Here is a 114,461-nt window from a genome sequence, read left to right as displayed (position 1 = left end):
GCGAATAGCGACTAATCGCCGCAGGCGCCACTCGTCGGGCTCTCCGGACCCAAGGTGTGAGAAACGGCCGAGTCAGGCCAACCGTCACTCTTGCAATCAATGTGAATTCCATGAATAGATCGAACGCCTCCGGTCGGGTGAGCCTCACCAACCGATCGGGTGCCCGGGGCTACCTGACAGGCAGCCCGTGCTCAGCTCCATGGAGGTACCACATGCGACACTCCGGGTCATCGCTGCGCCGCGTCACCGCACTCTCGGTGGCCGGCGCGCTGGTCGTCGGCACGTTGACCAGCAGTCCCGCTCAGGCAGCACCCGCGACGCCCGCTTCCCCCGACCAGGCCACCGCGCTCGCCGCCGCACTCGGCGACCGCTCCGGCGGGGCGTACGCCGGGGCCGACGGCGCCATGGTCGTCACCGTGACCGACGACGCCGCTGCCCGCAAGGTCCGCGCGGCCGGCGCGACCCCGAAGCTCGTCGCCCGAGGTGCGAAGGACCTCGCCCGGGCCACCGCCGCGCTGGACAGCGCCGCGCGGGTGCCCGGCACCGCCTGGTGGACCGACCCGGCGACCAACCAGGTCGTGGTCTCCGTCGACAGCACGGTGACCGGCGCGAAGCTGGACCGCGTCGAGGCCGTCGCGGAGCGGCTCGGCGGTACCGTCCGCATCCAGCGGGAGGCCGGCACGCTCAGCACCCGGGCCGCCGGTGGCGAGGCCATCTACGCCGAGGGCGGCGGCCGCTGCTCGCTCGGCTTCAACGTCCGCAGCGGCGACACCCACTACTTCCTCACCGCCGGGCACTGCACCGACATCACCGCCAACTGGTACGCCGACTCCGGACAGGGCAGTCTGCTCGGCACCGGCGGCACCGGCAGCTTCCCCGGCAACGACTACGGCATCGTGCAGCACACCGACCCGGCCGCCGCCGACGGCAGCGTCTACCTCTACGACGGCACCACCCGCGACATCACCGGCGCGGCCGACGCCTTCGTCGGGCAGTCGGTGCAGCGCTCCGGCAGCACCACCGGCCTGCACGGCGGCGCGGTCGAGGCGACCAACGCCACGGTGAACTACGCCGAGGGCAGCGTCAGCGGGCTGATCCGCACCACGGTCTGCGCGGAGCCGGGCGACAGCGGCGGCGCGCTCTTCAGCGGCAGTACCGCCCTGGGTTTGACCTCCGGTGGCAGCGGCAACTGCTCCTCCGGCGGAACCACCTACTTCCAGCCGGTCACCGAGGCGCTGAGCGTCTACGGGGTGGAGATCGTCTGACAGTCGCGACAGCAGCGGGGCCGCCGGACACCGGCGGCCCCGCTCCTGTTCCCGGGCCGCCGTGTCGGGCCGACGGGTGTGGCTAGAACGGGAAGCGGCCGCGGCGCCACCGCCAGTGGCGGCCGGCCTTCAGGTGGTCGACGACCGCGCGCTGGAGCACGGTGCGGCGCGGCAGCTCGTCGAGCGGCGTGGTCAGGGTGCGGAACACGAACCGCAGCACCTCGACGTCGGCGTCCAGCCCCTCCGGATCCGGCTCCTCGTGGGGCTCCAGCTCGAATCGCCGCTGGAACCGGGCGATGTGGGAGTCCTCGGGCAGGTACTCCAGCAGCTGCGGATCCAGCAGCCACGAGCCGCAGGAGAACGCCGTGTGGCGCTCGTCGGGGAAGTGGCGCGGGAAGAACGCCCGGGCCTCGTCGAGCGACGCCGTGACCGACTCCGGGGTCAGCGGCCCCGACTCGGGGATGTGCAGGGCGATGCTGGTGTCGCCGCGCTGGTGTTGCAGCCGGCCCAGCTCGTAGAGGCCGCCGCGGGCGTGCAGCGTCAGCCAGCTCTGCATGACCGGCCAGCCCTCGCGGCGCATCCGCCGGTCGATCGCGAGGTTGCGGCCCAGGTCCGCGAGGGTCGCCCACGACACGGCGTCGGCGATGCCGTGCTCGCGGTGGTATCCCCTGACGACGTCGACCAGGGCCAGGTACGCGTACACGTAGAGATGCCGCCAGGCGGGGCCCCGCTCGCGCGGCAGCGCCGGACCGGGCGGCAGCCAGCCGTGGCCCCCGAGATCGGCGCGGACCAGGGCGATCGACCGGTCGAGCAGCCAGCGCAGCTCCGGAGTCCACAGCGGAGAGTCGGGGTCGGGCCAGCCCGCCATGATCTCGGCGGCGTCGTCCGGCCGCACCGCGAGCCGGTCGAGGAGGGCGGGCGCGTCGGCTCTGGCGGGCAGCGGCGCCGACGGCCGGTCGCCGGCGAGCCGGTGCAGGCGGTCGATGTCCTCGACGGGTACGCCGAGTCGGGCGGCGGTGTCGGCCAGATCCACGCGGACGACCCTACCGGCCGGTCGGCGTCCTCCCCGGCCCGTGCCGCTCGGGGCCGGGCGGGCGCGCGTCCGCAGTGCCCGCGCGCCGGGCCGGGACTGTCACCACCCGGTGACAGCAATCGACCTTGTCATATATTTACAGATCCGTATACCGTGCCGTTGGTAAGTTCCGGACCCGGACGAAGGGCGGGCGCATGGCAGCCAGTGGGGCGCCGGTGACGCATCGGGCGATCGACCAGGGTCGGTTCATGCTCGATGGCTCACTCGACCTCAGCGCACCGTTCACCTCGGTGGCCGACGTGACGATCGGCGGCCGACTGCACGAGTTCACGGCCGGCGCGGTCGGGCTCGCGGACGACGTGGCCCGGACGCTCGGCGTCGAGACGTTCGACGAGGAACTCACCTACCAGGGCGGCACGCTGGCGACCGCGCGCATCCGGTCCTACGACCCGCAGATCCAGCTGGCCGAGGAGCGGCTCGTGGCGGTCTGGCGGGGAAGACGGCACTGCTTCTTCACCGAGATGTACGGCGCGTCGACCACCGATCTGCTCGGGGCGTTGCGGACCCTGCGCGTCGAGGAGCACGACGACGGGCTGGCCCTTCGCCCGGCCTCGAAGACCGGCGCCCAGTTCGCCGAACCCGCCACCGTCCTCAAGGAGATCCCCGGGCTCGGCCTGCTGGAGATCGCACCGCTGACCAAGCAGCGTGCCGGACAGTTGCCCTCCTGGCGCGGCCTGCAGACGCGGGCGGGCGAGCTCTTCCGGGACGTCCTGCCCGACGGGCAGCCCTACTTCGTACTGGCGGCGGCGGACGCCTGGCTCAGCCTGGTGCCGTTCGGCGACACGGCCGTGGAGCAGGTGCCCACCCTGGTCGACCGGCTCCGCGTCCGGACGGTCCGGTAGGTCGGGATGTCCGGGCTGCTGGCCGGCGTGGCCACGTACACCGTCCTGTTCACCCTGCTCGTCAGCACCGCCGAGCACCTGTCACGGCCGGCGGCGCTCGCCCGGGCCCTGGCCGCGCACCGGGTGCTTCCGGCTCCGGTCGTGGTCGCCGTCGTCGCCATCGCCGGTGAGGGACTGCTCGCCGGCGCCGGGATCGCGGCGCTGCTCCACCCCGCCGGCGAGCGCCTGCTCGTCGCCGTCCTCGTCGGCAGCGGCGCGCTACTCGCCCTCTACGCCGGCTACGGCCTGTACGTGCGCTCGACCGGGCGCGCCGGGTCGTGCGGATGCTCCCGGGTGGAACTGCCGATGACCGGTTGGGTGGTGGCACGGGCGGCGATCCTCGCCGGGCTGGCACTGCTCGCGCTGGCGCTGTCCGGCTCGATCGTCGCGCCGGACCGGGCCGACGCCGCCCTCGCCGTCGTGCTGCTCGCCTCCGCCACGTTCACCACGCTGCTGTGGCACCTGCCCGCCGCGATGTACGAGCCGGCGACGGCGACAGCCGGGCGGCCCACGACCCGCCGGTCCATCGGCACGACAGAGGGAGGCATTGCCGGATGAGCTTCCAGACCAGCGCACTGATCCTGAGCTGGATCGCGATCCTCCTGCTGGCCTTCACGGTCTCGGGCCTGGTACGCCAGGTGCACGCGCTGTCGAGCGGGGCGGTCCAGCGCCGTCCCGAGTCGGTCGGCCTGCGGCCCGGCGCACCGGCCCCCGGATTCGCCCGGCTGGCGCCGGCGGCCCCGACTGTTCCGCTGGTGCTGCTCTTCCTGGAGCCCGACTGCGGGACGTGCACCGAGGTGCTGGCCGAGGCGGGCGAGCACGCCCGTCCCGGCCTGGAGTTCCGGGTCCTCTACCGGGAGGAACCCCCGGCGCGGGCGGCGGAGCTGCCGATCACCGTGCTCGGCGGGCAGGCGGAACTGTTCGAGCGGTACGACGCCCTCGCCACGCCGTTCGCCACCGTCGTCGACGCGGCCGGGCGGGTGCTCCGCGCCGAGCCGATCGGCTCCCGGGCGGCACTGCACCGCCTGCTCGACGAAGTCGACAGCCCACCCGGCGACCCCGCACCGGCGGTCGCCACGAATCAGGGAGATCGGGCATGACCGGTATCGACACGGTGCCCTGGTTGCGCGGGGACGACCCGGGGACCGGCGCCGCCGTCCGGCGGGTGCCGGTGCAGCCGGGCGGCCGCAGGCGCGCGGGCTGGGCGCTGTCGCGACGCACCCTGCTCCGGGCGGGCACCGCGGTGGGGATGGCCGCGCTCAGCGTGTTCCCGGCGGCCCGCCGCGCGTACGCCGACGGCTACACGATCTATGCCGGGTGCCCGACGTACGCCAGCGACCACAACTGCTCACCGGGGTGCGGCCCGAGCACGATCTTCGCGGATTCCTGCAACACCAGCGGGACGTACGCCGGATTCCACAAGAACGACGGCGTCACCTGGATCCTGCGGCCGAACCAGTGCTACGGCGGCACCTACGACGGCTGGCTGTGGGCGTACAACGGGGCGTGCGGCGCCTGCGCCTGCTCGGTCGAACGCCGGTGCCACGACGGGTACAAGAAGACCAGCTCGGGCTGGGTGAAGTCGATCTGCCGCTGGAACACCAAGTGCGGATGCCTGGGCACGGCCAGCTGGCCAACCACCCGGCGGAGCAACACCGGGGTGAACGTCTACACCGTGCAGCACCTGCTGACCGCCCGCGGGCACGCGACCGAGATCGACGGGATCTTCGGCGGCGACACGGAGGCGAAGGTGAAGAGCTTCCAGGCGGCGGCCGGCCTCGGGGCCACCGGTGTCGTCGACGCGACCACCTGGCCGAAGCTCGTGAGCACGGTCCGCTCCGGGAACACCGGCCACGCCGTCAGCGCGGTGCAGCGTCAGCTGAACAGGCGCGGCTACGCGCTGGTGGTCGACGGGTCCTTCGGCCCGGCGACGGACAGCGCGGCGCGCGACTTCCAGCGGCAGAACGGGCTCACGGTCGACGGGATCGTCGGGGTGAACTCCTGGCGGACGCTGACCGGCGCCGCCGTATGACCCGGACACTGCCAGGGCACGCCCGGGCGGCACTACGCCGGGCGGGCGACCCTCTCGTACCCCTGCTGCTGCTCGCCGTCGGTGCGCTCGCCGCCGCCGCGTACGGGCACGTGCTCACCTGGGCGATGATCGGAGGGCTCGCGGGTTACACGCTCTCCGGCTCCGTTTGAACGCACAACAGCGCGCACGCGCTGGCCTCGCCCGGGTGGCGGGATCGAGATCGGCAGGGCGTCGTCCTCACCCTGTTCGTCGTGGGGTTGATCGCCGGCGGCCTGCTCAGCGGATCGGTGCTGGGGTTGCTCTCCGGCCTGTCCGCTCCCGTGCCCGTCCCGTGGCGGTACGCGGGCATCGTGGGGGTGGCGGTGCTGGGGCTGCTGCGCGAGGTGGGGCTGGTGCCGATCCGGCTGCCGCAGAACGCCCGGCAGGTGCCGCAGGACGTGCTCCAGCGCAGCCTGCGGCGGGGGGCGCTGCAGTTCGGCTTCGAGATGGGCACCGGGGTGCGCACCTATGTCTCGGCGAGTGCGCCGTACGTGCTGGCGGTCGCTCTGCTCCTCGGCGGCCAGCGCCTGCACGTCGCGATGCTCGCCGGGGTCGGATTCGGCGTCGGACGCGCGATGACCCCGCTGGCCCGCCGCGCCGCCGGCACCGGCGACAGATGGGACGCCGACCTGCGGGTACGGATCCGGACGATCACCGTCACGGCGGGCGTCGTGCTCGTGATCGCCCTCGGCCTGCTGGCCGTGCGGCAGTTCTGAACGCGCCCCGACGCCGTCCACCGCGACGGTCAGCCGCGACCGGCCGCGCACGTGTCCTGCCGGCCGGGGCCCGCGCGGACGTCGCCTCGACCCGGCCGGGGTGGCGCACCCGGCGGGGGATCACCGTCCCGCTGCGCCCTCGTCCGGCCACGTCCCCGACAGGTGCCTGGTGGCCGGCGTCGGCGGCTGCGTGAACTCGGGGACCGAGCGGAGTCGGGCGCGGACGAGGTCGATGTCGGGGTGACCGAGGTCGGACAGGACGCACAGGGCGTCGGCCCAGGCGGCGTTGGCCCGTCCCGGCTCGTCCGCGGCCAGCAGGGCGTCGCCGAGTCGGACGAGGGTCTCGGCCCGCAGGTACCGCTCGCCCGTGTGCTGGAAGAGTTGGAGGGCCTGCCGGTAGCACTCGATGGCCCTGCCGTGGTGCCCGAGGTGGTGGTGGGCGTAGCCGAGGCTGTCCCAGACGTTGGCCTGGCCGTGGCAGTCGCCGAGCCGGCCCATGAGCGTCAGGGCCTGGTGGCAGTAGACGAGGGTCTGGTGGTGGTTGCCGAGCAGCGCGTGGCTCCAGCCGAGCGCGTTGAGCGATTCCGCGTACCCGTCCGGGTGCCCGGCCCTGGCGTACAGCCCGAGCGCCCGCCGCAGGTGCGGTAGCGACTCGCGGTGCCGGCCGCGCTGATTGAGGATGAAGCCGAGGCCGCCGTGGACGCGCGCCTCCGCCACCGGGTCGCCGAGTTCCTCGCAGAGGGTGAGGGCCACCCGCAGGTGGGCGTGGGCCTCGTCGTGGCGACCCAGCCGGAAGTAGGCCCGTGCGAGGCCCCGGTGCAGGTGTGCCTGTCCGTCCTTGTCGCCGGCGTCCCGCGCCGCGCCCAGCGCGGTGTGCTGGACGGCCGCCTGGTCGTGCCAGTAGCCCTGCCGGCTGAAGAAGGTGTTGAGGATCCAGGCCAGCCGCCAGGCGTGGGCGGTGTGCCGGGTGGCGGCGGCCAGCTGGACGCTGGCGACCAGGGCGGAACGCTCGGCCACGAACCACGCCAGTGCCTCGGCGGCGGTGGCGAAGGCCGTGGGCGTGACGCCGGGACGAGGCGTGGCGAGCGTGAGCGGCTCCCGGTGGGGCTCCAGCATCCGGGCGGCGGCGTGTGCGGTGTGCAGGTAGTGGTCGAGGATCCGGTGCGTCGCGCCGTCACGCTCCGACCGGCCGTCGAGGCTGTCCGCCAGCTCGGCGGCGTAGGCGCGGAGCAGGTCGTGGGCGGCGTACCGGCCGGCGGTGTGCTCGGCGAGCAGGTGGTTGTCGGTCAGTTCGGTGAGCAGGGCCCGGGCCTGCCGCACCGGCACGCCGCTCATGCTCGCCGCGCTCGGCACGGTGATGTCGGTGCCGGGGTGCGACCCGATCAACCGGAAGGTCCGCGCGGCCTCGCCGCCGAGCGCCCGGTAGGAGCAGGAGAAGATGCTCCGCAGGTTGGTGGTCGGGTCGTTCGCGGCGAAGGCGTCGAGGCCGCCGCGTGCCTCACGCAGCTCGCCGGTCAGCACCGCCAGGGCGACGCCGGGCCGCATCACGGCGTGGGCGGCCACGACGGACAGCGCCAGGGGAAGCCGGGCGCACAGGTCGACGATCTCGTCGGCGGCCGCGGGCTCGGCCGACAGCCGGTGCCGCCCGAGCCGGCCGGCCAGCAGGCTCCGCGCCTCACCACGGTCCAGCAGCTCCAGCCGCAGCGGCGTGGCGCCCTCGGCGGCGACCAGACCGACCAGCGCGTCGCGGCTGGTCACCACCACCAGGCACGAGGCCGCCCCGGGCAGCAGCGGGCGGACCTGTCCGGCATTGCGGGCGTTGTCCAGCAGGACGAGCATCCGTCTGCCGGCCAGCAGCGTGCGGTACAACGCCGCCTGCGCCTCCGGCTGCGGTGGCATCCGGTCGGGGGTCACGCCCAGAGCGTCGAGGACATTGCGGACGGCCTCGGCGGGCGCCGTCGCCTCGCCCGTGGGCTCGAAGCCGCGCAGGTTCACGTACAGGTTCCCGTCGGGGAACCGCCCGGCGACGCGGTGCGCCCAGTGCACGACCAGTGCGGTCTTGCCGACCCCCGCAGTACCCGAGACGGTGACGATCGTGGACGCCGCGGCGGGCTGCCGCCCCGGCAGGTGCGCGTCGAGGCGGGCGAGGTGCTCCGCCCGACCCACGAATCCCGGGGTGTCGGGAGGCAGCTGGGCCGGCGTCGGATGCGCAAGGGCCACCGACGCCGGGTGCCGACCGTGTGGCGCGTCCAGGTCGTCGCGCAGGATCGCCTGGTGCAGCGTCCGCAGTTCGGGCCCCGGATCGACACCGAGTTCCTCGGCGAGCCGCCGGCGGACGACCGCGTACTGCACGAGGGCGTCGGCTCCCCGGCCCACCGCGTAGAGGGCGCGCATCAGCGCCGCGGTCACCGACTCCACGAGCGGATAGTCACCCACCAGTTCGGTGAGCCGACTGATCACCGGTTCCGGGTTCGCCACCCGCAACTCGGCGTACGCCCAGGTGACGACGGCCTCCGGGTAGTGCTGCCGCCAGCTCTCCCTGGTCCGCGCGGCCCAGGATCCCGACAGTCCCGCCAGCGGTTCGCCCCGCCACAGCGCGAGCGCCTCCCGCAGCAACGACGCCCGCCGGGCATCCGGGCACTCCGGCTCCTTGGCCTGGGCGAGCAGGCCGCGGAACCGGTGTACGTCCACCCGGTCGGCGGCGACCTCGAGCACGTATCCGCCCGGCCGCCACACCAGCGCGGGCGGCTCACCGACGTCCACGAGGTGCAGGGCCTGCCGGATCCGGGTGACGTGCGCGTGCAGCGACTGCCGCGCGCCCCGTGGCGGGCTGTCCCCCCACACCCGGTCCAACAGGGTCTGCGGCGTCACCGACCGTCCGGCGTCCACGAGCAGCGCCGCCAGCACGGCGCGCTGCCTCGGCTGCCCGGCCGGCAGTCGCCGGTCGTCCGCCCAGATCTCCACCGGCCCCAGTACGCGAAAGTCGGCCACCAATTCCCCCAAGAGCGGCATCACGATCGTCGCCCACCGGTCGCCCGCATAGATGCACAAGAATTTCACAAGCGGTCGACCCCACGCCACCGCCGACGCTCATGCGACAGATGTCGACCGCGTCCGGTCGACCGATCCGGGCAGAGAAGAGGAAGATCATGAAAAACGTGCTGCGGCGGTGCGCGGCGGCGGCGGCGGGATCCGTGCTGGCGCTGGTGTGCCTGGTGGAGCCCGCGTCCGCGGGGGACAGGTACGCCGGCTGCCCGTCGGGTTCCGTCTGCGTGTGGGCCGCCGCCGACTTCAACGACGGCCCGGGGAAGTGGCAGAACAACGAGGCCAACTACGGCAACTGGGGCCACGGCACCTGCCCGACGGGCACCTGGAGCAACTGCGTGTCGTCGGTGTTCAACAACGGGCAGAACTGCGCCGTCACCTTCCACGACGGCACCAACTACACCGGCGCCTTCTTCTACCGGCTGCCGCGCGGCAGCTACCTCGCCAACCTGGCCTACGACAGGTGGAGCGACGGGACCAGCCCCAACGACAAGATCAGCTCGCACAAGTGGTGCTGACGACTCGGCGCTCGACGTCCCGGATGCTCTCCGTGGCCGTCGGTCTCCTGGTGCTCGCCTGCGGGAGTGCCTGCACCCCGCAGGCGGGCACCACCGGCCGCCAGGAATCCGCGCTCGGCGTCGACGCGCTGGACCTGCTGACCGGCTCCGGTGGTCATCCCGCCCGCAGGCGGGTGCTGGAGCTGGCCGAGGAGAAGCTGGTCGAGCGGTGCATGGCCGCGCGTGGGCAGGTCTACTGGCCGGTCACCCCGCCACCGGTCGCCGGGTCCGACGAGGAGCGTGCGGTCGACCTGCCCCGGCGCCGCGCGGAGGGTTTCGGGCTGGCGGCGGCGTCGAGGCCCCCGAGGGCGGGTCCGAACGACCGGCAGCCGGCGTTCCAGCTCGCCCTGTTCGGCGACACCCGGCGGTACGAGAAGCTGGAGCTGCCCGACGGCAGCGTCCTGTCCTACCCGACGCTCGGGTGCGTGGCCGAGAGCCGGGCCGCCCTGTACGGCGACGCCCGGCGGTGGGCCCGCGTCGACGCCGTCCCCCAGGTTCTGGACAACACCCTCAGGGAGCAGGTCGGGAAGGCCCCGGAACTGGCACGGGCCCGCGCCCGGTGGCTCTCGTGCATGGCCGAAGCGGGCCACCCGTACCCCGACCCGGAGGCCGCGGCCGAGGACCTGTCGCGTGCGTACCGGCAGGACGGCGACTCCGCCTCCCTGCGCCGCCGGGAGATCGCCGTGGCCACCGCCGACGGCGAGTGCGCGCTGCGGGCCCGCGTGCCCGCGACGGAGCTCGCGCTACGTCGGGACGGGGCCCAGTCCCTGCCCGCCGTCCGGCGGCGCGAGCTGAACGACCTGGGCGCGGTGCACTGCGCCGCCTACCGGAGGGCGCAGCCCGTGGTCGGGGACCTGGCGCACGCCCAGCCGTGCCTGTCGAGCCCGGAGGGCGGTCAATAGCGCCCGGCACCGGCGAGCGGGTGAACGTCGCGTGGTGCCGGGCCGGCGCCGGGGTGCCGGCCCGGTGCGACGCGTCCCGTCGCGGCGAAGGAGCCCCACCCGTCGTCGCGGTCGGCCGCGTCCGCCGGCCGTCGGTGCCTGTCGGGCCCGGGCGAGGGTCACGCGAGGGTGTGATGACCCGCCTTGACGACCTGGTCGTACTCACTGCGCCGGGCGTCGTAGGCGGCCTCCAGGAACGTCTCCGAGTCCGGGCCCACCGGCAGCCGCAGCGGAGGCGACTCCAGCTGGCTGAGCCGCCAGACCACGTCGGCGAAGAGCTCGGGGGAGTTAACCTCGATCTTGGCGTTCATGCTGCGCAGCGCGCCGAGCAGGCCGTCGCTGACCGGCGTGTACTCCGGGATCCGCTGCTCCGGCATCACCAGGTTGTCGCTGTACCCGGTGGCGAAGCCGCCCGGCTGGAGGATGGTGACCTTCACCCCGAGGTGCCCGGCCTCGGCGGCCAGCGACTCGGCCGCTCCCTCCACCGCGAACTTGCTCGCCGTGTACGCGGCCAGCCCGGGGAAGGGAACCATGCCGGCGACCGAGCTGACGAAGACCGCGTGCCCGTGGCGCTGCGCCCGCCACAGCGGCAGCACGGCCCGGGTGAGCCGCCACGGCCCGAACACGTTGGTGTCGAACTGCGCGGCGAGTTCCGCGTCGGAGACCTCCTCGAAGGTGCCGAACTGGCCGTAGGCGGCGTTGTTGACCAGGACGTCGATCCCGCCGAAGGCGTCCACCGCCCACTCGACCGCCGCCACGCACTGGGCCGGATCCCGTACGTCCAGCGCGGCAGCCACCACGTTGCCCGGATGCCGGGCCGCCAACGCGCCGAGGGTCTCCGGTCGCCGGGCCGTCGCCAGCACCTGCTCGCCCTCGGCGGCGAGCCGGGCCGCGAGGGCCTGACCGAGTCCGCTCGAACACCCCGTGATCAACCAACGCTTCGCCATCGCTCTCGACCCGCCCAATCCGAAGGGTTACCCGTCGGGTGCAGAGTGTCAGAGCCGTCGCTGAGGGTGAAGGGGCGTGGGCTGTCGCCAACCGGATTCGTCGGGTACCCGGCGCACCTCCGGCCGCTGGCCGAGGGGGCGACGACCGGCTGGCCCGGCTCTCCCGGGGCGGTCGCCGCGACCTGTCCCTGCCGGATCTTGATGCTGGGGGCGGCCGGTATCCTGGATCGGGTACGGAGTGTGACCATATATCCGCTATTTCGAGGGGTGACCATGTCCGATCACGCGTCCGGCCGCATCGAGGTCACCCGCCTGCGGGAACTGCTCGACGGGCCGTGGGCCGAGGTCCGCAACGCGCACCGGGACCAGCTCGACGCGCGCTTCCTCCCGGTGTACGGCGAGACCGGTGACCAGGCGCGCGAGCGGATCTCCCGGCTGATCGCCGAGCTCCCGGTCAAGCTGGGCATCGCGTCGGCCTTCCCCACCGAGTACGGCGGCAGGTCCGATGTCGGCGGCTCGATCGTGGCCTGCGAGATGCTGGCGCAGGTCGACCTGTCGCTGATGGTCAAGGCGGGCGTGCAGTGGGGCCTGTTCGGCGGCGCGGTCGACGCCCTCGGCACCCGGCGGCACCACGACGCCTACCTGCGGGACATCGTCTCGGGCAAGATCCTCGGCTGTTTCGCGATGACCGAGACGGGCCATGGTTCCGACGTCCAGCAGCTGCGTACCACCTGCACCTACGATCCGCGGACGCAGACCTTCGATCTGCACACCCCGCACGAGGCGGCCCGCAAGGACTACATCGGCAACGCGGCCCGGGACGGGCGGATGGCCGTGGTCTTCGCGCAGCTGATCACCGAGGGGCGGCGGCACGGTGTGCACGCGTGGCTGGTGCCGATCCGCGACGCGCAGGGCAAGCCGCTGCCGGGCGTGACCATCGGCGACGCCGGGCCCAAGGCCGGCCTGCTCGGTGTCGACAACGGGCGGCTCAGCTTCGACCACGTGCGGGTGCCGCGGGACATGCTGCTGGACCGCTACGGTCAGGTCGCGGAGGACGGGACGTACTCCAGCCCGATCGAGGACGACTCCCGGCGCTTCTTCACGATGCTCGGCACCCTGGTCCGCGGCCGGGTGAGCGTGGGCGGCGCCGCGTCGGCGGCGACCAAGTCGGCGCTGGCCATCGCGGTGCGCTACGGCGACATCCGCCGCCAGTTCGACACGCCCGACGCGGACCGCGAGGTGCTGCTCAACGACTACCTGGCCCACCAGCGCAAGCTGCTGCCGGCCCTGGCCACCACGTACGCGCTGCACTTCGCGCAGGCCGAGCTGGTCGCCGCGTTGCACGAGGTGCAGGGCGGCGACGGGCCGGTCGACGCGCACCGGCAGCGGGAGCTGGAGTCCCGGGCGGCCGGTCTCAAGGCCGCGCAGACCTGGCACGCCACCCGCACCATCCAGATGTGCCGCGAGGCGTGCGGCGGCGCCGGCTACCTGGCCGAGAACCGGCTGCCCAGCCTCAAGGCGGACACCGACGTCTTCACCACGTTCGAGGGCGACAACACGGTGCTACTGCAGCTGGTGGCCAAGGGGCTGCTCACCGGCTACCGGGACGAGTTCGGCTCCCGGACGGCTGGGGGCGCGCCTCCTTCGTCGCCGAACAGGTCCGGGAGATGGTGCTGGAGCGCACCGCCGCGCGGTCGGTCATCGAGCGGCTGATCGGCGCCGTGCCCGGCCGTGACGAGGAGGTCGCCGTCACCGACCGCGGCTGGCAGCTCAAGGTCTTCGAGGACCGCGAGAGGCACCTCCTCGACGGCGTGGTCCGCCGCCTGCGCAACGGCGCGGCGACGAAGAAGGACCGCCCCTTCGACATCTTCAACGACGTCCAGGACCACGTCCTCGCCGTCGCCGCCGCGCACGTCGACCGGGTCACCCTGGAGGCGTTCGTCGCCGGCATCGAGGACGCGACGGACCCAGCGGTCCAGGCGCTGCTCTCCCGGGTCTGCGACCTGTACGCGCTCACCGTCATCGAGGCCCACAAGGGTTGGTTCCTGGAACACGGCCGTCTCACGCCGGCCCGCGCCAAGGCGATCACCGGCGTGGTGAACGGCCTGCTCAAGGAGCTGCGCCCGCACATGCGGACGCTCGTGGACGGGTTCGGCATCCCGGACGCCTGGCTGCACTGCGCGGTCCTGCAAGAGGAACCCCGCAGGCAGGAGGACATGGCCGCCCACGACGCCGCCGGGCGGGGCCGGTGACGAGAACCGCCCGATGACCGCGCGGACGAGAGGGCTGCCGGGCCTGCCCCAGGGCGATGGTGAGCGGGCTGCCCCGGCGCGGCGCCGTGCGGCTGCGGTCGTCGCTACGTCGGCATCGAGCCCGCCGGGGCCGCCGGGTGCCCGGGCGCGCTTCGCGGTGCCGCGTGGGATGTGCCGGGCGCGAGCCCGCCGTGCCCGGTACCGATCGGCGTCGTCTTCGCGAGGCGGTCCTGCTGGGCGGCGGTGATCCGGCGGATCAGCACGACGAGCGAGGCGCCGGCGACCAGACAGGCGACGGTGGGGATCAGCCGCGGGCCGAGCGATTCCTGGTAGTAGCGGATGTACGTGGCGAACTCCGTGTCGCTGCGGGGCCACGGGGTCAGCCGGTCGTACCGCTGGTTCTCGAGGCGGAGCAGGACTCGGTCTCCGACGCTGAACGTCAGCCACGCGGCCCACCAGAGCCCGACCAGCGCTGGCGTGGCACGTCGCCAGAGGCTGTCGCGGGCGACGTTGGCGATCACCCGGGCCGGCACGACGAAGTTGGCGAAGGGGACCAGCCAGCCGGCGATGGCCCAGCCGGAGTTCAGTGTCGGCAGGGCCCCGGGGAACGCCTCCAGGTTCCTGCGCGCGTGCCAGGTCCAGATGATCAGTAGCACCGCGGCGGTCAGGAGCGCCGACAGGTGGAGCAGGGTGAGCAGCACCTCGGCGGCCACCGCGCCGAGTAGCAGATCGCGGTCGCCGCGTTCGGCGGCGGCACGGGCCAGCTGGACGCCGACGACGGGGAACAGCCCGCTGGGCAGGTAGAGCAGGCTGGCCGCGCCGACGGCGATGGCGGCAGCCGTGCCCAGGCGGCGCAGGGGATATGTGGGCACCCCCGGGGTGACCGCCGGTTGGCCGAGCGGAGTGTTGCAGCGCTGGCATTCGTTGAAGGCCGGGGACGTGGCGTTCCCGCAGGTCTTGCAGATCAAGGTGACCGTCCAGGATGGCGGCGAGAGGTGACGCGCGCAGACTAGACGATCATGACTGGAGGCGGTGACCCGCGCGAGCAGGCCAGCCAGACGCGTCGATGCGAACCGGGTGGGGAACGTTACGTCTTGACGAACAGCATGTTATCGCTCACAGTCGATGGCTGAGGCCGACGTCGCGTGGCTTTCCGGGCGAGCTTGCTTGTCGACCTTGAATCAGGCGTGCGCCTGGGCGCAAGCAGGTCTTGTTAGCGCTAACCTATTGCCGCTCGTGCCCGGCCACGCGTCGCGGTGCGCCCATCTTCCGGGCATCCCGCTGGCATCTCTCAGCCGAGGAGGATCATGTCTGTCTTCGAAAGGTCTCCATCTCTCGCACCGCCGCCGTCGCGGCGGCGCGGGTGGTTGCCGCGGGTCGTCGCCGCTGGGGTGGCCCTGCTGGTCGGTGGCGTCGCCGCGGCGGTGGTGTCGTCGGCACCCGCCGCCGCGGCGACGGTCGACACGAGCGCGTGGTACGTGCTGGTCAACCGCAACAGCGGCAAGGCCCTGGACGTGTACAACCTGGCCACCAACGACGGCGCGCGGATCGTGCAGTGGGCGCGCAACGACGGCAACCAGCAGCAGTGGCAGTTCGTGGACTCCGGCGGTGGCTACTACCGGTTGAAGTCGCGGCTGTCCGGCAAGGTGCTCGACGTCTACAACTTCTCGACCGCCAACGGTGCCAGCATCGTGCAGTGGGCCGACGGCAACGGGTCCAACCAGCAGTTCCGGTTGGCCGACTCCGCCGGTGGTTACGTCCGCCTGATCAACCGGAACAGCAACAAGGTGGTGGAGGTGCAGGGCGCCTCGACCGCCGACGGCGGGAACGTCGTGCAGTACGACGACTGGAACGGCAACAACCAGCAGTGGCAGCTCGTCCGCGTCGACGGCGGGGGCAACCCCACCACGCCGCCGCCCGGCACGTGTGCGCTTCCGTCGACGTACCGCTGGTCGTCGACGGGCGCGCTGGCGCAGCCGAGGGCGGGGTGGGTGTCGCTGAAGGACTTCACCCACGCCCCCTACAACGGCCGGCAACTCGTCTACGCGACCACGCACGACACGGGAACGACGTGGGGCTCGATGAACTTCGGCCTCTTCACGAACTGGTCCGACATGGCCTCGGCCAGCCAGAACCAGATGCCCTTCGCCGCGGTCGCGCCCTCACTGTTCTACTTCGCCCCCAGGAACATCTGGGTGCTCGCCTACCAGTGGGGCGGACCCGCCTTCTCCTACCGGACGTCGAGCGACCCCACCAACGTGAACAGCTGGTCGTCGCCGCAGACGCTCTTCACCGGCAGCATCTCCGGCTCCGGCACCGGACCGATCGATCAGGCGCTCATCGGTGACGACACCACCATGTACCTGTTCTTCGCCGGGGACAACGGGAAGATCTACCGGGCCAGCATGCCCATCGGGAACTTCCCGGGCAGCTTCGGCTCGACCTACACGACCATCATGAGCGACACGACGAACAACCTGTTCGAGGCGGTCCAGGTCTACAAGCTCCAGGGCCAGAACCGGTACCTCATGCTCGTCGAGGCGATCGGCGCGCAGGGCCGCTACTTCCGCTCGTTCACGGCCACCAGCCTGGGCGGTACGTGGACGCCGCAGGCCGCCACCGAGAGCAACCCGTTCGCGGGCAAGGCCAACAGCGGCGCCACCTGGACCAACGACATCAGCCACGGCGAGTTGATCCGCGCCAACGCCGATCAGACCATGACCGTCGATCCCTGCAACCTGCAGTTGCTCTACCAGGGCCGTGCCCCCAATTCGGGTGGCGACTACGGCCGCCTGCCGTACCGCCCGGGTCTGCTGACCCTGCAACGCTGACGCCGGGCACCGGATCCCCCGGATGCCGTAGACGTCCGGGGGCACCGGCGGGGCCGGGCGGAGACGTTCCGGCCCGGGACCAGGATCGAGAGGTCGGAGGGGCGGGCTCGGCATCGCGCCGAGCCCGCCCCGGGGCCGTGCGGTAGGTACGTGGCGGTCCGGATCAGCGGAGGGTCAGGTGTCGTAGCGGCAGTTGCCGCCGGTGTTCGCCGTGCAGTTGTTGAGCTGGAGACTGTCGATGTTGATCGCGTGGTTGCCGGTGGTCGACTGGTTGGGCACGGCCAGGGTGACCCGCACGGAGGTCGCGTTCGCCGGAGCGGTGGAGGTCAGCCGGTATTCCAGCCAGTTGCTGGCGAGCGTCGCCGCGGTGCCGGAGCTGGTCGACAGCAGGGTGCCGCCGGAGTTGTACCAGGCGAGCTGGAGCTGTGTGGTCACCGCGGCGTTGGCCCGCAGCCTGGCGAAGAGCTTGTACGTGTTGCCGGCGGTCACCGCCGGCCGGTTGGTCAGCGAGATCGACGAGCTGTTGGAGGGGCCGGTGTAGGTGTTGAACTGCGCCGACCGGCGCCCGTCGAAGTAGGTGCAGGAGATCCCCGAGGTGCCGCAGGAGGGGGTGACCTGGTGCCAGCCGCCGGACGAGGTCAACGTCGACGTACCGCTGCCTGGCGTGGCCGCCTCGAACGTCCGCTGCTCGGCGGTGAGCGAGTCGTTGTTGGCGCCGACGTCGCAGCAGGTGGGGGCGGTCAGCATCGGATGGTTCGCGATGTTCCCCTTGGACGTGGAGGGGTGCGGGTCGAGATGGAAGCTGGCCGACAGCTCGCTCGGGTCGTAGTAGTTGCGGAAGCCCGGGTCGAAGTTCCAGTTGTCCCACCAGCCGTACATGATCTCGGGGTGGTACGGCGCCCCCGTCTCGGCCATCCAGGCGTGCGGAGCGCCGAGCACGTGCCCCAACTCGTGCCCACCCACGCCGGTGGTCCACGACTCGGTCACCGCCGAGCAGTGCCCGCCGGAGGAGTTGTAACCGCCGCCGGTGGGGCACACGTAGGCGTCGGAGTTCGAGGCGAAGTCGGTGAAGACGAGATAGATGCGGTTGCTGTCGTCGTATCCGGCGGAGATCAGGTCACTGCGGACGACGGCTGAGCTGGTGTTCGGGTTGGTCCCGGCGTCGATCTTCTCGGGGACGATCAGCGAGCGGGCGTAGCCGGCGTAGGTGCTGGTGTCGTACCCGGTGCGGCAGCTCAGCTTGACATGCTGGTCGTAGTTGCTCGACTGGTCCAGCGCCCAGTCGATACGGTCGACCACCTTGGCGATGTACTCGACGTTGGCCTCGTAGTTGTTGCCGTTGCCGTCGTGCCAGGCGTAGATGACCTGGAGGGCGGGGCTGGCCCCGGTCGGCGCGGACGGGTTGGCCACCGTCGACTGGCACCCGCGTACGGGCACGTCGGGGAGGGCCGGCAGCGCGTACGGCAGGGTGGGTTCAGCGCCGGGCCCCCACGCGTGCGCGGCGGTGGGTGTGACCACGGTGAGGGCGGCCGCGAGCAGGGTCGCGGCGGCGGCGGTGAGGGCGTGTGCCCGACGTACCCGGAGGTGGAGCCTTGGCAAAGGGTTCTCCTCGATCGGCATGTGCGCGCTCCCAGGATCGGGAACGCCCACTCATCTAAGCCAAACAAAGTGATGTTCATCAATGCATGATCGTGAAAGTTTCATGAATGAATCGCCTGGCGGCTGGCCATGCTCCGGGACCGGCCGGGTGCGTCGGAGAAGCACCACTCCCGGGTGCGCGTCATTCGCTCCCTCAGGCCGATCGCCTCCCGCGGTGGCCACGAGAAGGGTGCGGCCTCTCCGTTGCCGGAGGGGCCGCACCCGGTTCTGGTCAATCTCCGGGGCGGGGGGCCCTTGCGCCGTGACGGTCAGACCACCGTGCAGGCGACGCCGTTGAGGGTGAAGGCAGTCGGCTCGGCGGTGTTGCCGCTGGTGTTGGCCTGAAAGCCGATGTTGATGGTGGCCCCGGGGGCGATCGCGGCGTTGTAGTCGACGTTACGGGCGCTCACCTGGCCGCTGGACGGCGAGTAGGTGGCACCCCAGCCCGAGGTGATCGACTGGCCCGAGGGCAGGTGGAAGGCCAACGTCCAGCCGTTGATCGCCGAGGTGCCGGTGTTGGTGATGTCGATGCTGGCCGTGAAGCCGGAGCCCCAGGAGTTCATCGTGTAGGCGACCCGGGGTCCCGTGCCCCCACCCGGGGGCGGGGTGACGGTGGGCGTGGGGGTCGGGCTGGGCGGCGGGGTGCCGTTCACGGTGGTCACGAAGGTCATGATGCTTCGGGCGGGCAGCGTGACGGTGAGGGAGCCGTTCGACATGGTGAGCGCGCTCTGGGGCGCGACGGTCCGGCTCGCGTCGGTCAGCCAGTTCGAGACGCTGCCGGAAGCGGTGGTGCCCGACAGGGTGAACTGCTGGCTCACCGACGGGCACCGCGCTTGCTGACCTGGCCGTCCTCCCGCATGGGGCCGTAGCTTCGCCGCAGATACCACCAGACGTACGCCTGGAACTCGGCGTCCACCATGGCCCGGTGGATGTGCTCGCCCACGTCTAGCGCCTCGGGCCAGGCGTCGCCCGAGTTGGTGTTGCTGTTGGGGTAGTAGACCTCGGTCATCCAGAGCTCTTTGCCCGCGCCCTTCTGCGTGAAGAGCGGATACGGAAAGTTCGAGTACGACGTCCCGTAGAGGTGGGCCCCGATGATGTCCACGTTGGCCAGCGCCGCGGGGTCGTTGAGGATCGGGTCCGACACGGACTTGATGTACTGGAACGACTCGGGCGCCATGACCCGGGTGCTGATCGAGCCGGCGTTCTCCCGCAGGAACCTGACCATCTCGGCGGAGGTCCACCACGTCCAGTCGTGCGCGTAGTCGGGCTCGTTCTGCACCGAGATGCCGTAGAGGGGCACCCCGTTGTTACGCATGTACGAGGTGAAGTCGTTGAGGTGCTGCGCATAGGCGGCGTACGAGCTGTAGCGGAGCCGCTTCGCGTTGGTCTGGCTGCCGCGGGTGAAGGTCTCGATCATGCTGGCGGGCGGGTTCCACGGCGAGGCGAAGACGGTCACCCCGAGCTCGGCCGCGCGCTTCGCCGTCGCGAGGTCACGGCCGAAGTCAGCCGAGCTCTCGCCGACGGGAATCCGCAGGATGGAGAAACCCAGCCGACCCTCGCCGGTGCCGAACGCCGTTTCCCGCTGGGTGGCCGTCAGGTCGCCGATCCAGGCCGCGTGGGCCATGGCGCCATAGCCCTTGATCGTCTGCCGCTGCGCCGACAGGTTGACGGTCGCCGGCGCGGCCGAGGCTCCCGTGGCTCCCAGCAGTGTGGTCGCCGCTGCCGCGACCGGCACGGCCCCCATCGTCGTCAGGACGGCTCTCCGGCTCAGCAATCGCCGCTCGCCGCTGACCGGCCCGTTCTGATCGTGCGTCATTCTGCGTCCTCCTGGCTGGTGGTGGTGATACGCGCATGCCCCGGTCCGGTCCGGACCGGTCGGCGCCGCCCTGGGGACTGCCCTCGACCCCGGCGTCAATGACCCTTCGGCTCTCATCGACTGACGCCGCTGTTAGCGTTAACAAATCGTGAGTGTAGGTTCCGGCGCAGGGCGGGTCAAGCACGGGCGGGCCGGGCATGACCACCCGGGCGCGACCGACGCTCCTGCCGGAGGCAGCGAGTTTCGCCGGGATCCTCGAAGGGCTGTGCGGCGATGGTCGAGCGTCGCCGCACAGCCCTCTGCCGAGGTCGACTCAGGCGCGGGACCACTGCATGCTGGGGGCGGAGGCGCACGTCCGCTGTTCCAGCGCGGCACCGGGAGCGGTGGAGCCGCCGACCACGTTCAGGCACTTGTTGCTGTTGACGTTGATCAGCTGGTGGTGGCCATCGCCGGTGGATCGCCAGCTGAACACCTGGTTGAGGCCGTCGTGGCAGGTGTACTGGACGATCCGGGCCCCGTCGGCCGTGGAGAAGTCCACCACGTCGACGCACTTGCCGCTGTGGACGCTCTGCAGGCGTACGTTGCCCCCGCCGGCGTCGAGGAACCGCCACTGTTGCCAGCTCTGTCCGTTGCCCGTCCACTGGCCGATCACGGCGAGGTTGTCGAGGTTCGGCTGTTGGACGTCGACGACCTGGCCGCTGTTGCGGTTGGTGACCCGGTACGACGGGGAGGCCGTCCCGCCGCCGAACTGCCACCAGTTCACGTTGAACAGGTTTCCGGTGCCCCCGGCGAACCGCAGATACAGGTTACGCGTCCCGGTGGCCCCGCTGACCGCGCAGGTGGAGGTGGTCCACGTCTGCCAGCCGCCGGTGCCGCCGACGGCACAGGTGCCGGCGAGCGGGCCGGTGGCGCTGTCCAGCCGTACCTCGATCCGGCCGCCGGCCGCCCCCGACGCCACCCGGGCGCTGAAGGAGGTCGCGCCGGTGCCGAAGGCGACGCCCTTGACCTTGATGTAGTCGCCGTTGGCGAGGTAGCCGACGTTCATGCCGCCCTCGCTGGACGGCTCGGTCTCGATGCCGGAACCCCAGGCGATCGTCTCGGCCTCCTGCCGGGTGTACGGGTTGAGCGTGCCGACCTGCGGGACGCCGGCGGTGGTCATGTTCATCGTGGGAATGGTGCCGTTGGAGTTGTAGGCGAACTTCTCCACCGCCACGGAGCGGGTGTATCCGCCGCCGCCGGGCAGCGCCCCGTTGTGGTAGAAGAAGTACGATCCGCCGTTGAAGTCGACGATGCCGGGGTGGTTGGTGAAGCTGGCACCCTGCCGGGGCATGACCGTGCCCCGGTACGTCCAGGGTCCGGTCGGGCCGGGCGCCGTCGAGTAGCCGATGAACTCGGAGCAGCACTCCGCCGCGAACACGTTGTAGTAGAGCCCGTTGCGCTTGAAGACCCAGGGGCCTTCCTCGTAGAGGGTCGGGCGGCTCGGGTTGCCGGTCCGGGTGCCGAACCCGGCGGTGGTGAGCGGGATCCGGGTCGGGCTGCCGGAGAACGAGATCATGTCGGGATTGAGCCGCACGTACCACAGGTTCGGGTTGCCCCAGTAGAGATACGCCTGCCCGTCATCGTCGACGAAGGCGTGCGGGTCGATCTCACCGTTGCCGACCAGGGGGCGGCCGAGCGCGTCCCGGAACGGCCCGGTCGGGCTGTCGGCGACACCGACCCCGATCACCATTCCGCCGCCGCGCTGCCGCACCGGGACGTACCAGTAGAACTTTCCGTTGCGCGGGACGACGTGGCCGGCCCAGGCGTCCGCGTCCGCCCAGGCGAAGGTGCCGAGGTTCATCGGTACGCCGTGGTCGGTCCAGTTGACCATGTCGGCGGAGGAGAACATCCGCCACTCGCGCATGGTGAAGTACGTCGAGCCGTCCTCGTCGTGCCCGGTGTAGACGTAGACGCGTCCGTTGTGCACCATCGGCGCCGGGTCGGCGGTGTAGATGTGCTGGACGATCGGGTTGTCGGCCTGAGCGGTGCCGGGCAGCAGGGCGACGGCGCAGATCAGGCCGGCGAGTACGGCGATGGCGTGCCGGGCTCTCGTGGTGATCCGGCGTACACGTGTCAGCTGGCCGCCGGTCACACCCGGCTCCACCGCTGGTTGGTGCCGCCGTGGCAGGACCAGAGGATGACAGTGGTCCCGTTGGCGGTGCCGCCGTTGTTGACGTCCAGGCACAGGGACGGGAAGCGGACGTTGCTCACCGTGCCGTTGCCGTTGAACGTCCACTGCTGGTTCGTGCCGCCGTTGCAGTCCCAGAGCTGCACGCGGGTGCCGTTGGCGGCGGTGCTCGGCACGTCCAGGCACTTGCCGAGGACGCGCAGCGCCTGCCCGCTCTGGCTGATCTGCTGGTTGGGGTTGCCGTGACAGTCCCAGATGAGCGTCCCGGTGCCGTTGGCGGTCTGGGAGTTGTCGACGTCGAGGCATCGTCCGGCCGATTCGCTGCGTAGCCGGAACGTGGTGGGGGGCGGCGGGTTCGTGGTGCCGCCGCCGCTGACCCGGTACACCACCGTGCCGTGCGCCGGGACGCTCGCGGAGATCGTTCCGGTGCTGGTGGAGGTGCCGTTGGTCCACGCGTCGCGCAGGGTGAACGAGGTGCCGCTCTTGCCGATCGCCGCCGCCGTCGTGGAGATCGTCGTGGTGGAGCTGCCCTGGTTGAACAGCGCGACCGCGACGTCGCCGTTGGCCAGCCGCTTCGCCAGCACCCGCCGGGTGCCGTCGTTCGACACCTGGACCGCCTGGAGCCCGAGCGGGTCCTGGTTGATCGCGACCAGGTTCTGGTTCCGCAGGATGGTCAGCGTCGCCGCGCTGGCCGAGCGCAGGTCGTTGCCCATCATGAGCGGCGCCGCCATGATCGACCAGAGCGCGAAGTGGCTGCGCATCTCGGTGTCGTTCATCCCGCCGTTGCCGACCTCCAGCATGTCCGGGTCGGTGAACCCGCCCGGTGCGGCGTACCCGGCCAGCGGCACGTTGACGTCGACGATGTTCCGGATGCCCATCGGGTAGCCGTTGGTCTGGCCGGTGTCCCACGCGTTGGTGATGTCCTCGGTGGTCCGCCAGAGGTTCGCCACGTCGCTCCAGTTGCGCTGCGGCCCGGTCTTCTCGTGGATGCTGTTCGGGTTGATGCTGTAGACGATCGGCCGGCCGGCGGCGGCCAACGCGTCCCGCATGATGCCGAACCTGGCGACCTGGTCGTTGATGGTCCCGGTGGGGGAGCACCAGTCGTACTTCAGGTAGTCCACGCCCCAGGCGGCGAACTGCCGGGCGTCCTGGTACTCGTGCCCGAGACTGCCGGTGGAGCCGGGGAAGGCGTCGAAGTACTGCGCACAGGTCTGGTCCAGCGGCGCCTGGTAGAGGCCGAACAGCAGGCCGCGCGAGTGCAGGTAGTCGCCAAGCGCCTTCATCCCGCTCGGGAAACGCTGCGGATGCGCCTGGAGGTTGCCCTGTGCGTCCCGGTCCGGGTTGAACCAGCAGTCGTCGACGACGACGTACCGGTACCCGAGGTCGCGCAGCCCGTTGGCGACGATCGCGTCGGCCGTCTGGCGGATGAGCGTCTCGTTGATGTTGCAGCCGAACGTGTTCCAGGTGTTCCAACCCATCGGCGGCGTCCGGGCGACGCCGTTGTCCAGCGCCTGTGCCGGACGGGGCGCGACGGCCCCGTCCGCGACGGTCGCCGCGAGGGCCACCGCCAGGATGCCCAGGGCGGCCAACCATTGTCTCGGTGTGCGCACGTGTTCCTCCTCGGTCGGAGCGGTGAGTGCCGTCGGGTCGGGCGCCGGCGCCGGCGCCGGGATGCGGCGAACGAGGGCGTCACGGGGCGTGGCCGGTGCGATGGTCGCCCAACCTGCCCGCGGGCATCGATGGCCTACCTCGGGACTGGCTCGTCCGGCCCTCGGCCGACCTCGTGCCGGATCACGTCGCTCGCCGTCCGTCGTCGCGTTCCCGGTCGGCTCCGGCCCGGTGGCCGCCCGGGGACCCGACGCGATGAGACGGATGTTATCGCTGACATACATTGATGTAAATCGCCCGCGACGATGCCGAGTCCTCCGTGCGGCGGCTGGTGACGCCCGGGTCGGCTTCGGTCGGAGAGCGTCGCAGCTCAGTGCGCGCACCGAAGTCGGCGTCCCCAGAGGAGCCGACCGCGCTCGGCTGGTGTCGTGCGATCGCGACGGCGTGGAGGAGGAGCGAATGTTCTCGCTAACAATCGGCGGAACCGCCGCGGGGGTCGCGGCGCTGGGTGCTCCGGTCCCCGTGCCCCATGGGGCGGGCGCCGGCACCCCGTCCGGGCAGCCGGGAGCGTGCGAATGGTGACCGCGAGTGATGCCTCTGGATCGGGCCACACGCTCCGCCTATCCTTCCGTTACTGAGCTGTTGTCGACCGACGTCTTGACGGCGCTGTATGTGAGCGTTAACACTATGCCGGTCATTGGTCGGAGGTGGACATGAGCAGTGTGGACGGTGCGGACGAGCGGTACGTGGTCGGAGTCGACTACGGCACCCTCTCCGGGCGGGCCCTGGTGGTCCGGGTTAGCGATGGTGCCGAGGTCGGGACCGCGGTGCACGAGTACCGCCACGGCGTGATCGAGGCCGTGCTCCCCGACGGCGGCCCGGCACTGCCCCCCGACTGGGCCCTGCAGGACCCGGAGGACTACCGCGACGTCCTGCGGCACGCCGTCCCCGCCGCCCTGGCCGACGCCGGTGTGGACCCGTCGCGGGTCATCGGCATCGGCACCGACTTCACCGCCTGCACCGTCCTGCCGACGCTCGCCGACGGCACCCCGCTGTGCGAGGTCCCGGAGCTGCGCCACCGGCCGCACGCCTGGGTGAAGCTGTGGAAGCACCACGCCGCCCAGTCGCACGCCGACCGCATCAACGCGTTGGCCCACGAGCGGCACGAGCCGTGGATCGGCCGCTACGGCGGCAAGATCTCCGCCGAGTGGCAGTTCGCCAAGGGTCTCCAGATCCTCGAGGAGGACCCGGAGGTCTACCGCCGCGCCGAGCGCTTCGTCGAAGCCGCCGACTGGATCGTGTGGCAGTTGTGCGGCGAGGAGACCCGCAACGTCTGCACCGCCGGATACAAGGGCATCCGGCAGGACGGCCGGTACCCGTCGACCGACTACCTGAGCGCCCTCAACCCGGGCTTCGCCGACTTCGTGACCAAGCTGGACGGTCCGCTCCTGCCCCTGGGCGAGCGGGCCGGCGCCCTCAGCGCCCGCGCCGCCGCCTGGACCGGGCTGCCGGCGGGCATCGCGGTCGCGGTCGGCAACGTCGACGCCCACGTCACCGCCGCCGCCGCCCAGGCGCTGGGCCCCGGTCGACTGGTGGCCATCATGGGAACCTCCACCTGCCACGTCCTCAACGGCACCCACCCCGCCGAGGTGCCCGGCATGTGCGGTGTCGTCGACGGCGGCATCAGCGCGGGCGCGTGGGGCTACGAGGCCGGGCAGAGCGGGGTCGGCGACATCTTCGGGTGGTTCGTCAGGAACGCCGCGCCGGCCGGAGTCGCGTCGCACGAGCGGTTGACCGAACTGGCTGCCGGCCAACCGGTCGGGGCCCACGGCCTGATCGCGCTGGACTGGTGGAGCGGCAACCGCTCACCGCTGGTCAACCACGACCTCAGCGGCCTGATCGTCGGGCTGACCCTGGCCACCCGGCCGCAGGACGTCTACCGGGCGCTGCTGGAGTCCACGGCGTTCGGCACCCGGATGATCATCGAGGCGTTCGTCGAGGCCGGGATACCGGTCACCGACCTGGTCGTCGCCGGTGGTCTCGCCTCGAACCGGCTACTCATGCAGATCTACGCCGACGTCACCAACCGCCCGCTGGGCATCATCGGCTCCGCCCAGGGCCCGGCGCTCGGCTCGGCGATCCACGCGGCCGTCGCCGCCGGGGCGTACCCGGACGTCCACCGGGCCTCGGCGGCGATGGGCCGGGTCGACGAGGGCGTGTACCAGCCGGACCCGGACGACGCGCGGGCGTACGACGCCCTCTACGCCGAGTACCGCGCACTGCACGACCACTTCGGCCGCGGCGGCAACGACGTCATGCTCCGCCTGCGGGCGATCAGGAACACGGCCCTGGAAGTGGCCGCGGCGCGGACCGACACGGTTCTGGAGGCGATCGGATGAACACCGACGTGGCGCAGCAGGTGAGCGCCCTGCGGGAGACCGTGGCCCGCCTGCACGGCGAGTTGACCCGGTACGCGCTGGTGGCCTGGACCGCCGGCAACGTCTCGGCGCGGGTGCCGGGCCAGGACCTGATGGTGATCAAGCCCAGCGGTGTCGACTACGACGCCCTGACGGCGGACACCATGGTCGTGTGCGACCTGAACGGGACGGTGGTCGACGGGGACGGGGCGCCGTCCAGCGACACCGCCGCGCACGCCTACGTCTACCGGGCCATGCCGGAGGTCGGTGGCGTCGTGCACACCCACAGCAGCTACGCCACCGCCTGGGCGGCCCGGGGCGAGTCCATCCCGTGCTGGCTGACCGCCCAGGCCGACGAGTTCGGCGGGGAGATCCCGGTGGGGCCGTTCGCGCTGATCGGTGGTGACGACATCGGCAAGGGGATCGTCAGCACCCTGTCCGGGCACCGCTCGCCGGCGGTGCTCATGCGCAACCACGGGGTCTTCGCGATCGGCAGGGACGCGCGGGCGGCGGTCAAGGCCGCGGTGATGTGCGAGGACGTCGCCCGCACCGCGCACCTGGCACGGGCACTCGGGCAGCCCTTGCCGATGGCGCAGGCCGACATCAGCTCGCTGCACGACCGGTACCAGAACGTCTACGGCCAACGCCCGGCACCCGACTGACCGGGAACGGCCCCTTCCCGTACCAACCTCACCACCACACCGGGACACGCGCGCGCCACGTGTCCGGACCACCCCACCGAGGAGAACCGATGAGAACCAGGAGAACGGCACGCACCCTGCTCGCAGTCGTCGCCACCGTGCTGCTCACGGGCAGCGTGGCGGCCTGCGGCAACAGCGACACCGGCGGCGGCTCCGCCGACGACGGCAAGATCACGCTGGGCTTCTCGCAGGTCGGCGCGGAGAGCGGCTGGCGGACGGCGAACACCACCTCGATCAAGGAGGCCGCCGCCGCGGCGGGGATCGAGCTGAAGTTCGACGACGCGCAGCAGAAGCAGGAGAACCAGATCAAGGCGATCCGGAACTTCATCCAGCAGAAGGTCGACGTCATCGCCTTCTCGCCGGTGGTGGAGTCCGGCTGGGACACCGTGCTCATGGAGGCCAAGGACGCCGGCATCCCGGTGATCCTGACCGACCGCTCCGTCGACTCGGCCGACAAGTCGCTCTACAAGACGTTCCTCGGCTCGGACTTCGTCAAGGAGGGCCGGCTGGCCGGCGAGTGGCTGGTGGAGCAGACCAAGAGCGCCAGCGGGCCGGTGAACGTCGTCGAGTTGCAGGGCACCACCGGCTCGGCGCCGGCCAACGACCGCAAGGAGGGCTTCGCCAAGGCGATCGCCGCCAACCCGAACCTGAAGATCGTCGCCTCGCAGTCGGGCGACTTCAAGCGGGCCGACGGCAAGCAGGTCATGGAGCAGTTCCTCAAGGCCAACCCGAAGATCGACGTGCTCTTCGCCCACAACGACGACATGGGTCTGGGCGCGCTGGAGGCGATCACCGCCGCCGGCAAGGTGCCCGGCAAGGACATCACCATCATCACCATCGACGCGGTGAAGGACGGCATGCAGGCCCTCGCCGACGGCAAGTTCAACTTCATCGCCGAGTGCAGCCCGCTGCTCGGCCCGCAGCTGATGGACCTGGCGAAGAAGGTCCACGCCGGCGAGGAGGTCCCGGCCCGGATCGAGACCGAGGAGACCACCTTCACCCAGGAGCAGGCCAAGGAGGCCCTGCCCAACCGCAAGTACTGACCGACGCCGGGGTCGCCGTCCGCTGACGGCGACCCCGGCACGTCGCTCGCTCCTGTCCTACCGACACCATCCAGAAGAGGTCCGATGGGATGACGGATAGCCGTCCGGTCCTGACCATGACCGGGATCAGCAAGACCTTCCCCGGGGTACGCGCGCTCCACGACGTCGACTTCCGGCTGTTCCCGGGCGAGGTCCACGCCCTGATGGGCGAGAACGGTGCCGGCAAGTCGACCCTGATCAAGGTGTTGACCGGCGTCCACGCCCTCGACGAGGGCACTGTCGTCCTCGACGGCGAGCAGGTCGCCTTCAGCGGCCCGATGCAGGCGTCGGCCTTTGGGGTGAGCACCGTCTACCAGGAGGTCAACCTCTGCACCAACCTGTCCGTGGCGGAGAACATCTTCATCGGCCGGGAGCCCCGTCGGCTCGGCGCGATCCGCTGGGGCGAGATGCGCCGCCGGGCGCGGGCACTCCTGGCCCGGCTGGACCTCGACATCGACGTCACCGCGCAGCTCGGCACGTACTCCCTGGCGGTGCAGCAGATGGTCGCCATCGCCCGGGCGATCGACGTGCGGGCCCGGGTGCTGATCCTCGACGAACCGACCTCCAGCCTGGACGCCGGTGAGGTCGCGCAGCTCTTCCGGATCATGCGGCAGCTGCGCGACGAGGGCATCGGCATCCTCTTCGTGACCCACTTCCTCGACCAGGTCTACGGCATCGCCGACCGCATCACGGTGCTGCGCAACGGCACCCTCGTGGGGGAGTACCGGACGGAGGAACTGCCCCAACTCAGCCTCGTCGAGAAGATGATCGGCAAGGAGCTCGACGTCTTGGAGCGCCTCGACGAGCAGCAGAAGCGGACCGCCGCCGTCCGGTCCGACGAGGCCCCGCTGGTGGACGCGTCGGAGCTGGGGCGCAAGGGCGCGGTCGCCCCCTTCAGCCTGCGGATCCACGCCGGCGAGGTGGTCGGGCTGGCCGGCCTGCTCGGCTCCGGCCGCACCGAGGTGGCGCGGCTGCTGTTCGGCGCCGACCGCGCCGACCACGGCACGGTCGTCGTCGACGGCGGCGGGACGCAGGTGCGCAACCCGGTCCAGGCCATCGACCGCGGCATCGCGTTCTGCTCCGAGAACCGCCGCGCGGAGGGCGTCGTCCCCGAGCTGTCGGTGCGGGAGAACATGATCCTCGCGATGCAGGCGGCACGCGGTTGGCTGCGGCCGATCCCCCGCCGCCGGCAGGACGAGCTGGTCGAGAAGTACATCAAGGCGCTCAGCATCCGGCCGGCGAACCCGGACCTGCCGGTGCGCAACCTCTCCGGCGGCAACCAGCAGAAGGTGCTCCTGGCCCGCTGGCTCATCACCGAGCCGCGCCTGCTGATCCTCGACGAGCCCACCCGGGGGATCGACGTCGGCGCGAAGGCCGAGATCCAGAAGCTGGTGGTCCAGCTCTCCGACGACGGCATGGCGGTGCTGTTCATCTCCGCCGAGCTGGAGGAGGTGCTGCGGCTCAGCCACCGCGTCGCCGTGATGCGTGACCGGACGATGGTCGCCCAGCTCGACAACGACGACACCCTCGACGCCGACCGCGTCATGCGGACCATCGCCAGCGGCACCACCGGTGCGGAGGTGATCCGGTGAACGCCGTCGCCGAGCGCCTCCGCCCGCTGACCGGCCACCGCCTGTTCTGGCCGGCGCTCGTGCTGGTGGTCATGATCCTGGCCAACACGATCTACCGGCCCGGCTTCCTCTCCATCGAGGTCAAGAACGGGCACCTCTACGGCACCCCGGTCGACATCCTCCGGCTGAGCGCACCGCTGATGCTGGTGGCGCTGGGCATGACCCTCGTCATCGCCACCGGCGGCATCGACCTCTCCGTCGGATCGCTCTGTGCCATCAGCGGCGCCATCGCCTGCCTTTACATCAGCGAGGCGCCCGACCAGAACAGCCCGGCGACCGTGCTCACGGCGCTCGCGCTGGCCTTCGGCGCCGCGCTCGCGCTCGGCGCCTGGAACGGGGTGCTGGTCGCCGTCATCGGCATCCAGCCCATCATCGCCACGCTGATCCTCATGGTGGCCGGCCGAGGGCTCGCGCAACTGGTCACCGAGGGCCAGATCATCACGATCAACTCCGGTCCGTACCGGGCGATCGGGCTCGGGCACTTCCTGACCCTGCCGCTGGCCGTCTTCATCGCCCTCGCGGCGGCCCTGCTCATCGCCGCCTTCACCCGGCGTACCGCGCTCGGTCTGATCGTCGAGTCGGTCGGCGGCAATGCCGAGGCGAGCCGGCTGGCCGGCATCCGGTCCAGCCGGGTCGTCTTCCTCGTGTACGTGGTCAGCGCCGCCTGCGCCGCGATCGCCGGGTTCATGATGACGGCGAACGTGTCCAGCGCCGACGGCAACGCCGCCGGCCTCTGGGTGGAACTCGACGCGATCCTCGCGGTGGTCATCGGCGGCACCGCACTCGCCGGTGGCCGGTTCTCCCTCGCCGGCACCATCCTCGGCGCGCTGATCATCCAGACCCTCACCACCTCGGTGTACGCCATGAACATCTCGCCGCAGACGGCCCTGCTGTTCAAGGCGGTCGTCGTCATCGCCGTCTGCCTCATCCAGGCGCCGGCGTTCCGGGCCAGGTTCAGCCGCCGCCGTCGCGGAAGCACCCCCGGCCCCACGGCGCGGCGGCCGGAGAAGGAGCAGGTGCCGGCATGAGCAGCACGTCACTGACCACCGGTCGTCGCGCCTGGCGACCCGGGGTGCCCCGGCGGCACGTCCCGGTCCTGGCCACCCTCGCCCTGCTGCTGGTCATGTACGGCGTCGGCGTGTCCCAGTACCGGGCGTTCTCCAACGTCCAGGTCGTCTTCAACGTCTTCATCGACAACGGCTTCCTGCTGGTCGTCGCGGTCGGCATGACCTTCGTGATCCTCACCGGCGGCATCGACCTGTCGGTCGGCTCCGTCGTCGCGATGACCGCCATGGTGTCGGCGTCGCTGCTCCAGGACGGGTTGCCCGCAGCCCTGGTGCTGGTCGTCGCGCTGCTGATCGGCCCGACGCTCGGGTTCCTGATGGGCTGCGCGATCCACTTCTTCGAGATCCAGCCGTTCATCGTCACCCTCGCCGGCATGTTCTTCGCCCGGGGCATGTGCACGTTCATCAGCGACGCGTCCATCCCCATCACCGACGGGTTCTGGACGGCCGTCTCCCAGGAGCGCATCGGCGACCCGCGCGGGAACTTCGTGTCGATCATCGTGCTGATCGCGTTCGCGGTGGTGCTGGTGGCCGCGTACGTGCTGGCGTACACCCGCTTCGGCCGCACCGTGTACGCCATCGGCGGCAACCCCCAGTCGGCGCTGCTGATGGGCCTGCCGGTCGGCCGTACCCGGATCGCCGTCTACACGGTCAGCGGGTTGTGCTCGGCCATCGGCGGCATCCTGCTGTCGTTCTACACGCTCTCCGGCGCACCGCTGATCGCCATCGGCATGGAGCTGGACGTGATCGCGGCCGTCGTCATCGGCGGCACCGTGCTCACCGGCGGGTCCGGCTACGTCTTCGGCACCGTGCTGGGCGTGCTGGTGCTGGGCGTGATCCAGACCCTGATCACCTTCGACGGGAGCCTCAACTCCTGGTGGACGAGGATCGTGATCGGTGGCCTGCTCTTCGCCTTCATCCTCCTCCAGCGCCTCATCGGCATCCGCTTCAAGTGACCGCCCATCTCGCGGAAGGCAACTGCATGGCAACGCACCCCCAACCCGAGGTCTGGTTCCTCACCGGAAGTCAGGGCCTGTACGGCGAGGACACCCTCCGGCAGGTCGCCGAGCAGTCCCGGCAGATCGCCGCGCAGCTCGACGACGCGCCGGGGATCCCCGTCCGGGTGGTCTGGAAGCCGGTCCTGACCTCCAGCGCCGACATCCTCAAGGCCTGTCGGGACGCCGCCGCGCAGGGTGTGGTCGGGGTGATCGCCTGGATGCACACCTTCTCGCCGGCCAAGATGTGGATCGCCGGCCTGGACGCCCTGCGGACGCCGCTGCTGCACCTGCACACCCAGGCCAACGTCCTGCTGCCCTGGGACGAGATCGACATGGACTTCATGAACCTGAACCAGGCCGCGCACGGCGACCGCGAGTTCGGCTTCATCCAGACCCGGCTCGGCGTCGCCCGCAAGACCGTCGCCGGGCACGTCAGCGACCCCCGGGTGACCGCCCGGGTCGGCGCGTGGGCCCGGGCCGCGCTCGGCTACTCGGCGATGCGGTCGCTGCGGCTGGCCCGCTTCGGCGACAACATGCGCGACGTCGCCGTGACCGAGGGCGACAAGGTCGAGGCGGAGCTGCGCTTCGGTGTCTCGGTCAACACCTACGGCGTCAACGACCTCGTCGCGGTCGTCGACCAGGTGGCCGACGCGCAGATCGACGACCTGGTCAAGGAGTACGACGACACCTTCCGGGTCGACCCGCAGCTGCGGCCCGGCGGGGCGCGCCACGACTCGCTGCGCTACGCCGCACGCCTCGAACTGGGCCTGCGCGCGTTCCTCGACGAGGGCGGCTTCCGGGCCTTCACCACGAACTTCGAGGACCTCGGCGGTCTGCGCCAACTGCCCGGCATCGCCGTGCAGCGACTCATGGCCGACGGCTACGGCTTCGGCGGTGAGGGCGACTGGAAGACCTCGGTGCTGGTGCACTCGCTCAAGTCGATGGCGGTCGGGGTCGAGGGTGGGACGTCCTTCATGGAGGACTACACCTACGACCTGACGCCCGGGAACGAGCTGGTACTCGGCGCCCACATGCTCGAGGTCTGCCCGACGATCGCCGGTGACACCCCGAAGGTCGAGGTTCACCCGCTGAGCATCGGCGGCCGCGAGGACCCGGTCCGGCTGGTGTTCGACGCCGCGCCCGGCCCGGCGGTGGTGCTCGGCCTCGCGGACATGGGGGAGCGCTTCCGCCTGGTGGCCAACGAGGTCGACGTGGTGGCGCCGCCGCACCCGCTGCGCCGGCTGCCGGTCGCCCGGGCCGTGTGGCGGCCCCGCCCGCACCTGGCCGGCTCGGCGGAGGCCTGGATCACCGCCGGCGCCCCGCACCACACCGTGCTGTCCCAGGCGGTGGGCGTGGAGGAGCTGCACGACCTGGCCGAGATGGTACGCACCGAGCTGGTCGTCATCGACGAGCACACCGAGCCACGCCGCTTCGCCGACGAGATCCGCTGGAACCAGGCCTACTACCGCCTCGCCCGGGGGTTCTGACCAGCGCAGGAGGGCAGCCACCAGCGCGCCCGTGACCTGGCCCGCCGGTCGATTCCGTCGGTGATACCGGGTGGTCCTCCCGTGCCGGGAGGGCCACCCGTCGGCGTTCCGGTCGCTGTCCCGCCTCGTGCGTGCCGTCTTGACGAACGTCATGTTATCGCTCACAGTCAATGGATGGGGCGATCGGCCTCCAAGTGCTTCCCGGCCGAAGACCTCCTTGCCGGGGTCGTGCGACTCTGCGCGTCATGACGGCGGCGCGCCTGTGAACGATCACATCTGAGACGAACGATCGCCGCGGTGGCCGCAGGTGCCCGGGTCGCGCTCCCCGACGGATGACGTTCCTGTCAACGCTCTCGAAGGAGGATCATGGTTGCCATCGGTGGGCCCTCGCGGGCTGTGCCCCGACGGCGTGGTTGGCTGTCGCGGGTCTCGGCCGCGGTGGTCGCGGTGCTCGCGGCGAGCGGGCTCGTCGCGGTGTCTCCGGGACCGGCTTCGGCGGCGGCGGTGGACACCAACGCGTGGTACGTGTTGGTGAACCGCAACAGCGGCAAGGTGCTGGACCTGTACAACGGGGCCACGAACGACGGGGCGCGGATCACGCAGTGGTCGCGCAACAACGGCAACGGGCAGCAGTGGCAGTTCGTCGACTCCGGCGGCGGGTACTACCGGTTGAAGTCCCGCCACTCGGGCAAGGTGCTCGACGTCTACAACTTCTCCACGGCCAACGGCGCCAGCATCGTGCAGTGGAGCGACGGCAACGGGACGAACCAGCAGTTCCGGCTGGTGGACTCAGCCGACGGGTACGTGCGGTTGATCAACCGGAACTCGAACAAGGTGGTCGAGGTCCAGAACGCCTCCACCGCCGACGGCGGCAACATCGTGCAGTACGACGACTTCAACGGCAGCCACCAGCAGTGGCAGCTGGTCCGGGTCGGCGACAGCGGCAATCCCGGCGGCACCTTCACCAATCCGGTCGTCTGGCAGGACTTCGCCGACGTCGACATCATCCGGGTCGGCGACGTCTACTACATGTCGGCCTCCACCATGCACTACTCGCCCGGCGCCCCCGTGCTGCGGTCGTGGGACCTGGTGAACTGGGAGTTCGCCGGGCACTCGGTGCCCCGGCTGGACTTCGGCACGAAGTACGACATGGCCAACGGCGGCCACGGGTACGTCGACGGCATCTGGGCCTCCACGCTGAACTACCGGCCGAGCAACCGCACCTTCTACTGGGCCGGCTGCATCGACTTCGCCCAGACGCACATCTACACCGCGTCCGCCGTCGACGGCACGTGGAGCCGCCACACCACCATCCCCAACTGCTACTACGACGCCGGAATGCTGATCGACGACAACGACACCATGTACGTCGCGTACGGCAACGGCACGATCAGCGTGGCCCAACTGTCGTCGGACGGACGCACCCAGGTGCGGGCCCAGCAGGTGTACCAGACACCGTCGAGTATCGGCACGCTGGAGGGAGCGCGCTTCTACAAGCGCAACGGCGCCTACTACATCTGGCTCACCCGCCCGGCCAACGGCCAGTACGTGCTGAAGTCGACAAACGGCCCGTTCGGCCCGTACGAGCAGCGACAGGTGCTGCTCAACATGCCGGGCCCGATCTCCGGCGGCGGGGTGCCGCACCAGGGCGGACTGGTGCAGACCCAGAACGGCGCCTGGTACTACATGGCGTTCACCGACGCGTACCCCGGTGGCCGGATGCCGACGCTGGCCCCCATCACCTGGACCAGCGACGGCTGGCCCCAGGTGCAGACGGTCAACGGCGCCTGGGGCGTCAACTACCCCAACCCGCTGCCGTCGCGTCCGGTCAAGCCGCTCACCGGGACCGACACCTTCCCCGGCACCACCCTCGGCGTCCAGTACGAGTGGAACCACAACCCGGACAACAGCCGGTGGTCGGTGAACAACGGGCTGCGCCTGCAGACCGCGACGGTGACCAACGACCTCTACCGGGCGCGCAACACGGTGACCCACCGCATCCAGGGTCCGACCTCGACGGGCACCATCGAACTGGACTACTCCACGATGCGCGACGGCGACCGGACCGGGCTGGCGATGCTGCGCGACACCTCCGCGTGGATCGGCGTCAAGCGCGACAACGGGGCCACCTGGGTGGTCATGACCAACGGCCTGAGCATGGGTACCGACAACTGGAACACCACCGGCACCGGCACCGAGATCGCCAGCGCACCGGTGTCCGGCGGGCGGATCTGGTTGCGCGCCAACGCCGACATCCGGCCCGGCTCGGGGCGCCAGGCGAGGTTCTCGTACAGCACCGACGGGGTCACGTTCGTCCCGCTGGGCAACGCCCTGACGCTCAACAACGCCTGGCAGTTCTTCATGGGATACCGGTTCGGCATCTTCAACTACGCCACCCAGTCGTTGGGCGGCCAGGTGACGGTGCGCCGGTTCACCCTGACGACACCATGACACCGGCCACCGTTCCCAGGCGTACGAGAGCCTGAGGATCGTACGGCGAATGCTCCGGGGCGGGGTGCGGGGAACCATCGGAAACCGCCCCCGCCCCGGGGCGCGCGCCGCCGGTAGTCCCGTCTGGTGTGCCGGCTCAGCCGTACCCTGGCCGACGGGACCGCTGGCGTAGACTGTCGGCGTTTCCACCGGTCACCCGGCACACGTCGCCGTGGCGGAGGCAGCAACACGATGGCCGCTCCCGTCGACGCCGACGTGTGCGATCGTCGACGGGCAGGCGGGGGAGTGAGGTGGCCGTGCGCAGTCCCGCGATGACGGACGTGGCTCGCCTCGCCGGCGTCTCGCACCAGACGGTGTCCCGGGTCCTCAACGGGCACCCCAACGTACGCGAGCAGACCCGGCTGCGGGTCCAGGCGGCCATCGCCGAACTCGGCTACCGGCCCAACCGCGCGGCGCGGGCGCTGGTCACCGGCCGGTCCCAGGTGATCGGCGTGGTCGCGCAGAACACCACCCTCTTCGGCCCGGCCTCGCTGCTGACCGCACTGGAACAGGCGGCCGCCGAGGCGGGCTTCGCGGTCAGCGTCGGCAGCGTCAGCGACCTCGACCACCAGTCGATCTCGGCGGCGGTGGAGCGGCACCTCGCGCACCGGGTCGCCGGCATCGTGGTGATCGCGCCCGTCGAGTCGGCGGGGGAGGCGCTCGAACGGCTCCCGAAGGACGTTCCGCTGGTCACCGTCGACGGCGACCCGCGGCGGCCGATCCCGCTGGTGACGGTCGACCAGGTCGCCGGTGCCCGGGCCGCCACGCAGCACCTCCTCGACGCCGGGCACCGGACGGTCTGGCACGTGTCCGGCCCGCCGGACTGGTTCGACAGCGCGGGCCGGATCGAGGGGTGGCGGGAGGCCCTGCGGTCGGCCGGTGCCGAGGCGCCGCCGTTGATCCCGGCGGACTGGTCCGCGGCGGCAGGCTACCGGTGCGGGCAGATGCTCGCCCGGATACCGGAGGTCACCGCGGTGTTCACCGCCAACGACCACCTGGCGCTGGGCGTCCTGCGGGCGCTGCACGAGCACGGCCTGCGGGTGCCGGACGACATCAGCGTGGTCGGCTTCGACGACGTGCCGGAGGCGGCGTACTTCATCCCGCCGCTGACCACCGTGCGGCCCGACTTCGCCGCGGTCGCCCGAGCAAGCCTGGACCTGCTGCTCGCCCAGATCGAGTCGTCGCAGGTCGCCGGCCCGCTGCGGCAGACGGTCGCACCGAGTCTGGTTGCCCGTCGCAGCGTCGGAGCGCCACCGCGCCGTTAGGACCGGGTGGAGGTCCCCGCGACGCGGTTCAGACGAACCGCCAACGCTGGTCGGCGGCCCCACTGTCGGTGCCGAGGACGATCTGCGCGCCCTGGCTGCCGGAGCCGCCGCTCACGCCGAGGACCCGGCCGCCGTTGGCGCACTGGACGCGGAAGTAGCCGTTGCCGCCGTACCGCAGCCGCCACCGGTGGTCGTTCGCGCCGTTGTCGGCCCACTGCACGATCCGGGCGCCGGCAGCGCTGGCACCGCCCTCGACCCCGAGCACCTTGCCGCTGTGCGAGTTGCGCAGCCGCAGGTAGCCGCCGGTGTCCACGATCGCGGTCCACAGGTGGTCGGCGGTGCCGGTGTCGCCCCACTGGATGACGAGGCCGCCGTCGGCGGTGGACATGTCCCGTACACCGAGCACGAGCCCGCTGGCGAGGTTCTGGATCCGGCGGGCGCCGTTGGGCACGAACCGCCACTGGTTGTCCGGGCTGCCGTTGTCCTGGTCCTGCACCGCCTGGGCGCCCTGGGTGGTGGCGGCGCCGGAGATGGCGAGCAGCTTGCCGGTGTGCGCGTTGCGTAGCTTGTGCGTGCCGTCGCCCACGTCGACGGGCGTCCAGTCGTGGTCGGCGGTGCCGTTGTCGGCCCACTGGACGATGCGGGCGTCGTCGGCCGTGGACATGTTCTCCACGCCGAGCACCTTGCCGCTGTGGACATTGCGCAGCCGGACCGTCGACCCGCCGGGCAGGAGCTGCCAGTCGTGGTCGGCGGTGCCGGTGTCGCCCCACTGGAGGGCGGGGCCGCCGTCGGCGGTGGACATGTCCCGGATGCCGAGCACCAGGCCGCTGGCCGCGTTGACCAGGCGGAAGCTCGCGTCGCCGCCGCCGTTGCCGGCAACGCTCCAGTAGACGGTGTAGTTGTGCCCGTGCGCGTCGTGGAACGGCCCGAGGGCGACCGGGGCGCCGTTGGCGACGGCGGTGAACGCGAGGGCGCTGGTGCTGGTCCGCGTGATCGAGCCGGTGTTCAGCGCGGGCAGCCCGCTCAGGGCGGTGTTGCCGTAGTTGCCGGACAGCACCACCGGACCGTACGTGATCGCCTGCACCGCGGCGTTGTCGTTGGCGGCCGACATGACGACCCGCATCGGCAGCCGGATCGTGACCACGTCGCCGGAGGCCCAGGGGCGGGTGAGGCTGGCGTAGCTGCCGGGGGTCGTGGCGATGTTCTGCGGCGTGCCGTTGACGCTGACGCTGGCACCGCGGGTCCATCCGGGGATCCGGATCCGCATCGTCCACGCTCCGCCGGCTGGGCCGGTGACGGTCAGGGTGGTGGTGTCGCTGACCGGGTACGAGGTGCTCTGGGTGACCGTGATCCCGCGCTGCGTCCAGGTGAGCACCGATGGCATGAACAGGTTCACCGTCAACGTGGTGCCGTCGTGGAAGTAGATGGAGTCCGCCAGCGTGGTGTTGGTTTCCAGACCGGTGCCCTGGCAGCACCAGAACGAGCCGTAGTCCGTGCTCCAGGTGCCCCCGCCCCACGCCGGACCGACCCCGCGCCGGCCGCCCGGGTTCAGCGGCGTGAAGTAGGTGACGTGGCCGTGGTCGTCGGCCGGGTTCTGCTGGCCGATCATGTGGTTGAGCAGCGCCCGCTCGTAGAAGTCGAAGTAGGCGGCCCGGTTCGGGTCCAGCAGCCACAGCTCCCGCGTCAGCTTCAGCATGTTGTAGGTGTTGCACGCCTCGCAGGTGTCGGTGCGCAGGTACCCGGCGATGGCGTTCGGGGCGCGGAAGTGCTCGGCCTGGCTGTTGCCGCCGATCACGTAGCTGTGCGCGTCGACGGTGATGTTCCAGGCGTTGCTGGCGATGTCCCGGTACCGGGTGGTGCCGGTGGCCTTGAACTCCCGGGCCGCGCCGATCCACTTCGGCACCTGCGTGTTGGCGTGCAGCCCGTTGAGCTGGTCGGAGTTGGCGGCGAGGGGGTTGAACACGGCGGTGTGGTCGAACCGCTGGGCGGCGGTGAGCCACCGGGCGGTGCCGGTCTGCTGGTACAGGTCGGTCAGGACCGCGTTCATGCCGCCGAACTCGGTGCCCAGCATGGCCTGCGTCTGGGCGGTGGTGAGCCGGGCGGTGCGCCAGTCGACCCAGCCGGCGAGCGCCAGCAGCACGTCGCGGGCCTGGGTGTTGCCGACGAGGCGCCAGACGTCGAGCAGCCCGGCGAGCGTCTTGTGGACGCAGTAGTACGGCACGTTGCCGTTGCTCAGCGTGCGCGCCTCCAGCGCGGTGAAGTCGGACTCCGGGAAGCCGGACAGGTATCCGGCGGTGAAGCCGGCGGCCGCGTTGTTGGCCTGGCACTTCGCCAGCTCCGCCACCATACGGTTCGCCTTGTCCCGGCAGGTGGTGTCCCCGAGCACCGCCCAGGCGTGGGCCCAGGCGGTCAGGAAGTGCCCCTGCACGTGGGTGCGGAACGGGAACGTCGGGGCGTCCCAGCCGCCGGTCGGCGCGGCGCCGGCCGTGGAGAGGCGGTGGTTGACGCGGAAGTTGTAGAGCAGCCGGTCGACGTCGACGAACCGCAGGTAGCTGAGCGTCCGGCTCTGGTTCTCCTGCCAGCGGCTCGCGGACAGCCGGACCTGGCCGGGCTCGAACGCGTGGGCGGAGACGCCGATGTCGGGCCGGGCCGGGGGCAGGGCGGCGTGGGCCGCGCCGCCGCCGGCGACGGCGCCGAGGGCGGACCCGCCGGTGCTGGCGACGGCGACCACGCCGGCGGACCTGAGCAGGAGTCGACGGTTGAGGAAGGGAGTGGGCATCGGGGCCTCCGGGTGCGGCGGTCGGGGTGCTACGGCGTGATCCGGAAGGTGGCGTCCTGCCGGTCGGTGACGCTGGAGGAGGCGCTCAGCGGGTCGATGCGCAGCAGGTAGCCGGAGTGCCGGAGGTAGCGGTCCGGGAAGTTGTGGGAGCGCAACGACGTCCACGAGGAGTCGGCCAGGCCCGGCGTGCGGTGGAACGTCGCGTCGGCGCGGAACGTGGCGGTGTCGTTGTTCGGTTCGAGCCGGATCGCGTAGCCGCTGTGGCGCAGGAAGTTGCCGGGACGGTTCACCGACTCGAACGACACCCCGGCGGGGTCGGCCAGGCCGGGCACCAGCCGCCACAGCTGGTCCTGGTACGGATCGAAGGGGTACGCGTCGAGACGCCCGACGTTGTCGAGGTGCCGCACGAACCGGTCCGGGAAGTTGGCGGACTTCAGCCGGACCCAGTTCGGGGTGCCCCACCGGCTGATCGCGCCGGCGTACTCGGCCTCGGTGATGCCGAGGATCGAGCCGTGCTTGCCGTTCAGCGGCGGGGTGTAGTCGCGCTGGTTCAGCGTGGTCCACGCGTTGGCGGTGATGTTGCCGCTGGACCAGGCGTAGTAGTCGGCGTTCACCGGGGCGAAGGAGTCGCCCCACAGGTACCAGCCGTTGCCGTCGTTGCGCTTGACCAGCAACGGGGCCTCCATCGCGTCGCCCTGCCGCAGGCCGCCGGTGTAGGTGGTGAAGCTGTTCGGGGCGCCGGTCGACGAGCGGGCGCCGTACAGGTTCCCGTTGGCGAGGTTCTTGTAGTACAGGTACGTGACGCCCCCGTCGACCACGATGTCGCCGTCCAGGACGCCGAATCCGGGGCTGAAGAGGACCTGCGGGGAGCCGACCGAGTGGAAGTCGGACGTGTGGTTGACCAGGAAGACGTCCCCGCTGCTGGTGTTGCAGGAATAGACGATGCCGTACTGCCCGCGGTTGGCGTCCCAGAAGACCGTCGGCGCCCAGGTATGCGCGTCGTAGGTGTGCATCCGCAGCCGCCGGTACCCGGTGAAGCTCGTCAGGTTCGTCGAGTCCCACACGTGCAGGTACTGGCTGATGACGCCGAAGTCCGTGCCGCGCAGGTCGGTGGCGATCACGATGAACGTGCCGTCCTGCTTGCGGAAGATGAACGGGTCGCGAAGCCCCAGTTGGCCGGCCGTCGGGGTGACCACCGGGTTGTTCTGGTTGAGCGGGGTCCAGTTCAGGCCGTCGCGGCTGACGGCGAGATGCAGGCCGTAGTCCGCCCCGACGAAGTTCGGCGACTCGGTGAAGTAGGTCATCACGTAGCCGGTGTAGGTCGCAGCCGAGGCCGCCCGGGGGGCGAGCGTCAGGCCGGCGGCGGTGGACGCGCCGGTGGCGACCGCACCGAGGGTGAAGGCTCGTCGGGTCAGGGCCATGCGGGTGGCCTTTCTCGATGGTGGCGGGGGGAGCGGCGGTTGGCGGGCCGGCGCCGCGAAAGCCCTTACGTCGCGGTTCTTCCTGGTCGTGGGACGGCCGAGTCGGAACGGGCCAGCCGTCGGCGAGCGGTCCGGCCGGCCGAAGGGCCCGCCGGCACGCCGTCGCCGGAGCGGGCGTGACCTCGGGGGAGAGGTGCGGGACGGGTGGGTGCGTGCCACGGGCGCGGCGGTCGGAACGGCCGCGCGACCGTCCAGACAAGCCATGGGGAAACATCGATGTTATCGATAACATAGTTTCCGCGTGACGCCCGCGCAAGACTCCTCCGACGGGACCGGTACGAGATCGACCAGGAATATCCGGACGGCGATGTCGAGAGCCCGGGAGCGGCTCCGTCCCCGTGGTGGACGCGATCAGAATGGGTTCGCACCCGCACCGAGAGGGGAAACACGATGGCCAAGTACCTGCTGCTCAAGCACTACCGGGGCGCACCGGCCGGGGTCAACGACGTACCCATGGACCAGTGGACGCCGGAGGAGATCTCGGCACACGTGCAGTACATGCAGGACTTCGCGACCCGGCTCGAGGGGACCGGCGAGTTCGTCGACGGTCAGGCGCTCGCCCCCGAGGGGACGTTCGTCCGGTACGACGGTGAGGGGCGCCCGCCGGTCACCGACGGCCCGTTCGCCGAGACCAAGGACCTGATCGCCGGCTGGATGGTGATCGACGTCGACAGCTACGAGCGCGCCGTCGAGCTGGCCGGGGAGCTCTCGGCCGCTCCCGGGGCGGGCGGGAAGCCGATCCACGAGTGGCTCGAGCTGCGCCCGTTCCTGACCGCGCCGCCCACCATCACGGAGTGACCTGATGCAGGAGACCCTGCTCCGGAGCCTCACGCCCGGCGTGCTCGGGGTCCTCGTCCGCCGCGGAGCCGACTTCGCGGCGGCCGAGGACGCCGTACAGGATGCGCTGGTCGAGGCGGTGCGCACCTGGCCGGCCGACCCGCCGCGCGATGCGAAGGCCTGGCTGGTCACCGTGGCCTGGCGTCGGTTCCTCGACGCGACCCGGGCGGACGCCGCCCGCCGTCGGCGGGAGGACCTTGTCGACGAGGAGCCCGCGCCCGGGCCCACGCCCACCGTGGACGACACGCTCCAGCTCTACTTCCTGTGCGCCCACCCGTCGCTGACGCCGGCGTCGGCGGTCGCGCTCACGCTGCGTGCCGTCGGCGGGTTGACCACCCGCCAGATCGCCCAGGCGTACCTGGTGCCCGAGGCGACCATGGCGCAACGCATCAGCCGGGCCAAGCGCACCGTCTCCGGCGTGCGGTTCAACCAGCCCGGCGACGTCGCGACCGTACTGCGCGTCCTGTACCTGGTCTTCAACGAGGGCTACTCCGGCGATGTCGACCTCGCCGCCGAGGCCATCCGGCTCACCCGGCAGCTCGCGGCCGCGATCGACCACCCCGAGGTGGCGGGGCTGCTCGCCCTCATGCTGTTGCACCACGCCCGGCGCGCCGCGCGGACCGCGCCCGACGGCAGCCTGGTGCCGCTCGCCGAGCAGGACCGCGGCCGGTGGGACACCACGTCGATCGCCGAGGGCGTCGAGATCCTCCAGGCCGCCCTCGCCCGCGACCGGCTGGGCGAGTTCCAGGCCCAGGCAGCCGTCGCGGCGCTGCACGCCGACGCGCCCACCGCCGGGGAGACCGACTGGGTGCAGATCGTCGAGTGGTACGACGAGCTCGTGCGCCTGACCGACAGCCCGGTCGTCCGGCTCAACCGCGCGGTGGCCGTCGGCGAGGCCGACGGACCGCGCGCCGGCCTGGCGGCGCTCGCGGCGCTGGACGACTCGCTGCCCCGCCACGCGGCGGTGGCGGCGTACCTCCACGAGCGCGACGGTGACCTGGCGACGGCGGCACGGCTGTACGCCGAAGCGGCCCGGAAGGCGCCCAACCTCGCCGAACGGGATCACCTGACGCGCCAGGCCGCCCGGCTCAACGCCCGCCGGCGCTCCTGACCGGCCCGGGACTTCGCCGGGAAACCATTGTCCTAGGACGCTCTAGGAGGTGTGCGCCAGCCGGCACTCGACGGGATCTAGCATTGCCGACGTGGCGACGCGGCTCGTGCAGATCAACATGAAGGCCCGGGACGACTCCGCGCTTGGCGGCTTCTGGGCGGAGGCGCTCGGCTGGGGAGTCTCCAGCGAGGGGCCCGGCGTGACCAACCTCGAACCCGAGGGCTTCGTCTACCCCGACCCCGTCGCGGTCTGCATCGACCTCATCGTCTCCCCGGAACCCAAGACGGTGAAGAACCGCGTGCACGTCGACCTCGCCACCACCTCGGCGGCCCACCAGGCGGAAGTGGTCGCGCACCTCAGGGAACTCGGCGCGACACCCGCCGACGTCGGCCAGGGCGACGTCCCGTGGACGGTCATGGCCGACCCGGAGGGCAACGAGTTCTGTGTGCTGGACCCCCGACCGCTCCACTGCGACACCGGACCGATCGCCGCGGTGGTGGTCGACTGCGCGGATCCGCGAGCCATGGCCCGTTTCTGGGGCGAGGCGATGGACTGGGCCGTGCACGAGGTGACCGACCGCAGGGCGGTGCTGCGCTCCGCCAAGGGCGTCGGCCCGTACCTGGAGTTCATCCGTACGCCCGACGTGAAGACCGGGTGGAACCGCGTCCACCTCGACGTCCGCCCGTACCCGGGTGACGACCTGGAGGCCGAGGCGGCCAGACTGCGGAATCTCGGCGCCACCGCCGTCGACCTGGACCGCGATGTCCCGTGGACGGTCCTCGCCGACCCGGAAGGCAACGAGTTCTGCGTCCTCACCCCAGGCTGACCCGGGCAGCCGTGCGGGTGCTGGGCGCGGTGGTCGGCGGTGGTCAGGTGGCGGCGGTCGCGGCCGGCTGCGGGTAGGTGTGGAAACCGCTGCCGCTCTTGCGCCCGTACCGGCCTGCGTCCACCAACTCCCGCCGTGTGCGCCCGGTCCGTCGGCGACCACGATGCCGGTCTTGCCGATCGTGGCGAGCAGGTCGAGGGTGCGCTGGAGGGTGTCCGCGCTGGTCCGTGGCGCCCGCACCACCTCGACGCTGTCCCTCAGGGGCGCCGGGTTCATGAAGTGCGTCCCGACCCCCCGGTCCGGCCGGCGGGTGCTGGCGGCGAGCCGGTCGATGGGGACGGCGGAGGTGACCGACGCGAGCACCGTCGTCGGTGGACAGGCGGCGTCCAGCTCGCCGAAGATCCGTTCCTTGAGCGGGATGCGTTCCGGTGCGCACTCGACCACGTACCCGGCCCGGTCGAGCGCGGCGGTCCGGTCGGTCCAGCTGATCCGCTCGACCACCCGGGCCACCGGCTCGCCCGCGCGCTGCGGGGCCAGCAGCCGGGCCTGCCGCAGCCCGGTACGCAGCCGTTCCACCGCCGCCGCCACCCCGGTCGCCGACCCGAGCGCCGGGTCTGCCACGACCACGTCGTGACCGCCCTGAGCCAGGCACTGGGCGATGCCGAGCCCCATCGTGCCGGCGCCGACCACCCCGACGGTTCCGCTTCATGCTTCCCTTCGCCGCGCCTGATGATCCGTCCGCTGTGCCCGCTCACGCCGTCACCACCCGCACCGGGTGTGCCCGCGCCGCCGGCGGCCGGGCCGGGTCGATCGCGAGCGTCCACCGGTCGCCCGCGTCGTCCTCGACGGCGAAGCCGGCGAATCTCAGGGTGACCAGCAAGTAGCCGATGAGCGGTCGTCGCGACAGGACCTCCGACGCGCATCGGTCAGGAGCATGCGCTGTGCGAGGTAGGACCGGATGCGGTATTCGCGCAGCAATCCGACGGGCGTCCGGAGACAGGCGTTCGGCCTACGATGTGTCCCGGTCCGGTCTGCCTGACCATCGAGCGCGTTCGACTACCGATTCTCCCGACAGCCACCGTCTCTCCCACGCCCACCGGCCGCGTGGCCAGACGCCGAGGTCACTCACGACTTTGGAGGTACCTTGAAGCTCCTGCTCACGTCCGGCGGTGTGACGAACCCGAGCATCCACTCGGCGCTCGTACAGCTTCTCGGTAAGCCGGTCTCCGAGTGCCGGGCCCTCTGCGTCCCGACAGCACAGTGGGGTCACCCGATGTGCGGACCGGCATCGGTGCAGGGCTTCGTGGCCGCCGACCCCGCTTCCGGTCGGCGGCACCTGTCCGGCCTGGGCTGGGCTTCGCTCGGGGTCCTCGAACTCACGGCGCTGCCCAGTATCGGCGCAGAGCGGTGGATTCCCTGGGTCCGGGAGACCGACGTGCTGCTGGTCGACGGTGGCGACGCGACGTACCTGTGTCACTGGATGCGAGAGTCCGGGCTGGCTGAACTGCTGCCCTCGCTGCCCGACACCGTCTGGGTGGGGGTGAGCGCGGGAAGCATGGTCATGACACCCCGGATCGGGTCGTACTTCGTCGAATGGCCATCGGCGCCGGACGACCGAGCTTTGGGAGTCGTCGACTTCTCGATCTTCCCGCACCTGGACCTCTTTCCCACGAACACCCTGGCCGACGCCGAGCGGTGGGCGGCCGACATCGGCGTCCCGGCCTACGCCATCGACGAACAGACGGCCATCAAGGTCGTCGACGGCTCCGTCGAAGTGATTTCTGAAGGGCAATGGACGAAGTTCGGGTAATTGCCAACTCGGCGGCCATCCGGATCTGCCGCTGAGCACGCGACCCCCTACCCCACCAGAGACGGTCGCAGTACGGAGAGCAACGCAGGCACCGGAACGGTCCGGCGATACGCTCCCTTCGTGACCGATAGGGCGGAGAGGGCGGAGCGGATCCGACTCCTGACGGAGATGGCACGGACGATGCTGGCATCCGGCGCCGACGGGGATCAGGTGGCCAAGGAGTTGCTTCGGCGCACCGATTCCCCGATCTCTGCAATCAAGGCCGTTGCAGACGCGACCGGCGTGCGCTTGGGTGATGCGAAGTGGATTGTGCACCGCAACCTCAACCCAGAGGTTCGCCAGGCTGCGGAGAGCCTCTGGGACGAACTGCTCGACGGCATCAGATAGTTCCAGGAATCGACGGGCGACCAGATGCGGCACAGCCGATGGGTGACCCACGTGCTGCCGAGGCGATCCAGGTGTGGGCCTGACGTCACGCTCCCGCGATCGGGTATCCAATCGCGGCGATGTCCTCGTGCAGCCCGGCAACGGTTGCTTGCGGGTTCAAAGCCTGCACGACGACGTCAGTGATCGGGCGGTGCGCGACGACGTGCTCGATCGCCGTCGGGTCCACCTCGATCTCGTAGTGGTCCTCGGCGAACGTGACGTACCGGTCGACGATGTCGTCGAGCAGGATTCCGAGCCGGCCAGAGCCGTCCGGGTCGGTGTCGTTCGGTCCGCGGGCCGGGGGGAACGTGATGCCCTCGCCGGCGTGCCAGCGGTCGTCGTCGGAGAGTCGCCAGATCACAGCGGTGGCGAGGAACTGTCCCTCCTCGTCGCCGAACGCTGGTTCCTCGATCTGCGGACGGAACACCGCCGGGATGCCGTCGAGCAGTCCGGGCCATAGCTCGTGGTCCGGATCGCGGTACGGCGTCATCGCCGACTCGTGGTCGAGCGCGCGAATGAACGCGCCGTCGGCGGTGAACACGACCGCCCACTCGTCGCCGCTGCCGTTGCTCATCAGTGCCGCCTCGTCGTCACCCCAGGCGCGGGTGTAGGCGTAGTAGGGCTCCCCACCGTCGACGATGCACTCCAGCACGGCGAGTGCCTTACAGCGGTCCCGCAGCACCTCGATGGACGGCAGTTTGGCGGCGATGTCGTACACGGTCACCCGGTGAACCTACGCCGAAACAGCGCAGACACCGTCCCGCACCTTCAGGGCATCGGCGGTCACACCGGCCGTCGCCTGAGCGCCCGCACTTCGGCGTTGGACGGTTGCCCTGCTGCCGATGTCAAGTCGAGCGAACTCTCACCCTAACCAACCTATCGCTTGGTTGGTAAGCTCGGCTGTCATGCGGGCTCCCAGACGCGCGCCGGGAGTCGCCTCACTACGCAAGGAGACCTCACGATGAAGGTGCTCGTCGTCGGTGGAACCGGCATGATCGGGGCCCACACCGCCCTCCACCTGCGGGACAGGGGAGACGACGTCACCGTCGCCGCCCGGGGGACGGTCGACGCGGACTCGCCCGTCGCCGACCTGCCTGTCCTGGTCGGGGACTACACCCGCCAGACCTTCACCCGAAAGGACCTGGCCCCCTTCGACGCGGTCGTCTTCGCCGCGGGCCAGGACGTACGCCATCTGCCCCGCGACGTGGACGAGACCCAGTTCTGGAAGGAGACCCAGAGCGGGGGAGTGCCGGCCTTCGCGGCGCTCGCCAAGAGCGCGGGTGTCTCCCGCTTCGTCCAGGTCGGCAGCTACTACCACCACCTGCGACCCGACCTGGCCGACTCCCACGCCTACGTCGCCGCCCGCCGCGACGCCGACGAGGGAGCCCGGGCGCTGGCTGACACCTCCTTCACGGTCTGCACCCTCAACCCACCCTCGATCATCGGTGCCATCCCCGGCATCACGGCCAAGCGCTACCGCCGCATGGTGTCCTGGGCCGCCGGCAACGAGCCGCAGATTCCCGACCACGCACCGGCCGGCGGCACGAACTACCTGTCGGCCCGGTCCCTGGCCGAGGCGATCGGCGGCGCGCTCGACCGCGGCACGGCGGGCGCGGCGTACCTCGTCGGTGACGCCAACCTCACGTTCGCGCAGTTCTTCCAGCTGCTCGTCGACGCGGCCGGGGGCAACCGCACCATCGCCGAGCGCGACGAGCCGCACCCCTTCATGCCCGACTCGATGATCGTCCAGGGCCGGGGCAACGTCCTCGCCTACGAACCGGATCCGGCCGAGACCGCCCTGCTCGGCTACACCCGCGGGGACTGCGAGCGTGCCGCCGCCGAGCTCGTCGAGGTCGTGCGCGCGGCGACCGCTCCCAGGTCGTGACCGGCCTCGACGCGGCCGACCTCGCCGCGCTGCGCCTACTCTCCGAGACGTATGCGGCGGCCGCCGACGACCGGGACGCCGCCGCGGTCGGCGCGCTCTTCGTCCCCGACGGCGTCCTCGTCGTCCCCGATCCGCCGGCGCACCTCGACCCCCACGTGTCCCACGTCGGCCGCCCCGCCGTCGTGGCCGCGCTCGGGGCACTCGCCGGCACCCTGGCGACGACCCACGTCGTGGCCGGGGCCCGCTACCTGCCGACGTCGACCGGGGCCCGTGGCCGGGTCCGCGGCACGGCCCACCACCTGCTGCCCGGTCGCGAAGGGCCCTCCGACCTGGTCTGGTTCCTGCACTACGACGACGAGTACGCACGCACCGACGACGGATGGGCCTTCACGCGCCGCGCGGTGACCATCGACTGGATTGAACGCCACCGCGTCCCGGCGACCAGGAGCGACGGGGAAGGGACCGGCGGATGAGCGCCACCCACAGGCTCGCGGACCAGATCGCGGTCGTCACCGGCGGCGCCCTCGGGATCGGCGGCGGCATCTCCCGCCGGCTCGCCGCCGCGGGTGCCCGCGTCGTCCTCGTCGACATCGACGGGGAGGCCGCCGTCGACACCGCCGCCGACATCCGTGGCGCCGGCGGCGAGGTCGAGGTCGTCCTCGCCGACGTACGCACCGCCGACGGTGTCGCCGCCGCGGTCGCCGCCGCGTCGGCCCTCGACTCGGGGCGGGTCGACGTGCTCGTCAACAACGTCGGCGACTTCCGCCCGGCCTCAAGGACCTTCCTGCACTCCACCCCGCAGCAGTGGCAGGCGCTCTACGAGGTCAACCTGTGGCACGTGCTCGCGATGACCCACGCGCTGCTGCCCGGCATGGTCGAGCGGGGCCGTGGCGCCATCGTCAACAACTCGACGGTCGAGGCATTCCGGGGCATCCCGGCGTGCGCCCCGTACTCCGCCTACAACGCCGGGGTCAGCGCCTTCACCAGGAGCCTCGCCGTCGAGGTCGCCGGCCACGGGGTGCGGGTCAACGCGATCGCGCCCGACCTCGCCGACACGCCCCAGACGCCGGCCGCGGCGATGCTGCGCGGACGCGACCCGGAGCTCGTCCGCACGTGGATCCCCGTCGGGCGCTTCGGCGAGCCCGACGACTACGCCGCCGTCGTCGAGTTCCTCGCCAGCGACGACGCCCGCTTCGTCACCGGGCACACCATCCCCGTCGACGGCGGGACCCTGGCCGCCTCGGGCTGGTACGCACGGGTCGACCGCAAGGGCTGGTCGAACATGCCCAACGAGGCCTGACCGGGTCTGCCGGACCCCACGCGGGGGGTCCCGGGCCGGGGCGCTGCGGCCGAGGCGTACGGGCTCAGGCCTCGGACTCGACGGCGCGGGCGAGGATGTCGCGGCCCTCGTCGGTGCCGTCGAGCTGGCGGTTCCAGCGGTGGGTCACCTTCCAGCCCTCGTCGGTGCGGGTGAACTCCCACCGGTTGGAGCCGGTGCGCCAGATCCGGTAGCCGTCCTCGTCGGGAGTGTGGAGCACGAGCTGCGAGTAGTTCGTCACGACGGCCCGGTCGCCGTCGACGACGATGTGCGGCAGGCCCATGAGGTGGGCGGCGCCAGAGTGGATCAGGGCCTGGTGCCGCTCGCCGGTCACCATGGCGCGCAGCGCGTCCCGGCCGTCGAGCACGACCGGGTAGGTGTCGTACACGCCCTCCTCGGTCCACATCCGGGCGGTGACCTCGGCTGAGCCGCTGTCCACGGCGGGGCCGTAGCCGGCGACGATCCGCCACAGGGCGAGCTGGTCCTCGGCGGCGGCGAGGCGCCGTTCGGCCTGTTCGAGGCGTGCTTCGAGTCGGGCGAGCCGGTCGGGCTGCGAGTCGGTCATGGTGGGTTCCTTCCGAGTGGGCTCCTCGCGGGCCGATCCGGCCGGTGGCCGGTCAGGTCGTGGCCGCGGTCGTCTCGAAGCGTTCCGGGGTGAGTTCGCGCAGCGCGGCCATCTGCGCGAGGTGGTGGGCCGCCGAGGTGGCCACGAGGCTCGCGTTGACCGCGGTCGCTCCGACGGCATCGGCCGTGCGCAGGTGCTCGCGGGCGCCGTCCGGGTCCCCGAGCGGGTCCAGCGGCGGGATCTGCAGCACGAGGTCGAAGTCGTCCGGGCGCTCCACGGAGTTCCACAGCCGGGTCAGGTCCTGCGGCCCGAGGCCGAACGGCGCCCACCCGGTGCCGTACGCGACGGCGCGGCGCAGCGAGCGGCGGGTGCGCCCGCCGAACCACAGCGGCACCGTGGTGCGCGGCGCGTGCGGTTCGACGACGAAGTCGGTGAACGTGAACCGGGGCCCCTCGTGGTGCGGCACGGCCCTGCCCCACGCGGCGCGCAGGGCCGCGATCGCCTCGTCCGCGACCGCGCCGCGCCCGGCGAACTCGGCGCCGAGCAGGTCGAACTCCTCTTCGAGGCTGCCGACCCCGACGCCGAGGACGACGCGCCCGCCGCTGAGCAGGTCGAGGGTGCCGTAGGTCTTGGCGAGGGCCAGCGGGTGGTGGTAGCCGATGACGACGACGTTCGTCGCGAGCCGGACGCGGCGCGTCGCCGAGGCGAGGAACGACAGCGTGGCCACGGGGTCGAAGTAGGTCCCGCCCCGCTCGGCGGCGATCGGGGCGGGCACCGCGACGTGCTCGCTGCACGTCAGGTGGTGGTAGCCCAGGTCGTCGGCGGCGCGGGCGATGGCCAGCAGCGTACCGCCGACGTCGGGGCCGGCCAGGACGTCCCGCTCCCAGGCGGCTGCGGTGCGGGGGTGCTGGACGACGACCGGGGTGAGCAGGCCGACGCGTGCGGTCATGGCAGGTTCTCCGATCCGGCGCCGCCGCACGTCGCGCCGGTGGCCGTGTCGCTGGGGCCGCCGGTCGCGGGCGGGGCGCCGGTCGTGGCGCTCGTCGGGATGTGCCGGAGGCGTTCGAGCAGCGCGCCGAAGTCCTCGTCGTCCGCCGGGTCGAGCGGCAGCCCGAGCCCGAGCCCGTCGGCGAGCCCGCCGTAGGCCTGCCCGAGCACGCCCGGCAGTTCGGCGTAGGTGCCGTGCGGGATGAGCGTGGCCAGGGTCTCGTCGTCGAGGGTGTCGGCGAGCCCCGCCCAGCGCCCGGAGGCGGCCATCCCGGCGAGCCGTTCGCCGACCCGGCCCAGGCCGAGCCGGTCCAGGGTCGTGCGGTAGGCCGGGGTGGAGAAGAGGAACGCCAGCTCCTGGCGGGCGGAGTCGCGGCTCGCGGCGAGTGCGGCCGGCGTCGGACCGGTGATCGACTTGGACACGACGACGACCCGCGGGATCCCGGCGCGTCCGGCCCGCGCGGCCCCGGCGCGCAGCGCGGGGAGCACGACCGTGCGCAGGTGACTCGGATGCGAGTTCGTCGCGTGGGTGACGAAGCCGTCGGCGAGTTCGCCGGCCACCTCGCAGACCCGCCGGTTGACCCCGCCGGTGTAGAGCGCCGGGGCCGCGGTCGGCAGCGGGCCGGGGTTGAAGTAGGGCTGGAGCCGGGTGAAGCGGTAGTGGCTGCCCTCGTGCTCCAGCGGCCCGTTCGCCGTGAACGCGGCGAAGATCGCCCGGATCGAGGCGAGGTAGTCGCGCAGGTTCTCGGCCGGCCGGTCCCACGGCACCGAGAAGCGGCCGACGATGTTGCCGCGTACCTGGGTGGCCAGCCCGAGCTGGAAGCGACCCTCGGAGAACCGCGCGAGGTCCCACGCGGCGTACGCGGTCACCATCGGGCTGCGGGGGAAGGCCAGCGTCATGCTGGTACGCACGGTGATCCGGCTGGTGTGCTCGGCCGCGAGCAGGGCGACCGCCAGGGAGTCGTGCGTCGTCTCGGGGACGTGCACGGTGTCGAAGCCGAGCCGTTCGACGCGCGCCACGACCGTGGGCACCTCGCGCAGCGCGGTCGTGGCCGGCAGTGTCGTGGCCAGCTCCATCCGGGTGGCGGGCACCTGTGCCGCCGTCACGGGACGCGGCCCGCCAGGGCGGCGTCGACGACCTCGTCGCCGCTGACGATCCGGGCGAGCTTCTCCAGCCGGGGCGCGCGGCGCAGGTGCGCACCGCCCTCGACCGGCAGGCACGCGCCGGTGACCCACGAGGACTCGGGACCGCACAGGAAACGGACCGCGGCGGCGACGTCCTCGGCGCGCCCGACCCGCGCCAGGGGCTTCTCGGCGACGGTCGCGGCGGCCAGCTCGGGGTCGGCCAGCAGCAGGCCCGGGTTCCTCCCGTCGGTGGCCACGATGCCGGGGCGCACGACGTTGACCCGTACCGCGAGGTGGCCGAGCTCGTCGGCGGCGACCCGGACGAGCGCCTCGAGCGCGGCCTTGCTCACCGAGTACGACGGCATGAACGGGAAGGAGTGCCCGCCCGCGCTCGACGAGGTGCACACGATCGCGCCCCCACCGCGCGCGGCCAGGGCCTGTCCGCCGTACCGGATCGCGTGCAGCGCCGTCGTGACGTTGCGCCGGAAGTCGTGTTCGAGGGTGTCGGCGTCGAGGGCGAGCACGGGACGGAAGGTGCCGCCGCCGACGGTCGTGACGACGGCTGCCAACGGGGTCTCGTCGGCGGCGCGCACGGCGGCGGCCACGTCCCGGTCCAGGGCGGAGTCGCCGACGCTGAGCCGTACCGGCGGCGCCCCGGGAACGGCTGCGGCGATCGTCGTGGCCGCCGCCCGCAGCGTCGCCCCGGTGCGCCCCATGATCGTCACTGTGGCCCCGTCGGCGGCCAGCGCGGCGGCGATGGCGCGGCCGAAGCCACCGCCCCCGCCGATGACGAGCGCTCCGCGGCCGGCGAGCGGACCGGGTGCGGCGCTGGTCGGGTCGGGACTCGTGCTCATCCCTGCTCCCTCGCGTCTCGTCGGAACCTGTCGCGCGTCGACGGGTCGTCCATGAGCACGAAGGTGCCCGCGGCCGTGACGCACGTGAGGTCCCCGACGCGCAGCTCGCCGGAGCTGCGTACCTTGCGCCCGTCACGCCCGTCGTGCCGGGCCAGGATCGTGATCGTCGAGCCGATCGGGATGGCCGCGCGGAAGGAGACGTCGAGCCCGACGGTCACCGCGGCGTACCCGGCGCGGGCGTTGGCGATGCCGAGGGCGTGGTCCATGAGCATGGCCGAGGTGCCGCCGTGCACGTGCCCCGGCGGGCCCTGGAAGGCCAGCCGCAGGGTGACCTCGCCGCGCAGCGAGCCGTCCGGCTCGACCCAGAGGCTCACCGGCGGCGACAGCGGGTTCTCGGTGCCGCCGGCGGGGTCGAAGCGGCCCGGGCCGGGCTGGCGCCACATCGTCGCGATCCGCTCGGAGAGGTCCGGGGCGTGGGCGTCGATCCGGGCGGTGAGCCCGTCGAGGTCGGCCACGATCCGGTCGGCCTCGGCGTCGATGGCCCCGCCCGCGCGGGTGATCGCGTCGACGAGCCGGCGGGTGGCCGAGGCGACGGCGTCGATGCCGGCATCGCGGGGCTGTGCCGTGGCGAGGGTGGCTTCCACCGGGCGGACTCCTTCGGCCGGTCAGGGCAACCAAGCGCTTGCTTGATCGCACTGTAGCGACCCGGTGGCGCGCTGGCAACACTTGCGCCCCGCCGTCGTCCCGATGGCTCGAGGTGGCGTCCCGTTGTCGGTCGCGGCGGGCGTCGGCCCATTGACGCGCCCGCAGCCTGCCCCTACCGTCCCAATCGAGCGCTTGGTTGGTTCGCGGGGGCGCCGCGCGCCGAGCAGCTCCAGGCGGGCAGCACGCCGCCGACGCCAACCACCACCCACCGTGACCACCGCGCCCGTACGGCCACTGCCGAACGACCCGCCGGCACCCCGGCCGCGCGCCCCAGGCACCCGGGCATCCGGGCACCGGCCGCGGAGCCGCTCCCGGCTCGGGCCGCAGGTCAGGAAGGAGCACCTTGTCCCGCCTCCCGTACCGCCGACGCCTCGCCGTCGCCACCAGCCTGCTCGCCGCCCTCGCCCTCGGAGCCTGCTCCGGCACTCCGACCAGCGACCCCGGCGTCACCGGCGCCGGCACGGGGGAGATCGACCCCGACGCCGTCCTGCGGGTCACGGCCTCGTCCCCTTTCCAGAACCTCGACCCGGCCCAGCCGGCCCCCGGCGGTTACCCCTACCTCACGCTGATCTACGACCGGCTCACCATGGTCGACGCCAGGGACGGGATCGTCCCCGGCCTGGCGACCTCGTGGACCTACGCCAAGGACGGCTCCTACCTCGAACTCGCCCTGCGCGACGACGTCTCCTTCCATGACGGGACGCCCTTCGACGCGACCGCCGTCAAGGTCAACATCGAGCGCGGCCAGACGCTGCCGACGAGCACCATCAAGCAGGACCTCGCCGCCATCACCGGCGTCACCGTCGTCGACGCGCACACCGTGCGCCTCAACCTCACGCCGGGCACCGGCGCGGTGCTCCCCTCGGCCCTGGCCACCGCCGCCGGCATGATGGTCTCGCCCAAGGCGATCGCCGACGGCGTCGACCTCAAGCGCGCCCCCGGCAACGCCGGCTCGGGCCCGTACGTCGCCACGGAGTTCGTGCCCAACGAGAAGTACGTCGTCAAGCGCGCCGAAGGCACCTACTGGGACCCGAACGCCGGGCGCCTCGCCGGGATGGAGATCACCCGCGTCCCCGAGGGCGCGACCCGCCTCAACGGCGTCATCAGCGGTCAGACCGACCTCAGCTTCGTCTCCTCGGCCAACGAGGTCGTCCAGGCCCGCCAGCTCGGCGAGGCCGGCCAGCTCAAGGTCACCACCCGCCCGTTCCGCAACGTCCTCGGCATCCTGCTGCGCGCCGACATGGGCGACCTCAAGGACAAGCGGGTCCGGGAGGCCATCGCGCGCTCGGTCGACCCGGCCGCCATCCGCGCCCTCTTCGCCGACACCTGCACGCCCACCCGCAGCATCTACCCGGACAGCCCGTGGGCGGACCCGGCGGCGACCTACCCGTACGAGTTCGACCTGGCCAGGGCCAAGGCGCTGATCGCCGAGGCCGGCGGAGCCAAGGTGTCGATCAGCTTCTCCGCCGGCACCAACACCGAGCAGCCCGCCACCGCCATCCAGGCCGCCATGGCCCAGGCCGGCATCGACGCGAAGCTCAACCCGACGCCGAACTCCGAGACCGAGGCCCGCTTCATCGCCGGCGACTTCGAGCTGGAGGTGTCCAACACCTTCAACCCGCGCCTCGACCCGGCGGGCACGGTGGACAACTACCTCACCGGCAACTACAAGCTCGCCACCGACCCTGGGGCCATCGCCCCGATCGCGACCAGGGCCGCCGACCCCCGCTCCAGCGTCGGGGAGCGCGCCACGCAGTACCACCAGCTGTGGCAGCGGCTGTTCACCGAGGCGTGGTTCATCCCGCTCTGCAACCTCACCAGCGCCACCATCGCCTCCCCGAAGGTCGTCGGGGCCGAGCAGCTGCCGTGGACCAACCTCGGCCTGTTCGACCTGCGCACCGTCGCGATGACGAAGGGCTGAGCGCCAGCTCCCCACCCGTCGGCCGGCCGGTCGGACACCGACCGGCCGGCCCGAAGAAAGGCAGCCAGAGCCAGTGACCCGTCCCACCGCCGCCACCCCCCTCCTGCCCGCCCTGTCCCGCCTGCTCGACGAGCAGCCGGACCTCGCCCTCACCCTCGCCGGCACCCCGTTCACCGTGGCCGAGCTCGATGCCGCGTCGCGTCGTCTCGCCGGGTTCCTCGCCGACCGCGTGGCTCCCGGCGACCGGGTCGTCGTCCTCGCCCGCAACGGCCGCCTGGCCCTGCTCGCCTGGTGGGCGACGACGCTCCGCGGCGGTTTCGTCGTCCCGCTCAACACGAGCAACCGCGGCCCCGTACTGGCCCACCAGGTCCTCGACGCCGACCCGGTCGCGATGATCGTCGAGGACGAGTTCGTGCCCGTCCTCGACGACGCCCTCGCCGGCACGGGGCTACGGGCGCCGGTCCTCGTCGGCGCTCCCGAAACCGGCCGGCCCTCCTCGGGCCCGGTGCCCGCCTGGGCCACCGAGGTCGTCGACTTCGACGCCGCCGTCGCCGAGGGCCCGACGGTGACGACCACCCCGGACCTCGACGCGTACGCCACCAGCCACCTCATCTACACGGCCGGCACGACCGGACCGTCCAAGGCGTGCCTGGTCAGCCACGGCTACGTGGCGAACATGGCCCGCCAGATGCGCGAGAACCTCGAGCGGCACCCCGGTGACGTCCTCTGGTCGGCGATGCCGCTGTTCCACATGGCCGCCGTCGGGCACGTCATGGGCTCGCTCCAGCTCGGCTCGGCCATGGACGTCGCGCGGCGCTTCTCGGTCAGCGGATTCTGGGACGAGATCCTGCGCTCCCGCGCGACGATGGCCGCGCTCATGGGCTCGATGCTGCCGATGATCGCCGGTGCCCCCGAGTCCGAGGCCGCCCGCAGGGCCTTCGGCCAGTTGCGCGTCGTGTCCGGCTCGCCGGTCACCGCCGACCTCGCCGCCCGCTGGACCGAGCGGTTCGGCGTCGAGCGGGTCGGCTCGGGCGCGTACGGACTGACCGAGGCCAGCCTGATCACGCTCACCCCGCCCGGCGGTTACCGCGCCGGGGCGGCCGGCAAGGTCAACGACTCCTTCGAGGTGCGCATCGTCGACGAGCACGACAACCCGCTGCCCGTCGGCGCGGTCGGCGAGATCGTCGCCCGGCCCACCCGCCCGGCGATCATGTTCAACGGCTACTGGCGGCAGCCGGAGAAGACCCTGGAGGTCTTCCGGGGCCTGTGGTTCCACTGCGGTGACTACGGCCGTCTCGACGAGGACGGCTACCTCTACTTCGTCGACCGGGGCAAGGACTACCTGCGCCGCGGCGGCGAGAACATCTCCAGCTTCGAGATCGAGGGCATCGTCGCGGCCCACCCGGCCGTCGGCGAGGTCGCCGTCCACGCGGTCCCCTCTCCGCTGGCCGAGGACGACCTCAAGGTGACGGTCGTGCCGGCGCCCGGCGCGCGGATCGACCCCGCGGAGCTCTTCGAGTGGCTGCACCCGCGGCTCCCGCGGTACGCCGTCCCCTCCCACATCGAGGTCCGTGCCGAGCTGCCCAAGAACGCCGTCGGGCGGGTCCTCAAGCGGGTCCTGCGGGAGGAGGGCGTGACCCCGCGGACGTGGAGCACGGACCCCCGCGCCGTGACCCGCACGCCGGTCCCGGCGAGTGTCGGGGAGCAGGCGTGAGTGCCGCCCCCGGCCAGCGGTCGGCGGGGCCGCTGGCCGGCCTGCGCGTCCTCGAACTCGGCGGGCAGGGGCCGGTGCCGTTCGCCACGATGATGCTCGCCGACCTCGGTGCGCAGGTCGTGCGGGTCGACCCGCCCGGCGAGCCCGACCGGCGGGAGCGCGCGCAGGTCAACGCGATCGACCGCGGCCGTACGACCGTCACGCTCGACCTGAAGTCGGAGGCCGACCGGCCGCTCGTGCACCGGCTGCTCGCCGACGCGGACGTGCTGCTCGACCCGTTCCGTCCCGGGGTGCTCGAACGTCTCGGCCTGGACCCGGCCGAGCTCTCCGGGCGGTACCCGCGCCTCGTCGTGGCGCGGATGACCGGCTGGGGCCAGGACGGGCCCCTCGCCTCGGCCGCCGGGCACGACCTCAACTACATCGCCGTCTCCGGGGTGCTCGACACGATCGGCCTGCCCGGGCACGGCCCCGTCGTGCCGCCGATGTACCTGGCCGACTTCGCCGGCGGCGGCATGGTGCTGGCCTTCGGCGTCCTGGCCGCCCTGCACGAACGCGTCTCCTCCGGGCGTGGGCAGGTCGTGGACTCCTCGATGCTCGAGGGTAGCGGGCTGCTCACCGTCGTCATCCGCTCGATGCTCGGGCGGGGCGCCTGGAACCTCACCCCCGGGACGAACTACCTCGACGGCGGGGCGCACTTCTACCGGGTGTACCGCACCGCCGACGACAGGTTCATGTCCGTCGCGGCCATCGAGGCGAAGTTCTACCGGGCGTTCCTGCTCACTCTCGGTCTCGACCCGGAGGACGGGCCGGGGCAGTTCGACGAGTCGGGGTGGGCCGGCTGGGCCGAGCGGATCGAGGCGGTCTTCGCCGGGCGTACCCGGCAGGAGTGGACCGGCGTCTTCGAGGGCGTCGACGCGTGCGTGCACCCGGTGCTGGACGTCGCCGAGTCGGCCGGGCACCCGCAGGTGCGGGCCCGGCGCGCCGTCGTCGAGGTCGAGGGGGTCGCCCAGCCGGCCCCGGTGCCCCGCTTCTCGCGGACGCCCGCCGGGATCCCGCGGGCCCCCCGGCGCCGGGGTGAGGACACCGACCGGGTGCGCTCGGCGCTCGCCGGGGCCAGCCCGTGGGAAGCCCTGTCCAGGCCTTGACCTGCGTCACACCCCACCCTACGATCTCGACCAAGCGCTTGCTTGTTGCCGCTGGTCCGCATTCGACGACGAACGAGACGGAGCGACGTCAATGACGACTCAGACTTCGGTGGCCCGGACCTCGGGGCCCGCCGTCTTCGGCGACATCGTGCGCGGGCGTACGGGTGACGACCACCCGGGCCTCCTCTTCGAGGGCCGCACCATCACGTGGGGCCAGGTCGTGCAGGAGGCCGCCGACCGGGCCGCCGCCCTGGCCGAGGTGCCCCGGCCCGAAGGCAGGCCGCTGCACCTGGGGGTGCTCCTGGAGAACACCCCCGACCACGTGTACTGGATCTGCGCGGCGGCGCTGTCCGGCGCCACCGTCGTCGGGATCAACCCGACCCGACGCGGCGCCGAGCTGGCCCACGACGTGCGGCACACCGACTGCGACCTGCTCATCACCGAGGACCGCCTCGCCGGTCTCGTCGACGGCCTCGACCTGGGCATCCCCGCCGAGCAGGTGCGCAACACCGACTCCCCGGAGTACGCCGCCTGGCTGGCCCGGCACGCCGGCGCGCCGGTGCCCGTCGACGCGGTCGACCCCGGCGCCAACCTGCTGCTCATGTTCTCCTCGGGCTCGACCGGGGCCCCGAAGGCGGTCATCTGCTCGCACGGGCGCCTCGCCGCGGTCTCCGAGGCGCTGCTGGCCCGCACCGAGCTGACCCGCGACTCGGTCAGCTACCTGTCGATGCCGCTGTTCCACGGCAACGCCGTCATGCTCAACCTCGGGCCCGCCATGGTCTGCGGCGCGACGATCTGCATGGTCCGCAAGTTCTCCGCGTCCGGCTTCGTACGCGACGTGCACGAGCACGGCGTCACCTACTTCAACTACGTCGGACGGGCCCTCGCCTACGTCCTGGCCCAGCCGGTCGACCCGCGCGACGCGACGAGCACACTGCGTCGCGCCGTCGGCACCGAGGCCTCGGCCACCGACATCGCCCGCTTCACCCGGCGCTTCGGCGCCGTCGTCTCCGAGGGCTACGGCTCCAGCGAGGGCGTCATGCGGATCAACCGCACCCCCGGTACGCCCGACGAGGCGCTCGGCGTGGCCGTCGCCGGCGCCGAGATCAAGGTCATGAACGAGGCCACCGGGCTGGAGTGCCCGCCGGCCAGGCTCGACGGGACCGGACGGCTCGTCAACGCCGAGGAGGCCATCGGCCAGCTCGTCGGAGTCGGCATGGCCGCCCGGTTCGAGGGCTACTACAAGAACCCCGAGGCCGCCGCCGAGCGCATCCGCGGCGAGGACTTCTGGTCCGGGGACCTGGCCTACCGCGACGCCGACGGCTACTTCTACTTCGCCGGCCGCTCCTCGGACTGGATCCGCGTCGACAGCGAGAACTTCGCCGCCGGACCGGCCGAGCGGATCATCGAGCGCTGGGACCGGGTGGCGGTCGCCCCCGTCTTCGCCGTGCCCGACCCGCGCACCGGCGACCAGGTCATGTGCGCGCTCCAACTGCGTAACGGCGCCAGCTTCGATCCCGAGGCGTTCACCGCCTTCCTCGACGCGCAGGCCGACCTCGGCACCAAGTGGCGGCCACGCTTCGTGCGGATCGTCACCGAGATCCCCACCACGGGCAACAGCAAGGTCGCCAAGCAGGTCCTGCGCCGCGCCGCCTGGGTCACGACCGACCCCGTCTACGTCCGCGACGGCGCGTCCACCGCGTACCGCCCGCTCACGGCGGCCGACGTCCAGGACCTCGAGAAACAGTTCGCCGACAACGGGCGCACCGCGCTCCTGCCGGCCACCTGACCCGCCGGCCCGCCCGGCCCGCCGACGGGCGCCCCACGCCCCGAGAAGAGGACACCCATGTACCTGGAGTACACCCCGGAGCATCGAGAGCTGAGCCGGGAGCTGCGCGCCTACTTCGCGCGCCTGCTCACGCCCGAGGTCCGCGAGGCGCTGGGCGGCACCAACGAGGACCGTCCGGCCTACCGCGAGATCATCCGTCAGATCGGCAGGGACGGCCTGCTCGGGCTCGGGTGGCCCAAGGAGTACGGCGGCCAGGGCCGCCCGGCGCTCGACCAGTACATCCTCTTCGACGAGATCAACCGCGCCCAGGCGCCGTTCCCCTTCGTCACCATCAACAACATCGGCCCGATGCTCATGCGCTACGGCACCGAGGAGCAGAAGCGCACCTACCTGCCGGGCATGCTCACCGGCGACGTCATCTTCGCCATCGGCTACAGCGAGCCGGGCTCCGGCACCGACCTCGCCTCGCTGAAGGCCAGGGCCGAGGCCACGCCCGAGGGGGGCTGGGTCGTCAACGGCCAGAAGGTCTTCACCAGCGGCGTCAGCCAGGCCGACTTCGTCTGGATGGCCGTGCGCACCGACCCCGCCGCCCCGAAGCACAAGGGCATCACCATCCTCATCGTGCCGACCTCGGACCCCGGCTTCAGCTGCACGCCGATCGCCACCAGCGGAATCACCCACACCAACGCCTCCTACTACGAGGACGTACGCGTCGGTCCCGAGGCCCTCGTCGGCGAGGTCAACGGCGGCTGGCGCCTCGTCACCGGCCAGCTCGGTCACGAGCGGGTGGGCCTGGCCGCCATGGGCGGGCGTACCGAGCAGCTGTGGACCGACGTCGCCGCGTGGGCCGCCGAGCCCGACGCCGACGGGATCCGCGTACTCGACAAGCCGTGGGTGCGCACGGAGTTGGCCCGCGACTACGCCGAGCTGACCGCGATGCGCCTGCTGAACTGGAAGATCGCCGTCGTCGGGGAGGGCCAGAACCCGGCCCCCGCCGCCGCGTCCGTCGCCAAGGTGTACGGCACGGAGACCCACGACCGGGTCTGCCGCAACCTCGTCTCCGTCGTCGGGCCGCGCGCGACCCGGCGGCCCGGTGCCCCGGACGCCGTCCTCGGTGGACAGCTCGAGGCCTACACCCGCGGCTCCTACATCAACACCTTCGGCGGCGGCACCAACGAGGTGCTGCGCGACATGATCGCGGTCGCCGGCCTCGGCATGCCGAGGAAGGGACGGTCCGCATGAGCACCACGACGCGGACCCCGGCCGCCGCCACCGACGAGGACGCCTTCCTCGCCCGCCTGCGCGAGTTCGTCGGCCTCGAGGCCACGCCCACCCGCCACGCCCAGGACGCCGTCAACCAGGCGATGATCCGCCACTTCGTCGAGGCGATGGGCGACGAGAACCCCGTCTACGTCGACGAGCGGGCCGCCCGGGCCACCGGCCGCGAGGGTGTCGTCGCCCCGCCGCCGATGCTGTCCACCTGGCTCATGGTCGGCTACCGGGCCCACACGGCCGGCGCCACGGCGGACACCCCCATGGCCCGCCTGCTCGCGATCCTCGCCGAGGCCGGCTTCGTCGGGGTCGTCGCGACCAACGACGAGCACGAGTACGTGCGCGAACTGCGCCTGGGCGACGAGATCAAGATGACGACGGTCATCGAGGACGTCTCCCCGCGCAAGACCACCGGTCTGGGCACCGGCCACTTCATCACGACGCTGCGCACCTACACCGACCAGGACGACGAGGTCGTGGCCCGCCAGCGATTCCGCATCCTGCGCTTCGACCCGTCCCGCGCCAGGCCCCCGGCACCGGCCGCCGCCGACCCGGCGCTGCGGCACAAGCCGTTCGTCCTGCGCGACAACGCCTTCTGGTTCGAGGCCGCCGCACAGCGTCGCCTCGTCATCCAGGCCTGCACCGACTGCGGCACGCTGCGCCACCCGCCCGGCCCGATCTGCCCCTCCTGCCACTCGTACGCGTGGCACGAGGTAGAGGCGAGCGGACGGGGCACGGTGCACAGCTACGTCGTCAGCCACCACCCGAAGGCGCCCGGGTACGACTACCCGCTCACCGTCGTGCTCGTCGACCTCGAGGAGGGCACGCGCCTCGTCGCCGACTTCGTCGGGAACGCCGACGAGGTCGAGATCGGCATGCCCGTGCAGGTCGACTGGCTCGCCTACGACGAGAACCTCACCCTGCCGCGTTTCCGGGCCGCGACCTCCGCATCGGAGCCCGCCGGAGAGGAGAACTGATGGACTTCCAGCTCGCCGAGGACCAGGTCACGGTCAACGACCTGGCGCGCGACGTCTTCTCCCGCAACGGCGACCCGCAGCGCCTCTTCGACGTCGAGGCCGGGCCGGACCGCTTCGACCGCGTCCTGTACCGCGACCTGGCCGCCTCCGGCGTCCTCGGGCTGCTCGTGCCCGAGGAACACGGCGGCGCCGGGCTGGGCCTCTGGGAGGTCGCCGGGGTCTTCGTCGAGCAGGGCCGCACGCTGGGCACCGTCCCGCTGTGGGAGACCCTCGTCGGCGGCGTCCTGCCGCTGGTGCGCTACGGCGACGCCAAGCAGCAGGCCGAGTGGCTGCCCCGCGTCGCCGCCGGGGACGCCGTCCTCACCGTGGCCGTCGACGACCTGGCCGACGCCCGGCCGTACGGCGCCCGCGTCCGCGCCCGCTCCGGCGCCGGGCCCGACGGTGCCGGGGTCACCCTGAGCGGCACCGCCGTCGGCGTCCGCTCGGCGCACCTCGCCGACGCGATGGTCGTCCCGGCCACCGACGAGGAGGGCACGGTCGGGCTCTACCTCGTGCCGACCGCCGGCGCGGGGGTGCGCCGCGACACCTTCGAGCGCACCGACCGGGGGCTCGCCTCCGACGTGCACCTCGACGGCGCGACCGCCGAGCCGCTCGCCGAGGGCCCGGGGGAGGACCGGCTCGACTGGCTGCTGCGCCAGGTCTGGATCGCCGTGGCCGCCCTGCAGAGCGGCGTCAGCCAGGCCGCCGTGCGCCAGGCCGCCGACTACACCTCGGGGCGCGAGCAGTTCGGTGTGCCGATCGCGACCTTCCAGGCCGTCGCCCACCAGATCGCCGACTGCCACATCGACACCGAGGCGATGGAGGTCACCTACCTCAACGCGCTCTGGCGCGAGACGACCGACCGGCCGTCCCGCGCGGCCGTGCACGTCGCGAAGTACTGGGCCGCCGAGGCGGGCGACCGCGTCGCGCGCACCGTGCAGCACGTGCACGGCGGCATCGGCGCCGACGTCACCTATCCGATCCACCGCTACATGCTCTGGACCACCCAGCTGGCCAACACCGCCGGCTCGGGGGCCTGGCACCTGCAGCAGCTCGCGGACCTTGTCGACGCGGGGGAGCAGCTGTGAGCGGCACGCAGATCACCATCGCGCAGGTGAGCGTCGGCGACACGCTGCCGGAGCTCGAGATCCCGCTGACCCGGACCCTCATCGTCGCCGGCGCCCTCGCGACCCGCGACTACGAGGACGTGCACCACGACCCGGCCCAGGCCGAGCGGCGCGGCACCCCCGACACCTACATGAGCATCAACAACACCAACGGGCTCGTCGGCCGCTACGTCACCGACTGGGCCGGCCCCGCCGCGCGCATGGTGCGCCTGAGCACCCGCCTCGGGGTGCCGAACTTCCCGGGTGACGTGATGCGGCTGACCGGCGAGGTTGTCGGCGTCGAGGAGGACACCGTGCGCGTCGCGGTGCGTGGCACGAACAGCAAGGGCGCGCACGCCGTCTCCGAGGTGACCGTGCGCCTGCCCCGCGGAACGGAGCAGTGACGTGACGTCCAACTTCCTGTCGGGGCGTACCGCGATCGTCGGCATCGGCGCGACGGAGTTCTCCAAGGACTCCGGCCGCAGCGAGCTGCAACTGGCCGTCGAGGCGGTCTCGGCCGCCCTGGCCGACGCGGGCCTGAGCCCCGCCGACGTCGACGGCATGACGACCTTCACCATGGAGACCAACCCGGAGAACATGGTCGCCCGCAGCCTGGGCATCCCCGAGCTGACGTTCTTCTCCCGGATCCCCTACGGCGGTGGCGGCGCCTGTGCCCCCGTCCAGCAGGCCGCCATGGCCGTCGCGAGCGGCGTCGCCGACGTCGTGGTGGCCTACCGCGCCTTCAACGAGCGCTCCGGCGTCCGCTTCGGGCAGGGGCCGCCGCCGGCGAAGACCCAGGCCACCTCGGACAACGAGTACCGCTCCTGGGTCAACCCGTACGGCCTGCTCACCCCGGCCCAGCACACCGCGATGTTCGCCCGTCGCTACATGCACGAGTACGGCGCGACCAGCGAGGACTACGGCCGGGTCGCCGTGCTCGCCCGCAAGCACGCCGCGAACAACCCCAGAGCGTGGTTCCACGGCAAGCCGCTCACCCTCGAGGAGCACCAGGCCTCCCGCTGGATCGCCGAGCCGCTGCACCTGTTCGACTGCTGCCAGGAGACCGACGGCGGCCAGGCGATGGTCGTCGTCAGCGCCGAGCGCGCCAGGGACCTGCCCGCCATTCCGGCCTACATCGTCGGGGCGGCCCAGGGCCTCGGACCGGACCAGTACCAGATGGTCAGCTACTACCGCGAGGACCTGACCCGGATCCCCGAGGTCGAGCTCTGCGCCCGGCAGCTGTGGGCCCAGTCGGGCCTCGGACCCGCCGACATGGACGCGGCGATCCTCTACGACCACTTCACCCCGTACGTGCTCCACCAGCTCGAGGAGTACGGCTTCTGCGGTCGCGGTGAGGCCAGGCACTTCATCGCCGACGGCAACCTCGAGGTCACCGGGTCGCTGCCGACCAACACCCACGGTGGCCAGATCGGTGAGGCCTACCTGCACGGCACGAACGGCGTCGCGGAGGGCGTCCGCCTCGTCCGGGGGACCTCGACCAACCAGCCCGACGGCGTACGCAACGTCCTGGTGACGGCGGGCGTCGGGGTTCCGACAAGCGCACTGATCCTCTCCGCGGAAACCTGAGCCGCCGGACGGGGCAGCACCACCACCGATCAGCCGGAACGACTCGGCTCGTTTTTTGGAAGGATGAGAATGGGCGTCAGGAACAAGACCAAGAAACGTGTGTTCGCGCTGATCGCCGTCGGGGCTCTCGCCGTGGCCGGCTGCAGCTCACCGGACAACTCCGGCAGCACCAGCGCTTCCGGGGGCGAGATCGACACCTCGGCCGTGCTCAAGTTCGCGTCGGCGGGTCCGCTGCGCGACCTCGACCCGGCTCTCCAGACGAGCTACGGCGCCTGGGGCTACCTGTTCCTCGTCTGGGACCGGCTGACCATGCTCGACAAGGACGACAAGATCGTCCCCGGCCTGGCCAAGGAGTGGAAGTTCGTCGATGGTGGCGGCGTCCTCGAGCTCAAGCTGCGCGACGACGTGAAGTTCCACGACGGCACGCCGTTCGACGCCGAGGCCGTCAAGGTCAACATCGAGCGCGGCAAGACCCTCGCCGGCTCGACCCTCAAGGGCGACCTCGCCGACATCGAGTCGGTCGAGGTCGTCGACGCGACGACCGCGCGCCTCAAGCTGGTCAAGGGCAAGGGCGTCCAGCTGCCCGCGTCCTTCACCGGCACGGCCGGCATGATGGTCAGCCCGAAGGCCATCAAGGACGGCGTCGACATCAAGACCAACCCCGGCACCGCCGGTTCCGGCCCGTACGTCGCCACCCAGCTCGTACCCCAGGAGAAGCTCGTCCTCAAGCGGGCCGACAGCTACTGGGACCCGAACGTCGGCCGCCTCGGCGGCATCGAGCTGCAGCGCGTGCCCGACGCCGCGGCCCGCCTCAACGGCCTGCAGAGCGGCCAGGTCGACCTGGCCCCGCTCAGCTCGGCCGCCGAGATCGCCACGGTCGAGAAGATCGTCACCCCGGGCAGCGGCCTGCAGCAGCACCAGGTGAAGTTCAAGAACCTCGTCGGGGTCTACATGCGCGCCAACAAGGGCGCCGTCGCCAAGCCCGAGGTCCGCCAGGCGATCGCCCACGCGGTCGACCCGGCGGCGATCAGCGCGCTGTTCAGCGGCTACTGCACGCCGACGCGCCAGCTCGTGCCCGAGACGGACCCGAGCCGCATCCCGAACTACACCTACCCGTACGAGTTCAGCGTCGACAAGGCCAAGGCCCTGGTGCAGCAGGCCGGCGGCGCCAAGGTGTCCGTCACCTTCGCCGCGGGCACGAACGCCGAGCAGCCGGCCAACGTCGTGCAGGCGTCGCTGCGGGCCGTCGGCATCGACGCGTCGCTCAACCCCGTGCCCAACACCGAGAACGAGCCGCGCTTCATCGCCGGCGACTTCGAGTTGATGGTCGCCACGTCGTGGAGCCCGAAGGCCGACCCGGCGGCGACGGCGAACACCTACCTGCTGAACACCTACAAGCTCGCCGCGGACCCCTCGCTCGTCGCGGCCAAGGCGGCCGAGGCCGCCAACCCCGCGCTGCCGATGAGCCAGCGCGCCCCGCTGTACCACGACATCTGGAAGACGACGCTCGAGCAGGGCTGGTACGTGCCGCTGTGCAACCAGACCAACGCGAGCGTCGCGAAGGCGAACGTCGTCGGCCTCGACAACATCCCGATGTCGAACATCGGCATCTGGGACCTGCGCAACATCGCCGTCACGAAGTGACCGCTCGCTCCTGACCACCCGGTGGTGCCGCCGCCGGACCACCCGCTGCGGCGGGGGCCGGCGGCGACACGACACCACCCGCGCCGGCACCAGGCCGGGTGGGGCCCCGTCCCAGGCACCACGCTCAGAGTCGAGGTAGGACATGCTCCGCTACGCCGGCAGGCGACTACTCGCGGCAATACCCCTGCTGTTCGTCGTCCCGCTGCTCGTCTTCGCCCTGATCGAGCTCGCCCCGGGGGACCCGGCCGTCATCCTCGCCGGCGACGAACCGACCCCGGAGCGCGTCGAGGCGATCCGCGAGGAACTCAACCTCAACGATCCGGTCCTCCTGCGCTACCTGATGTGGATCGGCGACGTCGTCCGCGGCGACCTCGGCACGTCCTTCCTCTCGGACCAGACCGTGACCGAGCTGCTGACCCGGCGGATGGCCACGACGCTGTCGCTGGTGCTCGTCGCGATGATCTTCGCCATCGTGCTCGGGGCGACCCTGGCGCTCGTGGCCACGCTGCGCTCCGGCGGCATCGTCGACCGGATCGTCAACGGGTTCGCCTCGATCTCGATCGCCATCCCGGGCTTCTGGTTCGGCCTCGTGCTCGCCTCGGTCTTCGCGGTGGGGCTGCAGATGTTCCCGGCGTTCGGCTACCAACCGCTCTCCGACGGTTTCTGGCCGTGGCTCTCGCACCTCATCCTGCCGGGCATCGCCCTCGGTCTGCTCCCCGCCGCCGAGGTGACCCTGCAACTGCGCTCGGCGCTCGGGCAGGTCATGAAGACCGACTACGTCCTCAACGCCGAGGCCAGGGGGCTGTCGCGCGCCAGCGTCGTGTTCAAGCACTCCCTGAAGAACGCGTGCATCCCCGTCATCACCGTCCTCGGCTTCCGCGTCGCGGAGGTCCTCGCCGGGTCGGTGACCATCGAGATGATCTACAACATGCCGGGCCTCGGGCGCACCGCCGTCGAGGCCGTGCAGGGGCGCGACGTCCCGGTGCTGCTCGGCTTCGTGCTGTTCAGCACGACGATCGTCGTGCTCGTCAACCTCATCGTCGACATCTCCTACGGCTACTTCAACCCGAAGGTGCGGTCATGAGCGCGAATCGGCCCCCCGCGTCCCCCGTGCCGGGAAGCGAATCACCCGACGTCGGCGTGCCCGGCGACGGCCTCACCGAGACCGTCCTCGCCGAGGTGCCCACGGCGGCCGTCGGCGCGGGTGACCCGGAGCCGGTCGCCGCCCCCGGCATCCTCAGGAGCATCGTGCGTCGCCCCGCGACGATCGTGGCCGGCGTCTTCCTGCTCGTGCTGACCCTCATCGCGATCCTCGCCCCGGCCCTGGCGCCGTACGACCCCGACGTGCAGAACCTGCTCCAGCGGCTCAAGCCGCCGAGCGCCGAGCACTGGCTGGGGACCGACGACTACGGCCGGGACGTGCTGAGCCGGCTCATCTTCGGGGCGCGGGTCTCGCTGTGGGCGGCGCTGCAGGCCGCGGCCGTCGCGCTCGTGCTCGGCCTGCCCCTCGGCATGGTCGCGGGCTACCGCGGCGGCTGGGTCGACGCGATCCTCACCCGCCTCATGGACGCGCTCATGAGCGCCCCGTCGCTCGTGCTGGCCATCACCATCGTCGCGGTCCTCGGCGCCGGCATCACCAACGCGATGCTCGCCATCGGCCTGGTCATGGCCCCGCGCTTCTTCCGGGTGGCCCGCGCCGGCACGATGGACGTGCGGCACGAGACCTACATCGAGGCGTCGATCGCCCTGGGTTGCAGCACCCTGCGCACCACCGTGCGGCACGTGCTGCCCAACGTGCTGCCGCCGATCATCCTCGTCATCTCGGTGTCGCTGGGCACCGCCGTCGCGGCCGAGGCGAGCCTGAGCTTCCTCGGGCTCGGCGTGCAGGCCCCCGCCGCCAGCTGGGGCTCGATGCTCTCGACGGCCTCCTCGAACATGCGCCTCGCGCCGTACCTCGTGTGGCCGCCCGGCGTGATGATCTTCCTCGCCGTCCTCGCCTTCACCTACGTCGGTGACGGCGTCCGTCGCGCCCTCGTGCGCACCCGGTCGGGCAATTGACCGGCCCGGCAACCACCAGGAGCTGACATGGCACGTGACACGGCACCCGGCGGGACCGCCGGCACCAGGACCGGCGCCACCGACCCGGCGGCGGACCTGCTGCGGGTGGAGAACCTGAGCGTCGAGTTCCCCGCACCCTCGGGCGGGTGGCAGACGACCGTCCAGGACGTCTCGTTCTCGCTCAGGCCGGGGGAGTCGATGGCTCTCGTCGGCGAATCCGGGTCGGGCAAGACGGTGACCTCGATCGCGGTGATGGGCCTTACCGCGGCGACCGGCGGGCGGATCGCCTCGGGCCGGGTCGTCTTCGACGGCGTGGACCTCACCGCGGGCACCCCGAAGCAGTGGCGGGACCTGCGGGGCCCGGGCATGGGCATGATCTTCCAGCAGCCGATCCGCAGCCTGAACCCGGCCTACACCGTCGGGGACCAGATCGCGGAGTCGGTGCGCAAGCACCTGGGCATGAACCGCAGGCAGGCCCGGGCCCGCGCCGTCGAGATGCTCGACATGGTGCAGATCCCGCGGGCGGCGCAGCGGGTCGACGAGTACCCGCACGCGTTCTCCGGCGGCATGTGCCAGCGCGTCATGATCGCGATGGTCATGGCGTGCAACCCGCGTCTGCTGATCGCCGACGAGCCGACGACGGCGCTCGACGTGACGGTGCAGGAGCGGATCCTCGAACTGCTGCGCGACCTGCAGGAGCAGACCGGGGTGGCGCTGCTGTTCGTCAGCCACGACCTCGCCGTGGTGGCCGAGCTGTGCCGGGAGGTCGTGGTCATGTACGCCGGCGAGGTGGCCGAGAACGCGCCCTCGGAGCACCTCTTCTTCCACCCGCGGCACCCCTACACCTCCGGCCTGCTCGGGTCGATCCCGAAGCCGGGCCTGAGCACCGACCGGCGGCTGCGCGCGATCCCCGGCGGCATCCCGTCCCCGGGCGCCTGGCCGCACGGGTGCCGGTTCAGCAGCCGGTGCGAGTACGCCCAGCCGGGCCGGTGCGACGTGGCCCACCCGGGCCTGGTCCGTGTCGACGGCGCCGCCGGGCACCACGCGCGGTGCGTGCGCGTCGCGGAGCTCTCTCTGGACGGAGTGACGGTCTGATGAGCCTGCTCGAGGTCGAGGGCCTCACGAAGTCGTTCAGCTCCGGTCGGGACTGGCTCGGCCGGCGTACGAAGTGGTCGCACGCGGTCAAGGGGGTGAGCTTCACCCTGGAGCGCGGCGAGTGTCTCGCGGTCGTCGGTGAGTCCGGCGCGGGCAAGTCGACGGTCGGGCGGATGGTGCTGCGCCTGATCGAGCCGGACTCCGGGTCGGTGACCTTCGACGGGACGAACGTGCTGGCCACGAAGCCGAAGCAACTGCGCGAGGTGCGTCAGCGGATGCAGATGATCTTCCAGGACCCGTACAGCTCGCTCGACCCGCGAATGACGATCAAGGACGCGGTCGCCGAGCCGTTCCTCGTGCACACCGACAAGGACCGCGGCACGCGTGAGCGGGAGGCCGTCGAGCTGCTCGACAAGGTCGGCATCGGCTCGCGTCACCTGGGGCGATACCCGGCGGAGCTGTCCGGCGGGCAGCTGCAGCGGGTCGCGATCGCCCGGGCGTTGACGATGAAGCCGAGCCTCATCGTGTGCGACGAGCCGGTCGCGGCGCTGGACGTGTCGGTGCGGGCGCAGGTGCTCAACCTGCTCCGGGACCTGCAGGAGGAGCTGGGCCTGGCGTACCTCTTCGTCTGCCACGACCTGGCGCTCGTCGAGGTCATCGCCGACCGGGTCATGGTGATGGCCTCCGGCGAGGTCGTGGAGACGGACACGACGGAGCAGATCTTCGCCAACCCGCGGCAGGAGTACACGAAGAAGCTGCTCGCGGCGATCCCCGTGCCGCTGCCGCGCGACAGGCAGGGCAACCGGCTCGTCGCGCCGGGAAAGGTGGGCTGAGCGGTGACCGACGCGACGGAACCGACCCGGACGCAGCTGCTCGCGCGGTTCGCGACCACGCGCCACGAGGACATCCCCGAGCCGGTACGCGAATACGGCAAGCTCGTCCTGCTCGACTCGCTCGTCTGCGGGCTGGCGGCGGTGCGGCTGCGGCGCAGCCGCATGGTCCAGCGGGTCGCCGCCCGGTTCGGCGGCCCGGCCGAGGCGACGGTGTTCGGGCTGGGGCAGCGGGTCGCGGCCATCAACGCCGCGCACGCCAACGCGGACATGATGAACGCGTTGGACGCGGACGACACCTTCTTCAACTCGGCGCACTTCGCGGTGTTCGGGGTCGCGGCCGGACTGGCCGAGGCCGAGCGGCTGCACGCCGACGGGGCGAGCCTGTTGCGCGCGAGCATCGTCGCCTTCGAGATCAACGCGCGGCTGAACCTGTCGACCTCGCTCATGGCCTTCTCCGACGGTCAGTTCCGATGGTCGCCGCTGTCGTCGCACGGGTACGCCTCGATGGGCACGGCCGCGGCGTGCGCCGTCGTCGGCGGCTGGGAGCCGGAGCGCCTGACCCACGCGCTCGGCCTGGTCGCCTGGCTGGCCCCGCCGGCGAAGAACTCCTACCTGGCCGAGCGGCGCTCGTTCAACGCGTTCAAGTACGGCCCGTACGGGGCGATCGCGCACGCCGGGATGCTCGGTGCGGCGCTCGCCGAGGAGGGCTACACCGGCGACCTGGACGTGCTGGACCGCACCCCGGGCTTCATCGAGGCGATGGGCTTCGTCGGCGGCGAGCGGCACGAGATGGTCGCCGGCCTGGGGTCGACGTGGTGGATCAGCGAAACGTCGCTCAAGCCGTACCCGACGTGCCGGTTCACCCACGCCGCGCTCGACGCGATCCGCGCGTTCCCGGGCACCCACGGGGTGCCGGTGTCGCAGATCGAGTCCATGGAGATCCGGCTGAGCCCGGCGGCCTACCGGACGTTGCAGTTCCGGGAGCCGGCCCCGCAGATCCCGGACACGCTCGTCGCGCCGATGGACGGCGCCTTCAACATGCCGTACGCCGCGGCGCTGGCGTTGCTCGGGCACGCCCCCGGTCCGCAGTGGTACGACCCGCAGCGGCTGACGGACCCCGAGGTGTGGGACCTGGCGCGCCGGATCACGACGGCGCCCGACCCGGTGCTCGACGCCGAGTGGGAGGCCGACCTCAGGGAGCACCCGGGTGGCCAGATCCGCCGGACCCGGGGCGCGCTGACGATCCGGGCCGGCGGCCGGGAGTACGTCGTCGAGTCGGACTTCGCCCAGGGCGACCCGTGGAGCGAGGCGACCCGGGCGGACTGGGACTTCGTGGTCGGCAAGCTGGCCACGTTCTGCGACGGGATCCTCGACGCGGGCACGCAGGAGCAGCTCGTCGAGGCGGTCCGGGGCATCGAGGACGTCGCCGACGTCGCCGGGACGCTGTCGCCGTTGCTGGCCCGCGCGCGATGAGCCGGGGGGAACGGATCGGCGCGGAGACGAGGTCGTTCGCCTCGTACGGCCGGTCGTGGCTGATCGTCATCCGTGGGCCGCGCGGGATGGCGTTCGACAGGTTCCTGGTGCGGCGGACCGGGTTCTCGCTCGTGTCGTTGCAGTACGCGCTGGCGGGCCGGTTTCCCTACCACCCCACGCTGCTGCTGACGACGGTGGGCCGCCGGTCCGGGCAGTTGCGCGACGCGGCGCTGCCGTACGTGCCGCACGGGCCGGACCTGGTGGTCGTCGGCTCCAAGGGCGGCGGTCCCAAGGACCCGGCCTGGGTGGTGAACGCGCGGCACCACGACCTCTGCTGGATCGTCCTGCGGCGCAGGACGATCGCGGTGCGGGCGCGGGTGACCGACGGGGAGCGCGACCCGGAGCTGTTCGCGCACGTCGTGGCGCAGAAGCCAAACGTGGGGCGCTACGCCGAACGGGCCGCGGGCTTCGGGCGGCAGATCCCGCTCGTCGTCCTGTCCGCCGTGTCGGGGGAGCCGCTTACCTAGATGAGCAGTGCGAATGTGACGGTGGTGTCGGTTTCGTGCGGTGTGAGCGGCCGACGAAGCGACGCCATCAGGATGCACTGAAAGGTCTGCGACACCTGTCCAGCCGCTTTTTGACATCACCCACGATGAAACGAATATATGATTCGCATCCTTCATCATGGTTCAACTGGTTGAATCTGCTGACGGGAGTGTGTGATGCCGGCAAACCCTCGACGACACGACGACGAAGTCTCTGGACCGGAACTCGGCCGCATATCCAAGGAGAAGGGGGTTTCCTTCGGCTCTTTTCGGCCCAACCCCGGGAGTATTGCCCTCGAACATGGGGTGACCTTGTCGGAATTTGCCCGGCTACAGGAGATCGGCCGCCTGAAGCCAGCGCCGGCGGGTTCGGGTTCGGCGGTTCCCGGCTCGGTGCGGATTCAGGGAGATCCGTTGGCGCATCTCGACTACGCGGGTCAGTGGGAGATCCGACAGAACAACCGCTACGACGCCTGGGTGACGCTGATTCCGGGCGTCGGAAACGGCTACCGCGTGCTCGAAGCGTCGTACCGGGATCTCGAGGGTCGGGTGCAGGCCAAGCATCGGGCCGGTTCCGGGGGTGTCATGCCGGACGGCGGCATCCAATTCGACATCGACTGGGGTAATGGATCCACCGGCCGTTACGAGGGCCACTTCGATGAGGCGATGGGCTTCGCCGGATCCACTTGGGACATGGAGCGAAGTGACTCGACCGCGCCGAAGGTTCCGTGGACGGCGCGGCGCACCAGTTACGATCTCTCGCCGGCTCCGTCTGGTTCCTCGCCCGGCGACCAGGTGGTTCTGCCGGTTCTCGGAATAAGTGTGGTGCCAGACTCGACGCCCGGCGGATACCGCATCACGTTCGGCGGTTCCGGCTTCGTCGGGGGCGAACATTTCACGCTGTTGTCAGCCACCATCGGTGCGGGTAAGGACCCTGACTTCGGCTACGTCTCCGATGGCAGGGCGGACGGACTCGGCCGGATCTCACCCGGAACCTTCCTCGTGACCAAGCCGGTTGGGTACAGCATGAGGTTCCGGGTCGTCGGCGATGTCTCCGGCGCTGCCCGGGATGTCGGCTTCGACTAGCTTGATCTTGCTTGTCTCGGGCCACCCGGCCCCGTGTCACGCGATCGATGAAGCTGCGACAGATCAAGCTAGCGGCTCCTCCGCGGCGGCCCCGCTCAACCGGTCGTGAGGACGATCCGCCCGACGAAGTCGGAGGCCTCCAGCCGGTCGTGCGCGGCAGCGGCCCGCGCGAGCGGGTACGTGGCGGCGACCGCGGGGGCGGCGGCGACGGCCGAGAGGGTGAGGGCCTCGCGCAGCTGGCGGGCCACCGCCTCGGGCCCGGGCCGGCCGATGCCGCGCAGCGTCCAGCCCTTGACCATGAGTCGGCCCAGGTGCAGGTGGGCGTGGCTGTCGGCGGTGACGCCGCAGGTGACCAGCCGCCCGCCGGGGGCGAGGACCTTGAGCACATCGGACCACAGGGTGCCGCCGACCGACTCGACGACGACGTCGGCCTCGCCGCCGGGCAGGGCGGCACGCAGGGACTCGACGACGTCGGGGCGGTAGTGGTCCACGACGTCGAGGGCGCCGAGGGCGCGTACGGCGTCGGCCTTCGCCGGGGCGCTGGTGCCGAGGACGCGCGCGCCCAGGTGGTGGGCGTACTGGACGGCGAAGGTGCCGACGGCGCCCGCGGCGGCGACGACGAGGACCCGGTCGCCGGGGCGCACCCCGGCGAGGTTGACGACCGCGTCGTAGGCGGTGCGTCCGGCGGTGGGCACCGCCGCGGCGTGGACGGCGTCGAGCGCGGCAGGGCGTGGGAAGCAGTGCGTGGCCGCGACGACGGCGAGCTCGGCGTGGGTGCCGGTGGTCAGCCCGACGACCGCGTCACCGGGAGTGAGGCCGGTGACGCCGGGACCGGTCCGCACGACGGTGCCGGCGACGTCCCGGCCGAGGATCGTCGGCCCGGCGACCGCCATCCCGTGGGTGCCGCGACGGATGTACGTGTCGACCCGGTCCAGGCTCGCCGCCTGGACCCGCACGAGCACCTGACCGGGGCCGGGCGTCGGGGCGTCGAGCTGACCGAGCCGCAGGCTGTCGGGGGAGCCGGAGTCGACGACGTAGCTGGCGAGCACGGGGTTCCTCTCAGGGCAGGGCGAGGGTGGCGGAGGCGATGACGTGGTCGCCGAGGCTGTTGGTGCCGCGTACGTCGACGGTGACGTGCGTTCCCCCGAGGGCTCCGGGCGCCGGCTCCAGGCCGGTGACGACACCGTCGAGGGTGAAGGTGTCGCCGGGGTGGTTCTGCGCGGCGAGGCGGGTACGGAAGTCGACGACGCGGGCCTCCGGCCCGGCCCAGTCGGTGAGGTAGCAGTTGACCAGCGCGCTCGAGCCGAGGATGTTCATGTAGACGTCGCGGGCGCCCCGCTCGAGGGCCGCGTCGCGGTCGAGGTGCACGTCGTTGAAGTCGAAGGTCGCGGTCGCCAGCGCCGCGATGGACAGCTGGGTGACAGGGATCGGCCAGGGGGCGAGGCGTTGCCCGGGGCTCACCTCGGCCCCGGTGCGGGTGCTCGTGCGGCGTACGGGCCGGGGGGCGGTGAGGACCGGCAGGAGCTGGCCGTCGCGGGTGCGTCGGTGGGCCACGACGACCGGCATGCCGTCGTGCACGAGGTCGGGGCGCAGGTCCACGACGTCTGCGCTGAGGCGGGTCCCGTCGGCGAGCTCGGCGGTGCCGACGAGGTAGGGGCGCTCGTCGAGGGGGGCGGCGGCGTAGCCGGGTTGCAGGTGCGCGGTCAGGGTGCCGGTGGTGCCGGCGGGCGGCAGGTCGGCCGGGGCGGCGCCGACCGGGCGCACCGGCCGGGCGAGGCGGTCGCCGGGCGTCGCCGGGACCTCGGCCCGGGTCGCCGGGTTCCAGCGGAGCATCCGCAGGACGACGCGTCCGACCGGCTCGCCGTCGAGGGTGCGGTAGTCGCTGACGAGGTCGACGAAGTGGCCCCGGCCGAGGCGGGTGGACTTCTCCGGGGAGACCGCGCCGATGGAGGGGAACTGCTCGAGGTGGTCGCCGGGGCGCAGCGGGCGTACGTAGGTGTGCTCCGTCTGCACGGCGGCCACCGAGGTGAAGCCGCGCTCGGCGAGGACCTCGTTGACCCGGTCGAGGCTCTCGGCGTGGCGGTGGCTGCGCCGGTTGCCCGGCAGGGTCCACATGTTCAGCGAGGTCGCCGGGGCCACGATGCCGCCCCAGGCGGAGCGGGCGGCCCACCCCGGGTCCTGGTAGGCGGGGTTCTCGTCGCCGACGGCGTCGCACCAGATGCGGATGGCCGCCTCGGTGACCGCGTCCTTGGCCCGGCGTGGCGGGTCGGTGAGACCGATCAGGGCGTCGAGTCGGGCGCGGAAGTCCGCGTCGCTGGCGGTCATGGGGCTCCTCTGCGGACACTGATGTCAACCAAGCGCTTGCTTGACGGTAGTGCCGGCGCCGCCCTAGGGTCAAGCGTCAGCGCCCCACCCCGCGGAGAGGGCAGAGATGATCCCGAGCACCCCGGAGACCGCCACCCGCGCCTTCTTCTCCTTCCCGAAGGTGACCGACCCCGCCCGCCATCGCGACTACAACGCGTGGCACCAGCTCGACCACCGCCCCGAGAACCTCGCCCTGCCCGGCGTCGTCCACGGCGACCGCTGGGTGCGTACCCCCGCGTGCGAGCGGCTCGGCAGCTACCCCGACCCCGCCCTCGCCGGCAGCCAGTACCTGGCGATGTACTGGTTCGCCGAGCCGGCCGCGGACTCGATCGCCGAGTGGAAGGACCTCGGCGACCGGGCGGTCCACCAGGGCCGGCGTCCGGAGCTGGCCTGGACCGAACGGCCGATGACCCGGATGTTCCGCCCTGTTCAGGGCTACGTGGCCCGCCGGGCCTTCGTCACCCTCGCCGCGCTGCCGTTCCGGCCCCACCGCGGGGTGTACGTCGAGGTGAGCCGGGTCGAGACCTCCCCGCTCCCCGACGTGGCCGACCTGTCGCGGTTCGAGCACGAGACCCAGGTGCCCGACCTGCTCGCGCGCGACGGCGTCGCGGGCGTGTGGACCTTCCGCAGCGCCCCGAGCCGTGGCAACCCCGACGGACCGGTCACGCGGGTCCGCCTCACCTACCTCGAGGCGGACCCGGTCGAGTTCGCGCGGGCCCTGGCCGTGGACCCGCTGCCCGCCCCGCCCGCGGCGCTCGCCGGCACGGCCACGCCGCTGCTCGCCGGGCCCCTGGCCACCATCACCCCCTGGGAGTGGGACTGGTTCGACGAGGCCGCCGCCGTGGCGACGGGCAGCGGGGCGGGGGCATGAGCGAGGCCACAGGCGTGACCGGCCTGCGCGAGCGCTACGGGCCCTGGGCCCTGGTCGTCGGGGGTTCCGAGGGGGTCGGCGCCGCGTTCGCCGAGCAGTTGGCGCGGGCCGGCCTCGGCGTCGTGCTCGTCGCCCGCAAGCCCGAGGCCCTCGCGGAGGTCGCCGACCGGGTCCGGGCCCACGGGGCCCCGTGCCGGGTGCTCGCGCTGGACCTGCTCGACGCGGACGCGACCGCCCGGATCGTCGAGGCAGTGGCCGACCTCGACCTCGGCCTGCTCGTCCTCAACGCCGGCGCGAACACCTACCGCAGCCGCTTCGTCGAGGCGGACCTCGCCCGGGTCCAGGCCGTCATCGACCTCAACGTCACCCGCCCGCTGGAGCTCTGCCGGGAGTTCGGTGCCCGGCTCGCCGCACGCGGCCGTGGCGGCATCCTCGTCGTCGGCTCCTCGGCCGGCTACCTCGGCCACGCCCACATCGGCGTCTACGCCGCGGCCAAGGCCTTCGCCCGGATCTTCACCGAGGGCCTGTGGCTCGAACTCGGGCAGGTCGGCGTCGACGTGCTGCACCTCGTACTCGGGCTCACGGCCACGCCCGCCATGGAACGAGCGGGCCTCGACCTGACCGGAGCGGCCGACCCGGCCGACGTGGCCGCGCAGGGCCTGGCAGCCCTGGGCGCCGGCCCGGTACACGTCGTGCGCCAGCAGGCCGAGGTCGCCGCGCGGCGCTCCGGCCTGGACCGGGCCGCCCTCGTCGCCGGCAACCACGGCGGGATGCGCGCGATGCTCGGCGGGGGCGCGCCCGGCCCGAGCTGACGGCCGGATCCGGCGGCTAGGCACCCGGTCCGGCGGCTAGGCGCCCAGGCCGGCGGGCGGCCACGGGAGGCTGACCGGGTCGGACCCGTCGCGGGCTCCCCGCAGCGAGGCCTCGGGGATCGGCCACTGCCCGGCGAGGTCGTCGACCCGCTGCCACTCCGAGACGGTGAGACGCTCCCGCACCCGCCACTCACCCGCGCGCCGGGTGACGAGGTCGACGTAGCGGAACCCGCTGACGAGGTTGCCGTGCGGCGGCTCCGACGCGCTGCGCTGGAACGCGATGCCGTACGTCTCGGCCCGGGCCCGGTCCGGGTCCGCCTGGTCGAGCTCGACCAGGACGTTCGTCAGGTAGTGCATCGTCATGGTGCGCCGCGCCACGAGCGCGAAGACGACGTCCAGCGTCGTGTCCCGGTCGGCCACTGTTCCGCCGAGGGTGATCCGGGCGTCCGGGTGGAAGGCGCTCGCGGCGAGGTCCCGGTCCATCCGGTCGACCCCGCGCGCGTAGCGCAGCAGGGCCCGCTCGATGGCCCGCTCGGCGAGCAGCGCGTCCAGCACGCCCAGCCCGACCGAGCCGGAGGCCCTGGTCGCCGCGTGCCCTTCGCCGCGGGGGCCCGACATCGAGGGGACGGACCGGGGCTGCTCAGACACCGAAGCCCCCGTCGACGTCGAGCTTCTGCCCGGTGACGAAGTCGGCCCGGTCGCTGGCCAGGAAGCAGGCGGCCTCGGCGACGTCGAGGGCGGCACCGAACCGCCGCAGCGGGGTCGAGGACCGGGCCACGGCCAGGGCGCGTTCGTCGAGGTCCCCGGAGGCGATGAGCCGCTCGGCCATCCCGTCGGTGAGCATGCCCGGCCCGACGCAGTTGAACCGGATGCCGAAGCGGCCCTCCTCGTTGGCGAAGGCCCGCACGAGCGCCTCGACCGCCGCCTTCGGCGCGGCGGAGAGGCCGTCGCGGGCGGGGTAGCGCGCCGTCGCCGCGGTCGTGATCGCCACGACGTTGCCGCGGCTCTCCCGCAGGGCCGGCAGGCAGGCCGAGACCAGCGTGAAGAAGGCGGTCGTGTCGTTGGCCACCTGTGTGGCGAACTGCCCGGGGCTCACCGTCGACAGGTGCCGCATGGGCACGTGCGGCCCGGCCGCGTGCACGACCGTGTGCAGCGGACCGTGGCCTCCGGTGAGGGCGGTCACGAGCGCGGCGGTGGTCTCGGCGTCGGTGAGGTCGAGGCGGTGCGCCGAGTGCGTGCCGGACGCGACGGGCGGCAGTACGTCGCGCACCTGCCGGGCCGCCTCGGCGTTGCCGCGGTAGGTGATCGCCACCGCCGACCCCCGACGGGCCAGCTCGAGGGCGACGACCCGGCCGATGCCCCCGCTGCCGCCGGTGACGAGCGCGAACCCGGTGCGGTGGGCGAAGTCGGCGGGCACGGGCAGCGCCGCCGCGGGCGTGGTCGGGGGGGACTGGTCGGTCACGGCGGACTCCTTCGAGGGGCGGCGGGTCGGCAGGGAGCAGGAGGGGCCGGGGCGGTCACGTCGCGGGCAGGGGGGCGGTGCCCCCGCGCCGCAACCGCACGATCACCGTGATCGCCGTCGCGAGGCACGCGGCGGCGTACAGCAGGAAGGCGGTCGCGGAACCGAACCACGTGCTCAGCCCGCCGAGCAGGAGGGCACCGAACGGCATGCCGCCCCAGCCGAGGAAGTAGAGGCTCATCGCCCGGCCGCGCTGCGCGTCGTCGACGACCCGCTGGACGACGGTCTGCAGGATCACCATGGCGCCGATGCTGAACGAGCCGCACAGCAGCGCGGCCGCCGCGAGCACGGGAACGGTCGTCGCCGCCCCGAGCAGCGCGGTGCTCACGGCGAGCAGGCCGAGGGTGGCCGCGGCGTGCCACACGGTGGCGACGCGCCCGGAGAGCCGGGCCACGACGAGGACCCCGAGGAACGAGCCCAGCCCGGTCAGGGCCACGAGCATGGGGAAGACCGTCTCCGGATGGTCCGAGGTCGAGGTCGCCCGGACGGCGAGCTGGGTCGTGAATGTGCACCCGAAGAAGGCGTTGACCCCCACGATGACCAGGCAGAGCGCGGCCGGGGGCCGCTCCCGGGCGTGCCGGATGCCGCCGCGGACCTGCGCCGCCAGGCTCTCGCGGACGACGGGGGTGGCCGGCGGGACGCGACGGGTGCGCACCGCGACGGCGGCGGCGACCGCGGCGAGACTGAGCGTCGCGTACATCACGAACGTGCCCAGCGGTCCCCAGGCCACGAGGATCAGCCCGGCGACCGCGGGGCCGATCGAGCGGGCGAGGTTGAGCCCGGCGGCCTGGATCGGGACGGCGTTGCCGAGCGCGTCGGCCGGGACGGTGTTGGCCACGAGGGCCTGGGTCACCGGGGACAGGAAGCTGATCCCGGTGCCGGCGAGGAAGGCGAGCCCGAGCAGCACGGGCAGGTCGACGACCCTGGCCGCGACCGTCGCCGCGCAGACCCCGGCCAGGACGCTCGTCGCCAGGAGAACGCCGATCTGCAGCCGCCGCCGGTCGAAGGCGTCGGCCAGCACCCCGGCGGGGATGGAGAAGAGCGTGAACGGCACGAGCAGGCAGAAGAAGAGCGCGCCCATCGTCGCCGGGGTGCCGTCGACCTCGGTGAGCACCGACTGGAAGGCGATGTTGCAGCCCCAGTAGCCGGCCTGGGACAGCACCAGGGTCAGGAGTACGAAGCGGAAGTCTCGGAATCGCAGGGCCGAGAACATCGTCACGTGGTCCGCCGTCCTTCTGTCGTTTCGCGGACCCTACCAAGCGCTTGCTTGCATAGCTAGTGTCGGATGTGGTTTTCTGGCCGCACCACGAGTGAAGGGGCGTGTCGTGAGCGGCTTCTGCGTAGGACGAACGGTGATCGTGACCGGTGCGGGACAGGGGCTGGGCCGGGCGCACGCCCTCGAGTACGCCCACCAGGGCGCCGACGTCGTCGTCAACGACGTCGAGAGCAGCCGGGAGGCGGCCCAGGCCGTCGTCGACGAGATCCGCGCAGCGGGCGGTCGCGCGGTCGTCAGCGCCGGCGACGTCAGCGACTGGGCCTACGGCGAGCGCCTCGTGCGCGAGACCGTCGAGACCTTCGGCGGGCTGCACACCCTCGTCAACAACGCCGGCATCAACCGCGACCGGATGCTCGTCAACATGAGCGAGCAGGAGTGGGACTCCGTCCTGCGGGTCGACCTCAAGGGCCACTTCGTCCCGATGCGCCACGCCGCCGCGTACTGGCGGGACGAGGCCAAGGCCGGCCGCCAGGTCGCCGCCCGCGTCGTCAACACGTCCTCCGGCGCCGGGCTCATGGGCAGCGTCGGGCAGGGCAACTACGGCGCCGCCAAGGCCGGGATCGCCGCCCTGACCCGGATCGCGGCCGTCGAGTGGGCCCGCTACGGCATCGTCGTCAACGCGATCGCCCCCTCGGCCCGTACGCCGATGACCGAGGCCGTCTTCGCCGAGGCGATGGCCGCCCCCGAAACGGGCTTCGACGCGATGGACCCGGCCAACGTCTCCCCGCTGGTGGTCTGGCTCGGATCCGACGCCGCGCAGGCCGTCACCGGAGCCGTCTTCGAGGTCGCCGGCGGGGAGGTCTCGCTCGCCGACGGCTGGCGCCACGGGCCGGCCGCCACCAGGGGCGAGCGGTGGAAGCCGGAGGAACTCACCGACGCGATCGCCGACCTCGTCGCCCGCGCCGAGCCGCCGACCCCCGTCTACGGTGCCTGACATGGGTACGGACGCGGCGCGGGCCACCGGTGCGCCGGTCAGCGACGAGCAGTTCCGGGCCGAGATCCGCGGCTGGCTCCACGAGGCCCTCACCGGGCCGTTCGCCGCAGCCGTCGGCACCGGCGGCGAGGGACGCGAGCACGAGGCGCACGAGCTGCGCCGCGAGTGGGAGCGTCACCTGGGCCGGGCCGGCTGGATCGGCCTCGGCTGGCCCAGCGAGTACGGCGGTCGGCCCGCGACCCTCGCCCAGCAGGTCATCTTCCACGAGGAGTACGCCCGCGCGGCCGCCCCCGGCCGGCTCGGGCACATGTCCGAGCAGCTGCTCGGCCCGACGCTGCTCGCCTTCGGCACGCCGGAACAGAAGGCGCGGTTCCTGCCCGGCATCACCAGCGGCGAGGACATCTGGTGCCAGGGCTACTCCGAGCCCGGCGCCGGCTCGGACCTCGCCGGGGTGCGTACCCGCGCCGAGCGCCGGGGCGACAGCTACGTCATCACCGGGCAGAAGGTGTGGACCTCCCTCGCGCACCTGGCCGACTGGTGCTTCGTGCTGTGCCGCACCGACCCTGGCTCGACCCGGCACGCGGGCCTGTCCTACCTGCTCGTGCCGATGGACCAGCCCGGCATCACGGTGCGCCCGATCACCCAGCTGACCGGCACGAGCGAGTTCAACGAGGTCTTCTTCGACGGGGCCGTCGCCGCCGTCGAGCACCGCGTCGGCGCCGAGGGCGAGGGCTGGAAGGTCGCCATGGGCACCCTGGGCTTCGAGCGCGGCGTGTCCACCCTCGGCCAGCAGATCGGCTTCCGCCGGCGCCTCGACGCCGTCATCGCCCGGGCCCACTCCAACGGCGCCTGGCAGGAGCCGGTGCTGCGTGACCGCCTCGTCGATGCCTACATCGGGCTGGAGGTGATGCGGCACACGGCGGTGCGGCTGCTCGCGTCCGCCGGTGAAGGGCTGTCCGGCCTGGAGGCGTCGATCTCCAAGCTGCAGTGGGCCACGTGGAACCGCTCGCTCGGCGAGCTCGCGGTCGACGTCGAGGGGGCCGGGGCGCTGCTCACCGGGCCCGGGTACGAGCTGGACGACGCCCAGACCCACTTCCTCTTCAGCCGCGCCAACACGATCTACGGCGGCTCCAACGAGATCCAGCGCAACATCATCGCCGAGCGCCTGCTCGGTCTGCCCCGGTGAGGTGAGGACGATGACCGAAGCGAGCGCCGGTCCCCAGCGTGTGGCCGAGGCGTTGTCGCCCGAGGCGGCCGAGGAGGTGGCCCAGGTCCGCGCCTCCGTCGTCGAGGTGCTCGACGAGCGGGCCGACCTGCGCCGCACCCACGAGCTCATGGTCGGGGCGCCGGGCCACGACCCGCGGCTGCACGAACTGCTCACGGCCGAGCTGGGCCTGCTCGGCCTCGTCGTGCCGGAGCACCTCGGCGGGCTCGGCCTCGACGTGTCCGCCGCGACCGCCGTCATCGAGGAACTCGGGGCCCGGCTCGTGCCCGGCGCGCTCGCGACGAGCCTCACCGCGATCCTCGCCGCCCGCGCCCTCGGCCCGAGCGCCGAGCCCCTGCTGGCGCGCGTCGTGGACGGGCAGCTGACCCTCGCCAGCGCCCTCGCCGAGGACGGCACGGGCTGGGACCTCGAGCGGACCGGCACCCGGGCCACCGGCACCTCGGACGAGTGGGCGCTGACCGGGACCAAGACCCTCGTCGCCGGGGTCGAGGCCGCCCGGGTCGTCCTCGTCACCGCCCGGGACGCCGGCGGTGGGCTCGGCGTCTACGCCGTGGACCCGACCGACGCCGGGGTGGACGTGCGGACGCACATGACGCTCGACCAGACCCGGCGGCTGAGCACGGTGCACCTCCGCGGGGCCGCCGCCACCCGGGTCGACGCCCCCGGCGGCGAGGGGGCCCGGGTGCTGCTCGACCACGTGCGCGCCATGCTCGCGCTGGAGTCGGCCGCCGCCGCCCGCGCCTGCCTCGACCGCACCGTCGACTACCTCAAGGTCCGCGAGCAGTTCGGCCGCCCGATCGGGTCGTTCCAGGCCCTCAAGCACCGCTGCGCCGACCTGGCCGTCGCGGTCGCCGGGGCGCGGGCCACGGCCGACCACCTCGTCACGACGCTGCGCACCGGGGCCGCCACCCGCTCGCACGACGCGGCACTGGCCAAGCTCGTGTGCACCGACACGCTGATGACCGTCGCCGCCGAGGCGATCCAGCTGCACGGCGGCATCGGGTTCACCTTCGAGCACGACGCGCACCTGTTCTTCAAGCGCGGCAAGTCGGCCCAGCTGCTGGCCGGCTCCCCGGCGGCGGTCCGCGCCGAGGTGGCGGCGCTCGCCGGTCTCTGAGCCGGCCGCCGACAGCGCATGACAGCGGGGTCCGACCGGTGCGGACCCCGCTGTCGTACGTGCGCCGCTGGGCTCAGCCGAGCGGGCCGGTGCCGGGCGGCTGGGCGGCCAGGTGCCGCGAGGGGATCTCACCGCCCCCGGCGACCACGATCTCCGTGCCGGTGACGTACCCGGCCAGCGGCGAGGCGAGCAGCAGGCAGGCCGCGGCGACGTCGGCCGGGGTGGCCATCCGCCGCATGGGGATCGTCCGGGCCACCCGGTCCTGTCCCGCCTCGTCGCCGTAGTAGAGGTGCGACAGCTCGGTCCGCACGAGACCCACCGTCACCTGGTTGACCCGCACGGCCGGCGCGAAGTCGAGCCCGAGGCACCGGGTCAGCATCGTCAGGCCCGCCTTGGCGGCCGCGTACGCGGCGGTGTCGGGGGCCGGGTTGGCCCCGGCGACCGAGCCGATGTTGATGATCGTCCCGCTGCCCTGCCGCTGCATGACCTCGTTGGCCTGCTGGGCGACGTAGAACGGAGCGAGCAGGTTGAGCGTGACGATCGCCGAGACGAAGCGGGGGGAGACCGTCGCGGTGTCGGCGTTCGGCGCGCCACCGGCGTTGTTGACCAGGATGTCGAGCCGGCCGAACCGGTCCACCGCTGCGGCGACGAGGGACTTGGCCTGCTCCGGGTCGCGCACGTCCGACCGGACGAAGACGGGCGTGCGTCCGTCGACCTCGGGCAGCTGCTCGGGCTCGCTGCGGCCGCACACGAGCACCCGCGCCCCAGCCCCGAGGAAGGTACGGGTGATCTCGGCGCCGATGCCACGGGTGCCTCCGGTGACGATGGCGACCTGGCCGGTCAGGTCGACGCCCTCGGGCATGGCGGGGGAGTGGGTCATCCGAGCCTCTCGATGATCGTCACGTTGGCCTGGCCGCCGCCCTCACACATCGTCTGCAGGCCGTAGCGGCCGCCGGTGCGCTCGAGCTCGTGCAGCAGGGTGGTCATGAGCCGGGCGCCGGTGGCGCCGAGGGGGTGGCCCAGGGCGATCGCGCCGCCGTTGACGTTTACCCGTTCCGGGTCGGCCCCCGTCTCCCTGATCCAGGCGAGCACGACCGAGGCGAACGCCTCGTTGACCTCGAACAGGTCGATGTCCTCGACCGACAGCCCGGTACGCCCGAGCGCGTGGGCGGTGGCCGGGATCGGGGCGGTGAGCATCCACACCGGGTCGTCGGCGCGCACCGACAGGTGGTGGATCCGGGCGCGCGGGGTCACCCCGTGCTCGGCCACGGCCCGCTCGCTCATCACGAGCAGGGCGGCCGCGCCGTCGCAGATCTGGCTCGCCGCGGCGGCGGTGACCCGACCGCCCGGGGTGAGCGGGTTCAGGCCGGCCATCTTCTCCAGGCTCGTGTCGGCGCGCGGACAGGTGTCGGTGTCGACCTCGCCGACGGCGCGGATCTCGCGGGTGAAGCGGCCCTCGGCGATGGCCCGCAGGGCCCGCTCGTGGCTGCGCAGGGCGAAGCGCTCCATGTCCTCCCGGCTGATGTCCCACTTCCCGGCGATCATCTCGGCCGAGCGGAACTGCGAGATCTCCTCGTCGCCGTAGCGCTCGCGCCAGCCTTTGGAGCCGGAGAAGGGGTCGGCGAAGCCGTACTGCTGGCCGGTGAGCATCGCGGCCGAGATGGGGATGGCGCTCATGTTCTGCACGCCCCCGGCGACGACGACGTCGTTGACTCCGGCCATGACGGCCTGGGCCGCGAAGTGCACCGCCTGCTGGCTCGAGCCGCACTGCCGGTCGACGGTGACCCCCGGCACGTGCTGCGGGAGGCCGCCGGCGAGCCAGGCGGTGCGGGCGATGTCGCCGGCCTGTGAACCGATGGTGTCGACGCAGCCGAACACGACGTCCTCGACGGCGTCGGGGTCGATCCCCGAGGAGCTCATGAGACTGGTGAGCGCGGCGGCGCCCAGGTCAGCGGAGTGGATGCCCGCGAGTGCGCCGCCGCGTCGCGTGACGGGGGTGCGGACGGCGTCCACGATGTATGCCTCTGCCACCGGGTTCCCTTCCTGCGGATGCCTCGCCGGTCGGTGCCGGACGTCGGATCGGTTGAGTCTGCGTGGCTCGCTGACGGGGTGGCCGGCGACGCCGCAGCTAGTCTAGCAAGCGCTTGGTTGGTAGTCTGTGCTCCGCGCCAGACAAGTGACCGGCTCCGCGTGAGGAGATGTGCGTGAGTGACGTGTTGACCACGATCCCCGCCCTGCTGCGGCAGGCCGCGCAGGACGCCGCCGAGATCGAGGCCCTGGTCGACGGTGACGTACGGATGACCTTCGCCGAGCTCGACGCGGCCGTCACCCGGTTCGCCCGGGCCGTGGTCGCGCACGGTCTCGAGCCGGGGGACCGCGTCGCCGTCTGGGCCCCGAACAGCGCCGAGTGGGTCGTCAGCGCCCTCGGCGTGCTGGCCGCCGGGGGCGTGCTCTGCCCCGTCAACACCCGCTTCCGGGGGGAGGAGGCGCGGTACGCCATCGCCAAGGTCCGGGCCACGATGGTCATCCTCGACGACACCTTCCTACGCGCCAACTATCTGGCCGCCCTGCGCGGCGACGGGCCACCACCGGCCGTCGGGCGCCCCGTGCCGCTGCTGCCCTCGGTGCGTACCGTCGTCGACCTGTCGGGCGCCGCCGGCCGCGAGCAGGCCGGTGCCGGCGTGTGGTCCCTGGCCGGCTTCACCGCGCTGGCCGACCAGGTCGACCCCGCCGTCGTCGACGGACGGATCGCCGCCCTCGACCCCGAGGGCATGGCCGACATCCTGTTCACCTCGGGCACCACCGGCTACCCCAAGGGCGCGATGGTCTCGCACGCCTCGAACCTGCGCGTCGACCTGCAGTGGGCCCGGCTCGTCGGGCTGCGGCGCGGCGACCGCTACCTCATGGTCAACCCGTTCTTCCACAGCTTCGGCTACCGGGCCGGCATCCTGGCCTGCCTGATCATGCGCGCCACGATCATCCCGGTCGCCGTGTTCGACGTCGGGACCGTGCTGCGTCTCGTCGAGCGGGAACGCGTCACGGTCTTCCCCGGCGCGCCCACCGTCTACACCTCCCTGCTCGAACACCCCGACTTCGGCGCCTACGACGTCAGCTCGGTACGCCTGGCCGTCACCGGCGCCACGATCGTCCCGGTGCCGCTGCTGCGCCGGATGCGCGAGGAACTCGGCTTCCGCGACGTCATCACCGCCTACGGCCTGACCGAGACGTGCGGCACCGCGACCGTGTGTCCGCCCGACGCCGACCTCGAGCGGATCTCGACCAGCTGCGGACGGGCGATCCCGGGCACCGAACTGCGGATCGCCGGTCTCGACGGGCAGGCGCTGCCGGCCGGTGAGTCCGGCGAGGTCCTCGTGCGTGGCTACAACGTGATGCTGGGCTACTTCGAGGACCCGGTCGCCACCGCGCAGGCCATCGACGAGGACGGCTGGCTGCACACCGGCGACGTCGGCTGGGTCGACGAGGACGGCTACCTGCGCATCACCGACCGGATCAAGGACGTCTACGTGGTCGGGGGCTTCAACGTCTACCCCGCCGAGGTCGAGCGCGTGCTGGGCGAGCACCCCGTGGTCTCCGACGTCGCCGTCGTCGGGGTCCCCGACGCGCGGATGGGCGAGGTCGGCCGCGCCTTCGTGCAGACCGTTCCCGACTGGAGTGGGGACGAGTCGGTGCTCGTCGACGAACTCGAGGCGTGGTGCCGGGAGCGGCTGGCGAACTTCAAGCGCCCCCGCAGCTTCAACGTCGTTCCGGCCCTGCCACGAACCCCCAGCGGAAAGATCCAGAAGTTCAAGCTCACCACGGCTCGCGGGCCCGACACCCCCGACCAGACCTGACACCGACGGCACCGCCGGCACGGGCGCCGGCCCGAAAATCGCGTCGGCCCGTCGCAGGTGACGCTCGCGGCGTCCGTGCGGGTCGGTGCGACGCTGTCGAGCTGCCCCACGCATGCGACCAACCGGCGCCGACCCCTGCCCCGTCCACAGGGGCAGCTCGACAGTGCACCTGACCCGGCAGCGGGCGATCCATCCCGCCCGGTCGGCGTACTGCTCGACAACCTCGAAACCGGCAACGACTCGCGTCCTTACGCCCGCCGCGCTGGGCTTCGTGATGCCCGCCGCCGTGCGCCGGATCGAGGTCAGCGCCGGCGCAGCGCCGCCGCGAGGGTCGCGGCCCGGCCGGCGACGGCGGCCGCCTGCGCGGCGAACGAGGCCGCGGTGCGGTCGCCACCGCTCATCGCGCCCTGCGCGACCCTGGTGTGCACGCCCTCGACGATGCAGGCGGTCTTCCACCAGTTGTAGGCGACGAAGTAGTCGATCCGGGCCGGGTCGGTGCCGGTGGCGAGGCAGTACCGGGTGAGCAGCTCGTCCCGGGTCGAGAAGCCGGGCAGGACCGTGGCCGGGTCGTGCAGCGCTCGGGCCTCGTCGTCGGCCTGTGCCCAGTAGACGAGCAGCTGGCCGACGTCGGCCAGGGGGTCTCCGACCGTGGTCAGCTCCCAGTCGAGCACGCCCTGCATCCGCCATCGGGAGTCGAGCATGCAGTTGTCGAGGCGGAAGTCGCCGTGCACGATCCCGGAGCGGGACTGCTCGGGAGCCGCGGCCACGAGATGCTCGTGCGCGGTCTGCAGATCGGGCAGGTCGCGGATCCTGGTCCGGTGCCAGTTGTCGTGCCAGCGCCCGAGCTGACGGGTGACGTAGTCACGGCGGTGGGCCAGGCCCCCGAGCCCGATGAGCTCCGGCTCGAGCCCGTGCAGGGCCACGAGGGCGTCGACGAGCGTGGGGCCGATGAGCGCGCGGTCGGCCTCGGTGGTGAGCCGCTCGACGTCGGCGGGGCTGCGCAGGATCGTGCCGTCGAGGTGCTCGAGCACGACGAGAGGGGCGCCGGCGACCTCGCCCGTCTCCTCGACGGCGAGCACTCGCGGCGCCGGGAGGTGGCCGTGCAGCCCGCGCAGGATCCGCGCCTCGCGTAGCACGTCGTGCGCGGTGGCCGGGTGGTTCCCGAGCGGTGGACGTCGCAGCACGACGACGTGGCCGGCCGCGTCGGTGGTCCGGTAGGTGAGGTTGGAGCGTCCCCCGGCGACGAGCTCGTGTCGCAGGTTCCCCCGCAGCTCGGGCACGGCGCGGCCGAGCCAGGCGTCGACCTCCGCCGGGAGCCCGGCGTGTCGGGTGGTGCCGCTCGGGGCCGGACCGGTCCGGGCATGGCCTGCTGCCGTCATGGGGGCGCCTCCTCAGTCGCGGGCGAGGATCCCGTCGAGGTACACCGAGACGAGGTCGTCGGCGAAGGTCGCCCTGGTGTACGACGGGGTCGGCTTGAACCAGCGGACCGAGAGCCACAGCGAGTCACGCAGCATGCGGTGCAGGACGCGTACCGGGATGTCGTTGCGGAAGTCGCCCGTGGCGATGCCGGCCTCGAGCACCTCGATCCAGGCCCGCTGGATCGACGTGGCCGACTCGCGGATGTGTTCGTAGCCCTCGATCGTGGGCAGGTAGTTGCTCGAGTTCTGGTAGATCTCGGTCGCGTGCGGGTGGGCCTCGATGTTGGCCAGCGAGCTCGTCACCAGCTCGCGTAGCTGGGTCGCCGGGCCTTCCCCGGACGCCAGCACCTTGGCGTAGCGGTCGGTCAGGTCGGTGAGGTAGTCCGAGATGATCGCGTCGACCATCTCGTCCTTCGACTTGAAGTGGTGGTAGAGGCTGCCCGAGAGGATGCCGACCGAGTCGGCGATCTCGCGGACGGTCGTGGCGCCGATTCCCTTGGCGGCGAACAGGTGCGCAGCGTTGTCGAGGATGACCGAGCGGCGGTCCTGGGTCGTCGACATCTGGGATGCTCCCGGTTCCTCGAACGTAGTTGGTCAAGCGCTTGTTATACCACTCGGGGCCGCCTCTGCCGGTACAGGTGAGGGCCTTCCTTGACTTGGGCGGCGCCGCCGCCTACCGTTCGGCCAACCAAGCGCTCGTTCGGTAACGCAGGGGCGTGGCGCTCCGGACTCCGATCGCCGAAAGGGGCTGCCCGCATGCCCGATCCGAGGACCGGTCCGACCCCGACCGTCCCGCCCGGCAGCGGGCCCGGTCGTCCGCCCGCCTCCAGCCGGGACGAGGGGGCCGGCCTGCTCGCCGGCCGCGTCGTCATCGTCACCGGCGCCGCCAACGGGTTGGGAGCGGCGTACGCGCGGGGCATCGCCGCGGCCGGGGCCCACGTGGTCGCCGTCGACGTCGACGGGCAGGGACTCGAGCGGCTCGGCGGGCAACTCGCCGCGGCCGGTGGCCGTGGCGCGATCCGGGTCGCCGACGTCGCGGACTGGGCGACCGCGCACGACGTCGTGGGTGACTGCCTCGCCGAGCACGGCCAGCTCGACGGCATCGTCAACAACGCGGGCGTCTTCGCCATGGCGCACGCCGGCACCGAGTCCGAGGCCACGGTGCGCCGGCTGCTCGAGGTCAACGTGCTCGGCACCATCGCCTGGGGGGACGCCGCGATCGCGGCGATGCGCACCCAGGGCCACGGGGTCCTGGTCAACGTCACCTCGGGCGAGCAGATGGGCCGCGCCGAGACGGCCGTGTACGGGGCGACGAAGGCCGCGATCGCCACGCTCACCTACGCGTGGGCAGCCGAGCTCGCCGAGGCCGGGATCCGCGTCAACGCCATCTCCCCCAACGCGCAGACCCGGATGGCCGAGGTGCTCGCGCAGTTCCGGGGTGCGCCGAGCGGGCAGAACGCGGGGATCGCCCCCGAGGCCAACGTGCCGCTGCTGATCTACCTGCTCTCGGACCTCAGCGCCGAGCTGACCGGCCAGGTGCTGCGCGCCAACGGTCCCGAGCTCATGCTGACGACCCACCCGGCGCTCGCCGACCCCGTGCTGCGGCACGCGGCGTGGACCCCGGAGCGGATCGCCGAGGCCGTCACGGCGCGGCTGCGGCCGCACCTGGCGCCCCTCGGGGTACGCCGGGTGCGCGTCGAATACCTCGACTGATCCGACGTCCGCCCACCCGGACGATCCGCCAACCCGACAGGGGGCCCGATGTCCGCCACGGTCAACCCGCTCTGCGTCAGCGGCATGGCCGCGATGTCCTGGGACCTGCCCGAGGAGATCGCGATGTACCGGCGTACCGGCACCGACCTCGTCGGCCTGCAGTGCGGCAAGGTCGCCGCCTTCGGCGTGCCGGCCCTCGGTGACCTGCTCGTCGCGCACGACGTGCGGCTCGGCTACCTCGTGCACGGCTTCACCGCCCATCCGGGCGACGAGTCGGGCTGGGCGCGGCAGATTTCGGCGCTGCGGACCGGGGCGTCGTCGACGCCCGTACGCTCGGCGCCGACCTCGTCTACCTCACGTCGGGCCCCTCGGCGCACCTGACGTGGGAGGAGGCGGCCGACCGGTTCGCCGAGCGGATCAGCCCGGCCGTGGCCGCCGCGCGCGAGCACGGGGTGCGCCTCGCTGTGGAGAACACCCTGCCGGTCAGGTGCGACCTCAGCTTCACGCACACCGCGCGGGACGCCCTCGCCCTGGCCGACCTCTGCGGCATCGGCGTCTGCCTCGACCTCTACTGCTGCTGGCAGGAGCGGGGCCTGACCGACCTGGTCCGCGAGCGGGTCGCGCGGATCGAGATCGTGCAGGTGTCCGACTTCCGGGTCGGCACCTCGACCTTCCCCAACCGGTGGGTGCCCGGGGACGCCGACCTGCCGATCGCCGGCCTGCTGGGCAGCGTGCTGCGGGCCGGCTACGCCGGCATCGTCGACGTCGAACTGCTCGGCCCGGCCATCGAGGCCGAGGGGGCCGAGTCGGCGGTGACCCGCTCGATCGCGTGGCTGCGCGATCAGATCGCGGCGGCGCGTCCCTGAGCGTCCAGGGCACGTCCGCCGCGAGCGGATCGCGGCGGCGCGCCCCTGAGCGCTCAGGGCGCGTCCGCCCACCGAGGGGCGCGCCTGGCGACGAACGCGGCCGCGCCCTCGGCGGCGTCCGGCCCGGCGAGCAGCTCGAGGGTCGCGAGTCGGTTGGCCGTGGCGAGGTCGCGTTCGCGGGTGTCCAGGCTCAGATGCATGAGCCGCTTGGTTGCCAGCACCGCCGCCGGAGAGTGGGCCGCGATCCGGGCGGCGAGCGCGAGCGCGCGGGGGAGGACCTCGTCGGCGGGGACCACGGCGTTGACCAGGCCCAGCTCGTGGGCCCGGGCCGCCGGAAGCGGCTCGGCCGTCAGCCCGAGCTCGAGGGCGACGGCGAGCGGCAGGCGACGGGGCAGGTCGGTGCCGCCCTCGGAGGCGGCGATGCCGCGCCCCACCTCGGGCAGTGCGAAGTAGGCGTGCTCGGCCGCGACGACGAGGTCGCAGGCGAGGGCGAGCTCGAAGCCGCCGCCGACGGCGGGCCCGTTGACCGCGGCGATGACCGGTTTTCGGTAGCCGCCGCGCAGTAGCGTGAGTGGACTGCGGGCCACGTCGACCAGGCGCCCCTCGGCCGCGGCGCGCAGGTCCATCCCGGCGCTGAAGGACAGCTCGCCGGTGCCGGTCAGCACGACCGCGCGTACGCCCGGGTCCGCGTCGTACCCGAGCAGGGCGTCGGTCATCGCCAGGAGGGTGTCGGGATCGAGGGCGTTGCGCACCTGCGGCCGGTTGATCCTGATGACACCCGCCGCGTCGACGCGCCCGCACACCAATGCGTCCAACGTCCCGTCCTCCTTCGCGTCAGGGTCTTGACCCTCTCCGGATGGCTGTTAGTCTACCAACCAAGCGCTTGCTACGTGGTGGCCCGGCCGCGGGTGCCCGGCACGCCACTGGCCTTTCGCACCGCTCGCCGCCGCGCTCGAGCAGTGCCCCGAGACGGAACGATGAGGGACACATGGCCGACAAGACTCTGACAAGCCGCGACGTCGTGTCGCGGCTCGAATCCGGGATGACCATCGGCATCGGGGGATGGGGCTCACGGCGCAAGCCCATGGCCCTCGTGCGCGAGATCCTGCGCTCCGACCTCAGGGACTTGACCGTCGTCAGCTACGGCGGGCCGGACGTCGGCCTGCTCTGCGCAGCCGGCAAGGTCAGGAAGGTCGTCTTCGGTTTCGTCTCGCTCGACAGCATCGCCCTCGACCCGCACTTCCGCGCCGCGCGGCAGAAGGGCGCCGTCGAGGTCGCCGAGTACGACGAGGGCATGCTCCAGTGGGGGCTGTACGCCGCCGGCATCCGCCTGCCCTTCCTGCCGACCCGCGCCGGGCTCGGGTCGGACGTCCTGAAGCACAATCCCGACCTCAAGCTCGTCCAGGACCCGTACGGCACCGAGCAGCTCGTGGCCATGCCGCCGCTGCGCCTCGACGCGGCCCTCGTGCACATGAACCGCGCCGACGCCCAGGGCAACGGCCAGTTCCTCGGGCCCGACCCGTACTTCGACGACCTCTACTGCCTCGCCGCCGACCAGGCCTTCATGTCCTGCGAGCGGATCGTGCCCACGGCCGAGCTCAGCGCCGCCGGGCACTCGGCGACCATCAAGATCAACCGTCAGCTCGTCGCCGGCGTCGTCGAGACCCGGAACGGCGCGCACTTCACCTCCTGCGTACCGGACTACGAGCGCGACGAGGCCTTCCAGCGCGAGTACGTCAAGGCCGCCGGCGACCCGCAGGCCTGGGCGAAGTTCGAGAAGCGGTACCTGTCCGGTACGGAAGATGACTACCAGGCGGCCGTCGCCGCCCGAGCCGAGGAGGTCGCATGAGCAGCGCCGTCACCGAGTCCGCGGACCAGCCCACGGGCAGCGCCGGCACTGCCGACGCGCCGGTGACCCGCGCCGAGTACTGCGTGGTCGCCGTGGCGGACGCGTTCGCCGGCGACGGCGAGTCCATCGCCAGTGCCTTCGGCACGATCCCGGCCGTCGGCGTCCGCCTCGCCCGGCTCACCGTCGCCCCCGACCTGCTGCTCACCGACGGCGAGGCCCACTTCGTCTCCGGCACCTGGCAGATCGGCGCGGACCCGCACACCACCGAGGGCGTCGTCGTCGAGGGCTGGAGCCCGTTCCGCACGATCTTCGACCTCGTCTGGCACGGCAAGCGGCACGTCATGATGATCCCGGTCCAGATCGACGGGCACGGCAACACCAACATCTCGGCCATCGGCGACTACGCCCAGCCGAAGGTGCAGCTGCTCGGCGTGCGCGGCGCCCCCGGCAACAGCGTCTACCACCCGACCAGCTACTGGGTGCCCCACCACTCGACGCGCAGCTTCGTCCGTACCGTCGACATGGTCTCCGGCGTCGGCACCGACAGCGCCCGCGCCGCCGGCCCGGCCGCGAGCGCGTACCACGAGCTGCGCCGGGTCGTCACCAACCTCGCGGTCCTCGACTTCGGCGGCCCCGACGGCGCGCTGCGCCTGCTCAGCCTGCACCCCGGCGTCACGCTCGCGGAGGTCCGCGCGGCCACCGGCTGCGACCTGCACGTCGAGGGCGAGGTCCCGGCCACCCGCGAGCCGACCGCCGAGGAACTGCGCCTCATCCGCGAGGTCATCGACCCCCGCTCGCTGCGCGACCGCGAGATCCCCGCATGAGCCGGGCCCAGGAGCCGCACCCGACGCTGCGCACCCGGGCGACCGACCTGTTCGGGGTGCGGTACCCGATCGTCCAGACCGGCATGGGGTACGTCTCCGACGTGCGCCTGACCACCGCGACGGCCAACGCCGGCGGGCTGGGCATCCTCGCGGCCGGCCTGCTCTCCTACGACGAGCTCGTCGTGGCCGTCGAGCAGATCCAGGCCGGCACCGACGCGCCGTTCGGCGTCAACATCCGCGCCGACCAGCCCGACGTCGTCAAGCGCATCGACCTGCTCATCTCGGCCGGCGTCAAGGTCGCCTCCTTCGCGCTGGCCCCCAAGCAGGAACTCATCGCCAGGTGCAAGGACGCCGGCCTCGTCGTCGTCCCGTCGATCGGCGCGCGCCGCCACGCCGAGAAGGTCGCCGCGTGGGGCGCCGACGCCGTCATCGTGCAGGGCGGCGAGGGCGGCGGCCACACCGGCGGGGTGCCCACCAGCCTGCTGCTGCCCCAGGTCGTCGACGCCGTCGACATCCCGGTCATCGGCGCCGGTGGCTTCTTCGACGGCCGCGGCCTCGTCGCCGCGCTCGCCTACGGTGCCGAGGGCATCGCCATGGGCACCCGCTTCCTGCTCACCAGCGACTCGCCCGTCGAGTCGTCGGTCAAGGACGTCTACCTGGCCAAGACGGTCAACGACACCGTCCTGACCCTCCAGGTCGACGGCGTCCCGCAGCGCGTGCTGCGCGCCGGCACGATCGAGGAGCTGGAGCGCACCTCCGCGCCCGGCCGACTGCTGCGGGCCGTGCGCAACGCCGTCGCCTTCCAGAAGCTGTCCCGCACGCCGTGGGGCGACATGGTCCGCGAGGGCCTGGCCATGCGCAAGGCGCACGACCTGACGTGGAGCCAGGTCGTCATGGCGGCCAACGCCCCGATGCTCTACCGGTCGGCCCTGATCGAGGGCAGGACCGACGTCGGCGTCATGGCCACCGGCCAGGTCGTCGGACTCATCGACGACGTCCCGAGCGTCGCCGAGCTCATCGACCGCATCATCGACGAGGCCACCCGGACCCTCGACCGGTTCGGCGTGCCCGCGCCGGTCGCGTCGGCCCCGGCCGTGCCCGAGGAGGACTAGTCATGGGAGCACTGCAGGGACGGGTCGTCGTCGTCACCGGCGCCGGCCGCGGCCTCGGCCGGGAGCACGCGCTGCTCGCCGCCGCCGAGGGTGCCTCGGTCGTCGTCGCCGACACCGGCGCCGCCGCCGACGGCACCGGCGGCGACCCCTCGGTCGTCGAGGCCGTCGCCGCCGAGATCACGGCCGCCGGCGGGCAGGCCGTGGCCAGCACCGCGGACGTCGCCACCACCGAGGGCGCGCGCGAGCTGCTCGCACTCGCCCGCGAGTCGTACGGGCGCGTCGACGGCCTCGTGAACAACGCCGGCATCCTGCGGGACCGGATGTTCGTGAACATGAGCGAGGACGACTGGGACGCGGTGATCCGCGGCCAGCTGCGCGCGACGTTCGCGCCGTGCCGGGTGTTCGCCGACCACTGGCGCACCGAGTACAAGGCCGGCAACCAGCCGGTCGCCTCGATCGTCAACGTCTCCTCCACGTCGGGCCTCATCGGCGCCGTCGGGCAGACGAACTACGGCGCGGGCAAGGCCGCCATCGCCGCCCTCACCGTCATCCTCGCCCAGGAGATCGGCCGCTACGGCGTACGCGTCAACGCCGTCGTCCCGGTCGCGCGTACCCGGATGACCCAGGGCCTGCCCGGCATCGGCGAGCTGGTCGCCGCCCCGGCCGACCCCGCCGCGTTCGACGTCTACCACCCCGGCAACGTCTCCCCGCTCGTGGCCTGGCTGCTCACCGCCGACGCGCCGGTGACCGGCGAGGTGTACTACGCCAAGGGCGGCGAGATCCGTCGCGTCGCGCCGTGGAGCTACGACTGGACCCTCGACAAGGGCGCCCGCTGGAGCGTCGGGGAGATTGCGAAGGAGATGGCCGCCCGTGTCTGACACCGCTCACACCAGCGCCGCCGACTGGGCCGGCCCCGCCCACGGGCTGCTCTCCGGGCGCTCGGTGCTCGTCACCGCCGCGGCCGGCACCGGCATCGGCTTCGCGACGGCGCGCCGCGCCGCCGAGGAGGGCGCGCGGGTCGCCGTCAGCGACCGGCACGAGCGCCGCCTCGCCGAGTCGGTCGACGAGATCGAGCGGCTCACCGGGACCCGGCCCCTCGGGGTGCCCTGCGACGTCACCGACCAGGCCCAGCTCGACCACCTCATGGACACCGTCGCCGCCGACCTCGGTGGCATCGACGTGCTCGTCAACAACGCCGGCCTCGGCGGCACCGCGGCCGTGCAGGACATGACCGACGACCAGTGGGACTCCGTCCTGTCGGTGACCCTGACCTCGACGTTCAAGGCGACCCGGTCGGTGCTGCGGCACATGATCCCCGCCGGCAGGGGGGTCATCGTCAACAACGCCTCCGTCATCGGCTGGCGCGCGCAGAAGGGGCAGGCGCACTACGCCGCGGCCAAGGCCGGCGTCATGGCGCTGACCCGGTGCGCAGCCCTCGACGTCGCCGAGCACGGCATCCGGGTCAACGCGGTGTCCCCGAGCATCGCGGTGCACGCCCACCTGGCCAAGGTGACGAGCGACGAGCTGCTCGCCCAGCTTTCGGCCCAGGAGGCATTCGGCCGGGCCGCGACGCCGTGGGAGATCGCCAACGTCATCGTCTTCCTCGCCAGCGACTACTCGTCGTACATGACCGGCGAGGTCGTGTCCGTGTCGAGCCAGCACCCGTGACCGTCCGGTGCGTGCCGGCGACCCGCGCCGGCGCGCACCGATGAACGAAAGGAGCCCGTCGTGGCCAACCCCGACGCGCAGGGCGTCACCGGCGCCCCCTTCCGGCTCGACGTCGAGCGCGGCAAGATCCGCGAGTTCGCGCTGGCCACCGGCGCGGCCGACGCGGCCTACCTGCGGGAGGAGGACCCGGTCGTGCAGCCGACGTTCCTCACGACGACCTTCTTCTGGCAGGGCGAGGACGCCAACCCGTGGTCCGCTGTCGAGCTCGACCCGCAGCGCGGCCTGCACGCCGAGCAGCAGTACACCTTCTTCGGCGAGCCGCCGCGCGCCGGGACCAGGCTCACCTGCCAGTCGCGCATCGGCGAGATCTACACCAAGGTGGGGCGCCGCGGCGGCGAGATGACCTTCGCCGTGATGTACACCGACTTCCGCGACGAGACCGGGCGTCTCGTCGCCCAGGCCAAGCTCACCGGCGTCGAGACGGCCCGGCCGCCGGACACCGGGGCCGCGACGCGGGACGGAGCCTCCGCATGAGCGACACGACCGCCACCACCCCGCCCGGCACGACCGAGGTCGCCCTGCCCGTCCCGGCGACCCCGCCGACGCGCGTCCACGGCCCGGTGACCCGCACCGACTTCGTCCGCTACCAGGGCGCCTCGGGTGACATGAACCCGATCCACCACGACGAGGTCTTCGCTCACGCCGCCGGGTTCCCGAGCCCCTTCTCGGTGGGCATGTGGCAGGCCAGCCTGCTCGGCACGTACGCCACCGACTGGCTCGGCGGCCGGAACGTGCGGGACTTCCGCATCCGGTTCCTGGCGCAGGTGTGGCCGGGCGACATCCTCACCCTCGACGGTGCCCCGCTGCGCACCTACGTCGTGGAGGGCGAGCACGGCCGTGAGGGCCGCGTCGACGTCGAGTTGACCTGCCGGCGGCAGACCGGCGACACGGCCGTCACCGCGTGGGCGACGTTCGTGCTGCCCGACGCCGCCGTCGACACCACGACCCCCGGGGTCGGCGAGCGGCCCGCGACCACCGAGGAGCAGGGATGAGCCCCACGACCCACGCGTCCGTGACGACGACCCTGCACCCCGACGGGATCGCCGAGGTCGTCGTGGACAACCCGCCGGTCAACGCGCTGCCCGTGGCCGGCTGGTTCGCGCTCGCCGCCGCCCTCGACGCCGCCGGCGCCGACGAGTCGGTGCGGGTCGTCGTGCTGCGCGCCGAGGGCCGCGGCTTCAACGCCGGAGTCGACATCAAGGAGATGCAGCGCACCGACGGCTTCACCGCGCTGCTCGGCGCCAACCGTGGCTGCTTCGCCGCGTTCAAGGCCGTCTACGAGTGTCCCGTCCCGGTCGTCACCGCCGTCAACGGCTTCTGCCTCGGGGGCGGCATCGGGCTGGTCGGCAACTCCGACGTCATCGTCGCCTCCGACGACGCCACCTTCGGCCTGCCCGAGGTCGACCGCGGCGCCCTCGGTGCCGCGACCCACCTGTCCCGGATGGTGCCCCAGCACCGGATGCGCGCCATGGTCTACACCTCGGCCACGGCCACCGCCCAGGAGCTGCACGCGTACGGGTCGGTCCACAGCGTCGTGCCCCGCGAGCGGCTGCGCGAGGCGGCGTTCGCCGTCGCGACCCAGATCGCCGCGAAGGACCCCACCGTCATCCGGGCCGCGAAGGCATCCCTCAACGGCATCGACCTGTGGGACGTCAACCGCAGCTACCGCTTCGAGCAGGGCTTCACCTTCGAGCTCAACCTCACCGGGGTCGCCGACCGGATCCGCGACGAGTTCGCCGGCACCGACAAGGCGGCGCGCCCGGGCAGCGAGGGCTGAGCCGTGCGTGCGATGGTGGTCCGTGAGCTCGGAGGCCCCGAGGTGCTCACGCTCACGGCCGGGCCGCAGCCGCGGCCCGGCCCCGGGCAGGTGCTCGTCGACGTCGTCGGCGCCGGGGTGAACTTTCCCGACGGCCTCATCGTCGCCGGCACCTACCAGACCAGGCCGGAGCTGCCGTTCGTGCCCGGCTGCGAGGTCGCCGGGACGGTCGCGGCGCTCGGCGACGGGGTGACCGGCCCGCCGGTCGGCACCCGCGTCGTCGGCTTCTGCGGCATCGGCGGCTACGCCACCCAGGTGCTCGTCGACGCCCGCCTCGTCCACCCGTTGCCGGCGGGCATCGACCTCGTCGAGGCCAGCACGATTCCCGTCGTCTACGGCACGTCGTACCACGGGCTCGTCGACCGGGCCGGCCTCGCCGCCGGCGAGACGCTGCTCGTGCTCGGCGCCTCCGGCGGCGTCGGCCTCACCGCCGTGCAGATCGGCAGGGCCCTCGGCGCGACCGTGATCGCGGCCGCGTCGAGCGAGGACAAGCGCGAGCTGTGCCTGGCGTACGGGGCCGACCACGCCATCGGCTACGCAGACCTGACGGCGACGGTGCGCGAGCTGACCGGCGGCGCCGGTGCCGACGTCGTCTACGACCCCGTCGGCGGCGACGCCGCCACCGCCGCGCTGCGTGCCCTCGCGTGGGCCGGGCGGTTCCTCACCGTCGGCTACGCGACGGGCGAGATCCCGCAGGTCAAGCTCAACCGGCTGCTGCTCTCCGAGGGCGCGGTGCTGGGGGTCCTCTGGGGCGCCTGGGCCAGGCGCGACCCGGAGGCGAACGCCGCGAACATGGCGACGCTGCTCGACTGGATCGCCGCCGGCCGGCTGAGGCCACACGTCAGCGAGGTCTTCCCGCTGGAGGAGGCCGCCCACGCGCTCGGCACGGTGCTGAACCGTGGCGCCCGCGGCAAGATCGCCCTCCACGTGAAAGCAGGCAAGCGATGAAGGTGGCTGACGCGACCGAGCTGACCCAGATGGATCTCGGCCCCGGCCCGCGCTCGCGGGAGCTGCTCGCGACGTTGCGCACGTTCATGGCCGAGCACGTCTACCCCGCCGAGAAGGTGTACGCCGCCCAGCTCGGCGCCGCCGCCCGCGAGAACGGGGGAGTGTCCCACGTCCTGCCGCCGGTCGTCGAAGAGCTGAAGGCCACCGCGCGCGAGCTGGGTCTGTGGAACCTCTTCCTGCCTGACCTGTCGGGCCTGACCAACCTCGAGTACGCCTACCTGGCCGAGGAGACCGGACGCTCGCCCTACCTCGCCCCCGAGGCGCTCAACTGCGCCGCGCCGGACACGGGCAACATGGAGCTGCTGCACATGTTCGGCACGCGCGAGCAGAAGCGACAGTGGCTCACCCCGCTGCTCGAGGGCACCATGCGTTCCGGCTTCGCGATGACCGAGCCGGACGTGGCCTCCTCCGACGCGCGCAACATCGCCACCTCGATCGTGCGCGACGGCGACGCGTACGTCGTCAACGGCCGCAAGTGGTGGACGACCGGCGCGGCGGACCCGCGCTGCGACATCCTCGTGCTGATGGGCAAGACCGACCCGGAGGCGGCCGTCCACCGGCAGCAGTCCATGCTCCTCGTGCCGGTCGACACCCCCGGGGTGACGATCGTGCGCTCGCTGCCGATCTTCGGCTACCACGACCAGCACGGCCACTGCGAGATCCGGTTCGACGACGTACGCGTGCCGGTGACGAACCTGCTCGGCGCCGAGGGCGACGGTTTCGCGATCGCCCAGGCCCGCCTCGGCCCGGGCCGCATCCACCACGCGATGCGCTGCATCGGCATGGCCGAGCGCGGCCTCGAACTTCTGGTGCGCCGGACGATGGCCCGCGAGGCGTTCGGCGGCCCGCTCTCCGAGCAGGGCGTGGTGCGCACCTGGATCGCCGAGTCCCGCCTGGAGATCGAGCAGGCCCGCCTGCTCGTGCTCAAGACCGCCTGGCTCATCGATCGCGTCGGGGCCCAGGGTGCCGCGACCGAGATCGCCGCGATCAAGGTCGTCGCGCCGCGGGTCGCCCGCAACGTGCTGGACCGGTCGATCCAGGCACACGGCGGCGGTGGGGTCACCGACGACTTCCCGATGGCCCGGATGTGGGCCAGCGCCCGGATCCTCGGCATCGCCGACGGCCCGGACGAGGTGCACCTGCGCACGGTGGCGCGCACGCAACTACGCCGCTACCGGGACACGGCGCCGACGGGCGCCACCGAGACGGGAGAGGGCTGAGATGGACCTGACCTGGTCGGCGCAGGACGAGCAGTTCCGGGCGGAGGCCCGCGAGTGGCTCGCCGCGAACGTGCCGCGGCAGCCGCTGCCCTCGGGGGACACCGCGGCGGGCTTCGCCGCGCACCTGGAGTGGGAGCGGACGCTGCACGCCGACCGGTGGTCGGTCGTGTCGTGGCCGAGGGAGTACGGCGGCCGCGACGCCTCGATCTGGCAGTGGCTCATCTTCGAGGAGGAGTACTACCGGGCCGGCGCGCCGCAGCGGGTGACGCAGAACGGCATCTTCCTGCTGGCCCCGACGATCTTCGAGTTCGGCACGAAGGAGCAGCAGGACGAGCTGCTGCCGCGGATGGCGGCGGCGCGGGACCTCTGGGCCCAGGGCTGGTCGGAGCCGAACGCGGGCAGCGACCTGGCGGGGATCCGGTCCCGGGCGGTACGGGACGAGCAGGCTGGCGGGTGGCGCCTGAGCGGGCAGAAGACGTGGTCGACCCGGGGCGCGTTCTGCACCCACCTGTTCGGGTTGTTCCGCACCGACCCGCAGGCCCAGCGGCACCGGGGGCTGACGTACTTCCTCGTGCCGCTGGACGCCCCGGGCGTGACGGTGCGCGGGTTCGACCGGCTCGACGGCGACGAGGGATTCGCCGACGTGTTCTTCGAGGACGCGTTCGTGCCGGACTCGGCGGTTCTCGGCGGCGTCGACCAGGGCTGGTCGGTCGCGATGTCGACGACCGGGTCGGAGCGGGGCCTGACGCTGCGCTCACCGGGGCGTTTCCGCAAGGCGGCCGACGCGCTCGTGGCGCTCGCGGGCGAGCGGGCCGAGGCGGCGACCGACCTGCTCCGCGACCGGGTGGCGCGCTCGTGGATGCAGGCGCACGCCTACCAGCAGTTCACGCTCGCGCAGGTCACCGACATCGTCGAGGGTCGCCCGGCCGGTGCGCGGTCGAGCCTCAACAAGGTCTTCTGGTCCGAGCTGGACATCGCGTTGCACGAGACGGCGCTGGAACTGCTCGGTCCGGACGCGCTCGCCGACGGCCCCTGGACCCGCGGCTACCAGTTCTCGCTGTCGGGCCCGATCTACGCGGGCACCAACGAGATCCAGCGCAACATCATCGCCGAGCGCCTGCTCGGCCTGCCGAGGAGGTGACCAGGCGTGCGTTTCGCTCCGAGTGACGAGCAGCGTGACCTCGAGGCGGTCGTCCGTCAGGTGCTCACCGAACGGTGCCCGCCGGCGACGGTGCGCGCCGGAGCCGGGTCGGCGCAGGTGGCCGCGCTGGCCGAGAGCCTGGCCGGCCTCGGCGTGGCGGGGCTGCTCGTGGCCGAGGACGACGGCGGGCTGGGCCTGGACGAGAACCACCTCGTGTCGGTCTTCGCGCAGATCGGATACGCCGCCGCCCCGCTGCCGCTCACGGCGACCCTCGCGGTCGCCCCGGCGGTGCTCGCCTCGGGCGCCCCGGACCTGCTGGCGAGCCTCGTCGAGGGATCGCTCACGGTCGGTGCCGACCCCGCGGCGACCGGCCGGGTCGCGTTCGGTTCCGGTGTCGACCTGGTGCTGAGCGGCGGCTTCGGCGGGACCGGGCGCATCGAGGTCCTCGACGTGTCCGAGGCGACCGCCTCGGCGTCGCCGTCGGTGGACTTCGCGCTGGACCTGACCGGGCACGCGGGAGCGCGGCTCGTGGCGACCGTGGACGACCCGCGGGTGGTGCGGCTGGCCTGGGAGCGGGGAGTGCTGGCGACCTCGGCCGAGCTCGTCGGGCTGTCCCGGCGGATGCTCGACCTCACGGTGGAGCACGTGCGCGCCAGAGAGCAGTTCGGGGTGCCGATCGGCAGCTTCCAGGCGGTCAAGCACCACCTCGCCACGGCGCTGCTGCAACTGGAGTTCGCCGCGCCGGTGGTGGCGACGGCCGGTTTCGAGCTGGCCGCGGACGTCCCGGGCCGGCTGCGCTCACTGGCGACGGCCAAGGCGTTGGCGTCCGAGGCGGCGCACGTCGTGGGCCGGGCCGCGCTGCAGTGCCACGGCGCGATCGGTTACACGACCGAGTACGACCTGCAGCTGTTCCTCAAGCGGTCGTGGGCTCTGGAGGCGTCGTGGGGCAGCGCCTCCTGGCATCGGGCGGCGCTGCTGGAGGACCTCGGTGTCGGCCTGACCGGCGCGCGTCCCGCGTCCTGACCGCTGGCCCGTAGGCACTCGCCGGCGGCCCACGACCCGCACGACGTACACCCGACCCCGGGGCGAGAAGGAGATCCAGATGAGCGAGACCAGCGGCGCGGCGGTGGAGGTCGTCCGGTACGAGACGCGGGGGCCGGTGGCCGTCGTGACGATGAACCGACCGGAGTACCGCAACGCGCAGAACTCGGCGATGACCTACGCCCTCGACGACGCGTTCTACCGCGCGGCCGCCGACGACGAGGTGAAGGTCATCGTGCTGGCGGGTGCGGGGAAGCACTTCTCGGCCGGCCACGACATCGGCACGCCGGGTCGGGACGTCGACTCGTCGTTCGACCGGCGCGCCGGCCTCTGGTGGGACCACGTCGGAAAGGCCGGGGTGGACAGCCGGTACGCCCGCGAGTCCGAGGTGTACCTCGGGATGTGCCGCCGCTGGCGTGAGCTGCCCAAGCCGACGATCGCCATGGTGCAGGGCGCGTGTGTCGCCGGTGGCCTCATGCTCGCCTGGGCGTGCGACCTGATCGTCGCCTCGGACGACGCGTTCTTCGCCGACCCGGTCGTGCGCATGGGGATCCCCGGGGTCGAGTACTTCGCCCACCCGTGGGTGCTGGGTCCGCGCTTCGCCAAGGAGTTCCTCTTCACCGGCGACCGGATGCCGGCGGCGCGCGCGGCCGAACTCGGCATGGTCAACCGGGTCGTCGCCAGGGACGACCTCGAGGCGGAGGTCATGGGGCTCGCCGCGCGGATCGCACAGATGCCGCGGTTGGGTCTCGCGCTGACCAAGAAGGCGGTCAACCAGGCCGAGGACCTCATGGGCCTGCGGGACGGAATGGACTCGGTGTTCGGGCTGCACCACGCGGCCCACGCGCACAACGCCGAGGTGGGCACCGACTCCCTCGGCGGCCAGGACGCCCGGAGCATGCGTGACGCCGCGAGAAGGGAAGGGTGAGCGATGAACATCGTCGTACTCGTCAAGCAGGTGCCTGATTCGGGCGCGGACCGCAGCCTGCGTGCTGACGACAACACCGTCGACCGCGGTTCGGCGAACAACGTCATCAACGAGATGGACGAGTACGCCATCGAGGAGGCGTTGAAGATCAAGGAGGCGCACGGGGGTGAGGTGACGGTTCTGACGATGGGTCCGGACCGGGCGACCGAGTCGATCCGTAAGGCGTTGTCCATGGGTCCGGACAAGGCGGTGCACGTGGTGGATGACGCCCTGCACGGTTCCTGCGCGGTCGCGACGTCGAAGGTGCTCGCCGCCGCGCTCGGTCAGTTGAACGCCGATCTGGTGCTGTGTGGCAGTGAGTCGACCGACGGTCGGGTGCAGGTCTTGCCGCACATGCTCGCCGAGCGGTTGGGCATCGCGGCGCTGACCGGCGCCCGCAAGCTCACCGTCGACGGCGCGACCCTGACCGTCGAGCGGCAGACCGAGGAGGGCTACGAGGTGGTCACCGCCACCACGCCGGCCGTGGTCTCCGTGTGGGACACGATCAACGAGCCGCGGTACCCGTCGTTCAAGGGCATCATGGCGGCGAAGAAGAAGCCGGTGCAGACGCTGTCGCTGGGTGACCTGGGTGTCGCTGCGGCCGAGGTGGGCTTCGAGGGCGCGACCAGTGCGGTGCTGGAGCACAGCAAGCGTCCGCCGCGTTCCGGCGGGGCGAAGGTCACCGACGAGGGCGACGGCGGCGTGAAGCTGGTCGAGTTCCTCGCCACCGAGAAGTTCGTGTGAGGGGTTGGGGTCATGTCTGAGGTTCTGGTCGTCGTCGAAGCCACCCGGGAGTTCGGCGTCAAGAAGGTCACCCTGGAGATGCTCACCCTCGCCCGCGAGCTGGGCACCGCGAGCGCGGTCGTGCTCGGCGGCCCCGGCGCCGCGCAGGCGTTGAGCGCCAAGCTGGGCGAGTACGGCGCGGAGAAGATCTACGCGGCCGAGAGCGAGGAGATCGACGGCTACCTGGTGGCCCCCAAGGCCACCGTGCTGGCCGAGCTGGTCACCCGCGTGCAGCCGGCCGCCGTGCTGCTGGCGTCGTCGCAGGAGGGCAAGGAGATCGCCGCCCGGCTGGCGGTCAAGCTGGACAACGGCATCCTGACCGACGTGGTCGCCCTGGCCGCTGACGGCACCGCCACCCAGGTGGCGTTCGCCGGTTCCACGATCGTCACGTCGAAGGTCACTCGTGGTCTGCCGTTGGTGACGGTCCGGCCGAACTCGGTGAACCCGGTCCCGGCGGCGGCGAGCCCGGCGGTCGAGCAGCTCACGGTGGCGGTGGCGGAGACCGACAAGCTGGCCAGGGTCGTCGAGCGGGTCGCGGAGCAGAAGGGTTCGCGTCCGGAGCTGACCGAGGCCGGTGTGGTCGTCTCGGGTGGTCGGGGTGTGGGTAACGCCGACAACTTCAAGCTGGTCGAGGAGTTGGCCGACCTGCTCGGTGGCGCCGTGGGGGCGTCGCGTGCGGCGGTGGACTCCGGTTACTACCCGCACCAGTTCCAGGTGGGTCAGACCGGTAAGACGGTCTCTCCGCAGCTCTACGTCGCGCTGGGTATCTCGGGTGCGATCCAGCACCGGGCGGGTATGCAGACGTCGAAGACGATCGTCGCGGTCAACAAGGACGGTGAGGCGCCGATCTTCGAGTTGGCCGACTTCGGTGTGGTGGGCGACCTGTTCAAGATCGTCCCGCAGGCCGCGGACGAGATCCGCAAGCGCACGTGACACGGCAGTGTCGATGATGCCGACGGGCGGAGTGAGGCGGAGTCCGTAGACCAGGAGGCGTGACCACCTCCCACGGACCGTTGACGGACCGGATCGGGCCGGGAGCCCCGGGCGCGACCCTGCGCTGGCACGGGCAGTTCCTGCACCTGGCGAGGCGGTACGGGCGCGCGGGGCAGAGCGAGCGGGCCGCCACGGAGGTCGCGCTGGCCCCAGACGACGCGGCGCCGTACCGCGTGTCGTGTCACCTGGGGTTGCGTCTGGTCGCCAAGACCGCGCTCGCCGTCGGCTGGAGTGAGCCCGCCGCCTGGCTGAGGGCGGCGGAGGACCATTTCCACGACGTCGACGCGCCGGTTTGCCGGGGCCTGCCGGCGGCTCCTCCGTCAGGCCGGCGCGTCGCTCGGGCAGCGGCGCTCCGGTCACGACCGCATTCCGGCGAGGCTGCGTGCCGTCAAGGTGGCCGCCGTGTCGGTCGAAGGCGCGCGGGTTGAACCCGGGAAAAACTTGATCCGTTCCAAAATACTGGACTATGTTCGACACGTGACGCCCGACTTCGAGACCCAGCTGCGGGCGGTCTCGTTGCGCGTGACGCGGCCCCGGTTGGCGGTGCTCAGAGCGCTGCGCGACCACCCGCACGTCGACACCGACACGGTGATCGCCCTGGTGCGGGCGGACCAGCCCACGGTCTCCCACCAGGCGGTCTACGACGTGCTGCGCGCGCTCACCGCCGCCGGTCTGGTGCGGCGCATCCAGCCCGCCGGGGCGACCGCGCGCTACGAGTCCCGGGTGGGTGACAACCACCACCATGTCGTGTGCCGCTCCTGCGGCGCGATCGCCGACGTCGAGTGCGCCGTCGGCCATGCACCCTGTCTCACCGCCTCCGACGACCGTGGCTTCGTGGTCGACGAGGCGGAGGTCGTCTACTGGGGCACCTGCCCCGAGTGCGCGACCGAACGCACCGTTCAGTGAACCGCCAGTCCGGAAGGAAGCAGATGAGCGACACCCAGGACAATGGCCCCGTCAGCGCGCAGGGCGTGGACAAGAAGGAGGCGGCCGGTTGCCCGGTCGCGCACGACTCCGTGACCGCGCACGGCAGCGAGAGCGAGAACCCGGCGATCGACTCGCCGACGCCGAAGACCGGAGGCCGTCCGCGCACCAACCGGGACTGGTGGCCCAACCAGCTCGACCTCTCGGTGCTGCACGCCCACTCGTCCAAGGGCAACCCGCTGGGGGAGGACTTCAGCTACGCCAGGGAGTTCGCCAAGCTCGACGTCGAGGCCCTCAAGCAGGACATCGTCAAGGTCCTCACCACCTCGCAGGACTGGTGGCCGGCCGACTTCGGCCACTACGGCGGCCTGATGATCCGGATGAGCTGGCACGCCGCGGGCACCTATCGCATCCACGACGGTCGTGGCGGCGCCGGCGACGGCGGCCAGCGGTTCGCCCCGCTCAACAGCTGGCCGGACAACGCCAACCTCGACAAGGCCCGCCGGCTGCTGTGGCCGGTCAAGCAGAAGTACGGCCAGAAGGTCTCGTGGGCCGACCTGCTCGTGCTCGCCGGCAACGTGGCACTGGAGTCGATGGGCTTCAAGACCTTCGGCTTCGCCTTCGGTCGGGAGGACGTCTGGGAGCCCGAGGAGATCTTCTGGGGCCCGGAGGACACCTGGCTCGGCGACGAGCGCTACGTCTCCGAGAAGGAGATGGCGCCGGAGGTCGGGGCGACCGAGATGGGCCTGATCTACGTCAACCCGGAGGGCCCGAACGGCAACGCGGACCCGCTCGCCGCGGCGCACTTCATCCGCGAGACCTTCGCCCGGATGGCGATGAACGACGAGGAGACCGTCGCCCTCATCGCCGGCGGCCACACCTTCGGCAAGACCCACGGCGCCGGCGTCGCCGACGACCACGTGGGCCCCGAGCCCGAGGGCGCCCCGCTGGAGGCGCAGGGCCTCGGCTGGCTGAGCACCTACGGCAGCGGCAAGGGCGGTGACACGATCACCAGCGGCCTGGAGGTGACGTGGACCGACGTGCCGACGCAGTGGAGCAACCGGTTCTTCGAGATCCTCTTCGGCTACGAGTGGGAGCTGACCACGAGCCCCGGCGGCGCGAAGCAGTGGGTCGCCAAGGACGCCGAGGCGATCATCCCGGACGCCCACGACCCGTCGAAGAAGCACAAGCCGACGATGCTCACGACCGACCTGTCGCTGCGCGTCGACCCGGCGTACGAGAAGATCTCGCGCCGTTTCCTGGAGAACCCCGACGAGTTCGCGCTGGCGTTCGCCAAGGCCTGGTACAAGCTGCTGCACCGCGACATGGGGCCGGTCGAGCGCTTCCTCGGGCCGTGGGTCCCGGAAGCCCAGCTGTGGCAGGACCCGGTGCCGGCCGTCGACCACGAGCTTGTGGGCGACGCCGACGTCGCCGCCCTCAAGGCGAAGGTCCTTGAGTCCGGCCTGACGACCGCCCAGCTGGTCTCCACCGCCTGGGCGTCGGCCGCCAGCTTCCGGTCCACCGACAAGCGCGGCGGCGCCAACGGCGCGCGGATCCGTCTCGAGCCGCAGCGCGGCTGGGAGGTCAACCAGCCCGAGCAGCTCGCGACGGTCCTGGAGGCCCTCGAAGGCATCCGGCAGGAGTTCAACTCCGCCGGCGGCGCGAAGATCTCGCTCGCGGACCTGATCGTGCTGGCCGGCTCGGCGGCCGTCGAGAAGGCGGCGCGCGACGCCGGCGTCGAGGTGACCGTGCCGTTCCGGCCGGGCCGCACCGACGCCACCCAGGAGCAGACGGACGTCGAGTCCTTCCGGGTGCTCGAGCCGCGCGCCGACGGGTTCCGCAACTACCTGCGTGCCGGCGAGAAGACCCAGCCGGAGGTGCTGCTCCTCGACCGCGCCTACATGCTCGACCTGACCGCGCCCGAGATGACCGTCCTCGTCGGCGGCCTGCGCTCCCTCGGGGCCAACGTCGGCGGCGCGCGGCACGGCGTCCTCACCGACCGGCCCGGCGTGCTCACCAACGACTTCTTCACCAACCTGCTCTCCCCGGGCACCCGGTGGAAGGCGTCGGAGTCCGCCGAGCACGTCTACGAGATCCGGGACCTGGCCAGCGACGAGGTGAAGTGGACCGCCACCGCGGTCGACCTCATCTTCGGCTCCAACTCCCAGCTGCGGGCCCTCGCCGAGGTCTACGCCAGCCAGGACGCGCGCGACAAGTTCGTCACCGACTTCGTCGCGGCCTGGACCAAGGTCATGGAACTCGACCGGTTCGACCTCGTCTGACCCGGCTCCGGACGACGAGCCCCGGTCGATCGCTGGTGGATCGACCGGGGCTCCTCCGCCGTCGCGTCCGGTGACTGGACAGGCCCTAGCATCACGGGGTGCGTGTGAAGTCCCTTGCCGTCCTGCTCGTCCTGTCCGTCGCCGGGGCGGGCCTGCCCGCGTGCGGCAACTCCGCCGCCGACGGCGACCCGCCGCCGGCCCCGACCGTTGCGGCGACGCCGGCCGGTGGGGCCGAGGCGAGCAGCCCCGGGGCCGCCCCGACGGCCCGTTCCGGACTCGGCGGGCCCGCCGCGAGCGCCAGCCCGGGGCCCTCGACGAGGGCGGCGGCGCTGAAGGCCGGCAACCCGGACGGCGGCGCGGCCGTGCCGGCCGAGGCGCGCGCCGTCGACACGTCGAGGCCGACCCGGACGATCGGCAGCGGCACCGCCGCCAGCTGCACCTCGGCCGCGGTGGTGAAGGCGGTCGCGGCCGGCGGCGTCATCACGTTCGACTGCGGGCCGCAACCCGTGACGATCAAGATGACGGCCACCGCCAAGGTCCGAAACGCCAACGGGCCCAGGGTGGTGCTGGACGGCGGCGGCAGGGTCACCCTCAGCGGCCAGGGGCAGCGGCGGATCCTCTACATGAACACCTGCGACGGCGCGCAGGGCTGGACCACCTCGCACTGCCAGAACCAGGACCACCCCCAGCTCACCGTGCAGAACCTGACCTTCGCCGACGGCAACTCCACCGGCGAGCGCACCGAGGGCGGCGGCGGTGGGGCGATCTTCGTCCGGGGCGGCCGGTTCAAGGTGGTCAACTCGCGCTTCGTCCGCAACCGCTGCGACCGGACCGGCCCCGACCTGGGCGGCGCGGCCATCCGGGTGCTCAGCCAGCACGAGAACAAGCCGGTGTACGTGGTGGGCAGCACGTTCGAGGACGGTGTCTGCGCCAACGGCGGCGCGCTGAGCAGCATCGGCGTCACCTGGGCGGTGCTGAACAGCGTCCTGCGCGACAACCGGGCGGTCGGCACCGGGGCCAACCCGGCCAGGCCCGGCACACCGGGCGGCGGCAGCGGCGGGGCGATCTACTGCGACGGCAACGGGTTCACCGTCCGGATCGCCGGCACCATCATCGAGGGCAACGAGGCGAACGAGGGCGGCGGGGCCGTCTTCTTCGTCAGCAACGACCGCACCGGCACCATGCGGATCGAGAACTCCACCCTGCGCCGCAACCCGAGCAACGGCTTCGAGACGCGCGGCTACCCCGGCATCTTCTTCCTCGGCGCCCGCAACCCGACGCTGACCGGCTCCCGGCTGAGCTGACCCCCACGCGGATCGGCCGACGAGGATGGGCACGGCGCGGGCCCGGTCCTAGGATCGGGTCATGGGACGGACCGACCGCGCCAGCCGGGTGATCGCGGCACCACCGGCGACCGTCTACGGCGCCCTGCTCGACCGGGAGGCGCTCGAGGCGTGGCTGCCGCCCGACGGCATGCGCGGGCGGATCGAGCGGTGGGACCCCCGGCCCGGAGGCGGGTTCCGGATGGTCCTGACCTACCTCGACGCCGGCGACAGCCCCGGCAAGACGTCGGACGCGACGGATGTCGTCGACGTCGGTTTCGCCGCCCTTGTGTCACCCGAGCGCGTGGTGCAGCGGGCGGTGTTCGAGGCCGACGACCCGGCGTACGCGGGCACCATGACGATGACCTGGCACCTCGCTGCCACCGGTGCGGGGACCGAGGTGACCGTCACCGCCACGGACGTGCCACGCGGTATCGACCAGGCCGACCACGAGGCCGGGATCGCCTCCTCGCTGGCCAACCTGGCGTCGTACGTCGAAGTGGCCGGCTGAGGTCGTCGCGGGGGAGGATCGCCGTGCTCGGCCCTCGCCGGCCGGGTCGGTAGGCTCCGACAGTGGAGAGCGGTCGAGGGCGGAACGTGGTTGAGATGTTGTTGGATGCGGCGGAGGACGCCTCGCCGGTCGAGGCGGTGGAGGCGGTCACGCGGGAACTCGGCGCGGCGCTGGGGGCACGTACCGTCGCGTTCCTCATCGCGGACCTCAGCGGCCGGGCGCTGGTCCGGTTGACCCACGTGCCGTCCGACGGCGCCGGTGCGGGACGCCGGGACGGCGAGGAGGCCGCCACGGTGGTGCCGTTCGACGGCGGCCCCGCCGAGCAGGCGCTGCGCACCCAGGCGGTGCAGGTCCTCGCGCAGCCGGACGGGTGGACGGTGCTGGCGCCGGTGACCGAGCGCGGCGAGGCGATGGGCCTGCTCGAGATGGTCCTGCCGGACGAGCCCGACGCGCGGACGCTGGAGGAGGTCGCCCGTACGGCGCACGTGTTGGCGTTCGTGGTGATCGCCAACCGGCGGTACACCGACCTCTTCGAGTGGGGGCAACGGACGACCCCGTTCACCCTCTCCGGGGAGATCCAGCGCCGCCTGCTGCCCGCCTCGTTCACGTGTGAGGCCAGCGCGTTCATCCTGTCCGGCTGGCTCGAACCCGCCGCCAGCATCGGCGGGGACACCTTCGACTACAGCCTCGCCCGCGACGTGCTGCACTTCAGCGTCACCGACGCGATGGGCCACGGGGTGGCCAGCGCGCTGACGGCCACCCTGGGCGTGGGCAGCCTGCGCAACAGCCGCCGCCGCGGGGCCGGTCTGGTGGAGCAGGCCGACACCGCGAACGCCGACGTGGCCGCACACAGCGCCGTGCCCGGCAGTTACGTCACGGCTGTCCTCGGCCGTCTGGACCTGCGCACGGGGGTGTGCGCGCTGCTCAACGCCGGGCACGTGCCGCCGCTGCTGGTCCGCGACGGGAACGCCCGGGCGCTGTCGCTACCGGCCAACTTCCCCCTCGGCATGTTCGCCGAAGCCAGTTACGGCGCAGGCGAGATCACGCTGCGACCGGGCGACCGTCTGGTGGTGGTCACCGACGGGATGCGGGAGCGCAACGCCGCCAGCCTGGACCTTCCGGCGCAGTTGCGGTCGATCGCCGGTCTGCACCCGCGCGAGGCCGTCCGGGCGTTGGCCGACGCCGTGCTCGAGGTCAGCGGGCCGACCCTGGCCGACGATGCCACGCTGTTCATCCTCGACTGGCACGGCGGGCACAGCGAGGACCGGAGCTCCAGCGCCGGCGCCGACCAGGCACGTGCCAGCGGCGCGCTGCCCGACTGACTACCGGCCCGTCGCGTCGTCCCCGGACGGCAGGTCGGCCTCGGCCGCCTGCACGCTGTCGTAGATGTCGATCACGCGGTCCACCGACGTGACCGTCAGGACGCTCCGCACGGCGGGCTGCACCGCGGCGAGGCAGAGCCGACCGCCGACGTCACGCAACGCCTTGAACATCACCACCAGCGCGCCCAGCCCGCTGGAGTCCATGAACCCCACCTCGGCCAGATCCACCACCACCTGGCGGTCACCGGCGTCGACCAACCGTTGCAGACCCTCACGCAACTGCGGGGACGTCGCCAGGTCCAGCTCGCCGCGCACCTCGAGCACGGTGCAACCCCGGCCCGGTCGGACCGACAACAGCAGTGCCACAACAGCCTCCCCACGCCGATGATCCACGCTCAGCCTATGCTGCCGGGGTGCGGACCCGCCGCCGGCCGGTGTACGTCGCGCCGACCCGTCCGGCCGTTTCACCCCGGCGACTCCGGGTAGTGCTGATCACCACGGACGCGTCCCGCCCCGAGATGTGGCACGGTAGGCCGGCGCGGTCACCCAGGGAAGGAGGAACTGCGTGATGCGCGTAACCACGACGTTGTCACTCCCGCGTCGACCCTCCTCGGTGACCCGCGCCCGCCACGTACTCACCACCCTGCTGAGCCTCACCGACGCCGCCGAGGACTCCCGTAATCACCTCGCCGTGCTGATCACCGAGGCGTGCACCAACGCGGTGCTGCACGCGGACGCCGACAGCACCGTCGACATCACCATCGTGATCGACGACGACGTCTGCCTGCTCGAGGTCGGCAACCGCGGCAGCATCCCCGCCGGCGCCGGGCTCGACGCCGCACTGCCCGACCCGCTCACCGTCGGCGGTCGCGGACTGCCCCTGATCACCGCGCTGGCCGACACGGCCGCCTTCGTCGCCGGGCCGTCGGACCAGGTGCTGCTCCGCGTCACCAAACACCTCACCGGCGTACGGACGTCACCGGTTCCCTGACCGTCGTCGTCGACGGCCGGTCCCGTCCCCGGTCGGGTTGGTGACCTCATGCTTGCCGTGCGTGACCGGATGGTCGAGGGTCGAACCCTGCTCACATCCGTCGCGCATTGCCGAGGAGCCCCATGCAGCCGTTCGACCTGACCAGTGGCGACCAGATCCTCCTCCAGCCCGCGCTGGCGAACAACGTCAGCGGGATGAACCTCTCCGTACGCACCGATCTCGGCACGCGCGTGGAGGCGTGGCGGGCGGCGCCCACCGTCACCGGTGACCAGCGGTTCTTCTGCCACGGCTACTCGCTGGGCACCTTCGGGGCGCACAAGTACACCGTCTGGGGCGACTTCCTGCCGCGGGTGCTGGCCGACGAGTACCAGACACTCGGGCGGATCGACAACGCGCGCAACGTCGCGGCCAGGGACGTGCTGGTCTGGTGGTTGGGGGGCACGGACGCGTACCACTCCGCCGTGGTGGAGCAGCCGGCGTTCCTGCCCAGCGGCGCCCTGGACCCGGCGCACACGAGGGTCAGTTCGAAGACCGGCACCGGCCCGCTGTGGATCGGTGTGCTGGCCGACGACGTGAAGCAGCAGTACCGCTCCGCGGCGTACATCGAGGTGTACCGCCGCAACCAGTGAGGCGCGGCGCGGGGCGGTCGGACCACCGGCCGCCCCGCGCTCCTCGTCCAGATAGAGGTACGCCGATTGACAAAGT

General features: G+C 72.3%; 104 protein-coding genes and 2 pseudogenes. 76 read left to right on the top strand and 30 right to left on the bottom strand.

Annotated elements, in window-relative coordinates; all coding sequences use genetic code 11:
- Positions 1–212: 212 nt before the first annotated feature.
- Positions 213–1,265, top strand: coding sequence for a S1 family peptidase (locus ACN27A_RS08130; RefSeq protein WP_421450956.1), 1,053 nt, complete (start codon positions 213–215; stop codon positions 1,263–1,265).
- A gap of 82 nt (positions 1,266–1,347) precedes the next feature.
- Here the strand turns inward: ACN27A_RS08130 and ACN27A_RS08125 are convergent, their stop codons facing one another.
- Positions 1,348–2,298 carry an acyltransferase domain-containing protein gene (locus tag ACN27A_RS08125; RefSeq protein ID WP_421450953.1) on the bottom strand — a complete coding sequence of 317 codons (951 nt, stop codon included), beginning with the start codon at positions 2,296–2,298 and terminating at the stop codon, positions 1,348–1,350.
- 248 nt (positions 2,299–2,546) lie between these two features.
- Here ACN27A_RS08125 and ACN27A_RS08120 point away from each other — a divergent pair, with 248 nt between their 5' ends.
- The 6 genes from ACN27A_RS08120 (at position 2,547) to ACN27A_RS08095 (ending at position 6,026) form a co-directional block, all read left to right on the top strand.
- Positions 2,547–3,200, top strand: a complete 654-nt coding sequence (locus ACN27A_RS08120) for a hypothetical protein (RefSeq protein ID WP_421450952.1) — start codon at positions 2,547–2,549, stop codon at positions 3,198–3,200.
- Positions 3,201–3,206: 6 nt separating this feature from the next.
- Complete coding sequence (locus tag ACN27A_RS08115) at positions 3,207–3,797, top strand: MauE/DoxX family redox-associated membrane protein (RefSeq protein ID WP_421450949.1); 591 nt, start codon at positions 3,207–3,209, stop codon at positions 3,795–3,797.
- Positions 3,794–4,339, top strand: coding sequence for a hypothetical protein (locus tag ACN27A_RS08110; RefSeq protein WP_421450948.1), 546 nt, complete (start codon positions 3,794–3,796; stop codon positions 4,337–4,339). Before ACN27A_RS08115 ends, ACN27A_RS08110 begins: the two co-directional genes overlap by 4 nt.
- Positions 4,336–5,271 carry a peptidoglycan-binding domain-containing protein gene (locus ACN27A_RS08105; protein ID WP_421450945.1) on the top strand — a complete coding sequence of 312 codons (936 nt, stop codon included), beginning with the start codon at positions 4,336–4,338 and terminating at the stop codon, positions 5,269–5,271. The genes ACN27A_RS08110 and ACN27A_RS08105 overlap by 4 nt, the downstream gene beginning before the upstream one ends.
- Positions 5,268–5,441 carry a hypothetical protein gene (locus ACN27A_RS08100; RefSeq protein WP_311412517.1) on the top strand — a complete coding sequence of 58 codons (174 nt, stop codon included), beginning with the start codon at positions 5,268–5,270 and terminating at the stop codon, positions 5,439–5,441. Before ACN27A_RS08105 ends, ACN27A_RS08100 begins: the two co-directional genes overlap by 4 nt.
- Before the next feature lie 81 nt (positions 5,442–5,522).
- Complete coding sequence (locus ACN27A_RS08095) at positions 5,523–6,026, top strand: hypothetical protein (protein ID WP_421450942.1); 504 nt, start codon at positions 5,523–5,525, stop codon at positions 6,024–6,026.
- Between the two features lie 120 nt (positions 6,027–6,146).
- Here the strand turns inward: ACN27A_RS08095 and ACN27A_RS08090 are convergent, their stop codons facing one another.
- The gene (locus ACN27A_RS08090; protein WP_421450941.1) at positions 6,147–9,017 is read right to left on the bottom strand and encodes a BTAD domain-containing putative transcriptional regulator; all 2,871 of its coding nucleotides are present in this window, start codon (positions 9,015–9,017) and stop codon (positions 6,147–6,149) included.
- Between the two features lie 158 nt (positions 9,018–9,175).
- Here ACN27A_RS08090 and ACN27A_RS08085 point away from each other — a divergent pair, with 158 nt between their 5' ends.
- Both ACN27A_RS08085 and ACN27A_RS08080 read left to right on the top strand, forming a co-directional pair.
- Positions 9,176–9,589, top strand: a complete 414-nt coding sequence (locus tag ACN27A_RS08085; RefSeq protein WP_421450939.1) for a peptidase inhibitor family I36 protein — start codon at positions 9,176–9,178, stop codon at positions 9,587–9,589.
- The gene (locus ACN27A_RS08080; RefSeq protein WP_421450936.1) at positions 9,580–10,530 is read left to right on the top strand and encodes a hypothetical protein; all 951 of its coding nucleotides are present in this window, start codon (positions 9,580–9,582) and stop codon (positions 10,528–10,530) included. Before ACN27A_RS08085 ends, ACN27A_RS08080 begins: the two co-directional genes overlap by 10 nt.
- Positions 10,531–10,688: 158 nt before the next feature.
- On the opposite strand, the gene ACN27A_RS08075 is transcribed toward ACN27A_RS08080, so the two are convergent.
- On the bottom strand, positions 10,689–11,516 hold the full coding sequence (locus ACN27A_RS08075; protein WP_421450933.1) for an SDR family oxidoreductase: 828 nt from the start codon (positions 11,514–11,516) through the stop codon (positions 10,689–10,691).
- Between the two features lie 273 nt (positions 11,517–11,789).
- Here ACN27A_RS08075 and ACN27A_RS08070 point away from each other — a divergent pair.
- Positions 11,790–13,768: pseudogene (locus ACN27A_RS08070) on the top strand (acyl-CoA dehydrogenase).
- A 104-nt stretch (positions 13,769–13,872) separates the two neighbouring features.
- On the opposite strand, the gene ACN27A_RS08065 reads toward ACN27A_RS08070, so the two are convergent.
- Positions 13,873–14,736: a DUF4328 domain-containing protein gene (locus ACN27A_RS08065; protein WP_421450931.1), complete on the bottom strand. Its 864-nt coding sequence runs from the start codon at positions 14,734–14,736 to the stop codon at positions 13,873–13,875.
- A 339-nt stretch (positions 14,737–15,075) separates the two neighbouring features.
- Here ACN27A_RS08065 and ACN27A_RS08060 point away from each other — a divergent pair, with 339 nt between their 5' ends.
- Positions 15,076–16,599: a non-reducing end alpha-L-arabinofuranosidase family hydrolase gene (locus tag ACN27A_RS08060; protein ID WP_421450929.1), complete on the top strand. Its 1,524-nt coding sequence runs from the start codon at positions 15,076–15,078 to the stop codon at positions 16,597–16,599.
- Between the two features lie 174 nt (positions 16,600–16,773).
- Here the strand turns inward: ACN27A_RS08060 and ACN27A_RS08055 are convergent, their stop codons facing one another.
- The 5 genes from ACN27A_RS08055 to ACN27A_RS08035 form a co-directional block, all read right to left on the bottom strand.
- Positions 16,774–18,198, bottom strand: coding sequence for a hypothetical protein (locus ACN27A_RS08055; RefSeq protein WP_421450927.1), 1,425 nt, complete (start codon positions 18,196–18,198; stop codon positions 16,774–16,776).
- Between the two features lie 308 nt (positions 18,199–18,506).
- Complete coding sequence (locus ACN27A_RS08050; RefSeq protein WP_421450924.1) at positions 18,507–19,055, bottom strand: cellulose binding domain-containing protein; 549 nt, start codon at positions 19,053–19,055, stop codon at positions 18,507–18,509.
- A complete protein-coding gene (locus ACN27A_RS08045; protein ID WP_421450923.1) occupies positions 19,052–20,053 on the bottom strand; it encodes a glucuronoxylanase in 1,002 nt (333 codons plus the stop codon). Before ACN27A_RS08045 ends, ACN27A_RS08050 begins: the two co-directional genes overlap by 4 nt.
- Before the next feature lie 313 nt (positions 20,054–20,366).
- Positions 20,367–22,184, bottom strand: a complete 1,818-nt coding sequence (locus tag ACN27A_RS08040; protein WP_421450920.1) for a family 43 glycosylhydrolase — start codon at positions 22,182–22,184, stop codon at positions 20,367–20,369.
- Positions 22,181–23,698 (bottom strand): glycoside hydrolase family 27 protein, encoded by a 1,518-nt coding sequence (locus ACN27A_RS08035; protein WP_421458401.1) that lies wholly within the window; start codon positions 23,696–23,698, stop codon positions 22,181–22,183. The genes ACN27A_RS08040 and ACN27A_RS08035 overlap by 4 nt, the downstream gene beginning before the upstream one ends.
- 843 nt (positions 23,699–24,541) lie before the next feature.
- Here ACN27A_RS08035 and araB point away from each other — a divergent pair.
- From araB to ACN27A_RS07990, 9 genes are all read left to right on the top strand, one after another.
- Entirely contained in the window at positions 24,542–26,227 is a 1,686-nt protein-coding gene (araB, locus tag ACN27A_RS08030) for a ribulokinase (RefSeq protein WP_421450917.1), read from the top strand.
- Complete coding sequence (locus tag ACN27A_RS08025) at positions 26,224–26,907, top strand: L-ribulose-5-phosphate 4-epimerase (protein ID WP_421450914.1); 684 nt, start codon at positions 26,224–26,226, stop codon at positions 26,905–26,907. The genes araB and ACN27A_RS08025 overlap by 4 nt, the downstream gene beginning before the upstream one ends.
- Positions 26,908–26,996: 89 nt before the next feature.
- Positions 26,997–27,989 carry an ABC transporter substrate-binding protein gene (locus ACN27A_RS08020; protein WP_421450911.1) on the top strand — a complete coding sequence of 331 codons (993 nt, stop codon included), beginning with the start codon at positions 26,997–26,999 and terminating at the stop codon, positions 27,987–27,989.
- 89 nt (positions 27,990–28,078) lie between these two features.
- On the top strand, positions 28,079–29,620 hold the full coding sequence (locus ACN27A_RS08015) for a sugar ABC transporter ATP-binding protein (RefSeq protein ID WP_421450908.1): 1,542 nt from the start codon (positions 28,079–28,081) through the stop codon (positions 29,618–29,620).
- A complete protein-coding gene (locus ACN27A_RS08010) occupies positions 29,617–30,687 on the top strand; it encodes an ABC transporter permease (RefSeq protein ID WP_421450907.1) in 1,071 nt (356 codons plus the stop codon). The genes ACN27A_RS08015 and ACN27A_RS08010 overlap by 4 nt, the downstream gene beginning before the upstream one ends.
- Positions 30,684–31,679 carry a galactofuranose ABC transporter, permease protein YjfF gene (gene yjfF, locus ACN27A_RS08005; protein WP_421450905.1) on the top strand — a complete coding sequence of 332 codons (996 nt, stop codon included), beginning with the start codon at positions 30,684–30,686 and terminating at the stop codon, positions 31,677–31,679. The genes ACN27A_RS08010 and yjfF overlap by 4 nt, the downstream gene beginning before the upstream one ends.
- 26 nt (positions 31,680–31,705) lie before the next feature.
- On the top strand, positions 31,706–33,208 hold the full coding sequence (gene araA / locus ACN27A_RS08000) for an L-arabinose isomerase (RefSeq protein WP_421450902.1): 1,503 nt from the start codon (positions 31,706–31,708) through the stop codon (positions 33,206–33,208).
- A 366-nt stretch (positions 33,209–33,574) separates the two neighbouring features.
- The gene (locus ACN27A_RS07995) at positions 33,575–35,659 is read left to right on the top strand and encodes an RICIN domain-containing protein (protein WP_421450899.1); all 2,085 of its coding nucleotides are present in this window, start codon (positions 33,575–33,577) and stop codon (positions 35,657–35,659) included.
- 311 nt (positions 35,660–35,970) lie between these two features.
- Positions 35,971–36,963 carry a LacI family DNA-binding transcriptional regulator gene (locus tag ACN27A_RS07990; RefSeq protein ID WP_421450897.1) on the top strand — a complete coding sequence of 331 codons (993 nt, stop codon included), beginning with the start codon at positions 35,971–35,973 and terminating at the stop codon, positions 36,961–36,963.
- Positions 36,964–36,991: 28 nt separating this feature from the next.
- On the opposite strand, the gene ACN27A_RS07985 is transcribed toward ACN27A_RS07990, so the two are convergent.
- Together ACN27A_RS07985 and ACN27A_RS07980 are read right to left on the bottom strand one after the other, a co-directional pair.
- Positions 36,992–39,742 (bottom strand): beta-L-arabinofuranosidase domain-containing protein, encoded by a 2,751-nt coding sequence (locus tag ACN27A_RS07985; protein ID WP_421450894.1) that lies wholly within the window; start codon positions 39,740–39,742, stop codon positions 36,992–36,994.
- Between the two features lie 29 nt (positions 39,743–39,771).
- The gene (locus tag ACN27A_RS07980; RefSeq protein WP_421450892.1) at positions 39,772–41,163 is read right to left on the bottom strand and encodes a glycoside hydrolase family 43 protein; all 1,392 of its coding nucleotides are present in this window, start codon (positions 41,161–41,163) and stop codon (positions 39,772–39,774) included.
- A gap of 450 nt (positions 41,164–41,613) precedes the next feature.
- Here ACN27A_RS07980 and ACN27A_RS07975 point away from each other — a divergent pair, with 450 nt between their 5' ends.
- From ACN27A_RS07975 to ACN27A_RS07965, 3 genes are all read left to right on the top strand, one after another.
- Entirely contained in the window at positions 41,614–42,021 is a 408-nt protein-coding gene (locus tag ACN27A_RS07975; RefSeq protein ID WP_151452857.1) for a YciI family protein, read from the top strand.
- Positions 42,022–42,025: 4 nt separating this feature from the next.
- On the top strand, positions 42,026–43,171 hold the full coding sequence (locus ACN27A_RS07970; RefSeq protein ID WP_421450889.1) for an RNA polymerase sigma factor: 1,146 nt from the start codon (positions 42,026–42,028) through the stop codon (positions 43,169–43,171).
- A 91-nt stretch (positions 43,172–43,262) separates the two neighbouring features.
- Positions 43,263–43,997 (top strand): VOC family protein, encoded by a 735-nt coding sequence (locus ACN27A_RS07965; protein ID WP_421450886.1) that lies wholly within the window; start codon positions 43,263–43,265, stop codon positions 43,995–43,997.
- A 210-nt stretch (positions 43,998–44,207) separates the two neighbouring features.
- Here ACN27A_RS07965 and ACN27A_RS07960 read toward each other — a convergent pair.
- A pseudogene (locus ACN27A_RS07960) lies at positions 44,208–44,669 on the bottom strand (3-hydroxyacyl-CoA dehydrogenase family protein); the annotation flags it as partial.
- A 79-nt stretch (positions 44,670–44,748) separates the two neighbouring features.
- Complete coding sequence (locus tag ACN27A_RS07955; RefSeq protein WP_421450883.1) at positions 44,749–44,877, bottom strand: hypothetical protein; 129 nt, start codon at positions 44,875–44,877, stop codon at positions 44,749–44,751.
- Positions 44,878–45,141: 264 nt separating this feature from the next.
- Here ACN27A_RS07955 and ACN27A_RS07950 point away from each other — a divergent pair, with 264 nt between their 5' ends.
- Both ACN27A_RS07950 and ACN27A_RS07945 read left to right on the top strand, forming a co-directional pair.
- The gene (locus tag ACN27A_RS07950; protein ID WP_421450880.1) at positions 45,142–45,807 is read left to right on the top strand and encodes a Type 1 glutamine amidotransferase-like domain-containing protein; all 666 of its coding nucleotides are present in this window, start codon (positions 45,142–45,144) and stop codon (positions 45,805–45,807) included.
- Between the two features lie 120 nt (positions 45,808–45,927).
- Positions 45,928–46,194 (top strand): hypothetical protein, encoded by a 267-nt coding sequence (locus tag ACN27A_RS07945; protein WP_421450877.1) that lies wholly within the window; start codon positions 45,928–45,930, stop codon positions 46,192–46,194.
- An 85-nt stretch (positions 46,195–46,279) separates the two neighbouring features.
- Here ACN27A_RS07945 and ACN27A_RS07940 read toward each other — a convergent pair whose 3' ends face one another.
- Positions 46,280–46,957, bottom strand: coding sequence for a hypothetical protein (locus ACN27A_RS07940; RefSeq protein WP_421450876.1), 678 nt, complete (start codon positions 46,955–46,957; stop codon positions 46,280–46,282).
- Between the two features lie 237 nt (positions 46,958–47,194).
- Between ACN27A_RS07940 and ACN27A_RS07935 the strand changes: the two genes are divergently transcribed.
- From ACN27A_RS07935 to ACN27A_RS07925, 3 genes are read left to right on the top strand one after another with little or no spacing between them, the layout of a single operon-like run.
- On the top strand, positions 47,195–48,118 hold the full coding sequence (locus tag ACN27A_RS07935; RefSeq protein WP_421450874.1) for an NAD-dependent epimerase/dehydratase family protein: 924 nt from the start codon (positions 47,195–47,197) through the stop codon (positions 48,116–48,118).
- Entirely contained in the window at positions 48,115–48,591 is a 477-nt protein-coding gene (locus ACN27A_RS07930) for a nuclear transport factor 2 family protein (protein ID WP_421450871.1), read from the top strand. Before ACN27A_RS07935 ends, ACN27A_RS07930 begins: the two co-directional genes overlap by 4 nt.
- Positions 48,588–49,418 carry an SDR family NAD(P)-dependent oxidoreductase gene (locus tag ACN27A_RS07925; protein ID WP_421450868.1) on the top strand — a complete coding sequence of 277 codons (831 nt, stop codon included), beginning with the start codon at positions 48,588–48,590 and terminating at the stop codon, positions 49,416–49,418. Before ACN27A_RS07930 ends, ACN27A_RS07925 begins: the two co-directional genes overlap by 4 nt.
- Before the next feature lie 64 nt (positions 49,419–49,482).
- Here the strand turns inward: ACN27A_RS07925 and ACN27A_RS07920 are convergent, their stop codons facing one another.
- The 5 genes from ACN27A_RS07920 to ACN27A_RS07900 are packed head-to-tail and all read right to left on the bottom strand — an operon-like array spanning position 49,483 to position 53,611.
- Positions 49,483–50,001 carry a nuclear transport factor 2 family protein gene (locus tag ACN27A_RS07920; RefSeq protein ID WP_421450866.1) on the bottom strand — a complete coding sequence of 173 codons (519 nt, stop codon included), beginning with the start codon at positions 49,999–50,001 and terminating at the stop codon, positions 49,483–49,485.
- Positions 50,002–50,053: 52 nt separating this feature from the next.
- Entirely contained in the window at positions 50,054–50,950 is an 897-nt protein-coding gene (locus tag ACN27A_RS07915) for a TIGR03619 family F420-dependent LLM class oxidoreductase (RefSeq protein ID WP_421450864.1), read from the bottom strand.
- On the bottom strand, positions 50,947–52,095 hold the full coding sequence (locus ACN27A_RS07910; RefSeq protein ID WP_421450861.1) for a TIGR03617 family F420-dependent LLM class oxidoreductase: 1,149 nt from the start codon (positions 52,093–52,095) through the stop codon (positions 50,947–50,949). The genes ACN27A_RS07915 and ACN27A_RS07910 overlap by 4 nt, the downstream gene beginning before the upstream one ends.
- On the bottom strand, positions 52,092–52,967 hold the full coding sequence (locus ACN27A_RS07905) for an SDR family NAD(P)-dependent oxidoreductase (RefSeq protein ID WP_421450858.1): 876 nt from the start codon (positions 52,965–52,967) through the stop codon (positions 52,092–52,094). The genes ACN27A_RS07910 and ACN27A_RS07905 overlap by 4 nt, the downstream gene beginning before the upstream one ends.
- The gene (locus ACN27A_RS07900; protein ID WP_421450856.1) at positions 52,964–53,611 is read right to left on the bottom strand and encodes a PaaI family thioesterase; all 648 of its coding nucleotides are present in this window, start codon (positions 53,609–53,611) and stop codon (positions 52,964–52,966) included. The genes ACN27A_RS07905 and ACN27A_RS07900 overlap by 4 nt, the downstream gene beginning before the upstream one ends.
- A gap of 404 nt (positions 53,612–54,015) precedes the next feature.
- On the opposite strand from ACN27A_RS07900, the gene ACN27A_RS07895 reads away from it, so the two are divergent.
- The 17 genes from ACN27A_RS07895 to ACN27A_RS07815 all read left to right on the top strand — a co-directional run bounded on the left by ACN27A_RS07895 (position 54,016) and on the right by ACN27A_RS07815 (position 73,956).
- The gene (locus ACN27A_RS07895) at positions 54,016–55,593 is read left to right on the top strand and encodes an ABC transporter substrate-binding protein (RefSeq protein ID WP_421450853.1); all 1,578 of its coding nucleotides are present in this window, start codon (positions 54,016–54,018) and stop codon (positions 55,591–55,593) included.
- A gap of 73 nt (positions 55,594–55,666) precedes the next feature.
- Positions 55,667–57,307, top strand: a complete 1,641-nt coding sequence (locus ACN27A_RS07890; RefSeq protein ID WP_421450851.1) for an AMP-binding protein — start codon at positions 55,667–55,669, stop codon at positions 57,305–57,307.
- Positions 57,304–58,452 (top strand): CaiB/BaiF CoA transferase family protein, encoded by a 1,149-nt coding sequence (locus tag ACN27A_RS07885; protein ID WP_421450848.1) that lies wholly within the window; start codon positions 57,304–57,306, stop codon positions 58,450–58,452. Before ACN27A_RS07890 ends, ACN27A_RS07885 begins: the two co-directional genes overlap by 4 nt.
- Before the next feature lie 91 nt (positions 58,453–58,543).
- On the top strand, positions 58,544–60,241 hold the full coding sequence (locus ACN27A_RS07880) for an AMP-binding protein (RefSeq protein WP_421450845.1): 1,698 nt from the start codon (positions 58,544–58,546) through the stop codon (positions 60,239–60,241).
- 57 nt (positions 60,242–60,298) lie between these two features.
- Entirely contained in the window at positions 60,299–61,483 is a 1,185-nt protein-coding gene (locus tag ACN27A_RS07875; RefSeq protein ID WP_421450842.1) for an acyl-CoA dehydrogenase family protein, read from the top strand.
- Positions 61,480–62,490, top strand: coding sequence for a bifunctional MaoC family dehydratase N-terminal/OB-fold nucleic acid binding domain-containing protein (locus ACN27A_RS07870; protein WP_421450841.1), 1,011 nt, complete (start codon positions 61,480–61,482; stop codon positions 62,488–62,490). Before ACN27A_RS07875 ends, ACN27A_RS07870 begins: the two co-directional genes overlap by 4 nt.
- The gene (locus tag ACN27A_RS07865; protein WP_421450838.1) at positions 62,490–63,617 is read left to right on the top strand and encodes an acyl-CoA dehydrogenase family protein; all 1,128 of its coding nucleotides are present in this window, start codon (positions 62,490–62,492) and stop codon (positions 63,615–63,617) included. Before ACN27A_RS07870 ends, ACN27A_RS07865 begins: the two co-directional genes overlap by 1 nt.
- On the top strand, positions 63,614–64,039 hold the full coding sequence (locus tag ACN27A_RS07860) for a MaoC/PaaZ C-terminal domain-containing protein (RefSeq protein ID WP_207914272.1): 426 nt from the start codon (positions 63,614–63,616) through the stop codon (positions 64,037–64,039). The genes ACN27A_RS07865 and ACN27A_RS07860 overlap by 4 nt, the downstream gene beginning before the upstream one ends.
- Position 64,040: 1 nt before the next feature.
- A complete protein-coding gene (locus tag ACN27A_RS07855) occupies positions 64,041–65,222 on the top strand; it encodes a lipid-transfer protein (protein ID WP_421450836.1) in 1,182 nt (393 codons plus the stop codon).
- A 69-nt stretch (positions 65,223–65,291) separates the two neighbouring features.
- Positions 65,292–66,866 (top strand): ABC transporter substrate-binding protein, encoded by a 1,575-nt coding sequence (locus tag ACN27A_RS07850; protein WP_421450834.1) that lies wholly within the window; start codon positions 65,292–65,294, stop codon positions 66,864–66,866.
- Between the two features lie 142 nt (positions 66,867–67,008).
- A complete protein-coding gene (locus ACN27A_RS07845) occupies positions 67,009–67,950 on the top strand; it encodes an ABC transporter permease (protein WP_311410287.1) in 942 nt (313 codons plus the stop codon).
- Positions 67,947–68,924, top strand: coding sequence for an ABC transporter permease (locus ACN27A_RS07840; RefSeq protein ID WP_421450831.1), 978 nt, complete (start codon positions 67,947–67,949; stop codon positions 68,922–68,924). The genes ACN27A_RS07845 and ACN27A_RS07840 overlap by 4 nt, the downstream gene beginning before the upstream one ends.
- Before the next feature lie 27 nt (positions 68,925–68,951).
- Entirely contained in the window at positions 68,952–70,019 is a 1,068-nt protein-coding gene (locus ACN27A_RS07835) for an ABC transporter ATP-binding protein (protein WP_421450828.1), read from the top strand.
- A complete protein-coding gene (locus tag ACN27A_RS07830; RefSeq protein ID WP_421450825.1) occupies positions 70,019–70,852 on the top strand; it encodes an ATP-binding cassette domain-containing protein in 834 nt (277 codons plus the stop codon). The genes ACN27A_RS07835 and ACN27A_RS07830 overlap by 1 nt, the downstream gene beginning before the upstream one ends.
- 3 nt (positions 70,853–70,855) lie before the next feature.
- Positions 70,856–72,325 carry an MmgE/PrpD family protein gene (locus tag ACN27A_RS07825; RefSeq protein WP_421450823.1) on the top strand — a complete coding sequence of 490 codons (1,470 nt, stop codon included), beginning with the start codon at positions 70,856–70,858 and terminating at the stop codon, positions 72,323–72,325.
- A complete protein-coding gene (locus ACN27A_RS07820) occupies positions 72,322–72,852 on the top strand; it encodes a nitroreductase/quinone reductase family protein (RefSeq protein ID WP_421450821.1) in 531 nt (176 codons plus the stop codon). Before ACN27A_RS07825 ends, ACN27A_RS07820 begins: the two co-directional genes overlap by 4 nt.
- A 195-nt stretch (positions 72,853–73,047) precedes the next feature.
- A complete protein-coding gene (locus tag ACN27A_RS07815; protein ID WP_421450819.1) occupies positions 73,048–73,956 on the top strand; it encodes a hypothetical protein in 909 nt (302 codons plus the stop codon).
- Between the two features lie 95 nt (positions 73,957–74,051).
- Here the strand turns inward: ACN27A_RS07815 and ACN27A_RS07810 are convergent, their stop codons facing one another.
- Both ACN27A_RS07810 and ACN27A_RS07805 read right to left on the bottom strand, forming a co-directional pair.
- Entirely contained in the window at positions 74,052–75,005 is a 954-nt protein-coding gene (locus ACN27A_RS07810; RefSeq protein WP_421450817.1) for a quinone oxidoreductase family protein, read from the bottom strand.
- A gap of 10 nt (positions 75,006–75,015) precedes the next feature.
- Positions 75,016–76,281 carry an FAS1-like dehydratase domain-containing protein gene (locus ACN27A_RS07805; protein WP_421450814.1) on the bottom strand — a complete coding sequence of 422 codons (1,266 nt, stop codon included), beginning with the start codon at positions 76,279–76,281 and terminating at the stop codon, positions 75,016–75,018.
- Between the two features lie 106 nt (positions 76,282–76,387).
- On the opposite strand from ACN27A_RS07805, the gene ACN27A_RS07800 reads away from it, so the two are divergent.
- On the top strand, positions 76,388–77,191 hold the full coding sequence (locus ACN27A_RS07800) for a hypothetical protein (protein ID WP_421450813.1): 804 nt from the start codon (positions 76,388–76,390) through the stop codon (positions 77,189–77,191).
- Positions 77,188–78,003, top strand: a complete 816-nt coding sequence (locus tag ACN27A_RS07795) for an SDR family NAD(P)-dependent oxidoreductase (protein ID WP_421450811.1) — start codon at positions 77,188–77,190, stop codon at positions 78,001–78,003. Before ACN27A_RS07800 ends, ACN27A_RS07795 begins: the two co-directional genes overlap by 4 nt.
- A 36-nt stretch (positions 78,004–78,039) precedes the next feature.
- On the opposite strand, the gene ACN27A_RS07790 is transcribed toward ACN27A_RS07795, so the two are convergent.
- Genes ACN27A_RS07790 through ACN27A_RS07780 form a run of 3 tightly spaced genes read right to left on the bottom strand, consistent with a single transcriptional unit; the run spans position 78,040 to position 80,735 of the window.
- Positions 78,040–78,621: a nuclear transport factor 2 family protein gene (locus ACN27A_RS07790; RefSeq protein ID WP_421450809.1), complete on the bottom strand. Its 582-nt coding sequence runs from the start codon at positions 78,619–78,621 to the stop codon at positions 78,040–78,042.
- A gap of 22 nt (positions 78,622–78,643) precedes the next feature.
- Positions 78,644–79,465, bottom strand: coding sequence for an SDR family NAD(P)-dependent oxidoreductase (locus ACN27A_RS07785; RefSeq protein ID WP_421450807.1), 822 nt, complete (start codon positions 79,463–79,465; stop codon positions 78,644–78,646).
- 55 nt (positions 79,466–79,520) lie between these two features.
- A complete protein-coding gene (locus ACN27A_RS07780) occupies positions 79,521–80,735 on the bottom strand; it encodes an MFS transporter (protein ID WP_421458400.1) in 1,215 nt (404 codons plus the stop codon).
- 97 nt (positions 80,736–80,832) lie between these two features.
- Here ACN27A_RS07780 and ACN27A_RS07775 point away from each other — a divergent pair, with 97 nt between their 5' ends.
- Genes ACN27A_RS07775 through ACN27A_RS07765 form a run of 3 tightly spaced genes read left to right on the top strand, consistent with a single transcriptional unit; the run spans position 80,833 to position 84,074 of the window.
- Positions 80,833–81,732: an SDR family oxidoreductase gene (locus ACN27A_RS07775; RefSeq protein WP_421450805.1), complete on the top strand. Its 900-nt coding sequence runs from the start codon at positions 80,833–80,835 to the stop codon at positions 81,730–81,732.
- Position 81,733: 1 nt separating this feature from the next.
- The gene (locus ACN27A_RS07770; RefSeq protein WP_421450802.1) at positions 81,734–82,918 is read left to right on the top strand and encodes an acyl-CoA dehydrogenase family protein; all 1,185 of its coding nucleotides are present in this window, start codon (positions 81,734–81,736) and stop codon (positions 82,916–82,918) included.
- A gap of 10 nt (positions 82,919–82,928) precedes the next feature.
- Positions 82,929–84,074 (top strand): acyl-CoA dehydrogenase family protein, encoded by a 1,146-nt coding sequence (locus ACN27A_RS07765; protein WP_421450800.1) that lies wholly within the window; start codon positions 82,929–82,931, stop codon positions 84,072–84,074.
- Positions 84,075–84,147: 73 nt separating this feature from the next.
- Here the strand turns inward: ACN27A_RS07765 and ACN27A_RS07760 are convergent, their stop codons facing one another.
- Together ACN27A_RS07760 and ACN27A_RS07755 are read right to left on the bottom strand one after the other, a co-directional pair.
- Positions 84,148–84,954: an SDR family oxidoreductase gene (locus tag ACN27A_RS07760; RefSeq protein ID WP_421450798.1), complete on the bottom strand. Its 807-nt coding sequence runs from the start codon at positions 84,952–84,954 to the stop codon at positions 84,148–84,150.
- On the bottom strand, positions 84,951–86,105 hold the full coding sequence (locus ACN27A_RS07755; protein ID WP_421450796.1) for an acetyl-CoA C-acetyltransferase: 1,155 nt from the start codon (positions 86,103–86,105) through the stop codon (positions 84,951–84,953). Before ACN27A_RS07755 ends, ACN27A_RS07760 begins: the two co-directional genes overlap by 4 nt.
- 182 nt (positions 86,106–86,287) lie before the next feature.
- Here ACN27A_RS07755 and ACN27A_RS07750 point away from each other — a divergent pair, with 182 nt between their 5' ends.
- A complete protein-coding gene (locus ACN27A_RS07750; RefSeq protein ID WP_421458399.1) occupies positions 86,288–87,925 on the top strand; it encodes a FadD3 family acyl-CoA ligase in 1,638 nt (545 codons plus the stop codon).
- 302 nt (positions 87,926–88,227) lie between these two features.
- Here ACN27A_RS07750 and ACN27A_RS07745 read toward each other — a convergent pair whose 3' ends face one another.
- Entirely contained in the window at positions 88,228–89,304 is a 1,077-nt protein-coding gene (locus ACN27A_RS07745) for a phosphotransferase family protein (RefSeq protein WP_421450795.1), read from the bottom strand.
- A 12-nt stretch (positions 89,305–89,316) separates the two neighbouring features.
- Positions 89,317–89,904 (bottom strand): TetR/AcrR family transcriptional regulator, encoded by a 588-nt coding sequence (locus tag ACN27A_RS07740; protein ID WP_311410309.1) that lies wholly within the window; start codon positions 89,902–89,904, stop codon positions 89,317–89,319.
- A 195-nt stretch (positions 89,905–90,099) separates the two neighbouring features.
- Here ACN27A_RS07740 and ACN27A_RS07735 point away from each other — a divergent pair, with 195 nt between their 5' ends.
- The 3 genes from ACN27A_RS07735 to ACN27A_RS07725 are packed head-to-tail and all read left to right on the top strand — an operon-like array spanning position 90,100 to position 91,922.
- Positions 90,100–91,056 (top strand): SDR family NAD(P)-dependent oxidoreductase, encoded by a 957-nt coding sequence (locus ACN27A_RS07735; RefSeq protein ID WP_421450793.1) that lies wholly within the window; start codon positions 90,100–90,102, stop codon positions 91,054–91,056.
- A 48-nt stretch (positions 91,057–91,104) separates the two neighbouring features.
- A complete protein-coding gene (locus tag ACN27A_RS07730) occupies positions 91,105–91,437 on the top strand; it encodes a hypothetical protein (RefSeq protein ID WP_421450790.1) in 333 nt (110 codons plus the stop codon).
- Positions 91,335–91,922 carry a sugar phosphate isomerase/epimerase family protein gene (locus ACN27A_RS07725; protein ID WP_421458398.1) on the top strand — a complete coding sequence of 196 codons (588 nt, stop codon included), beginning with the start codon at positions 91,335–91,337 and terminating at the stop codon, positions 91,920–91,922. The genes ACN27A_RS07730 and ACN27A_RS07725 overlap by 103 nt, the downstream gene beginning before the upstream one ends.
- Before the next feature lie 53 nt (positions 91,923–91,975).
- Here ACN27A_RS07725 and ACN27A_RS07720 read toward each other — a convergent pair whose 3' ends face one another.
- Positions 91,976–92,737 (bottom strand): enoyl-CoA hydratase/isomerase family protein, encoded by a 762-nt coding sequence (locus ACN27A_RS07720; RefSeq protein WP_421450789.1) that lies wholly within the window; start codon positions 92,735–92,737, stop codon positions 91,976–91,978.
- A gap of 173 nt (positions 92,738–92,910) precedes the next feature.
- Between ACN27A_RS07720 and ACN27A_RS07715 the strand changes: the two genes are divergently transcribed.
- The 20 genes from ACN27A_RS07715 to ACN27A_RS07620 all read left to right on the top strand — a co-directional run bounded on the left by ACN27A_RS07715 (position 92,911) and on the right by ACN27A_RS07620 (position 112,765).
- A complete protein-coding gene (locus ACN27A_RS07715) occupies positions 92,911–93,771 on the top strand; it encodes a CoA transferase subunit A (RefSeq protein ID WP_421450786.1) in 861 nt (286 codons plus the stop codon).
- Positions 93,768–94,595, top strand: a complete 828-nt coding sequence (locus tag ACN27A_RS07710) for a CoA-transferase subunit beta (protein WP_421450785.1) — start codon at positions 93,768–93,770, stop codon at positions 94,593–94,595. Before ACN27A_RS07715 ends, ACN27A_RS07710 begins: the two co-directional genes overlap by 4 nt.
- On the top strand, positions 94,592–95,707 hold the full coding sequence (locus tag ACN27A_RS07705; protein ID WP_421450782.1) for an NAD(P)H-dependent flavin oxidoreductase: 1,116 nt from the start codon (positions 94,592–94,594) through the stop codon (positions 95,705–95,707). Before ACN27A_RS07710 ends, ACN27A_RS07705 begins: the two co-directional genes overlap by 4 nt.
- A gap of 2 nt (positions 95,708–95,709) precedes the next feature.
- The gene (locus ACN27A_RS07700; protein WP_421450779.1) at positions 95,710–96,585 is read left to right on the top strand and encodes an SDR family NAD(P)-dependent oxidoreductase; all 876 of its coding nucleotides are present in this window, start codon (positions 95,710–95,712) and stop codon (positions 96,583–96,585) included.
- The gene (locus ACN27A_RS07695) at positions 96,578–97,375 is read left to right on the top strand and encodes an SDR family oxidoreductase (protein WP_421450776.1); all 798 of its coding nucleotides are present in this window, start codon (positions 96,578–96,580) and stop codon (positions 97,373–97,375) included. The genes ACN27A_RS07700 and ACN27A_RS07695 overlap by 8 nt, the downstream gene beginning before the upstream one ends.
- A gap of 60 nt (positions 97,376–97,435) precedes the next feature.
- Positions 97,436–97,909 (top strand): FAS1-like dehydratase domain-containing protein, encoded by a 474-nt coding sequence (locus tag ACN27A_RS07690; protein ID WP_421450773.1) that lies wholly within the window; start codon positions 97,436–97,438, stop codon positions 97,907–97,909.
- Positions 97,906–98,427 carry a MaoC/PaaZ C-terminal domain-containing protein gene (locus tag ACN27A_RS07685; RefSeq protein WP_421450770.1) on the top strand — a complete coding sequence of 174 codons (522 nt, stop codon included), beginning with the start codon at positions 97,906–97,908 and terminating at the stop codon, positions 98,425–98,427. Before ACN27A_RS07690 ends, ACN27A_RS07685 begins: the two co-directional genes overlap by 4 nt.
- The gene (locus tag ACN27A_RS07680; RefSeq protein WP_421450767.1) at positions 98,424–99,212 is read left to right on the top strand and encodes an enoyl-CoA hydratase family protein; all 789 of its coding nucleotides are present in this window, start codon (positions 98,424–98,426) and stop codon (positions 99,210–99,212) included. Before ACN27A_RS07685 ends, ACN27A_RS07680 begins: the two co-directional genes overlap by 4 nt.
- Before the next feature lie 42 nt (positions 99,213–99,254).
- Positions 99,255–100,199 (top strand): NADPH:quinone oxidoreductase family protein, encoded by a 945-nt coding sequence (locus ACN27A_RS07675; protein WP_421450765.1) that lies wholly within the window; start codon positions 99,255–99,257, stop codon positions 100,197–100,199.
- A 29-nt stretch (positions 100,200–100,228) separates the two neighbouring features.
- Complete coding sequence (locus tag ACN27A_RS07670; protein WP_421458397.1) at positions 100,229–101,479, top strand: acyl-CoA dehydrogenase family protein; 1,251 nt, start codon at positions 100,229–100,231, stop codon at positions 101,477–101,479.
- Between the two features lies 1 nt (position 101,480).
- On the top strand, positions 101,481–102,620 hold the full coding sequence (locus tag ACN27A_RS07665) for an acyl-CoA dehydrogenase family protein (RefSeq protein ID WP_421450762.1): 1,140 nt from the start codon (positions 101,481–101,483) through the stop codon (positions 102,618–102,620).
- Between the two features lie 6 nt (positions 102,621–102,626).
- The gene (locus ACN27A_RS07660) at positions 102,627–103,643 is read left to right on the top strand and encodes an acyl-CoA dehydrogenase family protein (RefSeq protein WP_421450760.1); all 1,017 of its coding nucleotides are present in this window, start codon (positions 102,627–102,629) and stop codon (positions 103,641–103,643) included.
- A gap of 79 nt (positions 103,644–103,722) precedes the next feature.
- Positions 103,723–104,589, top strand: coding sequence for an enoyl-CoA hydratase (locus ACN27A_RS07655; RefSeq protein WP_421450757.1), 867 nt, complete (start codon positions 103,723–103,725; stop codon positions 104,587–104,589).
- A 3-nt stretch (positions 104,590–104,592) separates the two neighbouring features.
- Positions 104,593–105,372: an electron transfer flavoprotein subunit beta/FixA family protein gene (locus tag ACN27A_RS07650; protein ID WP_421450754.1), complete on the top strand. Its 780-nt coding sequence runs from the start codon at positions 104,593–104,595 to the stop codon at positions 105,370–105,372.
- Positions 105,373–105,384: 12 nt separating this feature from the next.
- The gene (locus ACN27A_RS07645) at positions 105,385–106,344 is read left to right on the top strand and encodes an electron transfer flavoprotein subunit alpha/FixB family protein (protein ID WP_421450751.1); all 960 of its coding nucleotides are present in this window, start codon (positions 105,385–105,387) and stop codon (positions 106,342–106,344) included.
- Positions 106,345–106,881: 537 nt separating this feature from the next.
- The gene (locus ACN27A_RS07640; RefSeq protein WP_421450748.1) at positions 106,882–107,310 is read left to right on the top strand and encodes a Fur family transcriptional regulator; all 429 of its coding nucleotides are present in this window, start codon (positions 106,882–106,884) and stop codon (positions 107,308–107,310) included.
- 23 nt (positions 107,311–107,333) lie between these two features.
- Positions 107,334–109,610 (top strand): catalase/peroxidase HPI, encoded by a 2,277-nt coding sequence (gene katG / locus ACN27A_RS07635; protein ID WP_421450745.1) that lies wholly within the window; start codon positions 107,334–107,336, stop codon positions 109,608–109,610.
- Between the two features lie 104 nt (positions 109,611–109,714).
- Positions 109,715–110,914 (top strand): hypothetical protein, encoded by a 1,200-nt coding sequence (locus ACN27A_RS07630; protein ID WP_421458396.1) that lies wholly within the window; start codon positions 109,715–109,717, stop codon positions 110,912–110,914.
- 61 nt (positions 110,915–110,975) lie between these two features.
- The gene (locus ACN27A_RS07625) at positions 110,976–111,443 is read left to right on the top strand and encodes an SRPBCC family protein (protein WP_421450743.1); all 468 of its coding nucleotides are present in this window, start codon (positions 110,976–110,978) and stop codon (positions 111,441–111,443) included.
- 95 nt (positions 111,444–111,538) lie between these two features.
- Positions 111,539–112,765 (top strand): PP2C family protein-serine/threonine phosphatase, encoded by a 1,227-nt coding sequence (locus ACN27A_RS07620; RefSeq protein ID WP_421458395.1) that lies wholly within the window; start codon positions 111,539–111,541, stop codon positions 112,763–112,765.
- On the opposite strand, the gene ACN27A_RS07615 is transcribed toward ACN27A_RS07620, so the two are convergent.
- The gene (locus ACN27A_RS07615) at positions 112,766–113,131 is read right to left on the bottom strand and encodes an STAS domain-containing protein (RefSeq protein ID WP_421450741.1); all 366 of its coding nucleotides are present in this window, start codon (positions 113,129–113,131) and stop codon (positions 112,766–112,768) included.
- A 202-nt stretch (positions 113,132–113,333) separates the two neighbouring features.
- Between ACN27A_RS07615 and ACN27A_RS07610 the strand changes: the two genes are divergently transcribed.
- Both ACN27A_RS07610 and ACN27A_RS07605 read left to right on the top strand, forming a co-directional pair.
- The gene (locus ACN27A_RS07610; protein ID WP_421450739.1) at positions 113,334–113,756 is read left to right on the top strand and encodes an ATP-binding protein; all 423 of its coding nucleotides are present in this window, start codon (positions 113,334–113,336) and stop codon (positions 113,754–113,756) included.
- A 122-nt stretch (positions 113,757–113,878) separates the two neighbouring features.
- Positions 113,879–114,385, top strand: a complete 507-nt coding sequence (locus tag ACN27A_RS07605; RefSeq protein WP_421450736.1) for a hypothetical protein — start codon at positions 113,879–113,881, stop codon at positions 114,383–114,385.
- The last annotated feature ends 76 nt before the right edge of the window (positions 114,386–114,461 follow it).

The sequence above is a fragment of the Micromonospora sp. WMMD737 genome (assembly GCF_049179055.1).
Taxonomy (GTDB): Bacteria; Actinomycetota; Actinomycetes; order Mycobacteriales; family Micromonosporaceae; genus Micromonospora; species Micromonospora reichwaldensis.
Note: the sequence above shows the minus strand (reverse complement) of the source record. Positions and strands in the feature narration are given on the sequence as shown.

Coding starts and splice junctions, on each gene's coding strand:
- ACN27A_RS08060 (WP_421450929.1), top strand. CDS start 15,076: ATGTCTGTCTTCGAAAGGTCTCCATCTCTCGCACCGCCGCCGTCGCGG.
- ACN27A_RS07990 (WP_421450897.1), top strand. CDS start 35,971: ATGACGGACGTGGCTCGCCTCGCCGGCGTCTCGCACCAGACGGTGTCC.
- ACN27A_RS07680 (WP_421450767.1), top strand. CDS start 98,424: ATGAGCCCCACGACCCACGCGTCCGTGACGACGACCCTGCACCCCGAC.
- ACN27A_RS07670 (WP_421458397.1), top strand. CDS start 100,229: ATGGATCTCGGCCCCGGCCCGCGCTCGCGGGAGCTGCTCGCGACGTTG.
- ACN27A_RS07710 (WP_421450785.1), top strand. CDS start 93,768: ATGAGCAGCGCCGTCACCGAGTCCGCGGACCAGCCCACGGGCAGCGCC.
- ACN27A_RS07705 (WP_421450782.1), top strand. CDS start 94,592: ATGAGCCGGGCCCAGGAGCCGCACCCGACGCTGCGCACCCGGGCGACC.
- ACN27A_RS07605 (WP_421450736.1), top strand. CDS start 113,879: ATGCAGCCGTTCGACCTGACCAGTGGCGACCAGATCCTCCTCCAGCCC.
- ACN27A_RS07765 (WP_421450800.1), top strand. CDS start 82,929: ATGACCGAAGCGAGCGCCGGTCCCCAGCGTGTGGCCGAGGCGTTGTCG.
- ACN27A_RS08035 (WP_421458401.1), bottom strand. CDS start 23,698: ATGGGTTGGAACACCTGGAACACGTTCGGCTGCAACATCAACGAGACG.
- ACN27A_RS08120 (WP_421450952.1), top strand. CDS start 2,547: ATGCTCGATGGCTCACTCGACCTCAGCGCACCGTTCACCTCGGTGGCC.
- yjfF (WP_421450905.1), top strand. CDS start 30,684: ATGAGCAGCACGTCACTGACCACCGGTCGTCGCGCCTGGCGACCCGGG.
- ACN27A_RS07770 (WP_421450802.1), top strand. CDS start 81,734: ATGGGTACGGACGCGGCGCGGGCCACCGGTGCGCCGGTCAGCGACGAG.
- ACN27A_RS08130 (WP_421450956.1), top strand. CDS start 213: ATGCGACACTCCGGGTCATCGCTGCGCCGCGTCACCGCACTCTCGGTG.
- ACN27A_RS07850 (WP_421450834.1), top strand. CDS start 65,292: ATGGGCGTCAGGAACAAGACCAAGAAACGTGTGTTCGCGCTGATCGCC.
- ACN27A_RS07985 (WP_421450894.1), bottom strand. CDS start 39,742: ATGCCCACTCCCTTCCTCAACCGTCGACTCCTGCTCAGGTCCGCCGGC.
- ACN27A_RS07620 (WP_421458395.1), top strand. CDS start 111,539: ATGTTGTTGGATGCGGCGGAGGACGCCTCGCCGGTCGAGGCGGTGGAG.
- ACN27A_RS07760 (WP_421450798.1), bottom strand. CDS start 84,954: ATGACCCACTCCCCCGCCATGCCCGAGGGCGTCGACCTGACCGGCCAG.
- ACN27A_RS07735 (WP_421450793.1), top strand. CDS start 90,100: ATGCCCGATCCGAGGACCGGTCCGACCCCGACCGTCCCGCCCGGCAGC.
- ACN27A_RS07780 (WP_421458400.1), bottom strand. CDS start 80,735: ATGTTCTCGGCCCTGCGATTCCGAGACTTCCGCTTCGTACTCCTGACC.
- ACN27A_RS07650 (WP_421450754.1), top strand. CDS start 104,593: ATGAACATCGTCGTACTCGTCAAGCAGGTGCCTGATTCGGGCGCGGAC.
- ACN27A_RS07835 (WP_421450828.1), top strand. CDS start 68,952: ATGGCACGTGACACGGCACCCGGCGGGACCGCCGGCACCAGGACCGGC.
- ACN27A_RS07645 (WP_421450751.1), top strand. CDS start 105,385: ATGTCTGAGGTTCTGGTCGTCGTCGAAGCCACCCGGGAGTTCGGCGTC.
- ACN27A_RS07610 (WP_421450739.1), top strand. CDS start 113,334: ATGCGCGTAACCACGACGTTGTCACTCCCGCGTCGACCCTCCTCGGTG.
- araA (WP_421450902.1), top strand. CDS start 31,706: ATGGCAACGCACCCCCAACCCGAGGTCTGGTTCCTCACCGGAAGTCAG.
- ACN27A_RS08045 (WP_421450923.1), bottom strand. CDS start 20,053: ATGACGCACGATCAGAACGGGCCGGTCAGCGGCGAGCGGCGATTGCTG.
- ACN27A_RS07830 (WP_421450825.1), top strand. CDS start 70,019: ATGAGCCTGCTCGAGGTCGAGGGCCTCACGAAGTCGTTCAGCTCCGGT.
- ACN27A_RS07655 (WP_421450757.1), top strand. CDS start 103,723: ATGAGCGAGACCAGCGGCGCGGCGGTGGAGGTCGTCCGGTACGAGACG.
- ACN27A_RS07995 (WP_421450899.1), top strand. CDS start 33,575: ATGGTTGCCATCGGTGGGCCCTCGCGGGCTGTGCCCCGACGGCGTGGT.
- ACN27A_RS08020 (WP_421450911.1), top strand. CDS start 26,997: ATGAGAACCAGGAGAACGGCACGCACCCTGCTCGCAGTCGTCGCCACC.
- ACN27A_RS08100 (WP_311412517.1), top strand. CDS start 5,268: ATGACCCGGACACTGCCAGGGCACGCCCGGGCGGCACTACGCCGGGCG.
- ACN27A_RS08015 (WP_421450908.1), top strand. CDS start 28,079: ATGACGGATAGCCGTCCGGTCCTGACCATGACCGGGATCAGCAAGACC.
- ACN27A_RS07730 (WP_421450790.1), top strand. CDS start 91,105: ATGTCCGCCACGGTCAACCCGCTCTGCGTCAGCGGCATGGCCGCGATG.
- katG (WP_421450745.1), top strand. CDS start 107,334: ATGAGCGACACCCAGGACAATGGCCCCGTCAGCGCGCAGGGCGTGGAC.
- ACN27A_RS07920 (WP_421450866.1), bottom strand. CDS start 50,001: ATGACCGACTCGCAGCCCGACCGGCTCGCCCGACTCGAAGCACGCCTC.
- ACN27A_RS08115 (WP_421450949.1), top strand. CDS start 3,207: ATGTCCGGGCTGCTGGCCGGCGTGGCCACGTACACCGTCCTGTTCACC.
- ACN27A_RS07800 (WP_421450813.1), top strand. CDS start 76,388: ATGATCCCGAGCACCCCGGAGACCGCCACCCGCGCCTTCTTCTCCTTC.
- ACN27A_RS08105 (WP_421450945.1), top strand. CDS start 4,336: ATGACCGGTATCGACACGGTGCCCTGGTTGCGCGGGGACGACCCGGGG.
- ACN27A_RS08085 (WP_421450939.1), top strand. CDS start 9,176: ATGAAAAACGTGCTGCGGCGGTGCGCGGCGGCGGCGGCGGGATCCGTG.
- ACN27A_RS07975 (WP_151452857.1), top strand. CDS start 41,614: ATGGCCAAGTACCTGCTGCTCAAGCACTACCGGGGCGCACCGGCCGGG.
- ACN27A_RS07840 (WP_421450831.1), top strand. CDS start 67,947: ATGAGCGCGAATCGGCCCCCCGCGTCCCCCGTGCCGGGAAGCGAATCA.
- ACN27A_RS07845 (WP_311410287.1), top strand. CDS start 67,009: ATGCTCCGCTACGCCGGCAGGCGACTACTCGCGGCAATACCCCTGCTG.
- ACN27A_RS07935 (WP_421450874.1), top strand. CDS start 47,195: ATGAAGGTGCTCGTCGTCGGTGGAACCGGCATGATCGGGGCCCACACC.
- ACN27A_RS07880 (WP_421450845.1), top strand. CDS start 58,544: ATGACGACTCAGACTTCGGTGGCCCGGACCTCGGGGCCCGCCGTCTTC.
- ACN27A_RS08110 (WP_421450948.1), top strand. CDS start 3,794: ATGAGCTTCCAGACCAGCGCACTGATCCTGAGCTGGATCGCGATCCTC.
- ACN27A_RS07875 (WP_421450842.1), top strand. CDS start 60,299: ATGTACCTGGAGTACACCCCGGAGCATCGAGAGCTGAGCCGGGAGCTG.
- ACN27A_RS07820 (WP_421450821.1), top strand. CDS start 72,322: ATGAGCCGGGGGGAACGGATCGGCGCGGAGACGAGGTCGTTCGCCTCG.
- ACN27A_RS07870 (WP_421450841.1), top strand. CDS start 61,480: ATGAGCACCACGACGCGGACCCCGGCCGCCGCCACCGACGAGGACGCC.
- ACN27A_RS07685 (WP_421450770.1), top strand. CDS start 97,906: ATGAGCGACACGACCGCCACCACCCCGCCCGGCACGACCGAGGTCGCC.
- ACN27A_RS07815 (WP_421450819.1), top strand. CDS start 73,048: ATGCCGGCAAACCCTCGACGACACGACGACGAAGTCTCTGGACCGGAA.
- araB (WP_421450917.1), top strand. CDS start 24,542: ATGAGCAGTGTGGACGGTGCGGACGAGCGGTACGTGGTCGGAGTCGAC.
- ACN27A_RS07805 (WP_421450814.1), bottom strand. CDS start 76,281: ATGACCGCCAGCGACGCGGACTTCCGCGCCCGACTCGACGCCCTGATC.
- ACN27A_RS07740 (WP_311410309.1), bottom strand. CDS start 89,904: ATGTCGACGACCCAGGACCGCCGCTCGGTCATCCTCGACAACGCTGCG.
- ACN27A_RS07625 (WP_421450743.1), top strand. CDS start 110,976: ATGGGACGGACCGACCGCGCCAGCCGGGTGATCGCGGCACCACCGGCG.
- ACN27A_RS07715 (WP_421450786.1), top strand. CDS start 92,911: ATGGCCGACAAGACTCTGACAAGCCGCGACGTCGTGTCGCGGCTCGAA.
- ACN27A_RS07980 (WP_421450892.1), bottom strand. CDS start 41,163: ATGGCCCTGACCCGACGAGCCTTCACCCTCGGTGCGGTCGCCACCGGC.
- ACN27A_RS07665 (WP_421450762.1), top strand. CDS start 101,481: ATGGACCTGACCTGGTCGGCGCAGGACGAGCAGTTCCGGGCGGAGGCC.
- ACN27A_RS07905 (WP_421450858.1), bottom strand. CDS start 52,967: ATGAGCACGAGTCCCGACCCGACCAGCGCCGCACCCGGTCCGCTCGCC.
- ACN27A_RS07745 (WP_421450795.1), bottom strand. CDS start 89,304: ATGACGGCAGCAGGCCATGCCCGGACCGGTCCGGCCCCGAGCGGCACC.
- ACN27A_RS08075 (WP_421450933.1), bottom strand. CDS start 11,516: ATGGCGAAGCGTTGGTTGATCACGGGGTGTTCGAGCGGACTCGGTCAG.
- ACN27A_RS07925 (WP_421450868.1), top strand. CDS start 48,588: ATGAGCGCCACCCACAGGCTCGCGGACCAGATCGCGGTCGTCACCGGC.
- ACN27A_RS07795 (WP_421450811.1), top strand. CDS start 77,188: ATGAGCGAGGCCACAGGCGTGACCGGCCTGCGCGAGCGCTACGGGCCC.
- ACN27A_RS08025 (WP_421450914.1), top strand. CDS start 26,224: ATGAACACCGACGTGGCGCAGCAGGTGAGCGCCCTGCGGGAGACCGTG.
- ACN27A_RS07790 (WP_421450809.1), bottom strand. CDS start 78,621: ATGTCGGGCCCCCGCGGCGAAGGGCACGCGGCGACCAGGGCCTCCGGC.
- ACN27A_RS07865 (WP_421450838.1), top strand. CDS start 62,490: ATGGACTTCCAGCTCGCCGAGGACCAGGTCACGGTCAACGACCTGGCG.
- ACN27A_RS07970 (WP_421450889.1), top strand. CDS start 42,026: ATGCAGGAGACCCTGCTCCGGAGCCTCACGCCCGGCGTGCTCGGGGTC.
- ACN27A_RS07700 (WP_421450779.1), top strand. CDS start 95,710: ATGGGAGCACTGCAGGGACGGGTCGTCGTCGTCACCGGCGCCGGCCGC.
- ACN27A_RS07915 (WP_421450864.1), bottom strand. CDS start 50,950: ATGACCGCACGCGTCGGCCTGCTCACCCCGGTCGTCGTCCAGCACCCC.